Consider the following 110,761-nt stretch of genomic DNA (forward strand, 5'->3'; position numbering starts at 1 on the left):
ATGTGGCGGGCGACAGCTTCAGCCTGGCCGATATCTACTTCCTCTACAGCATCGACCTGGCGTGCGGGGTGGCGAAGAAGCTGTTCGCTATCGACTTGTTGGCCGACTTCCCGGAGGCCCACGAGCTGCTCGTGCTGCTCAACCAGAACCCGCACGTCAAACGCGTCGCCGCGGATAAAGAGGCGGGAATGGCGGCGTTCATTGCGATGGCTCAGGCCAAGGCCAAAGGCTGAGAGGTTGGGAAAAACGCTCGCGGCGGCGTTCGGTATGTTCGCAGCCGCTGAGCGTGCGCGGCGCAGGACGCGCTGGGTTTGGCAGGATGTTGAAAAAGGTAGCGAGCTTCGGCTAGGCAATGATGCCTGGTAACGGCGAGTTCGGCTGTTGCTCCGCGCGCTACGTGGCATTGCCGAGTGCGGTAATTTTTCAGCGGCCTGCTACCGGCCGGCGAGTGGTGCCTCGCCAAGTTAGGTTACTGCCCGGCGGGGGAGGCCGGGCAGATGGTTTGATGCCACGGTTTCAGGACGAGCCCGGAACCGGTTTTCCTGATCAGCGGTTGCCGCCTTTACCATCGCCGGACGCACCTCCTTGACCCATTCCGCCTCCTTGACCTTGTCCCATGCCACCGCGCGCGGGCGGCTCCGCCGGGAGGGTGATGCCTCGTTCGCGAGCCCGCTCACGCATCTGTTCGTGATGCTGGTTGCGGATCTGCTCTCGCTCCTGCTGGGTGGTCGCCTGGCGCATGCGGTTGCGATACTCCATACGCTCCTGCTCGGTCATCATCTGCGAGCCGTAGACCGGCTCGTTGTCGTTTCCGGCGCCTTGACCCATTCCTTGACCCATTCCAGCTCCCTGACCTTGCCCCATGCCACCACGCGCTGGCGGCTCTTCGGGGAGGGTGATGCCTCGTTCGCGGGCCCGCTCACGCATCTGTTCGTGATGCTGGTCGCGGATCTGCTCTCGCTCCTGCTGGGTGGTCGCCTGGCGCATGCGGTCGCGATACTCCGTGCGCTCCTGCTGGGTCATGATCTGCGAACCGTAGACGGGTTCGTTGTCGTCTCCGGCCGTTTGTGCAAAGGCTGCTCCCGACAGCAGCGCCGCGCCAAAGGCGATAGCCAGGGTCATCTTTTTCATCTGCAAGTCCTCGTGGGTGTAACCGATGGCGTCAATGTTCCTGCTCTTCGCCATCGGTGTGGTGGGACGACTCTTCATCCTTTGGATCGCCGCCCATGTATTTCGGCCCTTTACCGCGGCCGCTGTCGAATACCTTGCCCTCCAGCGATTTGCTGCCGCCGGGGCCTCCGGTATTTCCGGAGTGCGTACTGTCTTCGTGGGCCTGGTCGCTGTGGCTGCTTCCATGGTCTCTGCCGCTACCGTACTTCGGCCCCTTGCCCTTGCCTTCAGACGTATGGCCGCTGTCGTGGGTTGAATGCTCGTCCGCCGCATAAAGTGGCGTTAGCCCGCCTGCCAGCAGCACAGTCAACACAGCCGCGAGCAGCCTTGTCATGTAACGCGTACGCATGTTCTTCTCCTGGCCGCGCTGGAACGCGGCGGGCAGCGCGCCCGCCGCTAGCCCTCAGCGCACCTCGTTGTCGTGAACGAACTCGATGACCTGCAGGTAATCGTTCGCAGCTGCGGAGAAATCGTCGACGCCACCGTCGGTGGTCGGGTCGATCCAGGTGGTGCTGTCGAAAACTGCGTCATACAGGTTCACCAGGGTCGGCTTGTAGACGTCATCGGCCGGATCGGCCGGGTCGCCCGCGTCCAGCACCAGCACGGTGGCGGTTGCATCGGCCCAGGTAGTGGCGCGATCGTACTGGTAGTCCGAGAAGTCGTAGTAGGTGGTTCCCGTGTTGATGCCGAGGATAGAGTTTATGTAAACGACGGTATCGATCGAGATCGTGCCGGTCTTGTCGCCTGCAGCGGCGAGCAGGGCGGCCGGGTCGAAGCCTTCTGGCAGAGTGGTGACGCCTGGCAGTGTGCCGGTGGTCATGTACGTCACGTACAGCGCCAGGTTTTCCAGCGGCGAGTCGATGGTGGTGCCGTCGACCGTCAGCCGGCCAGTGGAGTCGAGGGCAATCACCGCTCCATCGGCGGTCAGCTTGGACAGCGCTTCCTCCAGAGCGTGATCGGTTACCTTGGACGGCGAGCGACTGACGCTCATGCGACCCAGTTCGACTTCGCCGGGCACGACCTCGTAGGTGGTGTCGCCCACGGTGACCGAGGTCAGCAGGTCACCTTCTTCGTTGCGTGGGATCGCGACCAGGTCGCCTTCGGCATCCGTCACCGGGACCAGCGCGCCGGTGCTGTCGTAATAGAAGGCTACGACCAGTTCTTCGCCGGCCTCGTCCGCCAGCGGCACGCCATTCTCGTCGCGCAGCAGGATGTACATGTCGCCGAACAGGTCTCCCTTCTTGGTGCCTGCGCCGAACGGCTTGCCACCACCGCCAGACTTGCCGCCTTTCACGCCGGCCCATTCAGGGCGATCGCTGTCTTCTTCCTCGGAGGCCTCGGCGCGGAAAATCTTGTCGACTGCTCCGCCCTTGCCACCACCACCTTGTGCGCTGCCCTTGCCTTTTTCGCCAGCACCGCCCTGACCGCCCTTGCCGCCACCGCCACCGCCACCGCCGCTGCCACTACCTTGCTCAGCTGCTTCGGCCGACGGGATGGCGCTCAGGGTCAATGCAGCGGTTCCAACCGTGAGAGGAAGGGCCAGTGCGACGAAGAGTGCCCCGCTAGCCAGACCGAACTTGTTACGTTTGAACTGAGTAATTGACATGATGTTGCTCCTTTGTTTGCGGATTCAGTGGTTCTGCCAGTGAAACTGGCGAAGGGAGCCACCGGTTGGCACATTGCATCTTGATGGCAGACCAATTTCGTGTTGGCTGCCGTCATCGATGTCGATCAAAAGCGGAAGCCAAGGCCCATGCGGAACAGGCTTTCGCGGTTCTCGAAGTCCATTTCATCCGGGGCGCCATGCCCACTCTTGAATCCATAGCTGTCGTAATAGGTGCGGGTGTAGTCCAGGCGGGCAAAGGCGTTCTGGCTCAGCGGGATTTCCGCGCCCATGCCGTAGCGCGTGCCATTAACCTTGTAGCTGCGATCGATATTGGCATCCGGGTTGTTGCCCTTGGCCCAGGTGGTGTTGAAGCGGCCACGCACCGGCCCGGCTCGTCCGTACAACAGGGTGCCGTTAGGCAGGCTATAGCCCAGACGCAGCGCCACGCCGTAGTCACTCTTCTTCTCCACCGAGAAGTCCCTGCCGCCCGCGCCGCTGGTCTCGCGAGTGTGTTTCCAGTCGATGCGAGCGGTATCGACTTCGGCTTCCAGGCCGGCATACCAGCGGCCGAAGCTTTTGCCATAACCGGCGAAGACGCCATACACCCCGCCCATGCCGGCGAAATCCCCGGCAAACGCCTGCGAAAACGGTGGTTCTCCACTTTCCGAATGGCGGCCTTCGAGGCGTGAATCGACACCACCGTGGCCTATCTGGGCGCCGGCGTAGAAGCCTTGCGTCGCGGGTTGTAGCGGGATCGGTAGCAATGCGGCGCCGCCGAAGCGCCAGCCGAGGCCGAGACGGAATTGCCCTTCCTCGGTGGCGAAACGTTCCGAGGTCGGCCCATCATCGTTGGTGTAGGCGACGTGGTAGGCGTCGTAGTCGGTATAGGCATATTCCATGCGCAGGAACAGGCGCTCCCCGGCCGGTACATCGGCACCGATACCCAGGCGATTACCGTCCTGACGGTCATCCTGGTCGCTGGCGAGGGCCGCCTGCTGGTTGATCGTGTAATAAGAGTCGAAGCGGGTTCTTACGCGGCCAGCACGCAGGTAGAGCAGGGAGCCGTTGTTCACCACATAGCCGCCGCGCAGGCTCAGGCCGTAACTGTCGTCCTTGTCCAGCGAGGTGCTGCGTGCGTCGGCCTTGTCCTTGCTGAAGGACCAGCGCGCCTGACTCTGTTCTGCTTCGGCTTCGATGCCAAGGTACCAGCGCTGGAACTGTTGGCCATAGCCGAGGAACAGCGCTTCACCAAAACCCGGTGCGCCAAACGGACTGGTATCGCTGCCGTCACCGCCGCGTGTGCCGGAGGTCTGGGTGTCGAGTTGGCCGTGGCTGATGGCGGCACCGGCATAGGCACCGCTGAAAAGGTCGGTGAGCGGCAGGGCGATCAGGGGATCGTTGCCAGCCGATGCGAGGGTCTGCAGCGGCAGGCGGTAGTTGCGCGAACGGCCCGGCGTATAGCCGAGGCTGAAGGTCAGCTGGCTGCGGCGATACTCGCCGTCCATATCGTCGGAGGCGCGGTCGATGACCCGCAGGTCGCCACCGACGAAAACCGTCGGCGAGACGTAGTAACGCAGACCCGCGCCGGCATCGATGATTTTGTCCTGGCGGTCGAAACTCTGGTACTCGCTGTCGATGTAAGCGGCGCGGGCGAGGACCGAAAGGCGGCTGGTCAGTTCACGCTCGATTTTGAAGCCATAGCTGGTGTCCAGCGAGGCGGCGGCGTAGACGTCATTGAGGGCGAGGGTGGTTTCTTCCAGCGAACGGTCGATGAAGCCGGTGACGCGGGTGACGGGATTGGGCCGCCAGGCGAGCAGCGCACCGAAGTAGGGTTTGTGGATATCGGAAAAACCGGAATGATCAAAGCGCTGGCGCATGCTGCCGGCGAATACCTCGCCGCTGATGCGCCGTTGCGGCTGCTTGAACCGCATGCCGAGCGCCGCGCGATAGCCATCTGAGTCGCGGTTGAAAGTGGTGCCATCGATGGGCGCGTCGTAGCTGCGACGGTCGGTGGCGTACTGGATGAAGGGTTCGTAGTTCGGCGACAGCACGTAACCGGCGCGCACGCCGAGCGAGGTCAGGTCGTGGCGGCGGTCGTCATTATTGATGCGGTTACCTGTAGTCGTGGTGTCGTTCTCGAAGTCGTAGCTGTCGTAGGTGGCGCCGCCCCGCAGGCGCACACGGCCGATTTCGCTGGCAACGCCCAGGTGCCCTTCGTTGTGATCGTACTGCGTGGGTTCGCGCTGCAGGTCCGGCCCGGGGGTGCCCGGCACGTAACGATCCTCGTGATCGCGGGTGTGGCGCATGCCGCCGAACAGCTGTGTCTGTTCGGTAAGTTCGACGGTGCCGTCGAAGCCGAGCCAATAGTCGTTGACGTCTTCCGAAGACTGATCCTGATAACGGTCGAGGTCGCCGCCGGCATCCAGGTTCAGCGCGTGCCGCTGCCAGTCCGACTTCAGCAACAGCGAGGGCGAGAGGGTATAGACGGTGTCTTCCACCTCGCCGGTGCGCTGGGCATAGATGTTGTCGTCGCGCGTGGTCCAGAAGATCAGCTCGGGGAAGGCCTGGAACGAACCCCAGGGCAAGCCAGGGAATTCGGTGGTGTCCATCTGGGCCGGTTTGGTCGCCGGCGGGGTGCTTGGTGCGGGCTCTGGAGCCGCGTTTGCCTGCATGCTCGCCGAGACGAGCGCGATTATCGCCAATGTTAATCCACGTTCCATTGCTTAATCCTTTGTACGCATACGACGAGACAGCTCATGCTGGATTTAGCAACGTTGCAGCAAGCAATCGACAACATATCGACGAATATGTCTGCCGCGTCATTGCACTTTGAGATTAGTTTGAGGGGGGGGGACTGCTCCTGACATGAATCAATTAAACAGTTGTGGCCATATATCTAGTTGGAATGGGCGCGATTGATTTTATGATTGGCTGTAATAACTGATGTGGCGGCTGTCCAGCCCAAAGGCTGCTGTCGGTGCAGCGATACTCGATCGATGAAGTTGAACGCGAGGCAGAGCGGTCCGGCCTGCTTCTGGTGCCTGCGCTCGATGACGTCGAAATTGGCCTTGATGTCGGGCGCAGCATGGATGGTGGTGACCAGTCCGATAGCGCCAGGATCGCCGGTAGAACCTGGCGAAAAAGATCACCCCATTGCGGATCGTGGTTGGACATCAGCGAGGCGAGGGGCATCGGGAAGGATTGCGGAGGGCCGCTGGTGGGTTCGGTCAGTCGCGAGGATTCGACGTGGATTTCGGCGCGGCAGAAGGCCAGGTTTTGCTTGCGGGTCGAAGAGCCCGCTGCCCCGAGTGTCCTGGCTCGGCAACAGGATGCGCGGGACAGTCGTAATAAGTGCCGGATTTCGCCTGTGGCGGCTTGTAGTTCAAGTGACGGGACCGCGAGTTGGGCCGCGCGGCTCAGTGATCCGCCGAATTGTGGCCTACCTGGCGCTGGCGGGATGGACATCGCGGCTCTGCCAGAGCAGAACCGCCAGCGCCAGGTAGGCCAGCGACCAGCAAGTCGCGGCGAACAGCAACCAGCCCTGCTGCTCCAGGCCCAGCAGTGGCGGCAGCACCCGGGCCAGTGCGGCCAGGCTGATGAGCAGAACCAGCGGATGGATCCAGCGCCTGGCGTTGGCGTCGCGGAAACGATAGATCAGCCGGGTGCGCGCCATTACCCCAAAGGTCAGACTGCCCAGCGCGCCGATGCTCAGGGCGTGCAGCGTTGCCGTCATCGGCAGCGCTGGGAGTATCGCACTCAGTCCGAGCATCAGCAGAGCGATGGCGAGCCAGGTGTAGCCGAGCAGCAGCACCAGCAGGTCCGCTCGTTTGCCGTTATTCCAGGGTTGCCAGCGCAGCAGGCGGATCGCCGCGAGTACGCTGGCGGCGATCAGCAGCCCGCCAACCAGAGGTTCGAGCAGTGGCCAGGGCAGCAGATTGAACAGCAGGGCGAGCAACAGCAGGATCAATACGGCGCCCTCCAGCTGCGGCTGTACGCGTGCCGCCAGCTGACGCCCTTCGCTCTGCGCATGTCCGGCAAGCGCTGGAGCGATGATCCGCCCACCCATGAAGAACAGCAGCACGGCGATGAGCAGCAGGGCTTCACTCAGCAGGGGCAGTGCTAAGCCCTGGCTGAAGCTGCTGCTGGCGACGGCGCTGAGCAGGCTCAGGCCGGCGACGACCGGGGCGATGATCTGGTTGCGCCATTTCTTCGCGGCGCCGAGAAAGCGCGGCACGACCTTCCAGGTCAGCGCGGCGCCGAACAGCGCGGCGCTCGCCAGTGTCAGCCAGGACCCCGGCCAGAGCAGGAAGCCGAGGCGCGCCAGTAGCCAGCAGCCGAGCAGGGCGAGGGTCAGGCGCAATGGCTGCGGGCCGAGCAGGTAACCGGCAATCACCGCCAGAGCGAAACCAAAGAGCATTTCGTGGGCATGTCCGGCCGGAGTGGCCAGCCCGGGCAGAACGGGGACCAGACCGAGCATGGTCAGCACCGACCAGGGCAGCAGCAACGCCGCATAGAGTGCGGCGGCGGGAAAGAACCAGGCGTTGGCGAAGGGTAGGCGCGGCTTTCGCGGGTGCATTGCGCACCTCCGGTAGGAAGCGGGACGGGGCAAGCGCCCCGTCACCGAACCGCAGCTGTCAGCGGCTGGCCAGCAACACCTGGCCGCGCGCGACTGCGGCAAGAACCTGCTTGGGCGCAGTGCCGCCGATATGGTCGCGGGCGTTGACCGAGCCTTCCAGGGTCAGCACGGCGAACACGTCCTGCTCGATCTGGTCGCTGAACTGGCGCAGTTCGTCCAGGCTCATCTCGGCCAGGTCCTTGCCGCTGTCGACACCGTACTTCACCGCATGGCCGACGATTTCGTGGCAGTCACGGAACGGCAAGCCCTTGCGCACCAGGTAGTCGGCCAGATCGGTGGCGGTGGAGAAGCCGCGCAGCGCCGCTTCGCGCATGATCGCGGGCTTGGGCTTGATCGCAGGGATCATGTCGGCAAAGGCGCGCAGCGAGTCGCGTAGGGTGTCGGCGGCGTCGAACAGCGGTTCCTTGTCTTCCTGGTTGTCCTTGTTGTAGGCCAGCGGCTGGCCCTTCATCAGGGTCAGCAGGCCGGTCAGGGCGCCGAATACCCGGCCGGTCTTGCCGCGTACCAGCTCGGGGACGTCGGGGTTCTTCTTCTGCGGCATGATCGAGCTGCCGGTGCAGAAACGGTCGGGCAGGTCGATGAACTGGAACTGCGCGCTGGTCCACAGCACCAGCTCTTCGGAGAAGCGCGACAGGTGCATCATGGCAATCGAGGCGGCGGCGCAGAACTCGATGGCGAAGTCGCGATCCGACACGCCGTCCAGCGAGTTGCCGCCCACGGCGTCGAAGCCGAGCAGTTGCGCGGTGACTTCGCGCTCGATCGGGTAAGTGGTGCCGGCCAGCGCGGCGCTGCCGAGCGGCATGCGGTTGGTGCGCTTGCGGCAGTCGACCAGGCGCTCGTAATCGCGGCTGAGCATCTCGAACCAGGCCAGCAGATGATGACCGAAGGTCACCGGCTGCGCGGTCTGCAGGTGGGTGAAGCCGGGCATGATGGTCGCCGCTTCGCGCTCGGCCTGTTCCAGCAGACCCTGCTGCAGGCGGGTGATTTCGCTGAGGATCAGGTCGATCTCGTCGCGCAGCCACAGGCGGATGTCGGTGGCCACCTGGTCGTTGCGCGAACGGCCGGTATGCAGTTTCTTGCCGGTGACGCCGATGCGATCGGTCAGGCGCGCCTCGATGTTCATGTGCACGTCTTCCAGGTCGACGCGCCAGTCGAACTGGCCGGCTTCGATCTCGATCTGGATCTGGCTCAGGCCGTCGATGATGCTGTCGCGTTCTGCGTCGGTCAGTACGCCGACCTTGGCCAGCATGGTGGCGTGGGCAATGGAACCCATGATGTCGTGGCGATAGAGGCGTTTGTCGAACTCGACGGAGGCGGTGAAACGGGCGACGAAGGCGTCGACGGGCTCGCTGAAGCGGCCGCCCCAGGATTGGTTGGTTTTTTCAGTGCTCATGGGCTTCGCTCGGCTGGTGCGCTAAAAAACAGGCGGGCCGCAGGTGGCGGCCGGCGTGGCGGAAAAGTCTGCCGATAATAACAGGCTGGCGGGCAAAATCGCCGGGTCGGTTTGTCGGTCGATGCGTGCGCCGCGGGCTTCGGCAGTGTTGTGCGGATCACAATTTGCCGAGGCAGGCCACATTTCAGGAGTTTATTTTGCCCGACTGGAGCCGGCTCGCTTGCCGCCCGGCCGGGCCACGGGGAAACTGCGCCGATGCATACTCAATGGTTGAACAATAAAAACCCGTCGGCGCCCATCGACGACTTCTTCGTCCCGGAGCTGTGCGAGCCGGAAGCGCTGCTGAGCATGGTCTTGCTGGCCGAGCTGCTGGTGCTGGTGCTGGTGCTGGCCGAGCCGATGCTGCCGGGCTTCGACTGGGTGCGCCTGGCGCTGACCTCGCTGTTCGTGCAGTGGATCCTGCTGTTGTCGGCGGCGCTGCTGTGCCGGTTGCGGCCACTGCTGGCGCGCTGGCGTGCGGCGCTGGCCGGGGTACTGTGCTGTCTGATCGTGGTCGGGCTGACGCTCGCCTGCACCGCCGTGGCCGATTATTACGACCTTGGCGGGCCGCTGCCGCATGCCGGCGAGGTCAATCTTTACCTGCGGCATGCCTTGATCAGCATGATCATGTCCGCGCTGCTGCTACGCTATTTCTATCTGCAGAGCCAATGGCGACGGCAGGAGCAGGCCGAGTTGCGCGCACGCATCGAATCCTTGCAGGCGCGGATCCGCCCGCATTTTCTGTTCAACAGCCTGAACAGTATCGCCAGCCTGGTGGTGATCGATCCGTTCAAGGCCGAGCAGGCGGTGCTGGATCTGTCCGACCTGTTTCGCGCCAGCCTGGCCAAACCCGGCAGCCTGGTGCCCTGGAGCGAGGAGTTGGAGCTGGCCAAACGATATTTATCGATTGAGCACTATCGTCTCGGCGAGCGACTACAGTTGCAGTGGGAGGTGATTGATGTGCCGGACGATTTGCCGATTCCGCAGTTGACCTTGCAGCCGTTGCTGGAGAACGCCTTGATCTATGGGATCCAGCCGCGTATTGAGGGTGGTTTGGTGCGGGTCGACGCGAGTTATACCGATGGGGTGTTCCAGTTATGCGTCAGCAACCCTTATGAAGAGCAAGGCGAACAGCCACCTTCGCGGGGGACGCGCCAGGCGCTGGGTAATATCGATGCGCGTCTTGCGGCACTTTTCGGGCCGCGGGCCAGTCTCAGCGTGGAGCGCCGTGACGGCCGCCACTTCACCTGTCTACGCTATCCTTGTGCGAGACTTACGCAGGAAGCCCGTGTCCTATGAATGTCCTGATCGTCGATGATGAACCCCTGGCCCGCGAGCGCCTCAGCCGTATGGTCGGCGAGCTCGATGGCTACCGTGTCCTTGAGCCGTCCGCGAGCAATGGCGAAGAGGCCCTGACCCTGATCGACAGCCTGAAGCCGGATGTCGTGTTGCTGGATATCCGCATGCCGGGAATGGATGGCCTGCAGGTTGCCGCCAAACTCTGCGAACGTGAAGCGCCGCCAGCGGTGATCTTCTGCACGGCCCATGACGAGTTCGCCCTGGAGGCGTTCAAGGTCAGTGCGGTGGGTTATCTGGTCAAGCCGGTGCGCGCCGAGCATCTCAGCGAGGCGCTGAAAAAGGCCGAGCGGCCAAACCGGGTGCAGCTCGCCGCGCTGACACGTCCCGCGGCTGAAAGCGGCGGCGGCCCGCGCAGTCATATCAGTGCGCGCACCCGTAAAGGCATCGAGTTGATTCCCCTCGATCAGGTGATCTTTTTCATCGCCGACCATAAGTACGTGACCCTGCGCCATGCCGGCGGCGAAGTCCTGCTGGACGAGCCGCTGAAGGCGCTGGAAGACGAGTTCGGCGATCGCTTCGTGCGCATCCACCGCAACGCCCTGGTCGCCCGCGAACGCATCGAGCGCTTGCAGCGCACGCCGCTTGGACACTTCCAGCTATTCCTCAAGGGCCTCAATGGCGATGCCCTGATCGTCAGCCGCCGGCATGTGGCCGGGGTGCGCAAGCTGATGCATAACCTTTAGCGGCAAGGATAAAGCGAACATTTGCGCAGCCGTGGCTAAACCCCAGCCTCTTGGGCTTGAGGCTTGTGACCCTGTTATTATCCCCGGCAGTCCGTTTTCTGGAATTGCCCCATGCCCCGCGAAATCCGTATCGCCACCCGTAAAAGCGCCCTGGCCCTGTGGCAGGCCGAACACGTCAAGGCTCGCCTGGAACAGGCTCATCCGGGTCTGACCGTCAGCCTGGTGCCAATGGTCAGCCGCGGCGACAAGCTGCTCGATGCGCCGCTGGCGAAAATCGGCGGCAAGGGGTTGTTCGTCAAGGAGCTGGAAACCGCCCTGCTCGAGAATGAGGCCGACATCGCCGTGCATTCGATGAAGGATGTGCCCATGGACTTCCCCGAAGGCCTGGGCCTGTACTGCATCTGCGAGCGCGAGGATCCGCACGACGCCTTCGTCTCCAACCATTTCGACAGCCTGGATGCGCTGCCCGTCGGCAGCGTGGTCGGCACCTCCAGTTTGCGCCGCCAGGCGCAGCTGCTGGCCCGTCGCCCCGACCTGAAAATCCAGTTCCTGCGTGGCAACGTCAATACCCGCCTGGCCAAGCTGGATGCCGGCGAATACGACGCCATCATCCTCGCGGCTGCCGGCCTGATTCGCCTGGGCTTCGCCGCGCGCATTCGCGCCTCCATCAGTGTCGAGGACAGTCTGCCGGCCGGCGGGCAGGGCGCGGTCGGTATCGAGTGCCGCAGCGCCGATGCGCAGATCCATGCCCTGCTGGCACCGTTGAACCACCACGAGACCTCCTTGCGCGTCAGTGCCGAACGGGCGCTGAACAAGCGGCTCAATGGCGGCTGCCAGGTGCCGATCGCCTGCTATGCGGTGCTCGAGGGCGAACAATTGTGGTTGCGCGGTCTGGTAGGCCAACCCGATGGCGGCTTGCTGCTGCGTGCGGAAAACCGTGCGCCGGCGGCGCAGGCCGAGCAACTCGGCGTGCAGGTCGCCGAGGCGCTGCTGGCGCAGGGCGCAGAGGACATCCTGCAAGCCGTCTACGGAGAGGCCGACTCCGAGTGAGCAACTGGCGCCTGCTGCTGACCCGTCCTGCCGAGGAGTGCGCGGCCCTGGCCGCGACCCTGGCCGAGCAGGGGGTCTACAGCAGCAGCCTGCCATTGCTGGCGATCGAGGCCCTGGCCGAGACGCCGGAGCAGCGTGCGACCATTCTCGACCTCGATCGCTACTGCGCGGTGATAGTGGTGAGCAAGCCGGCCGCGCGGCTGGGCCTGGACCTGCTCGACCGTTATTGGCCGCAGCCGCCGGCCGCGCCGATCTGGTTCAGTGTCGGCGCGGCCACCGCCGAAATTCTCGACGACTACGGCCTGTCCGTGCATTACCCCGAGCAGGGCGATGACAGCGAAGCCTTGCTGGCGCTGCCGCAATTGCAGCAGCTGCTGGTGGCGGCGCCTACGCCTCGGGTGCTGATTCTGCGCGGCGAGGGTGGCCGCGAACTGCTCGCCGAGCGCTTGCGCGGGCAGGGTGTGGCAGTCGACTATCTGTCACTGTACCGCCGCCTGTTGCCGCACTATCCGCCAGCGGCACTTGCCGAGCGGGTTCGGGCGGAACGCCTGAATGGCCTGGTGGTCAGCAGTGGGCAGGGTTTCTGCCATTTGCACGAGTTGGCCGGCGAGCATTGGCCGTCGCTGGCTCGGCTACCCTTGTTCGTACCCAGCCCGCGTGTGGCTGAACAGGCGCGAGCTGCTGGCGCCAAAACTATTGTGGACTGCCGCGGCGCGAGTGCCGTGGCGTTGTTGGCGGCGTTGCAGGCGCAACCTGCCCCAACCTCTGATGCATAGGATGGATACGTGAGCGAAGCGACTACCCCGAAAGAGCAAGAGCCGCCGGTAGCGAAGGCGCCCGCTGCAGCATCGCCAGCCCCTGCGGCAAAACCCGCGTCGCGCGGTAACGGCCTGGTCGTGCTGGCGCTGTTGCTGGGCGCGGCGGGCGTGGCGGCAGCTGGCTGGAGCCTGTGGCAGTTGCGCAGTCTGGAGGTGCGCGAGCAGCAGCAGCTCGCTCAACTGCAGGAGGCGCGCAGTCAGACCGATGTCTTGGCCCAGCGCACCCAGGCCCTGGATACTCGCCTGCAGCAATTGCCCGGCGCCGATGAACTGGATGCTCGCCGCCGCCTGATCGCGCAGCTGCAAGGCGATCAACAGCTGCTCAACCAGCGCCTGGAAACGGTCCTCGGTGCCAGTCGTCAAGATTGGCGTCTGGCCGAGGCCGAGCATTTGTTGCGTCTTGCCAGCCTGCGTCTGTCGGCCCTGCAGGATATCGACAGTGCCGAGGCTTTGGTGCAGGGCGCCGACGAGATTCTCCGCGGGCAGGATGACCCCGCCGCTTTCGCCGCGCGCGAGCAACTGGCCAAGAGCCTCGAGGCATTGCGCGCAACCGTCAACCCGGATCGCACCGGGTTGTTTCTGCAGCTGGCGGCATTGCGCGAGCAGGTGGCGCAGTTGCATGCGCTCAACCCGGCCTTCGTCAGTTCCGACGGGGTGCTCAGTGATCTGGCCGCCGAGGGCGATGGCAGCAGTTGGTGGGCCGAATGGCTCGAGACCCTGGCGCAGTATTTCCGCATCGACTTCAGCGCCGACGAGAATATTCGCCCGTTGCTCGCCGGGCAGAGCCTGACTCAGGTGCGCCTGGCCCTCAGCCTGGCCCTGGAGCAGGCGCAGTGGGCGGCGCTGCATGGTCAGACCCCGGTGTATCGGCAGTCGCTGGTGCAGGCGCGCGAGGTGCTGGATGCGCATTTCGATCTGGACAACCCCAATAGTCGTGCCTTGCGTGCGCGCATCGAGGAGTTGCTCGAGCAGCCGATCGAGGTGGCTGCGCCGGATCTGAGTGGTTCGCTCAACGCGGTGCAGGCCTATATCCAGCGCAAGCAGTCGGCCCGGCAGCGCATCGAGCGTGACGCCCCGGCAGACGCCCTGCCGAGTGTGGAGGAGGCTCGCCCATGAAGCGCGTCTATGTGCTGCTCGTCGTGTTGGCCGTCGCCGCGGGGCTGGCGTTGCTCGCCCTGGCCGTAGCCGAGCACAAGGGCTACGTGTTGTTCGCCTATCAGGGCTTTCGCTACGAGTCGAGCTTGTGGGCTTTCCTGGCGCTGGTCGCTGTGGTCTGGCTGTCGCTCTACCTGCTGCGTCTGTTGCTGCGCCTGGTGTTGGTGTCGGTTGGCCTGGTCAACCCCTGGTCGGGTTTGCACCGCAGTCGGCGCGTGCGTCAGGCCTGTGAGCAGGGCTTTCTCGACTTGGCCGAGGGGCGCTGGGTGCGTGCCCTGCGTCACTTGCGCCGGGCCGCCGAAGGTGAGGCGCAGCCGCTGATGCATTACCTGGGGGCGGCCCGCGCGGCGCACAAGCTGGGGCAGTACGAGGACAGCGATGCCTTGCTGGAACAGGCGCTGAAGCGCCTGCCAGATGCGGAACTGGCCATCGCCCTGAGCCATGCCGAATTGCAGCAGGAGCGCGGGCAGACCGATGCGGCGCGCGATACCCTGGAGGCGATGTCTGAGCGCCATCCGCACCACCGTCAGGTGTTGCGCAAGTTGCAGCGCCTGTACCAGCAGACTGGCGCCTGGTCGGAGCTGCTCGGCCTGCTGCCGGAACTGCGCAAGCAGAAAGTGCTGGGCGCTGCCGAACTGGACGAGCTGGAGCGGCAAGCCTGGCGTGGCCGTCTGGCCGTTGCGGGCAAGGTCGACGAAGGCAGCGCCGAAAGCGCCCTGGCGAATCTGGCGCAGGCCTGGCAGCAGCTCTCCTCGACGCTGCGTCAGGATCCGGAATTGCTGGCGGTCTATGCCGAGCAGCTGCGTGTGCTGGGGGCCGAGAGCGAGGCCGAAGAGCTGCTGCAGCATGCACTCAAGCGTAACTACGACAATCGCCTGGTACGTCTCTATGGCTTGCTCCATGGACGCGACCCGGGGCGCCAGTTGCAGGCGGCCGAAGGCTGGCTGAAGCAGCACCCCAAGGATGCCGACCTGCTGTTGACCCTGGGGCGGTTGTGCCTGCAGAACCAGCTGTGGGGCAAGGCCAAGGAGTACTTCGAGAGCAGTCTGGTGTTTCAGCGCCACCCGGAAACCTGCGCGGAGTTGGCGCGTCTGCTGGCCCGGCTGGGCGAGATCGAGCAGAGCAATCGGTTGTTTCAGGAAGGGTTGGGCCTGCTCGATCAGCGCCTGGACAGTCTGCCGTTGCCTGCACCGCTCGCCAACTGACGGGGGCAGGTTTTACGGCGGCAGTTCGGCTTGGATTGCCCAGGCCCACCTGTCTGCCGTATCAGGGCAGGATGCGCCTGGTAGCGCATGGCTCGGCGGATTTCCCCGGCGGCAGGTGACGCGGGGCGGGTGATGGTGTGGCTATCCGTTTGATGTCGATCATGGGATGGGTCTGATTGATAAACTCATGCTGTGCAAGTCGGCCAGCATATGTTGTAGTGCAGGCAAGCGTTGAAGCGGGTTCGGCTGAGTTTCTGCAGGCCAGATGCTGCGTGGGACACTGATTAAACGCCCGTATGAAATTTCTGGACCGAGTGCCTTGATGGCGCAGGTTCGCGGGCATAATCTGGCTCGCAAGCGCCGCCGGAAAGTTGCCGTTTCGTGGTTTATTTCCTGAACCATGTGCCGATTGACAAAAAACCGTCTCGGATCGGACGTATAACAGAAATACCGATAAGGGAAGTGAGGCCATCATGCTTGATAGTTGTCAGAACGCCCAGGAACGTTGGGGTGGTGTTCACCTGCTGATAGATCGCTGGTTGCAGGAGCGCCAGGAACTGGTGAAGGCCTATACGGCCATCAGCAACTCCCCACAAGTACCTATTACCAATGCGCAGCCCTTGCAGAGGTTCTGCGAAATTCTGGTCGATTATGTCTCCGCCGGGCATTTCGAGGTCTATGAACAGTTGACCAATGAAGCCAAGGCCTTTGGCGATCAGCGTGGTCTTGACCTGGCCAAGCAGATCTATCCACGTATCGAAGTGATCACCGAGGTCGCGCTGGCGTTCAACGACCGCTGCGACAATGGCGATTGCCACGATAGCGTGTCCCTGGGCGAAGAGCTCCAGCGTTTGGGGGGGTTGTTGCATGAGCGTTTCGAGCTGGAAGACTGCCTGATCGAAGTGCTGCACAACGCGCACCAGCAGCAGGCTCCGGCCCCGGCCTCCGTACTCTAGCAGGCGGTTTTCAACCGCCTGCCCGTAAGGTTGCAGTCGATGTTATCGAACAGTTCCTGCCCGGTCATCAAGGCCCTGTGTACCCTGGCCGCGCGTGTTATGTCAGTGGCTGATCCGGGCGTAGATGCCTCTTGAGCAAGAAGACCCTGCGGGGCTGGTCTTTGCGCTGGCGAGTATGCCTTTTGTCGCCAGCAATGGCTGGCTCGAGTGGTTGTCCTGTAGTGGCCGCTGCCCCTGAACGCCCTCAGGCAGATGCTTGCCGAGTTCGATCTCCCGGGTTCCCCGCGTAGCTGTTCTTGCAGATCCAGGCCATGGTTCCGAGCCCCGATATCATCCGGCGCCTTTCCGGTCAGGCCCAAGCAATCCCATGCGATCTCCCGTCGAAAGTGGCGAGCTTATGCCAGGCATTCGCTTGATCTCAGCGTGAGCCCTAGCGACTGGCGAGTCAGGCGTCTAATATGAGTCGCATCTACATCCGCCTGGAGGCGCGTCATGTCGGCCACAAAGAATACCAAGAAGAAATCGGTCAGTACCCCGCTGCACTTGCTCCATCAACTGTCCAGCAGCTTGCTCGAGCATCTCGAGGATGCCTGTTCGCGAGCGCTGATCGATGCTGAAAAGCTGCTCGGCAAGCTGGAGAAACAGCGCGGCAAGGCCCAGGAAAAGCTGCATAACGCCCGCGTCAGGTTGCAGGATGCTGCAGTGGCGGGCAAGGCCAAGGCGCAGGCCAAAGCCAAGGATGCGGTGGCCGAGTTGGAAGAGTTGCTCGATACCCTCAAGGACCGGCAGAGCGAGACCCGAAATTACATCGTCGGGCTCAAGCGTGACGCCCAGGAAAGCCTGAAACTTGCCCAGGGTGTAGGCAAGGTCAAGGAAGCCGCCAGCAAGGCCCTGGGCCGTTATGAAGGCAAGCCTGCGGTCGTCAAGCCAGCTGCCAAGCCGGTCGCGGCCAAAACACCGGTGGCCAAAGTTGCTGCCAAACCGGCGGCGAGCAAAGCGCCCGCCAAGGTCGCCAGCAAACCTGTTGCCAAGCCCGCGGCCAAGCCTGCAGTCAAAGCTGCAGCCAAACCGGTTGCCAGTAAAGCCGCAGCAAGCAAACCAGCAGGCGCCGCAGCGAAGCCGGCCGGCAAGGCACCGCTGAAGGCCGCGGCGAAGCCGGCAGCCCCTGCTTCTGCAGCCGCCAAGCCAGCCGCCAAGCCAGCCGCCAAGCCAGCTGCCAAGGCACCGGCAAAGCCGGCAGCGAAGAAACCGCTTACCGCCAACCGCGCTAACCCTGCGGTGGCCAAACCTGTGGCGGCGAAGCCGGCCGCCAAGCCAGCGACAGCCAAGGCGCCGAGCAAGCCGGTGGCGAAGCCTGTGGCTAAAGCGGCAGTCAAGCCCGTGGCGAAAAAGCCCGCAGCCGCTAAACCCGCGGCACCAGCCCCGGTTGTCAGCTCGCCGGTAGCGCCTGTCGCGGCCTCCGACGTACCAGCAGGCAGCACCCCGCCGACAGCGTCCTAAACTTGTCGGGCTGCGGCGTGCAGCAGATGCAGTGCGTCGCGGTCGGCTGCCGTGCTTAGCGTGTGCAGCCAGTCGTGCATGTCTTCGGCCGTGTCGCCTGGCCAGTCGTGGCAGCATGACGCCAGGCGTTGCAACAGTTCGCGTTCTGCTTCCAGTTCAAGCTGTTTGATCTGCTCGCGCAGCGCCGCCAGGGCGCTGTCGTGGTGAGCGGCTGCGCGCCATTGTTGGCGGACGTGCCTGAGCGCGCTGACCACCTCGCACTGCCAGGGTTGCGCTATGGCGCGCAGGCAGTCGGCTCGTGCGGTGCTGCAGGCCACGCCGCGACGGCCGAGCCAGGCAGCGCAGAGCAGCAGGCAGATGTCGCTGCCCTGAGCCTGCAGGTGCAGGCAGGCGGTCTCGACGCCGGGGCGGCGATAGAGGTCTTCGGCGAAATGCCACAGGTCAGGATGCATGGTGCTTTCCGAGTGTACGGCAAGGGAGTCTGGTAGACTCCGCCGCCATTATGATCCGACTCCAGAGCCTCACTTTACAGCGTGGTCCCCAGCGTCTGCTAGAAGACGCCGAAATGACCCTGCACCCCGGCCAGAAAGCCGGCCTGATCGGCGCCAACGGCGCCGGCAAGTCCAGCCTGTTCGCTTTGCTGCGCGGCGAACTCAGTGCAGACGCGGGCGACTGTCTGATCCCTGCCGACTGGCGCATTGCCCATATGCGCCAGGAGATCGACGCCGTCGAGCGCCAGGCGGTGGACTATGTGCTCGATGGCGATCTGCAGCTGCGCAAGGTGCAAGCCGAGCTGGCCATTGCCGAGGCCGTGCACGATGGCGTCGCGATTGCGCGCCTGCACACCGAGCTGGATAACCTCGATGGTTATGCCGCCGATGCCCGTGCGCGAAAATTGCTCGCCGGCCTGGGTTTTGAAAGTGCGCAGATGGATCGCCGCGTCGGCGACTTCTCCGGCGGTTGGCGCATGCGCCTGAACCTGGCCCAGGCATTGATGTGCCCGTCCGACCTGTTGCTGCTCGACGAGCCGACCAACCACCTGGATCTGGATGCGATCCTCTGGCTGGAGGGCTGGCTGCAGAGTTACTCCGGCACCTTGCTGCTGATTTCCCACGATCGCGATTTTCTCGATGCGGTGGTCGATCACGTCGCCCATGTCGAGCAGCGCAAGCTGACCCTGTATCGCGGCGGCTATTCGGCTTTCGAGCGCACCCGCGCCGAGCGCCTGGCCCAGCAGCAGCAAGCGTATGAGAAGCAACAGGTGCAGCGCGCGCACATGGAAAAGTACATCGCCCGCTTCAAAGCCCAGGCGACCAAGGCGCGCCAGGCGCAGAGCCGGATCAAGGCACTCGAGCGCATGGAAGAGCTGTCGGCGGCGCATGTCGACTCGCCGTTCGATTTCAGCTTCCGCGAGTCCGAGAAGATTTCCAGCCCGTTGCTGGATCTGAGCGAAGGTCGTCTCGGTTATGGCGACAAGGTGGTGCTGGAGCATGTCAAGCTGCAGCTGGCACCGGGCGCACGCCTGGGCTTGCTCGGACCCAACGGGGCTGGCAAATCGACTCTGATCAAGAACCTGGCGGGCGAGTTGCAGCCCATCGGTGGCCGCCTGCAGCTTGGCGAGAATCTGGTGGTTGGCTATTTTGCCCAGCACCAGCTCGATGCCCTCGACGACAAGGCCAGCCCGCTCCTGCATTTCCAGCGTCTGGCGCCGGGCGAACGTGAGCAGACCCTGCGCGACTTCCTCGGTGGCTTCGATTTCCGCGGCCCGCGCTGCGATGAACCCGTGCTGAATTTTTCCGGGGGCGAAAAGGCGCGTCTGGCCCTGGCATTGATCGCCTGGGGCAAGCCCAACCTGTTGCTGCTCGATGAGCCGACCAACCACCTCGACCTGGAGATGCGCCTGGCTCTGACCATGGCCCTGCAGGAGTTCTCCGGTGCGGTGGTGGTGGTGTCCCATGACCGGCATCTGCTCAAGAGCACCACCGATGAGTTCCTCCTGGTTGCCGATGGCCGGGTGCAGCCGTTCGATGGTGATCTCGAGGACTATGCGCGCTGGTTGAATGACTACCGGGTGAGGCAGGCGCCAGTCAGCAATGGCGAAGGCAACCTGGATAAAACCGACAAGCGTGCCCAGCGCCAGGCTGCGGCTGCGCTGCGCCAGCAGCTGGCGCCGCTCAAGCGCGAAGCCGACAAGCTGGAAAAAGAGCTCGGCCAACTGCATGTGAGCCTGGCTGCCGTGGAAGCCCGTCTGGGCGACAGGGGCATCTACGATGCCGCGAGCAAGAATCAGCTGCGCGATGCGCTGGCCGAGCAAGCCAGGTTGAAAAGCCGTGAAACCGACCTGGAAGAGCGCTGGCTGGAGGCGCTGGAAACCCTCGAGGCCTTGCAGGCTGAGTTGGAGGCGGCCGGTTGAGCGTCGGGCTATTCAACCCGCAATGGTTGAGCATCTACCGCGAGCCGCTGTTGTAGGCCGGCCAGGTGGTGCCGATTCTGCTGTTGGCGAGGTTGCAGCAACCTTTGCTGGCGCGTTGGTCTGGTCGTCGGTCGTGCCTGCAAACCGGGCGCCGCTGCCTCTGTGCAAGGTCCGCCGGACCTGGAGGCTGTCCGAGAATGGCAATCAACCTGCCAAAATCCCTCTTTTCGGGCAGGCTGCGAAGCGCCTGACTGGGCGCGGCCCGCGACAAGAGTTAGGCTAGAGCGCTTGCCAGTGTCCGCTGGCAGCCCTTCATCATTCTGTTCGAGGTATCGCCATGGCACTGGAAACCTGGCTTGCGTTCTTCGCCGCCTGTTGGCTGATCAGCCTGTCGCCTGGGGCGGGGGCCATTGCCTCGATGTCCGCCGGGTTGCAATACGGCTTCTGGCGCGGCTACTGGAATGCCCTGGGCCTGCAATTGGGCCTGGCACTGCAGATCGTCATTGTCGCCGCCGGGGTCGGGGCGATTCTTGCCGCATCGGAAGTGGCGTTCGGCCTGATCAAGTGGTTCGGCGTGGTCTATCTGGTGTACCTCGGCTATCGCCAGTGGCAGGCCTTGCCCAGCGATATGGCAGCGCAGACCGAGCGCCCGATCGGCCGGCCGCTGACTCTGGTCCTGCGCGGCTTCCTGGTGAACTTCAGCAACCCCAAGGCCATCGTCTTCATCCTTGCGGTGCTGCCGCAGTTTCTCGATCCGCAGGCGCCGTTGCTGGTCCAGCACCTGCTGATGGGCGTGACCATGATCGGCGTCGACCTGGTCGTCATGGCCGGTTACACCGGGCTGGCGGCGCGGGCGCTGCGGGCACTGCGTTCGCCGCGCCAGCAGCGCATCATGAACCGCACATTCGGTGCCCTGTTCGTCGGCGCAGCCGCGTTGCTGGCCACGGTGCGCCGTGCGCCGGTCTGAACGGGAGTCGTTGGTTGTGAATGAGCAAAGCGCCCAGATGCGAGTGTGGATAGATGCCGACGCCTGTCCCAAGGCGGCCAAGGATCAGGTGGTCAAGTTTGCCCTCAAGCGGCGCTTCGAGGTGCTGCTGGTGGCCGGCCAGGCGCAGGTCAAGCCGGCCTACGCCTGCGTGCGGCTGATTGTGGTGCCTAGCGGTCCGGATGCGGCGGATGACTATCTGGTCGAGCACGCCGTGCCTGGCGAGCTGGTCATTTGCAGCGATGTGCCGCTGGCCGACCGTCTGGTGAAGCAGGGCGTCGCCGCTCTCGATCCGCGCGGCAAGGAGTTCGACGAGGGCAACATGGGAGAGCGCCTGGCGGTGCGCAACCTGTTTACCGACCTGCGCGAGCAGGGTCAGGTCGGCGGTGGTCAGGGACCCTATGGCGAACGCGAACGGCAGGCATTTGCCAACTCGCTGGATCGTATTCTGACTCGCTTGATGCGCAACTGAAGCCCGGCCGCGCCGGCTTCAGCCGCTCCAGGCAGAAGGATGGGTTGAGCGGCCCATCCTTGTCTCTCGACTATTGCCTCCCAAAGAGACGACAGTCCCCGGCAGAGCATCGGGGGAGGGGCAGGGAGAACGGTCTAGCCGCACAGGTAGGTGCCGGTGCCGACCGCCACCAGAGTGCCGTCATCGCTGTGCAGTTCGCTGCGCACCACCGCGACCTTGTTGCCGGAACGCAGCAGCATGGCGCTGGCCGTGAAGTGCTGGCCGCGACCGGGGCGCAGGTAGTCGATGCGCAGGTCGATGGTGCCCAGCTTGGACAGTCGCACCATGCGTTCTGCGCTGGACAGGTGCTGGTGCTTGTCGAAAGCGCCGATCAGCGCCATGGCGCCACCGGCGACATCCAGCAGCGCTGAGATGACCCCGCCATGCAGGATGCCGTGGACGAAGTTACCGATCAGCTCGGGCTTCATCGGCAGGTGCATGGTCACCTGCTGCGGACTCAGTTCGCCAAGTTGAATACCCAGCATCTGGTTGAACGGGATGCGCTGAAAAAAGCCGCTCACGGCCTGATGCAGTTCCTGGGTGAGCTCGAGAGATGGGGTGGTCATGGCGCCTGCCTTTGCGAGATTTCACTCACGCTGCAGCAGACCGGCCCGCTTGGCCAGAGGCGCGGCAGGCGTGCCGCGCGCATTGGCGGGTTTGGCCTAGACGTGGGTCAGTTCGAGTACCCGGTCGACCAGCTTGTTGATGCCCGAGGCCGCCTCACTGATTGACTGGGCGAGCATGTAGGCGGGCGTGGTGACCAGCTTGTGGGTGTGATCCTCGACAATGTCGCTGACCTCGCACTCGTGGTGGATGGCGCCCATCTGCGTCAGGGCGTCGGTGGTTTCCTGATCGTTGCCGATGGTGCAGACCACGCCGTGGCCGAATATTTTTGCCGCCAGGACCGGGGCGATGCACATCAGGCCGACCGGTTTGCCGGCCTTGACGAAGGCCTGGGTGGCGCTCAGTACGTCGGGCTGCACCGTGCAGTTGGCGCCGGCGAGGACGAAGTCGGAGAGGTTCTTGGCCACGCCAAAGCCGCCGGGCATGATCAGGGCGTCGAAATCGTCGACATGCAGTTCGCGGACGTCCTTGATCTTGCCGCGCGCAATGCGGGCAGCCTCCACCAGGACGTTGCGCGTCTCGTCCATTTCATCGCCGCTGTAATGATCGACCACATGCAGTTGTTGCACGTTCGGCGCAAAGCATTGCACCTCGGCGCCGCGCTGGTCGAGGCGCAGCAGGGTGATCACGCTTTCATGGATCTCGGCGCCGTCGTAAGCACCGCAACCGGAAAGAATCACCGCTACTTTTCTGTTCATTGAGAACTCCTGATCACTGGGCTGAGTCAAGGTGGCTATGCAGATTATGGCTGGTCTGCGGCCGATCCTCGACAAGTTGAATGGGGTGAATGGCTGTGTAGGTCGGGCGCATCATCATCGGCCTGGGCAGGTTGTCGTCAAATGCTACTCAGGTTGGCATGGGGCGTCGCGAAAGACTCGATACGCCAAGGTCAGGATCCTGCCGCTAATCCTAGCCGCTGGGCTTTGCCAGCGATATGGGCCCGGAATGAATAAAAGTGATATCCGCTTGGGCTGGATGCTGGCTCATCGCCAGGGCTCTGCGGGCCGGATGGCGCCGGCGGGGAGGCTCAATGCGCCGAGCGGCGCAGGCGCTGGCGTAGCCAGAAACCCAGGGCGATCAGCAGCAGCGCGCCGAAGACATACAGTTGGTAGCGGCGGAAGTCGCCGAGGAGGGTTTCCAGCGCCGCGCCCAGGTGATAGGCCGCCAGACCCAGGCCGGTAGCCCAGATGGCCACGCCGATGGCGTCCAGCAGCAGGTAGCGTCGCCATGAGTAGCCGGACAGGCCGATGGCCAGGGGCATCACCGTGCGCATGCCGTAGATGAAGCGAAAGCCCAGTACCCACAAATCCGGATGCCGGCGCAGGAGCAGCAATGCCTTGTCACCCAAGCCCTGCCAGTGCGGCCGGCGGGCGAGGATGCGGCGGCCGTGGCGGCGACCGAGGAAATACCACAGCTGGTCGCTGGCGTAGGTGCCGCAGAAGGCGAACAGCACCACCAGTTCGATGCTCAGGTAGCCGCGCAGAGCCAGATACGCCGCCAGCAGCAGCGACATCTCGCCCTCGAGAAAGGTACCAAGCAGTACTACGGGATAGCCAAATTGCTGCAGAAGATGTTCGAGCATGGTGGCGGCCGAAGGATCAGGCGCCCAGCCTACTCCCTTGCGTCGCTGGGGAAAACGGCGCATCGCTCGACGCCGGTGAGCCTGGTGGTCACAATATCGGCAGGCTGGCGCGACGCATTGGCGCAGTATTGCCTGTGGTTGTCATCATTTGGTCATAATGGTGGCTTATAACTGTCACGCTCGCCCGTTCGTGCGGGCTATGGAGTCTGCTGTGAGCTTTACCCCTGCCAATCGCCTGTTTCCTGCCACGCGCCTGCGGCGCAATCGCCGCGATGACTTTTCCCGGCGCCTGGTGCGCGAGAATCGGTTGAGCGTCGACGACCTGATTCTGCCGGTGTTCGTCCTCGACGGTGACAACCGCCGTGAGGCAATCGCCTCGATGCCGGGCGTCGAGCGTCTGTCCATCGACCTGCTGCTGCAGGAGGCGGAGAAGTGGGTGGCCCTGGGGATCCCGGCGCTGGCGCTGTTTCCGGTGACGCCGCTGGAGAAAAAGTCTCTGGACGCTGGCGAGGCCTGGAACCCCGAGGGCATCGCCCAGCGCGCGATTCGCGCCCTGCGTGCCCGTTTTCCGGAGCTGGGCATCATCAGCGATGTGGCCCTGGATCCCTTCACCACCCACGGCCAGGACGGCATCCTCGACGAAGATGGCTACGTGCAGAACGACGTCACCGTCGACGCCCTGGTCAAACAGGCGTTGTCGCATGCCGAGGCCGGTGCCCAGGTGGTCGCACCCTCGGACATGATGGACGGTCGGGTGCAGGCGATCCGCGAGACCCTGGAACTGGCCGATTTTGCCAATGTGCGCATCATGGCCTACTCGGCCAAGTACGCCAGCGCCTACTACGGCCCGTTCCGCGATGCGGTGGGCTCGGCAGCCAATCTGGGCAAGGCCAACAAGGCCAGCTACCAGATGGATCCGGCCAACGGTGACGAGGCGCTGCATGAAGTGGCCGCCGACCTGGCCGAAGGCGCCGACATGGTGATGGTCAAACCGGGCATGCCCTATCTGGACATTCTCTGGCGGGTCAAACAGGAATTCCGGGTGCCAACTTTTGTCTACCAAGTCAGTGGCGAGTACGCCATGCATATGGCCGCGATCCAGAATGGCTGGTTGAGCGAAGCGGTGATTCTCGAGTCGTTGACCGCTTTCAAACGTGCCGGTGCCGATGGCATCCTTACCTATTTCGCCGTTCGCGCGGCACAATTGTTACAGCAGGGGCACTAGTCCCGCCAGGACGATCCAATGACTACCGAAGGACTCACCCCGAGCGAATTGCAGACTGCCGAAGCGGTCGTCGCCGAACTGCCAGCGGAAATCCTGCCGCCGATCGAAGCGCCCGTGCCCGTGCCCACGCCGGCACCGCCCATGGTGGTGCCAAGCCTGGACGACAGCAGCCTGTATATCCACCGCGAGTTATCGCAGTTGCAATTCAATATCCGCGTGCTGGAGCAGGCGCTGGATGAGTCCTACCCGTTGCTGGAGCGACTGAAGTTTCTGCTGATTTTTTCCAGCAACCTGGATGAGTTCTTCGAGATCCGTGTCGCCGGCTTGAAGAAGCAGATCAACTTCGCCCGCGAACAGGCCGCTGCCGATGGCTTGCAGCCGCATCAGGCGCTGGCGCGGATTTCCGAGCTGGCACACGAGCAGGTCAGCCGGCAGTATGCGATTCTCAACGACACCCTGTTGCCGGCGCTGGAAAAGCACCAGGTGCGCTTCATCCGCCGGCGTCACTGGAACACCAAGTTGAAGGCCTGGGTGCGTCGCTACTTCCGCGACGAGATCGCACCGATCATCACGCCGATCGGCCTGGACCCGACCCACCCGTTCCCCTTGCTGGTGAACAAGAGCCTGAACTTCATCGTCGAGCTGGAAGGCATCGATGCCTTCGGCCGCGATTCGGGCCTGGCGATCATTCCGGCGCCGCGCCTGCTGCCGCGGATCATCAAGGTGCCGGAGGAGGTTGGCGGCCCCGGCGACAACTACGTGTTTCTCTCTTCGATGATCCACGCCCATGCCGACGACCTGTTCCAGGGCATGAAAGTCAAGGGCTGCTACCAGTTCCGTCTGACCCGCAACGCCGACCTGTCGGTGGACACCGAGGACGTCGAGGACCTGGCTCGCGCCCTGCGCGGCGAGCTGTTCTCGCGGCGTTACGGCGATGCGGTGCGCCTGGAGGTGGTCGACACCTGCCCGCGGCCGCTGCTCGATTACCTGCTCAAGCAGTTCAGCCTGAGCGAGAGCGAGCTGTACCGGGTCAGCGGTCCGGTCAACCTGACCCGCCTGTTCAGCATCACCGGCCTGGCCAGTCACCCGGAGTTGCAATATCCGCCGTTCACCCCGGTGATCCCCAAGCTGCTGCAGAACAGCGACAACATCTTCAGCGTGATCAGCAAGCAGGACATTCTCCTGCTGCACCCGTTCGAGTCCTTCACCCCGGTGGTCGATCTGCTCCGTCAGGCGGCGAAAGACCCGCATGTGCTGGCGATCAAGCAGACCCTCTACCGCAGCGGCGCCAATTCGGAAATCGTCGATGCGCTGGTCGAGGCCGCGCGCAACGGCAAGGAAGTCACCGCGGTGATCGAACTGCGTGCCCGCTTCGATGAGGAGTCCAACCTGGCCCTTGCCAGTCGCCTGCAGGCGGCCGGTGCGGTGGTGATCTACGGCGTGGTCGGTTTCAAGACCCACGCCAAGATGATGCTGGTTTTGCGTCGCGAGAGCGGCGAGATCGTCCGCTACGCACACATGGGCACCGGCAACTACCATGCCGGCAACGCCAAGCTGTACACCGACTACAGCCTGCTCACCGCCGATGTGGCGCTGGGCGAGGACGTGGCGAAGATGTTCAGCCAGCTGATCGGCATGGGCAAGACCCTGCGCATGAAGAAGCTGCTGCATGCGCCCTTCACCCTGAAGAAAACCCTGCTCGACCTGATCGCCAAGGAAACCGCCCAGGCCAGCGAGGGCAAGCCGGCGCACATCATCGCCAAGTTCAATTCGTTGACCGACGCGAAGATCATCCGCGCGCTGTACAAGGCCAGTCAGACCGGGGTGCGCATCGATCTGGTGGTGCGCGGCATGTGCTGCCTGCGTCCGGGTATTCCGGGGGTGTCGCATAATATCCAGGTGCGCTCGATCATCGGCCGCTTCCTCGAGCACACGCGGGTGTTCTATTTCCTCAACGAGGGCGAGGAGAAGATCTACCTGTCCAGCGCCGACTGGATGGAGCGCAACCTGGACAAGCGCGTCGAGACCTGTTTCCCGGTGGAAGGCAAGAAGCTGATCACGCGGGTGAAGAAGGAGCTGGAGGCCTACCTGACCGACAACACCCAGAGCTGGGTGCTGCAGCCGGACGGTCGCTATGTGCGCAGCAGCCCGACCGGCAACCAGAACCCGCGCAGCGCGCAGGCCGGGTTGCTGGAGAAATTGACCGTGCCGCTGGTCAGCGCACGCTGAGTTCGACGCCTATGCGCTTGAGCCAGCCCGCTTCCTGAGTGAAATCCGCTTGGGTCAGCGGGTTGGCCGCCAGCCAGTCTTCGGGAAAGACGATTTCCAGGCTCTGCGCGCTGGCCTGCAGCTGAACCTTGGGCATCGCCTGGGTGCCGCGGATGTGATGGAAGAGGATGGCGAAGCGCAGCAGTACGCACAGGCGGATCAGCTTGATGCCTTCGTCACCGAATTCACCGAGTTTGTCCTTGGGAATGTTGCGCCGGTGGCCGCGAACCAGCAGGGCGAGCATCTGCTGATCCATGCGTGAGAAACCGGCCAGGTCGGAGTGCTCGATCAGGTAGGCGCCGTGCTTGTGATACTGGTAGTGGGCGATGTCCAGCCCCAGTTCATGTACCCGTGCGGCCCAGATCAGCAGCTCGCGATGCCACTCGTCGCCCAGTTCCCAGCTGTCTGCCACCTGATTGAGCGCCTCCAGGGCCTTGTGCTCGACCCGGGCGGCCTGCTCCAGGTCGACGTGGTAGCGCTCCATCAGCGCGCTCAGGGTGCGCTGGCGCACATCCTCGTGATGGTGGCGGCCGAGCAGGTCATAGAGCACTCCTTCGCGCAGGGCGCCTTCGGAGTGCGACATGCGCTCGAGCTCGCAGGCGTCGAAAATCGCTTCGAGAATGGCCAGGCCCGCGGGGAATATCCCGCGTCGATCGGGTTTGATGCCGCCGAGGTCGAGCTTGTCCACGTCGCCGAGCTTGAACACCTTGCGTTTGAGCCAGGCCAGACCGTCCGGGTTGATCTCTCCCGTGCCCAGGCCGGCGGCCTGGATCGCCAGGCCTATGGCCTTGATGGTGCCGGACGCACCAACCGCATCCTGCCAGCCGAGCCTGCGCAGGGCATGTTCGATGCCCATTATTTCCAGGCGGGCCGCGGTATAGGCCTGGGCGTAGCGGGCCGGGGTGATCTTGCCGTCCTTGAAGTAGCGCTGGGTGTAGCTCACGCAGCCCATCTGCAGGCTCTCGCGCAGCAAGGGCTCGAAGCGCTGTCCAATGATGAATTCGGTACTGCCGCCGCCGATATCGGCGACCAGGCGCTTGCCCGGGGTGTCGGCAATGCTGTGGGACACACCGAGGTAGATCAGTCGTGCTTCTTCGCGGCCGGAGATGACTTCGACCGGATGGCCGAGGATTTCCTCGGCGCGGCGGATAAATTCGCCGCGATTGTGCGCCTCGCGCAGGGCATTGGTGCCGACCACGCGCACCGCCCCCTCCGGCAGGCTGGCGGTCAGTTGGGCGAAGCGGCGCAGGCAGTCGAGCCCGCGCTGCATGGCGGCCTCGTCGAGCAGGCGCAGTTCATCGATACCGGCGGCCAGTTGTACCTTGTCGCCCAGGCGTTCGAGGATGCGCAGCTCGCCGTGATCGGCCTTGGCCAACACCATGTGGAAGCTGTTGGAGCCCAGGTCGATGGCTGCAATCAAGGGAAATGACTCTGCAGGGGTATGCGGCATGATGGGGGCTGTCTCGATACAGAACGCAGACATCCTGCCACGATAGGTGGGGTACGCCAACGCATACTGATGTCGCAGGCCGTTGTCTTGCGCTGGGCCGCCCGGCGGTTCGCCGCTCCAGGCGTGGGGTAGCTGAGCCCGTGCTGCCGGGTGGCAAAGCCTGTTACAGAGGCTGCGCGGGCGCCTTGCGCGGTCCAGGCCCTGTAGTTTCTGGTTTGAGTTGCGCAAACCTTGACCAAGGCCTATAGATAAGCTCAATTGCGCCCGACTTCCTGTGTCGGGAAAGCCGGGCTATGATGTCGACCATCTTTTGCTTCCGAACACGGAGACTTTCCATGAGCGAATTCATCACCAATGTCAGCGACGCCAGTTTCGACCAGGACGTCATCCAGGCCGAGGGTCCGGTGCTGGTCGACTACTGGGCTGAGTGGTGCGGCCCGTGCAAGATGATTGCCCCCGTACTCGATGAGATCGCCCAGACCTACCAGGGCAAGCTGAAAGTCTGCAAGCTGAACATCGACGAAAACCAGGACACTCCGCCCAAGTACGGCGTGCGTGGCATCCCGACCCTGATGCTGTTCAAGAACGGCAACGTCGAAGCGACCAAGGTCGGCGCGCTGTCCAAGTCGCAGCTGGCGGCCTTCCTCGACAGCAATATCTAAGCTGTTGAACCGATGATAAGCCCCGCTAATTGCGGGGTTTTTTCTGTCTGGGTGCTGGACGTGCCGCTAAAACCGGTGTTACATTCGGCCTCGCTGCATTTCCTATGCCGCCCCCTGCAAGCCGTTGTCGACGCATTCCTACGCGAATACCTTCGAAGCACGCTGGCGATCCAATCGTCTTTATAGCGGCACGGCCTCCCAAGCTGAATAGCTTATTTCCCCCTCCTTCATGATTACGTCATTCCCTATGAATCTGACCGAACTCAAGCAAAAGCCGATCACCGAACTGCTGGAACTCGCCGAACAGATGGGCCTGGAAAACATGGCTCGTTCGCGCAAGCAGGACGTGATTTTCTCGCTGTTGAAAAAACACGCTAAAAGCGGTGAGGAAATCTCCGGTGATGGCGTGCTGGAGATTCTCCAGGACGGTTTCGGCTTTCTCCGCTCCGCGGATGCCTCGTACCTCGCCGGCCCCGATGACATCTATGTCTCGCCGAGCCAGATCCGCCGCTTCAACCTGCGTACCGGCGACACCATCGTCGGCAAGATCCGCCCGCCGAAAGAAGGCGAGCGTTATTTTGCGCTGCTCAAGGTTGATACGATCAACTACGATCGCCCGGAAAACGCCAAGAACAAGATCCTCTTCGAAAACCTGACGCCGCTGTTCCCCACCAAGCGTCTGGTCATGGAGGCCGGTAACGGTTCCACCGAAGACATCACCGGCCGCATCATTGACCTCTGCGCCCCGATCGGCAAGGGCCAGCGCGGTCTGATCGTCGCACCGCCGAAAGCCGGCAAGACCATCATGCTGCAGAACATCGCGGCCAACATCATGCGCAACAACCCCGAGTGCCACCTGATCGTCTTGTTGATCGACGAGCGCCCGGAAGAAGTGACCGAAATGCAGCGCACCGTGCGCGGCGAAGTGGTCGCTTCCACCTTCGACGAGCCGCCGACCCGCCACGTGCAGGTCGCCGAAATGGTGATCGAGAAGGCCAAGCGCCTGGTCGAGCACAAGAAGGACGTGGTCATTCTGCTCGACTCCATCACTCGTCTGGCGCGTGCCTACAACACCGTGATCCCGAGCTCCGGCAAGGTCCTCACCGGTGGTGTCGACGCCCACGCCCTGGAGAAGCCGAAGCGCTTCTTCGGTGCCGCGCGCAACATCGAGGAAGGCGGTTCGCTGACCATCATCGCCACCGCGCTGGTGGAAACCGGCTCGAAGATGGACGAAGTGATCTACGAAGAATTCAAGGGCACCGGCAACATGGAACTGCCCCTGGACCGTCGTATCGCCGAGAAGCGCGTATTCCCCGCGATCAACATCAACCGCTCCGGCACCCGCCGCGAAGAGTTGCTGACCGCCGAGGACGAGCTGCAGCGCATGTGGATTCTGCGCAAGCTGCTGCATCCGATGGACGAAATCGCCGCCATCGAGTTCCTTATCGACAAGCTGAAAGCGACCAAGACCAACGAAGAGTTCTTCATGTCGATGCGCCGCAAGTAAGCCACGCGAGTCGCACAAAAGCCGGGGAAACCCGGCTTTTGTATGTCCGCGTACTGCCGTTCCTTCTGAATAACCCGGTTCGGCGCTAAACTTTGCGCCCCGACTGGCACGCCCGACACGAGGCTCCTGCATGCAGTATCGCGACCTGCGCGACTTTATCCGCGGCCTGGAACAGCGCGGCGAACTCAAGCGCATCCAGGCGCCGGTTTCGCCCGTGCTGGAAATGACCGAAATCTGCGACCGCACCCTGCGCAAGGGCGGTCCGGCGCTGCTGTTCGAAAACCCCACGGGCTTCGATATGCCGGTGCTCGGCAATTTGTTTGGCACGCCCAAGCGGGTGGCGTTGGGCATGGGCGCGGAAGAGGTCAGTGAGCTGCGCGAGATCGGCAAGCTGCTGGCGTTTCTCAAGGAGCCCGAGCCACCGAAAGGCCTGAAAGACGCCTGGTCGAAGCTGCCGATTTTCCGCAAGGTGTTGGCCATGGCGCCCAAGGTGCTGAAAGACGCGCCCTGCCAGGAAGTGATCGAGGAGGGCGACGACGTCGACCTCGGCAAGCTGCCGGTGCAGACCTGCTGGCCAGGCGATGTCGGCCCGCTGATCACCTGGGGCCTGACCGTGACCAAGGGACCGAACAAGGAACGGCAGAACCTCGGCATCTACCGCCAGCAGGTGATCGGTCGCAACAAGCTGATCATGCGTTGGCTCAGCCACCGCGGTGGCGCCCTGGATTTCCGCGACTGGTGCGAGAAGTACCCGGATCGTCCCTACCCGGTGGCGGTAGCTCTGGGCGCCGATCCGGCGACCATTCTCGGCGCCGTCACCCCGGTGCCCGACAGCCTGTCCGAGTATGCCTTCGCCGGCCTGCTGCGCGGCCATCGTACCGAGTTGATCAAGTGCCGCGGCAGCGAACTGCAGGTCCCGGCCAGCGCCGAAATCGTCCTCGAAGGGGTGATCCACCCCGGCGAGATGGCCGATGAAGGCCCCTACGGTGACCACACCGGCTACTACAACGAGGTGGATCGCTTCCCGGTGTTTACCGTCGAGCGCATCACCCGCCGGCAAAAGCCGATCTACCACAGCACCTATACCGGACGGCCGCCGGATGAGCCGGCGATCCTCGGGGTGGCATTGAATGAAGTCTTCGTGCCGATCCTGCAGAAGCAGTTCCCGGAGATCACCGACTTCTACCTGCCGCCGGAAGGCTGCTCCTACCGCCTAGCGGTGGTGACCATCAAGAAGCAGTACCCGGGCCATGCCAAGCGCGTAATGCTAGGTGTCTGGTCGTTTTTGCGACAGTTCATGTACACCAAGTTCGTCATAGTCACCGACGACGACATCGATGCGCGCGACTGGAACGACGTGATCTGGGCCATCACCACGCGCATGGACCCCAAGCGCGATACTGTGTTGATTGACAACACGCCGATCGACTACCTGGATTTCGCCTCGCCGATCTCCGGTCTGGGTAGCAAGATGGGCCTGGATGCCACCCACAAATGGCCGGGTGAAACCAGTCGCGAATGGGGCCGGGCGATCGTTCAGGATGAGGCGGTCAAGCGTCGGGTCGACGAGCTCTGGGCGCAGTTGGGGATCGACTGATGACTATTTTTGGATGGCTTGGTCGCGAATCTGTTCGCGACCGCGGCGCGCAGATGATCGCGAATAAATTCGCTCCTACAGGGCGTGGCGTATGAAAGTGACCTTGCAACCCTCAGGTGCCGTACTCGACGTCGAGCGTGGCGAACGCATTCTCGATGCGGCGCGCCGGCTCGGTTACGACTGTCCACAGAGCTGTCGCAACGGCAACTGCCATGTTTGCGCAGCCCTGCTGGTCAACGGCCGGGTGCGCCAGGCGGGTCAGTCCCATGAGCATGGCGAGGTGTTTGCCTGCCTGGCCGAGCCCGAACAGGAGTGTGTGCTGCTCTGGGATGGGGTGCTGGCGCCTGGCGAGCTGCCGACGCGCGAGCTGAACTGCCAGCTGGTCGAGTGCCACGACGCCGGTGGCGACGTGTTTCGCGTACGCCTGCGCGCGCCGGCCGGCAAACTGCCGCGTTATCACGCCGGCCAGTACCTCTTGCTGCAGCGTGCGGATACCGAGTTTTCGGCTTTTTCCCTGGCCTCGGCGCCGCAGTCCGGGCGTGAGCTGGAGCTGCATATCCTGGCGCGTGACCCGTCCAGTATCGCGGTCATCGAGCACCTGCGCGGGCAGGGTTTCGCGCGGATACAGATGCCGTTTGGCGACACCCACCTGGCCGAGCTGCCGGACGGCCCGCTGGTGTTGATCGCCGCCGGTACCGGCATGGCGCAGATGCGCAGCCTGATCGAGCACTGCCGTGCTGCCGGCTTCCCTCACCCCGTGCACCTGTACTGGGGCGCGCGTCGGCCGGAAGACTTCTATGAGCTGCCCTGCTGGGCCGAGTGGCAGTCGTTGCCCAACCTGTTCCTGCATCGGGTGGTCAGCGACCAGTGTGGCTGGCAGGGCCGTTGTGGCATGTTGCACGAGGCGGTGCGCGAGGACTTCGTCGACCTCAAGCCGCTGCATGTGTATGCCAGCGGCTCGCCGAGCATGGTCTACGCAACCCTGGACGCCTTGGTCGAGGCGGGCATGGACGCCCGGCAGATGCGCGCCGACGTTTTCGCCTACGCGCCGCGGGGCTGATCAACGGCCATGAAAAAGCTGCCCGAGGGCGGCTTTTCCGTAGGGTGCGCTGCGTGTTCAGCGATATTTCTGCGTAGGGCTGATGGTGCGCACGGTGCACCTTACCGGTTGATGTCTCAGCGAACCCTGACCACCACCTTGCCCACTGCCTTGCGCTGGCCGAGGGTGTCGATCGCCGCAGCGGCCTGCTCCAGCGGGAAGGTCTGCGACACCAGCGGCTTGAGCTTGCCTTCGGCATGCCAGGCGAACAGCTGTTGGAAGTTGGCGGCGTTGTCCTGCGGCTGGCGCTGGGCGAACGAGCCCCAGAACACCCCGACCACCGCGGCACCCTTGAGCAGGGCCAGGTTGACCGGCAGTTCGGGGATGCGTCCGCTGGCGAAGCCCACCACCAGCAGGCGGCCATTCCAGGCGATGCAACGGATGGCCTGATCGAACAGGTCGCCACCTACCGGGTCGTAAATCACGTCGGCGCCCTGGCCACCGGTCAGGCGTTTGATTTCATCCTTCAGGTTGCTGTCGCTGTAGTTGATCAACTCGTCGGCACCGGCAGCCTTGGCTACTTCGAGTTTCTCTGCGCTGCTCGCCGCGGCAATCACCCTGGCGCCCATGGCCTTGCCGATTTCCACTGCCGCCAGACCCACGCCGCCGGAGGCGCCGAGTACCAGCAGGGTCTCACCCGGCTGCAGGTTGGCGCGCTGCTTGAGCGCGTGCATCGAGGTGCCGTAGGTCATGCCAAAGGCGGCGGCACTGGTGAAGTCCATGCCCGCGGGGATAGGTATGACGTTGTAGCCCGCTACCGCGACCTGTTCGGCAAAGCTGCCCCAGCCGGTCAGGGCCATCACCCGGTCGCCGACTTTCAGGTGGCTGACTTTCTCGCCTACCGCCGCCACCACGCCTGCGGCTTCACCGCCGGGGGAGAAGGGGAGAGGCGGCTTGAACTGGTACTTGCCCTCGATGATCAGGGTGTCGGGGAAGTTGACCCCGGCGGCGTGCACCTCGAGCAGCACTTCGTTGGCCTTGGCGACGGGGCTGGCGATTTCTTCCAGGACCAGGGTTTCGGCGGGGCCGAAGGCTTTGCACAGCACAGCTTTCATCGGGCTTTTCCTCTGCGGATGATGGACTGGGGTCTGTTGAGGTTTCGTGCCTTGCCGCGCGCAAAAAAAACAGGCGCCCGCGCAGCGCAATGAAACCCCCAACAGCCCTTCGCAGTGTTAGAGGCGAGGGGGTGTCGGTCAACGAGCATGGTCGCGTCTGATGGCGCTGTATAAGTATGGGCGTTTTTTCACGCGTGCCGGGGCTTGGGCTGGGGCCCGGCTATGGCTATGCTAGGCGCCCCTGTGGAGGAATACCCCCTGTGAAAGTCTGGATCGCACTGTTGTTGGCCCTGTCCCTGCCCGTGATGGCGCTCGCCGAGGAAGCGGAGAAAAAACCGGAAGAGGGCGCACCGCCAGCGGTTGCCTACGTCAGTCTTACGCCGGCGCTGGTGGGCAATTTTGGTACGGGTCCAAAACTCAAGTTCTACAAGGCGGATATCGCCCTGCGGGTCAGCGGTGCTGCAGCCGAGGGCAAGGTCAAGCACCACGAGCCGTTGATTCGCAATCAGCTGGTGATGCTGTTTTCCCAGCAGACCGAGGAGAGCATAGCTGCGGCCGGAGCCAAGGAAGTGCTGCGCCAGGAAGCGCTCAAGCAGGTGCAGGACATCCTGACTCAGGAGGAAGGCCAGCCGCTGGTGGACGACCTGTTGTTCAACAACCTGATCATTCAGTGACGCCAGCGCGTAGCGCCGCAGCGGACGATTGCAGGCGGTCGCAGTAGGCAGGAGTTTCCCTCAGTCTCTCAGGCCGCGTCCCGCCAGACGCAGATGCGGTTGCGGCCCTCGTGCTTGGCGCGGTAAAGCGCCTGGTCGCAGTGCGCGACCAGCAGGTCCGGCGATTCGCCGCTGCCCGGCTCGGCAACCGCCAGGCCGATGCTCAGGGTCAGGCGCCCCATCGGGCTGCCCGGGTGGGCGAGGTTCAGCGCTTCGAGTCGTTGCTGTACCCGTGAGGCGACGTGCATGCCGCCCTCCAGGCCGGTATCGGCGAGGATGATCGCGAACTCCTCGCCGCCGTAGCGGCAGGCACTGTCGCCCTCGCGCTGCAGGCTCGTGCGCAAGACGTCCGAGACCTGGCGTAGCGCATCGTCGCCGGCCAGATGGCCGAGCCGGTCGTTGTAGCTCTTGAAGTAATCGATATCCAGCATCAGCAGCGTCAGCGAGGCGCCCTGGCGGCGCAAGCGGCGCCACTCGCTGTTGAGTTGGCTGTCGAAAAAGCGCCGGTTGTACAGGCCGGTCAATCCGTCCTGCTGCGACAGGCGTTGCAGTTGTGCTTCGAGCTGCAGGCGTTGGCTGTTGTCGCGGGTTACCCCGATCAGGTATTCGTGGTCGTTGACCAATACCAGTTGTGCGCTGATCTCCGCGGCTTGTTCGCTGCCGTCGCGACGGCGCATCTTCTGCTGGAAGATGGTCGATAGCTGGTCCTGCTGGGCCTGGCGCACGCCCTCCAGCCAGTCGTGGTAACCCGGCAGCAACTGTTCCGGATCCTGCTTGAGCAGTTCGCGGAAGGCCTCTGCGCTGTAGCCCAGGCTGTTGTAGGTGGCCTGGTTCATGTGCAGGATGTCGCGGTTCTGCGGGTCGATGATGAACAGGCCGTCGTGGCTGGAATCGGTCAGGTCGAGTACCAGTTGCAGGCGTTCACGACTGTCGCGCAGTACTTGCTCGATCTTTGCGCGTTGCTCGAGTTCTTCGCTCAGGCGCCGGTTGCCGGTTTGCAGGGCGCTGGCGCGCCGCGCGTTGCCCAGCGCCAGGCCAATGGCTGCGACCAACAGCAGGCTGATGGTCAGGCTGGCGCCGAGGACGACTTGCGGTAGGGGCGTAGCCAGTCGCTGCACCAGCTGCCCGGTTGGTTTGAGGCGCAGGGTAAAGTTCTGGTTGTTCAAGAGATCCAGCGGCACCTCCAGCTGCAGGGTGTCGAGGGCATCGGGCTGTTCTTGGCTGTAGATCGGTCGGCCCGCTTCCAGCAGATAGGCGCTGAAGTCGTGGCTGTCGGAGTGGCTGAGCAGTTCGTCCATCAGCCCCTCGACGCGAAACACCCCTTGCAGGAAACCATCGAAGACCCGCTCGTTGTGCGCGTTATGGACATACAGCGGGGTGTAGAGAATAAGGCCGCGGCCACCCTGGAGCAGGACGAAGCTGTTGGAGAAGCGCGGTTCGCCCGAGGCCTTGGCCTGTATCGCCAGGTTGAAGTTGGGGTGCGCCGGGGTCAGGCGGAATTGCTGGGCCGCTTCGTTGCCCTGCAGAGGTTCGATCCAGCGCATGCGGAGGTCGGCATCGAGCCATTGGATGGCCTGGTAGCCCTTGAACCGTTCGAGCGAGAAGCGGCTGTCGAGCAGCCATTCTTCCACCGGTATGCGCCCACGGTGATTCCACAGCAGGGCAATGCGGCGTAGGTCGTTGACCTGCTCGTGCAGGCTGGTTTCCAGTTGCCGGGCGAGGCTGCGCGCCTGATAGTCGACGCGTTCGGCGACGCGCGCCTGCTGTGCGATCAGCAGTCGCTGCCAGAGCAGCAGGCTGATCAGGCACAGGCCCAGCAGCAAGGCCGCAAGCGCCAGGCGAGCTGGCCAGGGGGACTGAGAGCGCGGCGGCATGAGTGAGGTCCGTGGGCGGTTCACTTACCTCATAGCACAGTGCCGGTGCCCAGTGCCAGAGCCGGCTCAGCGCAGCGCTAGGATCGCCGCCCACTGCTCGGCACTGACCGGCATCACCGACAGGCGACTGCCTTTGTGCACCAACGGCAGTTCCAGCAAGGCGCTTTGCCCCTTCAGCGTGGCCAGCGGGATGACCCTGTCGAAGGCTTCGACAAAGGTCACGTCGATCGCGCTCCAGGGGTTTTTCTCGCGGCTGGCCTTGCTGTCGAAGTAATGGCTGTCGGGGTCGAGCGCCGTCGGGTCGGGGTAGGCGGGGCTGCTGATGCAGGCGATGCCGGCGATGCCCGGCTCGGGGCAGCTGGAGTGATAGAAGAGAAAGTGCTCGCCGGCCTGCATGTTGCGCAGAAAGTTGCGCGCCTGGTAATTGCGTACCCCATCCCAGCGGGCTTGGCCGAGGCGTTGCAGGTCGTGGATGGAGAATTCAGCGGGTTCCGATTTCATCAGCCAATTGGGCATGAACTTTGCTCCGTAAAAACGGTCCTTGCTGCGGACTGATGGTCGTACATGCAGCTGGCGACCGTTTGGCGCCAGAAATTGCTTGATTGTAAGCGCTGGCAGACAATGCCGGCCTTTGCGCCAGACAGTTTGTACGACCGATAAAAATAAAACCGCCGGTCCACCGTGCGCAGCATGCCTTGAAGGGGGAGGCATCCGATGAAACGCAAACCAGATCTATTGTGGGTATTAGTCATCCTGTTCAGCCTGGGCGTGGTTACTACGGGTTACACCCAGAGCCAGTGGGAGCGCCAGGGCGATATGCCTGTTAACGTCTCCCCACAACCTTGACCCGCTTGCTCGATCCGCCATGTGCCGCAGGGATCGCGGTGCCGCCAGCACTTTTCAGTACCACGCCCTGTCCGTCACCGTCGCCTTGAGCGGCACATCCCAGCTGGCCAGCGCCAGTCGATCCACCTGCTGACATTCATGGGCCAGGCCCAATAGGGTCGGGTTGTGCCATTTTTTGCGCACTCCTCGATACGCCAGGCTGCGGTCGTAAAAACCGCCGCCCATGCCGATGCGTCCGCCGTGGCGGTCGAAGCCGACCAGCGGCAACAACACCAGGTCCAGTGCCCATACCTTGCGTTGCTGCGCGCGGTTATGTCTCGGCTCGGGGATGCGGAAGCGATTGGGTTTCATGATCTCGTGCGGGCGCACGCGCTGAAACACCATCTTGGTGCGCGGCCAGGGGTTGAGGACCGGCAGGTAGGTGGCTTTGCCGCGACGTTGGGCGGCGCGTAACAGCGGGCGGGGGTCGATTTCGCCATCGTTGGGCAGGTACAGGGCGATGTGTCTGGCGCGCCGAAACAACGGGTGTTGCGCCAATTGCCGATACAGCTGCCGCGCAGCTCGGCGTTGCGCCAGGGGGCTGAGGGCGCGGCGCTTTTGCCGCAGCAGGCGGCGTAGTTGCGGGCGGGTCAGGCTGGCGGAGTCGAGCATGATCAGGCGCAGAACCTGTTGCCGACAGTGGGCAATAGGTAGGAAAAAAAGACTCCCCGGCGTGCCGCTGTCGGCTTAGCCCTTGAACCCGAAAGTTCAAGGTGGAGGTTGCAGGAGGCGTTAAGGCTTTCCGTCAGGCGGACATGCACACCGGCCCCAACATGCAACCCCCGGGTTTGTGCGTATCGGCTCAGGGACATCACCAACTGGCGCACACCCCAGGGAGTGGCGGCCAGTATACCTGAATCCGCCGCGACGTAATCAGGCGCCTTTGTCATCGGTATCGTTGGCCAATGCATGGTCGACGCGCTCGAGCAGGCTGCGCACATGGTCGCGGGTCGAGGTCGTTTGTTGATCCAGGTTCTGTTGTTTGTGCAGCAGATCGTTGGTGATATTCAGCGCGGCCATCACCGCTATGCGGTCGGCGCCGATGACTTTGCCGCTGCTGCGGATCTCGCGCATCTTGCCGTCCAGATAGCGCGCGGCGCTTTCCAGGTTGCTGCGTTCGTCCGGTGGACAGGCGATGCAATATTCTTTGTCGAGGATATGCACGGTAACGGTATTCGACTGGGTCATGAGTCCTGCTCCAGGGCCTTGAGGCGCGAAATCATGGATTCGACCTTGTGCCGGGCCATTTCGTTCTTTTCGATCAGATGGGCGCGCTCCTCGCGCCAGGCCTGTTCATTGGCCAGGAGAACCCGATTGTGGGCCTTGAGCTGCTCGACGCGCTGGATCAGCTGCTCCAGCTTGGTCGTGAGGGCGTGCAGGTCGACGTCTTCCATGGGGTCTCGCTAAGGCAAGGATTGACCGGACTTATAGGCTTGTCCCTGAAAGAGGTCAAACCTTGCGCCGGCCTTTGATGGTCTTGGCGCGCCTGCCGGTGCTAGGATACGAAGCCTTCATTCTAGTGATTGCGCCGCTTGGCGCCTAGTGATCTATGCCGACTTCAAGTTCTCCTTATACCGCTTTCGCCGCGCTGCTCGCCAGCAGCGGTCATCCCGTTTCCCCTGCAGAACTGCATGGCCTGCTGCTGGGCCGCAGCTGTGCCGGTGCCGGCTTCGATATTGATGCCTGGCTGGTGGATGCTGCCGAGCTGCTCGGCGGTGCGCCGCAAGACAACGTGCGCCAGGCGTTGATTGGCTTGCAGGAGATGGTCAAGGGGGAGTTGTGCGGTGACGAGATCACCGTGGTGCTGCTCCTGCCGTCCGATGAAGCACCGCTCGCCGAGCGTGCCGCGGCCATTGGCCAGTGGTGCCAGGGCTTTCTCGGCGGCTTCGGCCTGACCGCGCGCGACAGCGCCTTGAGCGCCGAGGCCATGGAAGTGCTGCAGGATCTCTCGGCCATCGCCCAGGTACAAAATGCCCTGGACGAGTCCGAAGACGGCGAGAACGACTACATGGAAGTGATGGAATACCTGCGGGTTGCCCCACTGCTGCTGTTCAGCGAATGCAGCAAGCCTGTGGCCGCGGCCGCCAAACCGTCACTGCACTGAGAGGCTGTGAAAAAATCGCTTGCCTGCTGCGACCGTCGCCGGGCGGCACTCTCGCGACGGCCTTCGTTTTTTCACAGCCTATGATTTATTTCACGCCAGAAGAAGTGGACCCAACCTGCCCATGATCAGCATCCCCAAGTCGGAATACGCCCGTCGGCGCAAGGCGCTGATGGCGCAGATGGAACCCAACAGCATCGCCATCCTGCCGGCGGCGCCGGTGTACATCCGCAATCGCGACGTCGAGCACGTCTACCGCCAGGACAGCGACTTTCAGTACCTCTCCGGCTTTCCCGAGCCGGAGGCGGTGATCGCCTTGATTCCCGGTCGCGAACATGGCGAATATGTGCTGTTTTGCCGCGAACGTGATCCCGAGCGCGAGCTGTGGGATGGCCTGCGCGCTGGCCAGGACGGCGCGATCGGCCAGTACGGCGCCGACGATGCCTTCCCCATCGGCGATATCGACGACATCCTCCCCGGCCTGATCGAAGGCCGCGAGCGGGTCTACTACGCCATGGGCACCAACCAGGAGTTCGATCGCCACCTGATGGACTGGATCAACGTGATCCGCTCCAAGGCGCGCCAGGGTGCACAGCCGCCGAACGAATTCGTCGCCCTCGATCACCTGCTGCACGATATGCGCCTGTACAAGTCGGCCGCCGAGGTCAAGGTGATGAAGGAGGCCGCGCAGATTTCCGCACGCGCCCATATCCGCGCCATGCAGGCCAGCCGCGTGGGGCTGCATGAGTTCCACCTGGAAGCCGAGCTGGACTACGAATTCCGCAAGGGCGGGGCGAAGATGCCGGCCTACGGCTCGATAGTCGCGGCCGGCAGGAATGCCTGCATCCTGCACTACCGCGAGAACGACGCGCCGCTCAAGGACGGTGACCTGGTGCTGATCGACGCCGGCTGCGAGATCGACTGCTATGCCAGCGACATCACCCGCTGCTTTCCGGTCAACGGCAAGTTCTCGCCCGAGCAGAAGGCCATTTACGAGCTGGTGCTGGCCGCCAACGAGGAAGCCTTCAAGCATATCGCGCCCGGCAAACACTGGAACGAAGCCCATGAGGCCACGGTCCGGGTGATCACCGCCGGGCTGGTCGAGCTGGGCCTGCTGCACGGCGAGGTCGACGAGCTGATCGCTGCCGAGGCCTACAAACCCTTCTACATGCATCGCGCCGGCCACTGGCTGGGTATGGACGTGCACGACGTCGGCGATTACAAGATCGGTGGCGAGTGGCGGGAGCTGGAAGTCGGCATGGCCATGACCGTCGAACCGGGCATCTACATCGCCGTGAACAACACCAAGGTGGCGAAGAAATGGCGTGGTATCGGTGTGCGCATCGAAGATGACGTGGTAGTGACCAGGAGCGGTTGCGAGGTGCTCTCCCTGGGCGTACCGAAAACCGTCACCGAGATCGAGGCGCTGATGGCCGCCGCGCCGACAGTGGCGGCCTGAACCCATGCAGCGAGTCGATCTGGCAATCATCGGCGGCGGCCTGGTCGGCGCCAGTCTGGCCCTGGCCCTGCAGGGCGAGGCCAGGGCGCGCGGCTGGCAGATCAGCCTGATCGAACCCTTCGCCCCGGGCGAAGGCTATCAGCCGAGCTACGATGCCCGCTCCACCGCGCTGTCCTACGGCACGCGGCTGATCTACCAGCGCCTGGGGCTATGGCAGGCCATCGCTGAGCGCGCCGAGCCGATTCGACAGATTCATGTGTCCGACCGTGGCCGCTTTGCCGCGGCACGCCTGAGCGCCGCGGAAGAGGGTGTGCCGGCGCTGGGCTATGTGGTGGAAAACGCCTGGTTGGGCCAGTGTCTGTGGCAGGCCCTGGATCAGCAGGTGGTCAGTTGGCGCAGCCCGGCGCAGGTGGCCCGCCTGGACGCGCTGGAGAGCGGTTATCGACTGACCCTGGACGATGAGTCCAGCCTGGAGTGTGACCTGGCGATTCTGGCCGACGGTGGCCGTTCCGGCCTGCGCGAACAGCTGGGTATCGGCGTCAGCCACAGGCCCTATGGCCAGAGTGCGCTGATTGCCAATATCAGTCCGCAGGACGATCACCAGGGTTTGGCCTTCGAGCGCTTTACCGAAGACGGACCTATGGCCATGCTACCGCTGGCCGACAAGCGCTGTGCGCTGGTCTGGACCCGTCCAACGGCTGACGCCGAGCGCTTGCTGCAGCTGGATGAGGCACGCTTTCTCGATGAGTTGCAGCAGGCCTTTGGTTACCGCCTCGGCGCCTTGCGTCAGGTCGGTGCGCGGCACCTGTACCCGCTGACGCTGACCGAGGCCGAAGAGCAGGTGCGTTCCCATCTGGTGGTGCTCGGCAATGCTGCGCACAGCCTGCACCCGATTGCCGGGCAGGGCTACAACCTGTCGCTGCGCGACACCCTGGCGTTGGCCGAGACGCTATTGGCCAGTAGCGCGCCGCTGGGCGATCTGGCGACCTTGCAGGGTTATCTGCAGCGGCAACGGGTCGACCAGCAATTGACCGTGGGCTTTTCCGATCGGGTCACCCGCCTGTTCAGCAGTGGCCAGCCGCTGCTGGCCGCCGGACGTGGCCTGGGCCTGCTGAGTCTGGATCTGCTGCCGCCGGCCAAGCGCTGGTTCGCCCGCCAGGCCATGGGCCTGGGTACTCGCGACCTATGAGGGCGGGCCGCCGCAACCGGTTGGCTCAAGCCTGGACAGGCAGCTGCCGCGGCAGCAGAGGCATGCCCGGTCACCGTTCAATTCGCGTTGGTTCAATTAAGGAATGATATGCGTGCGGATCTGATCATCGTCGGTGCCGGTATGGTTGGCAGCGCCCTGGCTTTGGCCCTGCAAGAGCAGGGGCTGGACATTCTGCTGATCGATGGCGGGCCGCTCAGCGTCAAGCCGTTCGACCCTGCCGCGCCTTTCGAGCCGCGGGTCAGCGCGTTGTCGATCGCCAGCCAGCGGGTGCTCGAGCGGCTTGGCGTGTGGCAGGGCATCGCCGCTCGCCGCAGCAGCCCCTATGCCGAGATGCGGGTGTGGGACGGCTCCGGTACCGGACGGATTCATTTCAGTGCGGCCAGCGTGCATGCCGAGGCACTTGGCCATATCGTCGAGAATCGGGTGATCCAGGACGCCCTGCTCGAGCGTCTGCACGACGGCCCTGTGGGCTTGCTGAACAATGCCCGTCTGGAGCAGTTGCGCCGCTCCGGCGACGACTGGCTGCTGACCCTGACCGATGGCCGCCAGCTGCGTACGCCCCTGCTGATCGCCGCCGACGGCGCCAACTCGGCGGTGCGCCGCCTGGCCGGTTGCGCCACCCGCGAGTGGGATTATCTGCACCATGCCATTGTCACCAGCGTGCGCTGCAGCGAGGCGCACCAGGCCACGGCCTGGCAGCGCTTCACCGACGACGGCCCGCTGGCCTTTCTGCCCTTGGCTGCTGCGCCTGGCGAACACTGGTGTTCGATCGTCTGGTCCGTCGTGCCGAACGAAGCCGAGCGCCTGATGGCGCTGGACGACGCCGGTTTCTGTGTCGAGCTGGGCAAGGCCTTCGAGCATCGCCTGGGTGAGGTGCTGCAGGCTGATCCGCGTCTGTGCATCCCGTTGCGCCAGCGCCACGCCAAGCGCTATGTCGAAGAAGGGCTGGCGCTGATCGGTGATGCCGCGCACAGCATCCATCCGTTGGCCGGGCAAGGCGTCAATCTAGGCTTTCTCGATGCCGCCGTGCTGGCCGAGGTGCTGCTGCACGCCCATGCGCGTGGTGAGCGTCTGGCCGATGAGCGCGTGCTGAGTCGCTACGAGCGCCGACGCATGCCGTACAACCTGGCGATGATGGCGGCGATGGAGGGTTTCGAACGCTTGTTCCAGGCCGATCCGCTGCCATTGCGCTGGCTGCGCAACGCCGGCCTCGACTGGGTCGACGAGTTGCCCGAGGCCAAGGCGTTGTTCGTCCGTCAGGCGCTGGGTCTGAGTGGCGACTTGCCGGAGCTGGCGCGCGCCTGACGCTGTCCCGCATCTCCCCCTCCTGTGTCATCCGACACTGTGCCTGCAGAGGCATGGCGTGCTGTGTTGCGGATTAAAAGGTGGTGAAGATTGACCAGGATCATGGCGGATTACGTCTGCGAGGCGAAGAATGGTTGAGAAACTAAATGACATTCACTATTATTTGGTCTTTCGACTCACCTTCGCTCAAGAGGCAGTATCCATGCAGGTAAGCAAGCGTTTGTTCGCCGCTCTCACCCTCACTGCGCTGGCCGGCGCCACCCAGGCCGCCGATGAAGTGGTGGTCTACTCGGCCCGTATTGATGAGCTGATCAAACCGGTCTTCGATGCCTACACTGCCAAGACCGGTGTCGCGGTGAAATTCATTACCGACAAGGAAGCGCCGCTGCTGGCCCGCCTGAAGGCCGAAGGCGAGAACACTCCCGCCGACATGCTGATCACCGTAGATGCCGGCAACCTCTGGCAGGCCGAGCAGCAGGGTGTGCTCAAACCGCTGCAGTCCAAGGTGATCGAGGCCAATATTCCGCCCCAGTATCGCTCCAGCACAGGCGCCTGGACCGGCCTGTCGCTGCGCGCACGGACCCTCGTCTACTCCACCGAGCGGGTCAAGCCGCAGGAGTTGTCGACCTACGAAGCCCTGGCCGACAAGAACTGGGAAGGCCGCCTGTGCCTGCGCACCAGCAAGAAGGTCTACAACCAGTCGCTGACCGCCACCCTGATCGAGACCCACGGCGCCGAGAAAACCGAGGAGCTGATCAAGGGCTGGGTCGGCAATCTGGCGACCGATGTATTCCCGGACGATACCGCGCTGATCCAGGCGATCGACGCCGGCCAATGCGATGTCGGCATCGTCAACACCTACTACTTCGGTCGCCTGCACAAGCAGAAGCCGGACCTGAAAGCCGCTCTGTTCTGGCCGAACCAGGCCGACCGCGGCGTGCACGTCAACCTGTCCGGTGCCGGTGTCACCGCGCACGCGCCACACGCCGAGGCCGCGCAGCAGCTGCTGGAGTGGATGACCACCGAGGAAGCTCAGGGTCTGTTCGCCAGCCTCAATCAGGAGTTCCCGGCCAATCCGCAGATCGCGCCGGCCGCCGAAGTGGCCGCCTGGGGCAGCTTCAAGGCCGACAGCATCCCGCTGGAAGTGGCCGGCAAGCGTCAGGCCGAAGCGACCATGCTGATGGATCGCGCCGGCTGGAACTGATCCAGGTCAGTGTCTGAGCAGCAACGGCAGATTCGATTCGGTTTCCTGCTTTAGGCTGCAGTTATACTCCACGCCCCGGCTTAGTCCGGGGCGTTGTGTTTATGCCGTCGAGAAAATAGTTTCGAGGATTCTGCGTGGCCCATTCTGCCCAGCGTCGCTGGTATCCCGTCGCCTTTGCCGTTGCCCTGCTGGTGTTGCTGCCGCTGAGCGTGCTGCTGTTCAGCTGGCATGAGGTGGATCGGCAGATCTGGGCGCACCTGTGGCAAACCCAGCTGCCGCGCCTGATCGGCAATACCCTGATGCTGGTAATCGGGGTCGGTATCGGGGTCACCGCGCTCGGCGTCAGTCTGGCCTGGTTGACCAGTCTCTGCGAGTTTCCCGGGCGTCGCTGGCTGGATTGGGCGCTGATGCTGCCCTTCGCCATTCCAGCCTATGTCCTGGCCTTCGTCTTCGTCGGCCTGCTGGATTTCGCCGGGCCGGTGCAAACCCTGTTGCGCGACTGGTTTGGCGCAGGCTTCCGTCTGCCGCGGGTGCGTTCCACCGGTGGGGTGATCATCGTCCTGGTGCTGGTGTTCTACCCCTATGTCTACCTGTTGGCGCGAAACGCCTTTCTGGCCCAGGGCAAGGGCCTGATGGAGGCGGCGCGGGTGCTCGGGCAGAGTCCCTGGCAGGCGTTCTGGCGGGTGGCCCTGCCGATGGCGCGGCCTGCCATCGGTGCCGGATTGGCGCTGGCGATCATGGAGACCCTGGCCGATTTCGGCGCGGTCTCGGTGTTCAATTTCGATACCTTCACCACCGCCATCTACAAGACCTGGTACGGCTTCTACAGCCTGACCAGCGCCACCCAGCTGGCCAGCCTGCTGCTGCTCGCGGTGATGCTGGTGCTCTATGGCGAGCGGCGTGCCCGCGGGGCCGTGCGTCCGGCCAACGAGCGGCCCCGGGTCAAGGCGCTCTATCACCTCAAGGGCGGCCAGGCGCTGGCCGCCAGCGTCTGGTGCGGTCTGGTGTTCGCCTGTGGTTTCGTGATTCCTGTGCTGCAGTTGCTGGTGTGGTTCTGGCAGCGCGGCCGTTTCGATCTGGACGAGCGCTATACGGCCCTGATTCTGCACACCCTCTACCTCGGCGGCATGGCCGCGTTGATCACCGTCTGCGTGGCCTTGCTGCTGGCCTTCGCCCGCCGCCAGACGCCTACTCGGTTGATGCGCTCGACCGTCAGCCTGGCCAATCTCGGCTATGCGTTGCCGGGTTCGATGCTGGCGGTGGCAATCATGCTGGCCTTCAGCGTGCTCGACCGCGAGCTGGTGATTCCGCTGTCCAGCTGGCTCGGCGGTGCGGGCAAGCCGATCCTGCTCGGCAGCCTGTCGGCCTTGCTCCTGGCCTACCTGATTCGCTTTATGGCGGTGGCCTACGGGCCGCTGGAGAACAGCCTGGCGCGGATCCGCCCGTCGTTGCCGGAAGCCTCGCGCAGCCTGGGTGTCGGCGGTATCGGCCTGTTCTTCCGGGTCTACCTGCCGCTGCTGGTGCCGGGGGCGATGTCGGCAGCGCTGCTGGTGTTCGTCGATGTCCTCAAGGAAATGCCGGCGACCCTGCTGATGCGCCCCTTCGGCTGGGGCACCCTGTCGGTGCGGGTGTTCGAGATGACCAGCGAGGGTGAATGGGCACGCGCCGCGCTGCCGGCCCTGACCCTGGTGCTGGTCGGACTGCTGCCGGTGATTTTGCTGATCCGCCGTTCGGCGCGGCGGATCAGCTAGCGGAGCGGGACGCCGGCCGCTCATGAGCTCAGCGAGCAGTCCGTCGCTCGGCCACGGCCAACGACGGTCCATGCGACCTGCTGCTTCGCGAGTACGCCCTACGGCCAAGATGACCCGCCGCTGTCTTGCGGCTACAATGCGCGCCATTCGCTGCGGACCGTCATTTCGACAGCCCGTGCCAGTGCCCTCTTTCAGTGGGTTCAGCCGGGTTCAGCAACTTGCCCGCAGCTCTGCCAAGCCCGGAAGGAGACACCCATGGGACAGCGCACCCCTCTCTATGACCTGCACCTCGCCTTGGGTGCCAAGATGGTCGATTTCGGTGGCTGGGACATGCCGCTGCACTATGGTTCGCAAGTCGAGGAGCACCATCAGGTGCGTCGCGATTGTGGGGTCTTCGACGTTTCCCACATGTGCGTGGTCGATGTCGGCGGCAGTCAGGCCAAGGCTTATCTGCAACACCTGCTGGCCAATGATGTGGAGTGTTTGCACATCCCCGGCAAGGCCCTGTACAGCGCCATGCTCAACGAGCAGGGTGGGGTGATCGACGATCTGATCGTCTACCTCACCGATTCAGTCGAAGGACAGAGCGGCTATCGTCTGGTGGTCAACGCCGCCACCCGCGACAAGGATCTGGCCTGGATGCGTCAGCAGAGCGGCGCCTTCGATGTCGAATTGCATGAGCGCAGTGAGCTGGCCATGCTCGCGATCCAGGGCCCGCATGCTCGCGCCAAGACCTGCGAGCTGGTGACCCAGGCCCGCGCCGCGCTGATCCACGAGCTCAAGCCGTTTCAGGGGCTGGCGGAAGGCGACTGGTTTATCGCCCGCACCGGCTACACCGGCGAGGATGGCCTGGAAATCATGTTGCCGGCCGATCAGGCCGTGGCGTTCTTCAACGACCTGGTCGGTGCCGGCACCTCGCCTATCGGCCTGGGCGCGCGCGATACCTTGCGTCTGGAGGCCGGGATGAACCTGTACGGCCAGGACATGGACGAGAACGTCACGCCGCTGGCGGCCAACATGGCCTGGAGCATCGCCTGGGCACCGGCCGGTCGTCAGTTTGTCGGGCGCAAGGTACTGGAAGAACTGAAAAGCGCTGGTATCCAGTCCAAGCTGGTGGGTCTGGTGCTGGAGGAACGTGGCGTGCTGCGCGCCCATCAGGTGGTGCGGGTTGGCGGGGTGGGCGAGGGCGAGATCACCAGCGGCAGCTTTTCCCCGACCCTCGGCAAATCCATTGCCCTGGCGCGTGTGCCGACAGCCACGGGTGAGCGCGCAGAGGTGGAAATTCGCGGTAAATGGTACCCGGTCAGGGTGGTCAAACCGATGTTTGTCCGCCATGGCAAGGCCCTGATCTGAATGCGACTGCAGGTTGCGCGGCGTGCTGCTGCGCCAAGCCTGTAACCCGGATGGACCTGGGAGTGCCGTCACCCGCTGGGTGCGGCTATGTGCGCCATGTTTGCAATGACTCGCTTTCGCTATGACCAACCCCTGCTAAATTCTCCTGACGGCGCGGTCGCCGTCATGTCTTACGAGGAACGACACATGAGCACTATCCCCGCCGATCTGCGTTACGCCACCAGCCACGAATGGGCCCGCCTGGAAGCCGATGGTACGGTCACCGTCGGCATTTCCGATCACGCTCAGGAAGCCCTGGGCGACGTGGTCTTCATCGAGCTGCCGGAAGTCGGCAAGCGCCTGACTGCCGGTCAGGAAGCCGGGGTCGTGGAGTCGGTCAAGGCCGCCTCCGATATCTACACGCCGGTGGGCGGCGACGTGATCGCGATCAACCAGGATCTGGCCGACAGTCCCGAGAGCGTCAACAGCGACCCCTATGGCAGCTGGTTCTTCAAGCTCAAGCCAAGCGATGCCAGCGAGCTGGACAAGCTGCTCGACGCGGCCGCCTATAAGGCGATTGCCGACGCCTGATCGGACTGCGCCAGACCGGCCCTGTCGGGCTGGCTTGGCGCGCAGGTGCTGGTTTGGCCCGGAGCGAGGCGTGGTTCTCATGCGCCCGTGACGGCCCGTCTGCGTCCGCGCAGACCGCCCGCGAACGCCTGGAGAGAAGCGGTTCCTGCTAAGGTGGATACCCGCCATCCTCCCTGTCTGCCCGATTGATTGCCCATGCCTGAACTGCCTGAAGTCGAAACCACCCGCCGCGGCATCGCGCCCTTTCTCGAAGGTCAGCGGGTTAGCCGAGTGATCGTGCGCGAGCGTCGTCTGCGCTGGCCGATTCCCGAAGACCTGGATGTGCGCCTGTCCGGCCAGCGCATCGAGTGTGTCGAACGGCGCGCCAAATACCTGCTGATCAAGGCCGAGACCGGCAGTCTGATCAGTCACCTGGGCATGTCCGGTAGCCTGCGCCTGGTCGAGTGCGGCCTGCCGGCAGCCAAGCACGAGCATGTGGACATCGAGTTGGAGTCCGGCCTGGCCCTGCGCTACACCGATCCGCGGCGCTTCGGCGCGCTGCTCTGGAGTGCTGACCCCTTGCACCATGTGCTGCTCAGCAAGCTCGGTCCCGAACCCTTGACCGAGTCGTTCGGCGGCGAGCGCCTGTACCAGCAGTCACGCGGTCGTTCGATGGCGGTCAAACCCTTCATCATGGACAACGCCGTGGTGGTCGGGGTTGGCAATATCTATGCAAGCGAAGCGCTGTTCGCCGCCGGTATCGATCCGCGCCGCGAGGCCGGTTCGATTTCCCGGGCGCGCTATATGACCCTGGCCGAGCAGATCAAACGCATCCTCACCCACGCCATCGAGCGCGGCGGTACCACCCTGCGTGATTTCGTCGGCGGTGACGGCCAGCCGGGTTATTTTCAGCAGGAGTTGTTCGTCTATGGGCGCGGCGGCGAGTTTTGCAAAAACTGCGGCAGCACCCTGCGCGAACTCAAGCTGGGGCAGCGTGCCAGTGTCTATTGCCCGCGTTGTCAGCGCTGACCGGGTCTGGATACTCGTGCGTGCTCTCGGGCGCCAGTCCTGAAAAACCCGGTATGCATTGCACGGCGATTGACGGCCGTCACGCTGACAAATTCCAGAGCACTGTTATAGTTACTGGCACCGCTTCCTAATAGCTGAAGGATCGCCCCGATGAAACTGTTTCGCTCAACTGCTGTTGTCCTGGCGCTGACCACTGGCCTGCTGGTGCTGCCGGCACAGGCGGAAGTGGTGCAAAATGCCAGTGGCGATCCGCTCTACACCGCCGAGGCGCCGGCCGCCTTCTCGATGGTGGCGGATCTGCTGATTGCTCGTCCCTTGCTGATCGCCGCAACCGTGATCGGTGCCGGTGTATTTGTCGTGGCCTTGCCGTTCGCCGCTACCGGTGGCGGTATTGGTGAGGCCGGCAGGGCCCTGGTGGTCGAGCCGGGCAAGGCGGCTTTCGTGCGCTGCCTGGGGTGCACCGGGGATGGCTACAACAAGCGTCAGTGATTGTGCGTGAACGCGCACTGAATGCCTGACCCCGGCCGCAGCCTGCTTCTGCGATTACGGTCGTTCAGCTGGATTTTCCTGTTTGTCCTGCTGGCCCTGAGCTTCTGGTTCAGTGCCGGCTGGCTTGGCTTGTGCGCAGGCCTGGCGCTGTTCCTGTTCGGCATGCAGTGTCTGGAGGAAGGGCTGCGCCAATTGGCCGGCGGCAAGCTGGAACGCCTGCTGGCGCTGAGTACCGCCACGCCCTTCAAGAGCCTGATGTTCGGCGTGAGCGCCACCATGCTGGTGCAGTCCAGTTCGCTGGTGTCGCTGTTGACCATTGCCTTCATCAGTACCGGCCTGATCCAGCTGGCGGCGGGGATCACCATCCTGTTCGGTGCCAATCTGGGCACCACCAGCGGTATCTGGCTGCTGGCCCTGGCTGGGCAGAATGTCAGTCTCGGCCCTCTGGCGTTGCCCCTGCTGGTGTTTGGTGTGCTCGGCGGTTTCACCGGTCCGCGAGGGCCCGCTGTCGGTCGCGTGGTGCTCGGTGTGGCGTTCCTGTTTCTCGGCATCGATCAGATGAAGGCCGGCTTCTCCAGTGTGGCCGGCGACTTCGACCCCCTGCACTACCAGCTGCCCGGCATTGCCGGTCATCTGCTGTTTACCGGCGTCGGCTTGCTGGTCACGGTCTTGCTGCAGTCCAGCCATGCCACCCTGATGCTCACCCTGACGGCCCTGGCTGGTGGCCAGCTGGCCCTGGAGCAGGGCTTGGCGATTGCCATCGGCTCGAATATGGGCAGCACGGTAACGGCGGTGATCGGCGCCCTGGGCGGCTCCCGTGCCGGGCAGCGACTGGCCCTGGCGCATGTCCTGTTCAATCTGACCACCGGTGTCCTGGCGCTGGCTCTGCTGGTGCCGCTGGCCATCCTGGTGCAGTGGCTGACGGCGCCGATGGGCCTTGGCGGCAACCTGCTGATTCAGCTGGCGCTGTTCCATACGCTGTTCAATGCCATGGGCGTGAGTCTGTTCTGGCCGATGCAGGGTTGGCTGGCGGGTCTGCTGGAGCGCTGGTTGCCCGACCGCGAAGAGCCCAAGGTGCTGATCACCGAGGTGGCCGCGCCTGCGACTGAGCCGACGCGCGCCCGTTACCTGGACGACAGCGCCCTGGCCAGTGCCGACAGCGCGGCTCAAGCGGTGGTGCTGGAGTTGCAGCACCTGGCCCGTCTCAGCCTGGAGGTGATTTGCCACGCGCTCTATGTGCCGGTGGATCAACTCGAGCGCAGCCGTCAGGACGGTAGCCTGCTGAGCGCTCCCCCCGACTCCCGGGCGCTGGATGCGGAGCAGCTCTATCGGCGGCATATCAAGGGCGTGTACAGCGACTTGTTGAGTTTCATGAGTCGCCTGGAAGTCAGCCTCGATGAGGCGCATCAGCACTTCTGGGTCAGCTGCCAGCTGGCGGCGCTGCAACTGGTGGATGCGGTGAAAGACGCCAAGCATTTGCAGAAGAATCTCGGCCGTTACCTGCGCCAGGACGACAGCCGTGCCCGCCAGACATATGTCGAGCTGCGCCGGCACCTGCTCGGGGTGCTCCACGAAGTGCGCGAACTGGGCCGACTCGAACTGCCCGATACGCTCTGGGACGAGCGCCTGCGTCAGTTTGACGAAGGGGCGGCAGCTTTCGACAGTGCCTTCCGCGAGCGCCTGTTCGCCGCCGTACGCGAGCGTCATCTGGATGGCCAGCAGGCCAGCTCGCTGATGAATGACCTGGGCTATGTCAGCCGCATCACCCAGAGCCTGCGTAACGTGCTGCTGCTCGCTCAGGGCGATGGTAATGAGCTGTTCCGGCCGCTGCGCCAACTGGTGGCCGAGGATGGCCCGCTGATCCAGTTGGATTGAGTGTGCGGTTGGCAGGCCATGCCGGGTTACGCGGCGCCCACAAGTGACGCCTGTGGTTGAGAGGTATGCGCCGCTAACCCGACCTGTGGTTTGGCCGAGACGAGGGCGCGCCGCTAACGCGGTCCTATCCAGCTTACGGGTTGCGCTGCAGTTGGCTCGGTGTCACCACTGCGCTGGTGCCGGTACCACGCGGGTCGCTGGCAGCCTCGACCCGGTTGTTCGACTTGTCCCAGAACAGCACCTGCTGGTTGCCGTAACGGCGCTGCAGGGCCTTGAGTTGATGGCCGCGGGCTTGCAGCGCGGCGATTTGCTCCGGGCTGAAAGCGTTAGGTTCGTGCTCGATCAGATCCGGGCGAAATTGATGGTGATAGCGGGCGACGCTCGGCCAGCGGCCAATCGGCTGGCCGTCGAGGTACTCGAGCATCGCCAGCAGCACCATACTGGGGATGCGGCTGCCGCCGGGGGTGCCAAAGCTGGCGAACTGCTCGGTGCTTTCGATAAAGCTCGGGCTCATGCTCGACAGCGGGCGTTTGCCGGCGGCGATGGCATTGGCCTGGCTGCCGGCCAGGCCATAGGCGTTGGCGCCCTGGACATCGGCGGCGAAGTCGTCCATTTCGTCGTTGAGCAGCACGCCGGTGCCGGGCACGGTGAAGGCAGCGCCGAACGGCAGGTTGATCGACAGGGTTGCGGCCACCGCATTGCCGTCGGCATCGAGCACCGAGAAGTGGGTGGTGTGGTCGCCTTCGTGCCAGCCTCCCGCGGCTGGCAGGCTGTCGCTGGAGGTGGCTTTATCCGGGTCGATGCTGCCGGTCAGTTGCTTTATGTAGACGGGCGCGAGCAACTGCTTCAGCGGGTTGGCGACAAAGTCCGGGTCGCCGAGCAGGCCGCGGTCGCGGTAGGCGCGGCGCAGCGTTTCGACGACCAGATGGGTGCGTTGCACCGGCTCGGCCTGGCGCCAGGGCAGCTGTTGCAGGATCAGCAGGCTCTGCGCCAGGGCCAGGCCGCCCGCCGAGGGCGGCGGCGCGCTGATCAGCTCGCGACCCTCGGCCAGGGGCACGCGCAAGGGTTGGCGCTCGACGATGCGGTACTCGGCCAGGTCGCGCAAAGACCAGATGCCGCCGGCGGCACGCACACCACCGACCAGCTTGTCGGCGATCTCGCCGGCATAGAAGCCGGCATGGCCATCGCGGGCCAGGCGTTCCAGGGTCGTGGCCAGTTCGGGCTGGCGTAACAGGTCAAACTCTGCGGGGATTTCGCCGTCTTCGTCGAGGAAAATCCGCGCGCTTTGCGGGTCGTCGCGCAGGGCGGCCAGGCGCCAGCTCGCCCGTTCGCGATAGACCCGGTCGATACCGACGCCGTCGCGAGCCAGGCGAATCGCCGGGGCCAGTGAGTCGCGCAGCGGCAGCTTGCCGAAGCGCTCGGCCAGCAGCACCAGCGCGGCGGGCAGCCCGGGAATGGCGGCTGCCAGCGGCCCGTTGAGCGAGAGCTGTTTCTGTATTTCGCCGTCGCGCCGGTAGAGGTCGACATGGGCGGCCAGGGGCGCCCGCTCGCGGGCGTCGAGAAAGCGATAGGTGGGGTGCTCGCCGGCTTCGCGCAACAGAAAGAAACCGCCACCCCCCAAGCCCGAACTGTAAGGCTCCGCCACTGCCAGGGCGGCACTGATGGCGACCGCCGCATCGAAGGCATTGCCGCCGATTGCCAGGGTTTCCTGGCCGGCAACGGTGGCGGCGGGGTGGGCGCTGGCGATGGCGGCCTGGTTGGGCGCTGCCTGGGCCAGCAGGCTGCAAATCAGCAGCAGGGCGGTGAGGGCGACTCTCTGCAACATGGGGGCGATCTGTACTGTGCTTCGGGGAAGCCGAAGCTTAGCAGCGATTGGCCGGCAGTTCCGGGGAAGGTGCGCGAATTGGCCTGCCAGCCTCTCAGGCCTTGCCGGTGATGATCAGGTACTTCTCCATCAGCTCGTCCTTGCTCTCGACATGGCTCTCGTCGAGCGGGATGCAATCCACGGGGCAGACTTGCTGGCACTGCGGCTCGTCGTAGTGGCCGACGCATTCGGTGCACAGGTTGGGGTCGATCACGTAGATCTCCTCTCCCTGGGAGATGGCGCCGTTCGGGCACTCGGGCTCGCAGACGTCGCAGTTGATGCAGTCGTCGGTGATGATCAGGGACATGGACTAAACGCTCCTGTCGCAGCCTTCGGCTACGACATTCTCAAACAACAATAGGCAGATAACGATGGGCGAATTGTGCCGGATTGTTGAGGCGGGCGCCATGTGTGGGCGCCCGCCCGGGGGACACGAGTTCAGTGTTTGAAGCGCTCGTGCAGGGCGTCGGCCACGGCAGGATGGACGAATTTGCAGATATCGCCGCCGAGCGCGGCGATCTCGCGCACCAGGGTCGAAGAGATATAGGAGTATTTTTCCGACGGAGTGAGAAACAGGCTTTCCACGTCCGGCGCCAGTTGGCGGTTCATGTTGGCCAGCTGGAACTCGTATTCGAAGTCCGAGACCGCGCGCAGGCCGCGCAGAAACACATTGGCGCCTTGCTCCTGGGCGAAGTGCGCGAGCAGGGTGGAGAAGCCCATCACCTCGACATTCGGCAGGTGCTTGGTCACTTCGCGGGCCAGTTCTACCCGCTGCTCGAGGGGGAACAGCGGGTTTTTCTTCGGGCTGGCGGCCACCGCGATGATCACGCTGTCGAACAGGCGCGCGGCGCGCTCGACCAGGTCGCCATGGCCCTTGGTGATGGGGTCGAAGGTGCCCGGGTATAACACTCGATTCATCGTGACGTCCTGGCGGATCCGTTGGGGAACCGGATGGTAGCGCAGCGAGGAACTGCGGCCAAGTCAGGCGTGTTGACCCTCGAGCCCGGCGGGGCGGGTGAATGCCCGGCCATCAGGCGTGCTTGAGGCGCTCGGCCAGTGCTGTCGCCAGCTTCGCAGTCAGGCCGTAGATCGACAATTGCGGGTTGGCGCCGATGCTGGTGGGGAACAGCGAGCCGTCGTGAATCGACAGGTTGGCCAGCTGATGATGGCGGCCGAGGCTGTCGGTCACCGCCTGGCGCGGGTCTTCGCCCATGGCGCAACCGCCCATGACATGGGCGCTGCCCAGGCGGGTGCGATAGATTTCAAGGCTCAGGCCGTCGATCAGGCGCCGCGCGTCGGCCAGGGTCTTCACATAGCCGGCGTCGGCATGCAGCGGCAACACCGCCCTGGCGCCGGCGGCGAACTGGATCTCGGCCATGCTGTGGAAGGCGCGGCGCACACCATCCCAGCTGTAATCGGTCATCTGGTAGTCGAGTACCGGGCTGCCGTCGCCGCGCAGTTCCACCCGGCCTTCGGCACTGTCCGGGTGGAAGCCATCGCGCAGCAGGGCCAGCATCACGTTGGTGTGCGGCAATTGTTCCATGCGCAGGGCGTTGTCGATGCCGAAACGGCCGAGCAGGGTCGACGTCAGGGCCGGCTGCAGCGGCGGCACTTCCAGCTTGTAGGACAGGTGCCCGGCAACTCCGTCGTCCCACTGGAAGTGATCGGAGTAGATCGACTGCGGCGCGCCGTAGAAGGGGTTGATCACCTGCTCGAACTGCGCGGCGGAGAAGTTCACCAGGTGCAGGTAGGTGCGCCTGCCGCTGCGCCGGTGCGGGTCCGGGGCGTTCGAGCGCAGCAGGATGCCGGGGGTGTTGATGCCGCCGCCGGCCAATACATAGTGCTTGGCCTTGACCCGGATCTTGCGCCCGTTGGGCGCCACGCTGCGCTCATCCATGCCCAGGCATTCGATGCCGCTGACCTGGTCGCCCTCGATCAGTAGCTTGTCGGCGCGGGCCAGATAGAGTAGCTCGCCGCCCTTGTCCAGGGTCGCCGGAATGGTGGTGACCAGCATCGACTGCTTGGCGTTGGTCGGACAGCCCAGGCCGCAGTAGCCGAGGTTCCAGCAGCCACGCACGTTGCGCGGGATGACGCTCCATGCATAGCCGAGTTTCTCGCAGCCGCTGCGGATCACCTGGTTGTTGGCATTCGGTGGCACGGCCCAGGGGGCGACGCCCAGGCGCTGCTCCATGCGCTCGAACCAAGGCGCCATGTCCTCGGGGCTATGGCCGCTGACGCCATGCTCGCTGGCCCAGTGCTGCAGGGTCGGGTCGGGGGTGCGAAAGCTCGAGGTCCAGTTGATCAGGGTGGTGCCGCCCACCGCGCGGCCCTGCATGATGGTGATCGCGCCGTCCTTGCTCATGCGGCCGATGCCTTCCTGATAGAGGCTGGCGTAGGCCTCGGCCTCGAGCATCCTGAAGTCGTCGCTGGTCTTTAGCGGGCCTTCCTCGATCAGCAGCACCTTGAAGCCGGCGGCGCTGAGGATCTCCGCCGTGGTGCCACCGCCTGCGCCGCTGCCGACGATGGCGACATCGGCTTCCAGGGTCAGGTCATGCTCCAGGCGTGAACCGTTATGGGTTTTCCAGCCGCGGGCCAGGCCTTGCTTGAAGATGTCGGGTACGGGCATTGCGGGCTCTCTTTCTTGTTCTGGCCGGCTTGGCGGCTGGGTAATGGGTAGCGCTGCACTTAACCTGCGCGGCCCGACCCATCCTGCGGTTTCTTGTAACGGTGTCCCTATGGCCTGTTGGGTTCGGCTATCGCCACTGAGCGTGAAATGGGCTGTACCCCTAGGGTGCGCCGTGCGCACCAGAATTACGCTCAGTCGGTGCGCGCGGCGCACCCTACGCATGGCGGTCCTTGCCCGGCCGACGCGCAGCCCGCCGTCAGACTGTCGGCGGGCCGGGGTAGCCGCAGTGGGCCCAGGACTCGGTGCGGCTGTACCAGCTCATCATCACCAGTTGCAGCAGCGAGGCATGGCCCATCTGCAACAGGCCGATCGAGCTGTTCTGCCAGCGTTCGAGAAAGGCGTGCACCTCACTGGCCGAAGCGCTCTGCCAGCTGCCCCAGATGCCGGTCAAGGGCCCGCGGGTGAGCGGCAGGGCGAGTACGTCGAACAGTTGCACGGTCAGCTTGAGCATTTCCGGCGAGACATGATTAAGGCTGTAGTCCAGGCTTTCCAGGGTGCCGTGAACCGCCTCGGCCATCTGCGCAGGTGCTACCGCGCCTGCGAGCATGACCGGGATCAGGGCCTGCAGAAAGGCCAGGTCGGACTCGCGCAATACGGCAAAGCCGGCCTTGGGCGTGCTGGCCGAGCAGCCGCTGAGCGTGGCAGTCAGGCCGGCGGTGGCGAGCAGGGCCGAGCCCATCAGGCCGACCTTGAGCAGGCCGCGGCGTGACAGGTGCGGCGAATCGAGCGTGGTGTTGTGCATTTATTGTTATCACCAAGACAGGGGAAGGCTTAGCGCACGAACAGCTTGTAGACCAGCTTCTGCAGGGTCTTGCCGTAGGGCGGGTAGATCAGCTTGGCGGCGTTGAAGCGCTGCTTGATCAACACGCCCTTGGCCTTGCTGAAGGTCAGAAAGCCCTCGTGGCCGTGGTAATGGCCCATGCCGGAAGGGCCGACGCCGCCGAACGGCAGGTCGTCCTGGGCCACGTGCAGCAGCGTGTCGTTCAGGCATACGCCGCCGGAATGGGTTTCATGCAGCACCCGCGTCTGCTCGCGTTTGTCGTAACCGAAGTAGTACAGCGCCAGCGGACGGGCGCGCTGGTTGATGTAGGCGAAGGCGTCTTCCAGCCTGTCGTAGGGGATCACCGGCAGCAGCGGGCCGAAGATCTCGTCCTGCATCACCTGCATCTCATCCGTCACATTCAGCAGCACTGCATGCGGCATGCGCCGGCCCTGGGCTTCTGGATACAGCGCGATGATGGTCGCGCCCTGGCCCTCGGCGTCCTGCAGGTAACCGCTCAGGCGCTGCTGCTGGCGCTCGTTGATGATCGCGGTGTAGTCCGGGTTGTCCGCCAGTTGCGGGTAGAAGCTCAGCACCGCCTGGCGGTAGGCCGCGACAAAACCCTCCACCCGGTCTTTCGGCACCAGCACGTAGTCCGGGGCTACGCAGGTCTGCCCGGCGTTCATGGTCTTGCCGAAGGCGATGCGCTCGGCGGCGTCACTCAGCGGCACAGAGGCCGAAACGATGGCCGGCGACTTGCCGCCCAATTCCAGGGTTACCGGGGTCAGGTTCTCGGCGCACGCGCGCATCACGTGCCGGCCTATGCTGGTGGCGCCGGTGAACAGCAGGTGATCGAACGGCAGTTTGGCGAAGGCCATGCCGACATCCGCCTCGCCCAGCACCACGCTGACCAGGTCCTCGGGAAACACCCTGGCCAGCAGCTCCTTGATCAGCTGGGAGGTGGCCGGGGTCGACTCACTCATCTTGATCATCACCCGGTTGCCGGCCGCCAGGGCGCCGACCAATGGACCGATGGCGAGGAACAGCGGGTAGTTCCACGGCACTATGACCCCGACCACACCGAGCGGCTGGTAGATCACCTTGGCCGAGGCGGGCATGAACGGCAGGCCGACGCTGCGCCGCGAGGGCTTCATCCACTTCTTCAGGCGTTTGGCCGTGTAATGGATGCCGTGCAGGCTGGGCATCAGTTCGGCCAGCAGGGTTTCGTCGGCCGAGCGGTTGCTGAAGTCCCGGGAAATCGCCTGGATCAGTGCTTCGCGTTCGGCGCGCAGCTGTTCGCGCAGGGCCTTGAGCCACTGCAGGCGTTGCTCGGCAGGCGGCATGGGGTTGCCGCGAAATGCCTGGCGCTGCAGGGCGAAGCTGGTTTCCAGTTGCGTGAACTGATCCTGGCCGTGTTGCAGGACCTGCTCCAGGTGGGCGATGTCGGCGGCCATGGCTATTTCCTCGGCGTTGCAGGGTTGCAGTCCCGTTCACCCGTGCGGTGCGAGTGCTGCGGAAAAGGTGTGCTGGTTTTTTAGAGCAATTGCTCTAATCTGTCAAATCACCTGAGGGTTGAAGGCATGTCGGCCAGCTATTCGCCGATGGCCGGCTAGCACCGCAAGCGCTTCAGCCTGTACCTTTGCCGGGCTTTTGAGTCGAGATCGAGCAGTCATGGCCATTCCACCGAAAACCCGCGAGCGCATCATCCAGGCCAGCCTCGAGCTGTTCAACGCCCAGGGTGAGCGTAGCGTCACCACCAACCACATCGCAGCACACCTGGGGATTTCACCGGGCAACCTCTACTACCACTGTCGCAACAAGCAGGCGATCATCGCCGAGCTGTTCGGCCAGTATGAAAGCCATGTCGACAGCTTCCTGCGCCTGCCGCCCGATCGGCCCATGACCATAGACGACAAGACCTTCTACCTAGAGGCGCTGCTCGCGGCCATGTGGCACTACCGCTTCTTGCATCGCGACCTGGAACACCTGCTCGACAGCGATGCCGAACTGGCCGAGCGTTACCGGCTGTTCGCCCGGCGCTGCCTGCAGGGCGCGCAAGGCATCTACCAGGGCTTCGTCGAGGCCGGCATCCTGCTGATGAACCCGGCGCAGATCGAGGCGCTGACGCTCAATGCCTGGATCATCATGACCTCCTGGGTGCGCTTCCTCTGCACCACCAGCGGCCAGCCCGGTGAGCTCAGCGAAGCGATGTTGCGCCGCGGCATCTACCAGGTGCTGGCGCTGGAGGGCGGCTATATCGCCCCGCAGGCGCGGGAGGCGGTGGATGCCCTGTACCGGAAACTGCATGTGCCGCTGGAGCAGGTGATTTGAGTGCGGCCAACATAGTGTTCAGGCGTAGATACCGTCTTGCCCGATGAGGGGCAGGACGGTATCTACAGTGGCTGCGCGGTCTGTTCGGCCAACCATTGGGGGATGCGTCGCTCCAGGTAATAGCCAGGCTTGCGCGGCGAGCCGTCGATAAATCCGACATGGCCGCCATGCTCATGCAGCTCGAACTGGATGCTGGGCGACAGTTCGGCGGCCTCCGGCAGGCTGTGACGGAATACGAAGGGGTCGTCGGCGGCCTGGATGATCAGGGTCGGGGTCGCGATGCGGCCGAGAAAGTAGCGGCTGGATGAGTGGGTGTAATAGTCCTGGGCCCCCTTGAAACCATGCAGCGGCGCGGTGATGCGATCGTCAAAGTCCCAGAAGGTGCGCATGCCCTCCAGGGTCCCGAGCTGATCCAGGGTGGACAGGCGGTCGGCCATGCCCTGGTGGGCGAACAGGCGCTGCTTGGTCTTCACGTAGGCGACCATCTGCTTCATGAAATGTGCCTGGTAGACCCGCGAGAAGCCCAGGCCGAGGCGATCCGCGCACTGATCCAGGCGAAACGGCACCGACACCGCCGCGGCGCCGTGCACCTGGCTGTCGCCGCCAGTTTCGCCGAGGTACTTGAGCAGCACGTTGCCGCCCAGGGAATAGCCGACGACATACAGCGGTGACAGCGGTCGTTGTGCGCGCAGGTGGCGCACCGTCTCGGCCAGGTCGTCGCTGGCGCCGGAGTGGTAGCCGCGCGCCAGCAGGTTGGGTTCGCCCGAGCAGCCGCGCCAGTTCAGCGCCACGCTGGCCCAGCCGCGTGTGGTCAAGGCCTGCTGCAGACCGAGCGCATAGTGCGAGCTGGACGAGCCGGTCAGGCCATGCAGCACCAGGACCAGGGGCGCTTCGGCTGAATGCGGGCCGTGCCAGTCGAGGTCGAGAAAGTCGCCGTCCTCCAGCCACAGGCGCTCGCGTCGGCGCTGCAGTTGTGGCGGCTTGCGGCACAGCGAATTCCACAGGGTCTGCAGGTGCGGACCGGGCAGCCACCAGGCGGGTTTGAAGTTCGGATTCATGCGTGTAGCCCGTAGCCCGGATGCAATCCGGGGAAGTTGTGGCTAATCGACAATACGCCCCGGATTGCATCCGGGCTACAGGGGCTGATGCCGCTTGCATGTTCCGGGTTGGCCAGGACAGTGGCGGGGTGCGGCCTCAGCCATCCTGCGCGCTGCGCTGCCATAGCGCGTAATACACCTGGCCGGCCTTCTGTTCGCGGTGCAGGCGCCAGTTGCCGGGCAGGCCGAGAGCGGAGGGCGGGTTTTCGCTTTCGGTGTAGACCCAGGCATCCGCGGCCAGCCAGCCGTGTTGCTCCAGCAGGTTGCAGGCCGGCAGGAGCAGATCCTGGCTGAACGGCGGGTCGAGAAACACCAGATCGAACGGTGTGGCGGCCTGGGTCTGCAGGTAGACCAGGGCATCGCTTTGCAGCAATTGGCCGTTGTCGCAGCCCAGGGTCAGCAGGTGCCCGCGCAGACTGGCGATGGCGGCGGGGTTGAGGTCCAGCGCCAGGGCGCTGCCGGCCCCGCGCGACAGCGCCTCGAGGAACAGCGCGCCGCTGCCGGCGAACAGGTCGAGCACCTTGGCGCCTTCGACGTAGGGCGCCAGCCAGTTGAACAGGGTCTCGCGCACCCGGTTGGGCGTGGGGCGCAGGCCGGCGGCCATGGGGAAGTTGAACTGGCGCGAACGCCATTGCCCGCCGATGATCCGCAGTTGGCCGTCGCCGCTGTGGGCCGTGGCCGCTTTGTTTGGCTTGCGCATCAGTGCTCCGGTACACCTGAAGGTTGTTCGGCGGGTTTGTCGCTGGGCGGCGGCAGGTCTTGCTGCGTCACGGTTGGCCCGGCGCTGACGATGATCAGTGCGTCCGGGTCGAGGTGCTTGGCCATGGCGGCCTTGACCTGCTCGGTGCTGAGGGCCTGCACCTCGCGCATGAAATCTTCCAGGTGGCTCAGCGGCAGGTCGTAAAACCCCATGGAACCGAGCTGGCCGACGATGGCGGCGTTGCTCGCGGTGGACAGCGGAAAGCTGCCGGCCAACTCGCGCTTGGCGTTGTCCAGTTCTTCCTGGGTCGGGCCGCTGGCCAGGTAGTCGCGCAGCATATCCTTGATCAGTTGCAGGGTGCCGGCGCTGAGTTCGGCGCGGGTCTGCAGGTTGATCATGAACGGCCCGCGAGCCTGCATGGCGCTGAAACCGGAGTAGACGCCGTAGGTCAGGCCGCGCTTTTCGCGCACCTCGGTCATCAGCCGGGTACCGAAACCGCCACCGCCGAAGATCTGGTTACCCAGAAAGAGTGCGGCATAGTCCGGGTCGCGCCTGTCGATACCGAGCTGGGCGATCATCAGGTGGGTCTGGTTGGACGGGAACTCGATATGGCTGGCGCCGGCTTGCGGCGCGTCCGGCTGAGCAATGAGGGGCAGGGCCGGGCCCTGCGGCAGTGCGGCGGAGACCTCGGCCGTGAGGGCTTCGGCTTCGGTGCGCGAGAGGTCGCCGACCAGCGCGATCACCGCGTTGCCGGCGGCATAGGCCTTGGCATGGAAGGCCTGCAGCTGCTCGCGGCCGATTGCCGGGATCGACTCGGCGGTGCCTTCGCTGGGGTGGGCGTAGGGGTGCTCGCCGTAGAGTCGCTCGAACAGTTGCAGGCTGGCCAGTTTGCCGGGGTTCTGCTTCTGGTATTCGAAGCCGGCCAGCAGCTGATTCTTGATCCGCGCCAGGGCGTCTTCGGGGAAGGTCGGCTGGCCGATCACCTGATTGAACAGCTGCAGGGCCGGCTCGCGTTTATCCGCTGCACTGAGGCTGCGCAGGCTGGCCACCGCCATGTCGCGGTAGGCGCCATTGCCGAACTCGGCGCCCAGGTTTTCGAAGCCGGCGGCGATGGCGCCGACGTCCTTGCCCGGTACGCCTTCGTTGAGCATGGCGTTGGTCAGCATGGCCACACCTTGCACGCCGTCATCCTGGCTGCTGCCGGCGGCGAAGGTCAGGCGCAGGTCAAGCATCGGCAACTCGCGCGCCTCGACGAACAGCACCTTGGCACCCTCGGCGGTTTGCCAGGTCTGGATCTCCAGGTCGCGCCGGCTCGGCGCCTGGCCATTGAGCTCGGCGAGGGATTCGATGGCCGTCGAGGGGGCGGGCGCGGACGGGCTGCCGGCTTGGTCGGGACGATCGATCACCAGCAGCAGAAGCGCCAACAACACCAGTACTGCCAGGCCGAGCAGGCCGTAGCGCAAACCATTGCGCTCACTCATCATGCTTCTCCTCGGGTAGAACATGGGCGACGCTCAGGCGGTCGCGGGTAAAGAAGGTTGTCGCTGCGCTCTGGATATCGGCCGGGGTGACCGCTTCCAGCTCGGCCAGCTCCTGGTCCATCAGCCTCCAGGACAGGCCGACGGTTTCCAGTTGGCCGATGGCGGTGGCCTGGCTGGTGATCGAGTCGCGTTCGTAGACCAGGCCGGCGATGACCTGGGCGCGCACCCGGGCCAGCTCCTCAGCCGAGGGCGGGTTCTGTTGCAGGTCCTGCAGCTCGCGCCACAGGCCGGCTTCGGCTTGCGCCAGGGTCTTGCCGGTTTGCACATTGGGCGTGGCGGACAGCACGAACAGGCTGTCGCCGCGCGGGTGGGCGTCGTACCAGGCGGAAGCCCCGGAGACCAGTTCCTCGCCACGCTCCAGGCGCGTCGGCAGGCGGGCGCTGTAGCCGCCATCGAGCAGAGTGGCGATCAGGCGCAAGGCATGCACCTGGCGCGGCTGCTCGGCAGTGGCCAGGCCCGGTACGTTGAAGCCCAGCATCAGGCTTGGCAGCTGGGTTTTCAGGTGCAGGGTGATGCGTCGTTCGCCCGGTGCAGCCAGTTCGCGGGGGGCTTTCGACGGCGGTACGGCGCGTTTGGGGATGTCGCCGAAATAGCGTTCGGCCAGCACCTTGACCTCGCTGGCGCTGACATCGCCGACCACCACCAGGGTGGCATTGTTCGGTGCGTACCAGGCTTCATACCAGGCACGCAGCTCCTCGACGGTCATGCGCTCGAGGTCGGCCATCCAGCCGATGGTCGGCGTGTGGTAACCGCTGGCGGGGTAGGCCATGGCCTTGAAGCGCTCGTAGGCCAGGCTCGAGGGTTTATCGTCGGTGCGCAGGCGCCGCTCTTCCTTGATCACCTCGATCTCGCGGGCGAATTCCTCGGCCGGCAGCTTGAGACTGGCCAGGCGATCGGCTTCCAGCTCCAGGGCCACGCTCAGGCGATCACGCGCCAGCACCTGGTAATAGGCGGTGTAGTCGTCGCTGGTGAAGGCGTTCTCCTCGGCGCCCAGCTCGCGCAGGATGCGCGAGGCTTCGCCGGGGCCGAGCTTGCGGCTGCCCTTGAACATCATGTGCTCGAGGGCGTGGGACAGGCCGGTCTGGCCGGGCGTCTCGTAGCTGGAGCCGACCTTGTACCAGAGTTGGGAGACCACCACAGGCGCGCGGTGATCCTCGCGCACGATGACCTTGAGACCGTTGTCCAGGCTGAATTCATGGGTCGGTTGCGGTTCTGCGGCCAAGGCCGCCAGCGGCATGCAGAGTGCGCCGAAGAGCAAGGCGGCGGCGCGTTGGGCTGTCATCTTCATCAATTGTCGACCTGTCGGACGGACCCGCTTGGACTTAGCGTCGGCGGGCGCGGAGGTGCTAGGATACGCATCCGTTTTACTGGCGGCCACGTCTGGTATGTGGTCTGAATATTACTGCGCGGTTTCTTCGGCTGTTAGCCCGCCGTGCAGGCAATGTCTTAGACCCGCCCACTGGCGCGTCGCACCTTTGAGATAGCCGTCCTCCATGTTTGGTTCCAACGACGACAAGAAGACCCCCGCGCCCGGTGCCATGCCTGATGCGCCGCCATCCGCCGAGAAAACCGCGGAGAAGAAAGACCTGTTCGGCTGGTTTCGCAAGAAGCCGCAGGAGCCGGCCAGCAGTCAAGCGCCTGAAGCGCCTGAGCCCACAGCCGCGCCTGCAGCAGAGCCGCAAGTGCCAGTGCCAGAGCCAGCGCCAGCCCTGCCGCAAGCCGTCGAGCCCGCTGCGCCTGTGGTCGAGTCGGTTGCTCCGGTCGCGCCGCCGGCCGAGCCCGCAGTGGCGCCCGCGTCTGCGCCCGAGCCGCTGCAGGCGCCGCGCCCTTCGCGGTTCCGCATCAATGCCGGCAGCGAAGTGCTGCATCCGGTCATTCATGTACCTGAGCCCGAGCCGCCTGTGCCGGCCGCGCCGATTGTGGTCGAGACCCCGGTGGCTGAGGTACAGGTCGAGCAGAACAAGCCGGGCGATAACCAGGGTGGTTGGTTCGCCCGCCTCAAGCTGGGCCTGTCGAAGACCAGCGCCAGCCTGGGTGAGGGCATGGCCAGCCTGTTCCTCGGCAAGAAGGCGATCGACGACGAGCTGCTCGAGGAGATCGAAACCCGCCTGCTCACCGCCGACGTCGGCGTCGAGGCCACCAACCTGATCGTCCAGAGCCTGACCCAGAAGGTCGCGCGCAAGCAGCTGACCGACAGCGGCGCGTTGTACCAGGCGTTGCAGGACGAGCTGACCGCGTTGCTCAAGCCGGTCGAGCAGCCGATGCGCGTGGATGCGACGAAGCAGCCCTATGTGATTCTGGTGGTCGGCGTGAACGGTGCCGGCAAGACCACCACTATCGGCAAACTGGCGAAAAAGCTGGAGCAGGACGGCAAGAAAGTCATGCTGGCCGCCGGCGACACCTTCCGCGCCGCCGCTGTCGAACAGTTGCAGGTGTGGGGCGAGCGCAACCGTATCCCGGTGATCGCCCAGCACACCGGTGCCGATTCGGCGTCGGTGATCTTCGATGCGGTGCAGGCCGCCAAGGCGCGCGGCATGGATGTGCTGATCGCCGACACGGCCGGGCGCCTGCACACCAAAGACAACCTGATGGAAGAGCTGAAGAAGGTTCGGCGGGTGATTGGCAAGCTGGACGACACGGCGCCCCACGAGGTGCTGCTGGTGCTGGACGCCGGCACCGGACAGAACGCGATCAACCAGGCCAAGCAGTTCAACCAGACCGTGAGCCTGACCGGCCTGGTCCTGACCAAGCTGGACGGTACCGCCAAGGGCGGGGTGATCTTCGCCCTGGCCAAACAGTTCGGCCTGCCGATTCGCTATATTGGCGTCGGCGAAGGCATCGACGATCTGCGTACCTTCGAAGCCAACTCTTTTGTCCAGGCGCTGTTTCAGTCGCGGGAATCGTAATGATCAAGTTCGAGCAGGTCGGTAAGCGTTACCCCAATGGTCACGTCGGGCTGCACGAGCTGAGCTTTCGCGTGCGCCGCGGCGAGTTTCTGTTCGTCACCGGGCACTCGGGTGCCGGCAAGAGCACCCTGTTGCGCCTGCTGTTGGCGATGGAGCGGCCGACCACCGGCAAGCTGCTGCTGGCCGGCCAGGACCTGGGACAGATCACCAACGCACAGATTCCCTACCTGCGTCGGCAGATCGGCGTGGTGTTTCAGAACCATCAGTTGCTGTTCGACCGCAGCGTGTTCGACAACGTCGCCCTGCCGCTGCAGATCCTCGGGCTGTCCAAGGTGGAGATCGGCAAGCGCGTCGGCGCCGCCCTCGAGCGGGTGTCACTGGCGGACAAGGCCGAGCAGTTCCCCAGCGAACTGTCCACCGGCCAGCAGCAGCGCGTCGGCATCGCCCGCGCGGTGGTGCATCGTCCGGCCCTGCTGCTCGCCGACGAACCGACCGGCAACCTCGATCCGCGCCTGGCCGCGGAGATCATGGGGGTGTTCGAGGACATCAACCGTCTCGGTACCAGCGTGCTGATCGCCAGTCACGACCTGGCGCTGATCGCACGCATGCGCCATCGCATGCTGACCCTGCAACGTGGCCGCTTGATCGGCGACGGGGAGGCGGTCTGATGAGCGCTACCCGTATGCCACCGCCGCAGCCGGCGCAACGCGTCGGCGCCGCACCAAAAAAGCACGATCCGAAAATTCCGGATGACGGTCCGGACTTGCGCAGCCAGTTCGACGCCTGGCTGGAAAGCCACCGCGCCAGCCTGGTCGACAGCCTGCGCCGCCTGGCCAAGCAACCCATCGGCAGCTTCTTCACCTGCCTGGTAATGGCCGTTGCCCTGAGTCTACCGATGGGCCTGGCCTTGCTGCTGGACAATGTCGAGCGTCTTGGCGGTTCCTGGCAGCGCGCCGCGCAGATTTCCCTGTTCCTCCAGATCGATGCCAGCGAGGCCGAAGGCCAGGCGCTGCGCGAGCAGATCGGCGCAATGGACGAGGTCGCCGAGGCCGAATGGATCAGTCGCGAGCAGGCCTTGCTGGAGTTCCAGCAGCAGTCCGGGCTGGGCGAGGCGCTCAAGGAATTGCCGGATAATCCGTTGCCGGGCGTGGTCCTGGTGACGCCCAGGGAAGTCGACAAGGTCACCCTGGAGGCACTGCGTCTGCGGCTGGCCGAGTTGCCCAAGGTGCAGCAGGCGCAGCTCGACCTGGTCTGGGTCGAGCGGCTGACGGCGATTCTCAACCTGGGCGATCGCTTCGTCTTCGGCCTGACCCTGCTGCTGGTGATGGCCTTGCTGCTGGTGATCGGCAATACCATTCGCCTGCACATCGAGAACCGGCGTACCGAGATCGAGGTGATCAAGCTGGTCGGCGGCACCGACAGCTATGTGCGGCGGCCCTTCCTTTATATGGGCGCGCTCTATGGGTTGGGCGCCGGACTGCTGGCCTGGCTGGTGCTGGCCTATGGCCTGGGCTGGCTGAACGCCGCGGTGATTCGTCTGGCCGGGCTGTACGGCAGCGACTTCGCCCTGGCCGGAGTGCCGGCAGGCGACGGCCTGTCATTGCTGCTCGGCGCAGTGCTGCTAGGCTATATCGGCGCCTGGCTGGCGGTTGCCCGGCACCTGAACGAATTAGAGCCTAGATAAGTAAGCTATTGTTTTTATTGATATTGACTATGTGTAAGGGAACTTGTAGAAGCGTTCCTAGTCGTATTGCTCAGTGTTACACTGCGCTCGATTCGTGAGTCGGAGGATCCACATGTCCACTTCTTTGCAACCTGTTCATGCTTTAGTCCCGGGCGCCAACCTGGAGGCTTACGTGCATGCGGTCAACTGCATACCGCTGTTGACCCCCGAGCAGGAGCGCGAGCTGGCCGAGAGTCTCTATTACCAGCAGGACCTCGAAGCCGCTCGGCAAATGGTGCTCGCCCATCTGCGCTTTGTCGTGCATATCGCCCGCAGCTATTCCGGTTATGGCCTGCCCCAGGCCGACCTGATCCAGGAAGGCAACGTCGGCCTGATGAAGGCGGTCAAGCGTTTCAACCCGGAAATGGGTGTGCGTCTGGTGTCGTTCGCCGTGCACTGGATCCGTGCCGAGATCCATGAGTTCATCCTGCGCAACTGGCGCATCGTCAAGGTCGCCACCACCAAGGCGCAGCGCAAACTGTTCTTCAACCTGCGCAGCCAGAAGAAGCGTCTGGCCTGGTTGAACAACGAGGAAGTGCACGCCGTGGCGGAAAGCCTGGGGGTCGAGCCGCGCGAAGTGCGCGAGATGGAAAGCCGTCTGACCGGTCACGATATGTCCTTCGATCCGGCTGCCGAAGCCGATGACGAAAGCGCGTTTCATTCGCCGGCCCAGTACCTGGAAGACCACCGCTACGACCCGGCACGTCAGCTCGAGGCCTCGGACTGGACAGACAGCTCCACCGCCAACCTGCATGAGGCCCTGGACGGACTCGACGAACGCAGTCGCGACATCCTCTACCAGCGCTGGCTGGCCGAGGAGAAAGCCACGCTGCATGAGCTGGCTGCCAAGTACAACGTCTCCGCCGAGCGCATTCGCCAGTTGGAGAAAAGCGCGATGAGCAAGCTCAAGGGCTCGATCGCCGCGTAGTTGATCCCCTACCCGAACAAGCCGCACCCAGGTGCGGCTTTTTTCTGTCTGGAGAATGTTAATGAATCTGCCACCCCTGCGCCTGCAGCATGGCCTGATCTTCGTTGCCGTCGCCCTGCTGTTCTTCGCCTGGGGCGCCTGGCTGAAGCGCCCGCAACCTGCACCGGCACCGCTGCCCTGGCTGGCCGAGTGGCAGGCGGCGGTGCTCGTGCCCCTGGCCGATAACCGCCTGAGCCTGGCCATGTTGCGAACTCAGGTGGAAGGCGAGCTCTGGCTGCAGCCACGGCTGGATGGGGCGCGCCTGCTCTACCGCGCGGATTGGCAGGCGAGTGGCGAGCCCTGGGCGCTGGAGGCCGAACTCGAGCTGGGCGAGGCCGAGCGCGCCAGCCTGATGGCCGCGGCCGGCTTGGACGCGCGCGACGATGAACAGCCGCTCGGCAGGCAGCTGCTGGCCGATTTGGGCAACCACGCCATCGTCGGCCTGGCCCTCAAACCACGGCAGGCCGTGGCCGCCGAACGTCTGCTCAGCAGTGTCGGCCAGCCGCGCCTGCGCCTGGAGTTGGACGAAGGCCAGGCCTGGGTCTATCCCGAGGCGGGGCTGACCGCGCATACCGCAGACGAGCAGCTGCTGCTGTTGCAGGTGGTGCCGCGCGATGCGCTGGGTAAGCGCAATCTGTAGCCCGGATGCAATCCGGGGGCTTGGCATCCGTCCCGGATTGCATCCGGCTACTGGGCGGCGTTTGTGCGGGGTTTCAGACTTTCAGCCAGTGCGGCCACCAGTCCGGGCGCGCCGCTTGCAAGCGGCTGAGGTAGTGGCTGCCGCCGAGCTGGCGCATCTGCTGGCGGATCCAGGCCGCGCGGCGGCTGACGTGGGCGTTGGGCCGACTGGCGCTCCAGTTCCGCGGGTTTGGTAGTACGGCGGCCAGTTGGCTGGCCTGCTGGGTCGACAGGTAGGGCGCGCCGGTATTGAAGTGATGGCGCGCCGCGGCTTCGGCGCCGAATACGCCATTGCCCCACTCGGCGCTGTTGAGGTACACCTCGAGAATCCGCTGTTTCGGCCAGAGCAACTCGATCAGGCCGGTAAACCAGAGTTCGATGCCTTTGCGCAGCCAGCTGCGGCCGGACCAGAGAAACAGATTTTTCGCCACCTGCTGGCTCAGCGTGCTGGCGCCGCGCAACGAGCCGCCTTGCTGGTTGTGCGCCAGCGCCGCGCGGATTGCCGCGACATCGAAGCCCCAGTGCTCGGCGAATTTCTGGTCTTCGCCGGCGATCACCGCGATCTTCAGGTCGTCCGGCAGCTCGCTCCAGGGGCGCCAGCTGCGCTGCAGGTCGATGGGCTTGCCGTCGACCCAGGATTCGATCTTGCGCTCGACCATCAGGGCCGTGCCGGGTGGCGGCACCCAGCGCAAGACCAGCACCAGCAGAGCCGAGCCGGCCATGAGGTAGAGCAGCAGTTTGAACAGGAGGCGGCGGATGGAGCGAAACATGCGGGCTTGGCCAGGCTGAGTTTGCCGGCCATTATAGCGGCCGCAGTTCCCTTGTCTGGAGTGATGCATGGCGCGTCTATGGTTGTTGCTGTCCGCCTTGACCGGTTTTACCGGTGTCGCCCTCGGGGCTTTCGCCGCCCATGGCTTGAAAAATAGGCTCAGCCCGGAGCACCTGGCGGTGTTCCAGACCGGCTGCCACTACCAGTTGATCCACGCCCTGGCGCTGTTCGGTGTCGCCCTGCTGGCGCTGCGGGCACCGGGCCGCCTGGTGAATCTGGCCGGTGGCTGTTTCACCCTGGGCATTCTGCTGTTTTCCGGCAGCCTGTATCTGCTGACCCTCAGCGGCATCGGCGGACTCGGTATCATCACGCCGTTCGGCGGCCTGGCCTTTCTGGCTGGCTGGTTGTGCCTCGGCCTGATGGCCTGGCGCTTACCCAGGCGCTGATGATGGCTACCGGCGTGGCGCATGACGTTGTAAGTGACGGCTAACCTGACCCGCACGTCAGAATGCCGGGCGCATGGCCTCCTTTGGCCTTGGTCATCGTCCGTGATCGGGCTAGAATGCCCGCCCCTTCCCAAGTTGTGACTGCCCCGTTATGCGTATTCAGTTGAACGGTGAATCATTCGAGCTGGCCGATGGCGCCACCGTTGCCGACCTGATCGGCCGTCTGGATCTGACTGAACGCCGGGTAGCGGTCGAGCTCAACCTGGATATAGTGCCGCGCAGCCAGCATGCCGCCACCGCGCTTCGCGAAGGTGACCGGGTTGAAGTGGTGCACGCGATTGGTGGCGGCTAACAGGCCGTTGAGAACTGCTGCGCTCGGCCAGGCCGTGTTGACCCAGTCTCGAATGCGAGTCCTGCCAGGCGCTCCGGCCCAGTCATCGCTCGCTACATTTCCAAAGGCCTGTCATCAGGCGCCCAGCTAGGAGTTTGCAATGAGCCAAGTACGTAGCGACAAGCCTTTTACCCTGGCCGGCCGGACCTATCAGTCGCGTCTGCTGGTCGGCACCGGCAAGTACAAGGATCTCGACGAGACCCGTGCGGCCATCGAAGCCTCGGGGGCGGAGATCGTCACGGTCGCCGTGCGCCGCACCAATATCGGTCAGAATCCGGGTGAGCCGAACCTGCTCGACGTGATCCCGCCTTCGCGCTACACCATCCTGCCCAATACCGCCGGCTGCTACGACGCCGACGAGGCCGTGCGCACCTGCCGCCTGGCCCGTGAGCTGCTCGACGGCCACAAGCTGGTCAAGCTGGAAGTACTGGCCGACCAGAAGACCCTGTTCCCCAACGTGATCGAAACCCTCAAGGCCGCCGAAGTGCTGGTCAGGGACGGTTTCGACGTGATGGTCTACACCAGCGACGATCCGATCATCGCCCGCCGGCTGGCCGAGATGGGCTGCATCGCGGTGATGCCGCTGGCCGGCCTGATCGGCACCGGGCTGGGCATCTGCAACCCGTATAACCTGCGCATCATCCTCGAAGAAGCCACCGTACCGGTGCTGGTCGATGCCGGCGTGGGCACCGCGTCCGATGCCACCATCGCCATGGAGCTGGGCTGCGAGGCGGTGCTGATGAACAGCGCCATCGCCCATGCGCAAAACCCGGTGCTGATGGCCGAGGCCATGAAATACGCGATCGAAGCTGGCCGCCTGGCCTACCTGGCCGGGCGCATGCCGAAGAAACTCTATGCCAGCGCCTCTTCGCCGCTGGATGGCCTTATTAAGTAACAAGTAACGAGCACAGCATGACTGATTTGCAGCAACAGCCTGAGCCGGCTGAAGACACCTCCAAGCATCGCGCGATCAAGAGTTTCGTGATGCGTGCCGGGCGCATGACCGAAGGCCAGCAGCGCGGCCTCGATCAAGGCTGGGCCAAATTTGGTTTGGAACTGGATGCAGGCGCTCCAGATTTCGATGCAGTATTCGGCCGCAGTGCCCCACGTACCCTGGAAATCGGTTTTGGCATGGGCCAGTCCCTGCTGGAAATGGCGGCGGCGGCGCCCGAGCAGGATTTCATCGGTGTCGAGGTGCATTCGCCAGGTGTCGGCGCCTTGCTCAACGGCCTGATGACGCAGAACATCGGCAATGTGCGGGTCTACAGCTGCGATGCCATGGAAGTGCTGCGCAACTGTGTGGCTGATGCCAGCCTCGACCGCTTGCTACTGTACTTTCCCGATCCCTGGCACAAGTCGCGTCATCACAAGCGCCGGATCGTCCAGCCGGCATTTGCCGAACTGGTGCGGCAGAAACTCAAGCTCGGTGGCGTGCTGCACATGGCCACCGACTGGGAAGCTTACGCCGAACACATGCTGGAAGTGATGAACGTGGCGCCCGGTTACCACAACCTGGCCGCCGACGGCCGTTGCGTGGAGCGCCCGCCGGAGCGGCCGACCACCAAGTTCGAGCGCCGCGGCGAGCGCCTCGGTCATGGCGTTTGGGATCTGAAGTTCCAGCGCGAGAGCTAGCAGAATAGAAGTTCCACGCGCCGCAACCAGCGGCGCGCCCCGGCTGCACGACAGCCACAGGACGCTTGCACAAGATCGGGACCACCCGGCGCCAGGACGGCTCCTCACCGCAATATCGAAGCATATAAAGTCCGCCCTCCTGTAGAGGCGGGCACAAAAAAGCAGTGGCACCAGACGCCAACTGCCGTGAGGAGTTCGTTGTGTTGAGAGTAGGTTCAATTCTGCTGCTGGCGGTCGTTGCGCTGCAGGCGCAGGCCAAGATCGACAGTGTCCAGGCTGCGCGCCTGGGCCAGGATCTCACCCCACTGGGTGGCGAGCGCGGCGGCAACGCCGCCGGCACCATCCCGCCCTGGGGTGGCGGGCTGGCGCAACCGCCGGCCAATTACCGGCCTGGCATGCACCATCCCGATCCTTACGCCGACGATGCGCCGCTGTATCGGGTCGACAGCCACAACCTCGGTCAGCACCAGGCGCAATTGCCGGTAGGCCTGAAGCAGTTGCTGGCAAATAATCCGGATTACTTCCTGAGCGTCTATCCAACCCGGCGCAGTGCCGCGGCGCCGCCGCGCATCTACGACGCCACCCAGTTCAACGCCCTGAGTGCCGAGCTGATCTCCGACGGCAATGGCGTCGAAGGCGCTGCGGCAGGGATCCCGTTCCCGCTGCCGCAGAACGGCCTGGAAGCCATCTGGAACCACATCATGCGCTACCGCGGTGAGCAGCTCAGCATGGTCACCAACCAGGCTGCGGTGCTCGCCAATGGCGATTACAACCTGCTCAAGCTGGAGCGTGATGTCTACTTCCGCTATGGCCGCGAAGGCATGAGCCCGCAGGACCTGGACAACACCCTGTTCTATTACAAATATAAGGTGATCGCCCCGGCCATGCTGGCAGGCTCGGCGCTGGTGGTGCAGGAAACCCTTGACCAGGTGCTGGCGATCCGCAAGGTCTGGCGCTACAGCCGCGGCGAACGGCGCGTGCGCCGTCTGCCGATGCTGGCCTACGACACCCTGCGCCCGGACACCAACGGCCTGGTCACCGCCGACGTGGTCGACTCCTACAACGGTGCGCCGGATCGCTATGAGTGGCAGCTGCTCGGCAAGCGGGAGATGCTGGTGCCCTACAACAGTTACAAGGTGCACCAGCAGGACATAGCCTACGAGCGGATCCTCAAGCGCAACACGCTCAACCCCGAGCTGCTGCGCTATGAGCTGCACCGCGTGTGGGTGGTCGACGCCAAGCTGCGCAAGGGCTTCCGCCATCCCTATGGCAAGCGGCGTTTCTACCTCGACGAGGACAGCTGGCAGATCCTCGCGGTCGACCTGTACGACCAGCACGGTGCGCTGGTCGGCTTGCAGGAAAGCCACCCGATCAGCTACTACGACGTGCCGATGTTCGGCAGCACCCTGGAGAGTCTCTACGACTTGAAGGGTGGTCGCTACTTCGTCGACGGCCTGGACAACAACGAGCCGATGTACGACTTCAACGCCCGTCTGAGTCCGCGCGACTTCACCCCGCAGGCGCTGCGCCGCGAAGGTAATTGAGGCTGATCTAGTCCGAGACAAAGCCGCCGGAATGGGCGGCTTCGTCTACTTGGCCTGCTTTGCTCAGGCCTCGATGATTGCCGGCAGCTGCAGGCTGGCCTGGTGGGGTTGCAAGGACAGGCGCGCGGTGCTGCGCCGGGCGATGTCGCGGTAGGTTTGGGCCAGGCTGCCCTCGGGTGCGCTGACGACTATCGGCTGGCCGGCGTCGGCGCCAATGCGGATGCCTATGTCCAGCGGCAGCTCGCCGAGCAGCTGGCTGCCGTACTGCTCGGCCATGCGTCGGGCGCCGCCGCTGCCGAAGATGTGTTCTTCATGGCCGCACTGGCTGCAGACGTGGATGCTCATGTTTTCAATAATGCCAAGCACCGGCACATTGACCTTGTCGAACATGCGCAGGCCCTTGCGCGCATCGAGCAGGGCGATGTCCTGGGGCGTGGAGACGATCAGCGCGGCGGACACCGGCATGCGCTGGGCCAGGGTCAGGTGGATATCGCCAGTGCCCGGCGGCAGGTCGACGATCAGATAATCCAGGTCATCCCAGGCAGTTTCGTTCAGCAGACGGGTCAGCGCCTGGCTGATCATCGGCCCACGCCAGATCACCGGGGCTTCCTCGTCGACCAGAAAACCAATCGACATGCACTGCAGGCCATGGCCGAGCATGGGCTGTAGCTTGCCGTCGCGGCTCTCCGGCAGGCCAGACAGGCCGAGCAATCGCGGCTGGCTGGGACCGTAGAGATCGGCATCGAGCATGCCGACCCGTGCACCGTCGGCGGCCAGTGCCAGGGCCAGATTGGTCGCGGTGGTGGACTTGCCCACCCCGCCCTTGCCCGAGGCCACCGCGATCAGTTGCTTGACCGCGGGCAGGGCCTGGACGGTAGCGGGTGCCGCCTCCACGGCCCAGGCCACCTGGATCGCCACCGCTTCGGCGCCCGTTTGCGCCAGCAAGTGGCTGCGCAGTTGTTCCGCCAGGATTTGCCGGTAACCCTCGGCCGGAAAGCCCAGTTGAAGCGTCAGGTGCAACTGCCCGCCCGTTGCATCCAGGCTGCGCACGGCATTGGCCGACAGCAGATCGCAGCCCAGGTAAGGGTCGATCCATTGGCCGAGGGCCAGTTCGGCCTGTCGCAGCAATGGGGTGGGTACAAGGTGCGGGGCGCAAGCGTTCATGGCGTGTTCCTCGGATAAGGTTGGTGGTTATGCGGGGCCAAGCAGCGCCAGCAGCGTCATCGCCGTCAGCAACAGGCCGGCGCTTAGCAGCACCAGCAGAAGAAAGGGCTTCCAGCCCAGGGCCAGCAGTTCGCCGAGGCTGGTGCGCATGCCCAGCGCGGCCATGCTCAGCAGCAGGCAGGCCTGGGAGGCGGCGACCAGCACCTCGCGCAGGCCGGTCGGCAGCCAGCCCAGGCTGTTGAGGCCGAACAGGGCGAGAAAGCCCAGCAGGAAATAGGGAAACTCGCCGCCGCTGCTCTCGCGACTGCGCAGCAGCACGCCGAGCAGCAACACCAGCGGCGCCAGCAGGGCGACCCGCAGCAGCTTGGTCAGGGTGGCGACATCGCCGGCACTGTCCGAGACGAGATAACCCGCCGCGGCGGCCTGGGCCACGTCGTGAATGCTGGCGCCGAGCAGCAGGCCGCTGTCCAGGGCGCTGTAGCCGAGGGCCGCCAGCAGCGGCGGATAGAGCAGCATCGACAGGGTGCCGAGGGCGGTGACGCCGACCACCACGCCGAGCAGGCGACGTTCTTCCAGGCGTCCGGCGGGAATCACCGCGGCCACGGCTATGGCCGCCGACACCCCACAGATCGCCACCGCCACCCCGGCGACCAGGCTGTGCAGGGTCGGCAGGCGCAGCCAGCGGCCGAGGGCCAAGGCCGCGCCTATGATCAGCGGCGTGCTGCCGAGCACCACCAGCAGCGGCAGGCTGCCGACCGCCAGCACCTGCTCGATGCCGATGCGCGCGCCGAGCAGGGCCACGCCGATGCGTAGCACCTGGCGGCTGCAAAAACCCACCCCCGGTTGCAGGCGCGCATCGCCGGCCTGGCTGGCGAAGCCGAAGCCCAGCAGCAGAACCAGCAGCAGCGCCGGCGCGCCGTAATGTTCGGCGAGAAAACTGCCGGCCAGCGCCAGCACCACGCCCAGGGCGATGCCGGGATACAGGCGGCGCAGGCTGACGAACGAGGGGGCCAGCAGTTGCGGGGCGCGTGGGTTCATCGCAGGCGCTCGCCCAGTTCGCCCAGTTCGCGCAGGTACGCCCAGGGATAGAGCCCGCGGTAGTGGCCGTCGCTGAAGAACAGCTGCAGCCCGCTGATGCCGGAGACTTGCAGCTTGTCGACGCCGACATCGGCGTCGATCAGGCTCAGGGCGCCGCGCTGGCGGCTTTGGATGCAGGCCGAACAGGCGCAGCTCTTGCGCAGGGCCAGGCAGCTCAGTCGGCTGAGCTGGCCATCCGGCCAGAGCACTTCGAGGGTTTTCTGCGCCTTGCGCAGGCGGATTTCGCTGGGGGCGGCGGTCAGGATCTGGGTGCTTGTGGACATGCTTTTCTCCAGTAGGCGCTATTTCACCGGCAGCGGCGGTTCACCGTTGGGAACCAGCAGGGTCGGCACTTCCGGCGGCTTGACCTGGCGCTGCTCATTGTCCAGCGGCCGCGCGCTGCCGGTGGCTGCGGCGCTGGCGATCAACGCCGCCAGCAGGGCGCGTTCGAACCAGGGTTTAAAGCGCTCGGGCACGGTCAGCGCTCCAGAAATTGCAGCTTGTCGGCCTGGTCGACCCAGGCGTCGGCGTCGACCAGGGGCGCCAGGGTCTGGCTGAGCAGCGGCCAGAATTGCGCCAGGTCGGCATTCAGCTCGATGAAATGGCTCTGCTCGGGCGGCACTTCCTTGTCGGCGAAGATCGCGTCGGCCGGACATTCCGGCGCGCACAGGCTGCAGTCGATGCAGGCCTCGGGGTTGATCACCAGAAAGTTCGGGCCTTCGTGGAAGCAATCGGTCGGGCACACCTCGACGCAGTCGGTGTATTTGCAGCGGATGCAGTTTTCGGTCACTACGTAGGTCATCGGGTCTTCCTCGCTTCATGGGTGGGAGGGGCTTCAGCCGCGACGCTTGGTTGCCAGCGAATCGCGGCTGAAGCCCCTCCCACGGGATGCCTGCCAGCCGGCCTTAAGCGGCGGCATCCAGTTTCGACAGGGCCCAGCGGGCCAGCTTGCGCACGTCCGGGTCGGGGTCGTCCATGGCGGTTTCGACGAAGGGCCGGCCGGCGCTGTGGCCGATGCTGCCGAGGGCGCCGATGGCCGCCTTGCGCAGGTTGCTCATGGGGTCGCGGGCGCAGACGCCGAGGGCCGGGATGGCGCCGACCGCGGCGAGCTTGCCGAGGGCGTCGACGGCTTTTTCGCGGACCTGCCAGAAGCTGTCGTGGGTCGCGTCGACCAGGGATTGCAGCGCCGCCTGGCAATCCAGTTTGCCGAGGCTGACAGCGGCTTCGACGCGCACCTGCCAGTGCTCGTCCTGGAGGATCTCGATCAGGCTCGGGCCGACCTGCTCGGGTGTGGCGTAGACCAGGGCGCCGGCTGCGGCGCGGCGCACCTCGGCATCGGGATCGTATTGGGCGCGCTGCATCAGCGCCGGTAGATTCTCCGGCTGCTTGAGCCAGCCGATCACCGCCACCGCCTCGCGGCGCACCTGGGCATCGGCATCGTTCAGGCGGGCCAGCGCCGGGGCCTGGGCTGCCGGGGTGCGCAGCGGTTTGAGCGCGCGGAGGATGCCGGCGACCACAAAGCTGTCCTGGCTCTGTTCCAGTGCGGCGAGCAGCGGCATGGCGGCGGCCGGGTCCTTGAGGTCGGCGAGGGCATGGGCGGCGGCGTTGCGCACCACCTCGTCGCGATCGTCTAGGGCGGCGATCAGCGCATCGGCGATATCCGCGGCATCGAACTCGTCGACCACCTTGGCGGCTTCCTGGCGCACCGAGGGATCGGGGTCGTTGAGGGCCAGGATCAGCAGCTCGGCCGCTTGCGGCTCGGCGCAATCGACCAGTTCGAGTACCGCCACCCGGCGGATCGCGGGGTCGGCCGAGGTGAGGTTTGCGGCGAGGCTCTGCAGTTGAGGATCGTCGTAGTGCTTCATGGGGTAGTTCCTTGATCAGCGCAGCAAATAGGGGATGTTCACTTTCACCGCATCGGTCGGGCAGTCGGTCTCGCAGGGCATGCAGTACCAGCACTCGTCGTATTTCATATGGGCCTTGCCGCTGTCCGGGTTGATCCACAGGACATCCAGCGGGCAGACGTCGATGCACACGCGACAGCCCTTGTCGGCGATGCATTTGTCCTCGTCGACGACGACGGGAACGCTGGAACGGTGGTTGGCTACGGGCATGGTGGTTTCCTCTCCAAACAGGTTTTGTGGGAGGGGCTTTAGCCGCGAGATGTCTCAGATGCTTTCGCGGCTAAAGCCCCTCCCACAGGGATCAGTTATTCCGGCTATCAGGCATTGGCGGCTTTTTTCACGCGCAACTTGCTGTAGGCGTCCTTCTCTTCGCCGAGGGCCACCACGTAGTCGGCGACCGGGCGTTTGCCGTGGGCCATCTGGCCGTCTGCGTCCTTGAACAGGCGGCTGTGGTAGAACCACTCGGCGTCGTTCTGCTCGGGGAAATCGACCCGGTAGTGGTACAGCCCCCAGCGCGATTCGGTGCGATACAGCGAGGCGCGGGCGGCCATCTCGGCGCAGTCGATGATCGATTGCACTTCCAGGGCGCGCAGCAGTTCGTGGGGGTCGGCGGCGCAGAGCTTGGGCAGGTCCGCACGCACGGCGAGGATGCGTTCCAGGCCGATCTCCAGCTTCTTGGTGACCTTCGGCGGCTGCAGGTAATCGTTCACCAGGCGCCGCACCTTGTATTCCATCTGCTCCGGCGGAATGCCGTCCTTGACCAGCAGCGGTGCCTGGATGCGTTCCAGTTCGGCGGCGATAAAGGCCTCGTCGAGCTCAATCTCGCCGCGCGCCTGGGCGAAGGCGGTGGCGCTTTCGCCGCAGATCTGCCCGTAGACGAAGGCGCCGAGCATGTAGTTGTGCGCCACCGAGGCCATGTCGCCGGCACCGTACAGGCCCGGCACCGTGGTCGCGCCGGTCTCGTCGGTCCACACCCCGGAGGCCGAGTGGCCGGAGCAGAAGCCGATTTCGGAGATGTGCATCTCGACCATCCGTTGCCGGTAGTCGACCTGACGGCCTTCGTGGAAGCGCCCGCGGGTCGGCCGTTCGTTGGTGTGCAGCACGGTCTCGATTTCCTGGATGGTTTCCTCGGCCAGGTGATCGAGCTTGAGGAACACCGGGCCGGTGCCGGATTCCAGCTCCTTGAAGAACTCCAGCATCATCTGCCCGGACCAGTAATCGCACTCGATAAAGCGCTCGCCATAGGCGTTGGCGGTGAAGCCGCCGAGCGGGCCGGTGACGTAGGCGCAGGCCGGGCCGTTGTAGTCCTTGAGCAGCGGGTTGACCTGGAAGCACTCCAGGTTCACCAGGTCGGCGCCGACGTGGTAGGCCATGGCATGGCCGTCGCCACAGTTGGCCGGATTCTCGTAGGTGCCGAACAGGTAGCCGGAATTCGGCAGGCCGATGCGCCCGGCGGCGCCTGTGGCCATGATCACCGCCTTGGCGCGGATGATGATCGGCTCGGCGGTGCGGGTGTTGACCCCGATCATCCCGGCGATATTGCCGTCGGCGTCCTTCAGCAGGCGGGTGGCCTGGAAGCGGTTCTCGATCTCCACCCGCACCCGGCGCAGGCGGCGGTAGAGGATCTTCTTGACGTTGTGGCCCTCGGGCATCGGCAGCACATAGGTGCCGAGGTGGTGGACCTTCTTCATGTCGTAGTCGCCGGTTTCGTCCTTCTGGAAATGCACGCCCCAGGAGTCGAGCTTCTCGATCATCGGAAACGAGCGCTGAGCGTAGGCCAGCAGCGCCGGCTGGTGGACGATGCCGTCGTTGGCGATGGTGATTTCCTTGACGTACTGCTCGGGCGTGGCGTGGCCGGGGACCACGGCGTTGTTGAGGCCGTCCATGCCCATGCAGATGGCGCCGGAGCGCTTGACGTTGGCCTTCTCCAGCAGGATTACCTTGAGCGTCGGGTCCAGTTCCTTGACGGTCACGGCGGCCATCGGGCCGGCGGTGCCGCCGCCGATTACCAGCACGTCGGTGTCGATCACCGGGATGCCATTGATATGGGTGGTAGTCATTGTCGTCTCCTATTTCCGATCCACTCGGAACTGGTATTTGAATGAGTCGCCGCGGTAGCAGAGGTATTCGAAATCGATCGGGCGGCCGCCGCGGTCGTGGGTCAGGCGCTCGACCCGCAGGATCGCTTCGCCGGCCTTGAGGCCCAGCAGGTGCTGCACCTCGTCGTCGGCGAGCATGGCGTCGAGGCCGATATCGGCGCGGCCGAGGGCGATGCCGAAGAGGTTTTCCAGCATCGGGAAGATGTCGCCGGACAGGTCCAGGCCGAACAGCCGGCGGCCGATATCCAGGGGGAAGTAGCTGTTCTCCACGCACACCGCCTCGCGGTTGAGGTAGCGCACGCGCTTGACCTCGACCACGTCTTCGCCGGGGGCCAGGTGCAGAGCGGCGACCACCGCCTTGGGCGGCTTGCGCTGCTGAATGCTCAGCAGGCGTGCGGTGGCCTCGTAACCCTGGGCCGCCATGGCCTCGCCGAAGCCCTGCAGGCGCTGCACGTTCTGCACCGCCTTGGGCTTGCTGACGTAGGTGCCCTTGCCCTGGGCGCTGAATACCAGGCCCTCGTTGTGCAGGTCGCGCAGGGCCTGGCGGATGGTGATGCGGCTGACGCCATAGGCCTGCATCAGCTGATTCTCCGAGGGCAGGCGGGCATGCACCGCGTAGCTGCCTTCGAGTATCTGCTGGCGCAGGCTGTCGCGGATCTGCACATACAGCGGCAGCGGCGACTGCCCAGGGGCGAGCTGTTGGATACCGTTCACGGAGGGAACCTCCAGCCTGTCATGACAGGTCATGTCGAGCGCGGACGTGAGTGAGGGCTGTGCGTTCATGGCTCAGCCCACCTGGTTCTGTTGCTGGAAGGCGCACAGGGTTTCCTGACGGATCAGGTCCATGCACTGGCGCTTGAGGGCGATGAATTCGGGGCTGGTCAGCAGGCTCTGCTCGCGCGGGCGTGGCAGCGAAACCTTGATGTCGGCGATGATCCGGCCGGGGCTGGCGCTCATCACCACGATGCGGTCGGAGAGGAACACCGCCTCGTCGATATCGTGGGTGACGAACACCAGGGTGTTGCGGAACTCGCGCCAGATCTGCAGCAGGTTCTCCTGCATCATGATCCGGGTCTGCGCATCCAGGGCACCGAACGGTTCGTCCATCAGCAGCACGCTGGGGTAGTTGGCCAGTGCGCGGGCGATGCCGACGCGCTGCTGCATGCCACCGGAGAGGGTGCTCGGGTAGGCGTTCTCGAACGCCGCCAGCCCCACCAGGGAGAGGAAGGTACGCGCCACGCTCATCGCCTCGTTGCGTCCGACACCGGCCATCAGCGGGCCGAAGGCGACGTTGTCGCGCACGGTCTTCCAGGGGAACAGCGAGTGCTGCTGGAACACCATGCCGCGATCCGGGCCGGGTTCGCTGACGGCCTGGCCGTCGATGCTCAAGCTGCCGCGGGTCGGCTGGACGAAGCCGGCGATGGCGTTGAGCAGGGTCGATTTGCCGCAGCCGGACGGGCCGAGTAGGCAGACGAATTCGCCGGGTTTGACCTCCAGTTGGGCGTTCTGCACCGCGGCGCGTTTGCCGCCGTTGTGGTCGAACTCGATATGCACGTCCTGCACGCGGATATGCCCGCGCCCGCTGGACTCGGTCTGGGCGCGTTGGCGGCTGTGGTCGAGCACGGCCAGGCGGTTGTCGATGACGGCGCTGTTCATGGTCGGCCTCCTTTGGCTTGCCAGCGCAGCAGCGGGGTGCAGGCCTTGCGCACGAGCAGCGTGCAGAGGGTGCCGAGACCGCCGATGGTGAGCATGCCGATGATGATTTGCGGGTACTGGATCAGGGTGTAGGAGGTCCAGGTGAAGTAGCCGATGCCGTACTGGCCGCTGATGATTTCCCCGGCCAGCAGGGAGAACCAGGCCACGCCCATGCCGATCGCCAGGCCCGCGACTATGCTCGGCATGGCGCCGGGAATGACCACGTGCCAGAGGATCGCGCGCTTGCTCGCGCCCAGGCTGCGGGCGGCGCGCACCAGCACGTCGGGGCTCTGTTCGACGCCATGTACGGTGTTCAGCACGATGGGAAACAGTGCGCCGAGAAAGGTGATGAAGACGATGCTCGACTGCTCGCTGGGCAGCATCAGGATCGCCAGGGGAATCCAGGCCACCGCCGGGATCGGCCGCAGCAGCTCGATATACGGCAGGATGATGTCCTCGGCCCAGCGCGAGCGGCCCATCAGCACGCCGAGCAGTACGCCGAGGACCACCGCCATGCCGTAGGCGATGGCGATGCGTTCCAGGCTGTGGCCGATATGCAGGTAGAACTCCTGGCTGGCCAGTTGCACCAGCAGGGCTTCGCCGACCACCACGGGGGTGGGGATGTTTTCGAAATTCAGCAACAGGTTGAAGTCGTTGCTGGCGGCCAGGTGCCAGAGCAGCACGGCCATCACCAGGGCGCCCGTGCGCACCAGGTAGTGGGCGAAATTGGCCGGCAGGCGCCGCCGGCGTGGCGTCGGCGCGCTCGGCACCGGGCTTGGCGGTACCTGCAGCAGCGCAGGGCTGACCGCATCCGCGGGCTGCAACGCAAGGTTCTGTTTAACGCTCATGGTCAATCCTCGGCTCAGGTGCGCCCGCGCGCTCTGCGGCGCTCGGGGCGAACAGGCGGATCAGGGCAGCATGGCCAGCGGTTCGGCAGCAGGCAGCGGGGTGCTGCCGTGCTGGGCGATGTGCTGCTGCGAGTCGGCTTTCTTCATAAAGGCCAGCACCTCGCCGCTCTTGTCCTTGACCAGGTAGGCGGCCTTGCCGAACAGCTTGAGCCCGCTGAGGTTGTCGTAGACGTAGGTGCTGTTGATCGCCTGGCCGCCGGCCTTGGCCTCCTCGGCAGCGGCGAGCATGGCGGCGACGCTGTCGTAGGCGACCACGCCCTTGTCCTTGAACCAGATTTCCGCCGGCTTGAGTGCCGGGTTGCGCGGCTGCGAACTCACCACGCTGGCGACCATGGCGTCGTAGTCCAGGCCGCTGGCGGCATAGGCTTTCTTCAGATGGCTGGCGTCGATCCAGGCGGCGAAATCCAGGTCGGGGATCTGCATTTCCTTCTGCAGCAGGGCGTGGTCGTACTTCAGCGCCTCGACCCACTGCGGCTTGATGCTGGCTTCCATGGTGGAAATGCCGCCGTTGCTGAAGTAGAGGTAGAGCACCTCCTTCTCCGCGCCGGTCCATTCGGCGACCCGGGTGGCGGCTTGCATCGGGTCTTGCTGGATCCAGCGCTGCGCTTCCAGCGTCGCCAGCAGCACCGCCTCGACCACTTCCGGATACTGCTTGGCGAATTCGTCGCGCACTACGATGCCGTGGAAGGTCGGCACGCCGGCCTCGCTGCCGTCGAAGATCTTCCGCGCGCTGCCGCGAAATTCCATGATCTCCGACCAGGGGCAGAAGTCGGCATGGGCGTCGATCTTGCCGGCGGCGATATTGGCCGCGCCCACCGGCGGGCTCTGGTTGGCGATGCTGACCTTGTCGAACAGGTCGGCATCGCGCAGGGCCTTGAGCGTCATGCCCCAGGCGGCGCTGCCCACCGGCACCGAAATGGTCCTGCCGGCGAGGTCGGCCAGCGACTGCACCGAAGAGGCGGCCGGCACCACTATGGCGTTGCCGGTGCCCTTGAGGTTGTAGCCGGTCACCGCAATAAGGCGGCTCTGCTGCTTACCGGTTTCCTGGAACTTGGCGCCGTTGACGATCAGCGGGTAATCACCCATCACGCCGAAGTCCAGCTTGCCGGCGAGCATCTGGTTGGTAATGGGCGGACCGGAGTCGTAGTCGCGGAATTCGATGCTGTAGCTGGCGTCGGCGTACTTGCCGGTGGATGGCAGGTATTTCTCGATCAGCTTGAGCTTCTCCAGCACGATGCCGCCGGAAACGGTGTTGGTGACCATGCTCTGATGGCCGATGCCAATCTGGATGTTCTCGGCAGCGGCGGGGCCGCCGAACAGCAGCGTCGAGCCGAGAAACGTGGTTGCAAGCAGGCTATTACGGTTGTGCATAGTCTTCACCTTGGCGGTTGGGCAACTTGTACTAACAGGGCATAACGCCTGCTTTTGAAGGTGCACCCAGCGTGCCAAGGATTGGGAAAACAGCCCTATAGCCCTGTTTTCTATCGGGTAGTTAAACGGGAGTTGACTGGTTGGTCATTTTTGCAAACGGCCATCGATTGCTCGCCCTTGGTGCGCTCCTGACGCGGCTGGGCCATGGCGGAGCGACGAGGGCGAGGGCGGATAGAACAAGTAGGGCAAGTGGGGAGGGGGTGTTTCAGGCGCGATGCAGGGTCATGCCCGACCCTGCATCAATGGCGAAAACCCCGGGGCGTACTCGCGCAGCAGTACGCCGGTCTGGCTGTCGCAGGACCGCGGATGAATGGCCGCTAGCTGCGATCCGCCAGCACGCCAATCAGGAAGAACACCAGCAGCAACACCGGCGCCAGGGTGTAGTTGTTGAAGTGGCCGAGGCCCTGGGCCAGCCAGGGGGTGAGGAAGACCATTGCCAGGCCGTAGCCGACCGCGCAGATCAGGACGAAGATCAGGGTGCGGAAGAAGAAGTTGAGGCCGCCGATCGCGCGCTGCACCCAGGCATTGATGCCGGGGCCGAACAGCACCAGCAGGGTGGCCATGATGGCCAGAGCGATGTCGTGCAGGTGGCCGCGGCTCCAGCGCGACAGGGTGGCGATCAGGTCGAATAGCAGATCCAAGCGGGGTCCTTAGCGCAGCGTGGCGCACAGCAGGTCAGGGTAGAAAGTGTTGCAGCAGGTCGTTGAGAAACAGCTGGCCTTCGCGGCTGGCGACCAGGCGGGCCGGGTCACTGTGCAAGAGGCCGCGCTGCTCGGCTTCCTCGCGCGCCGCGGCCAGTAGCGTCAGCGGCAGGCCGGTGCGCCGAGTGAACAGCGTGCTGGCGACGCCGTCCGTGAGGCGCAGCACATTCATCAGGAATTCGAAGGGCAGTTCCTCGGCACTCAGCAGGCGTTCGCCGGCGCTGAAGCTTTTTGCGGGGTCCAGGTAGTCCTTGGGCAGGCGGGTTTTCCAGCTGCGCCTGATCACCCCCTGCGGGCTGCTCAGCTTGGCGTGGGCGCCGGCACCGATGCCGAGGAAGTCGCCGAAACTCCAGTAGTTGAGGTTGTGCCGCGCCGCCTTGCCGGGCTGGGCGTAGGCGGACACTTCGTACTGGGCATAGCCGTGCTCGGCCAGCAGCGCCTGACCGGCTTCCTGGATGTCCCAGAGAATGTCGTCCTCGGGCATCACGGGCGGCTGGTTCCAGAACACCGTGTTCGGTTCCACCGTCAGCTGGTACCAGGACAGGTGGGTCGGCGCCTGGGCGATGGCGATGCGCAAATCGCCGAGGGCATCCTCGATCGACTGATCCGGCAGACCGTGCATCAGGTCCAGGTTGAAGTTGTCGAAGCCGGCGGCGCGCGCCATGTCGGCGGCGCGGATGGCCTCGTCACCGTCGTGGATGCGGCCCAGGGCCTGGAGCTTGGCGGCCTGGAAACTCTGTACGCCGATCGACAGGCGATTGATGCCCAGGGCGCGGTAGTCGCGGAACTTGGCCTGTTCGAAGGTGCCGGGGTTGGCTTCCAGGGTGATTTCGATATCGCCGGCGAACGGGATGCGTCGTTCCACGCCTGCCAGCAAACGGCCCAGCGCCGCGGCCGAGAACAGGCTGGGGGTGCCGCCGCCGAAGAAGATCGAGCGCAGCGGTCGGCCATGCACCTGGGACAGGTCCTGGTCGAGGTCGGCGAGCAGGGCGTCGACGTACTCCTGTTCCGGCAGCGTCGGCCCGGCGGCGTGGGAGTTGAAGTCGCAGTACGGGCACTTCTTCACGCACCAGGGGATGTGGATATACAGCGCCAGTGGCGGCAGCTCGAAGCCGCTTTGGTTCCCCTCTCCCGTCGGCAGATGGGCTGGGGGAGAGGGCATCGGGTTCATGCCAGCCCCAGGCGCTGCTTGAGCAACATCATGGCGCGGGCGCGGTGGCTCAGTTGGTTCTTCTCGGCCGGCGCCAGTTCGGCGCTGGAGCACTGGCGCTCCTCGACCCAGAACAGCGGGTCGTAGCCGAAGCCCTGAGCACCGCGCGCGGCATGCAGGATCTGCCCGTGCCAGCGGCCCTCGCAGATGATCGGCAGCGGGTCCTCGGCGTGCCGCAGCAGGGCCAGGCAGCAGACGAACTGGGCGCCGCGCTCGGCATCCGGCACCTCTTTCAGTACCTCGAGCAGCTTGGCGTTGTTTGCCGCGTCACCCTGGCCATCGGCGTAACGCGCCGAGTAGATGCCCGGTGCACCGCCGAGAAAGTCCACCGCCAGGCCGGAGTCGTCGGCCAGCGCCGGCAAGCCCGACACGCGTGCGGCATGGCGCGCCTTGAGGATGGCGTTTTCGACGAAGGACAAGCCGGTCTCTTCCGGCTCCAGATCACTGAACTCGCCGATCGAGCGCACGCGCACGGCGTTGCCGAGCATGGCCTGGAGTTCCTTGAGTTTGCCGGCATTATGGCTGGCGAGTACGAGCTCGTTTAGCTGAATCATCAGTCGGGGAAGAGTTCCTGGTTGAAGTCGAGGCTGTGCGTGTTACCGCCGTCGGCCTGGATCTGGAGACTGAAGCGCAGCATCTCCTGCTGCTCGATGGGGAACTGGGCCACGTAGTAGATGGCCTCGCCTTCGCTCACCTGCTTGAACCTCAGGTTGTGGATCTGACCGAGCAGGTTGCGCACCTCGCCGCTGACCACGGCCGCGGCCGGATGGCCGGCCTTGAGCACCGCGATATTCAGCACGCCCTGTGTCTTGCTGCGGCTGAGGCCCGCTGCAGCGGCGATCTCCGGTTGCAGGAAGCTGGAGTTGAAGGCGCTGTAGTGTACATCCAGGTCGCCGAAGCTTTGCTTGCGTTCGGCAAGTGCCGGCAGGCTCAGGCACAGGGCGATAAACAGTAGGGCGATGCGATGCATAGTGGTTCTCCTCAGGATGGCCTGGTTGCCGGCGAAATCAGTTGGCGCTCGGCCCGCTGATCCGGTAGATGCCGATCTCACCTAACAGATTAGGCCAAATGCGGCTGGCCCAACCGTGCAGATGATCGCGATCCACCGCCAGGCGATTCAGCACCCTGGCGTTTTGCGCCAGGCACAGGCGCTCGAAGTCCTCGAAGGTGCAGAAGTGGATGTTCGGCGTGTTGTACCAGGTGTACGGCAGGAAGTCGGACACCGGCATACGGCCCTTGCTCGCCAGGTACCAGCGGCAGCGCCAGTGGGCGAAGTTGGGGAAGGTGATGATGCAGGTCTTGCCGATACGCAGCATCTCCGCCAGCACCTTGTCCGGAAAGTGCAGGGCCTGCAGCGACTGGGTCATCACCACTACGTCGAAGCTGTTGCTGGCGAAGTTGCCCAGGCCCTTGTCGAGGTTCTGCTCGATGACGTTGACGCCCTTGCCGACGCACTGGGCGATGTTGTCCGGGTCGATCTCCAGGCCGTAACCGCTGACCCCTTTGTGCTCGGCCAGCCAGGCGAGCAGTTCGCCATTGCCGCAGCCGAGGTCGAGTACCCGGCTGTCGGCGGGGATCCAGTCTTGGATGATGTCCAGGTCGGCTCTCATGGGCGCCTCATACTGCGATTCGATTCATATAGCTGCTGAACGCCTGCAGGTAACGCGGGATCGGGATCAGAAAGGCGTCGTGGCCCTGGGGCGCGGCGATTTCCAAGTAGCAGACGTTCTTGCGGGCGGCGATCAGGGCGTCGACGATCTCCCGCGAGCGTGCCGGCGAGAAGCGCCAGTCGGTGGTGAAGGACATCACGCAGAAGTCCGCCTGCACCCCGGCCAGGGTCTGGGCCAGGTTGCCGTCGAACGCTGCCGCCGGGTCGAAATAGTCCAGCGCCTTGGTCATCAGCAGGTAGGTGTTGGCATCGAAACGCCCGGAAAACTCCTCGCCCTGGTAACGCAGGTAGCTCTCGACCTGGAACTCGACGCTGTGGAAGTCATAGTTGAGCTTCTCGCTCTTCAGACCGCGGCCGAATTTCTCACCCATGGCGTCGTCCGACAGGTAGGTGATGTGGCCGACCATGCGCGCCAGCATCAGACCGCGCTTGGGAATCACCCCGCGCTCCTGGAAGTGCCCGCCGTGGAACTCCGGGTCGGTGAGGATGGCCTGGCGCGCCACCTCGTTGAAGGCGATGTTCTGTGCCGACAGCTTGGGCGCCGAGGCGATCGCCAGGCAGTGGCGGATGCGCTCGGGGTAGCTGATGGCCCACTGCATGGCCTGCATGCCGCCGAGGCTGCCGCCGACCACCGCGGCCCACTGGTCGATGCCGAGGGCGTCGGCCAGGCGCGCCTGGCTGTGCACCCAGTCTTCCACGGTCATCACCGGGAAATCCGCGCCAAAGGGTTTGCCGGTGGCCGGGTTGAGGCTGGAGGGGCCGGTCGAGCCGTTGCAGCCGCCGAGGTTGTTGAGGCTGACGACGAAGAACCTGTTGGTGTCGATCGGCTTGCCGGGGCCGATGCAGCTGTCCCACCAGCCGGGTTTGCGCTCATCCACGCTGTGGTAGCCGGCGGCATGGTGGTGGCCGGACAGTGCATGGCAGATCAGCACGGCGTTGCTGCGCGCGGCGTTCAATTCGCCGTAGGTCTCATAAATCAGTTGGTAGTCGGCCAGGCTGCGCCCGCAGGCGAGCGCCAGGGGTTCGGCGAAATGCAGCACCTGGGGAGTCACCAGGCCAACAGAGTCTTGGGGAAAGGCAGTAGGCATCGACCCTGCTCGCAGAAAAGGAAGTGCCGCAGTCTAAAGAGCGCCGCCCCGGGCGGCAAGCGTGCGGGGCGGAGGGCAATGCCTGGCCGCAAGTGCGGCCGGCGCTTATTCGCCGACGTTGTGGGGGCGCGCCACGCCGGGCAGGTTGACCACCTTGCCCTGGCGCTGGATAGGTGCGGGGCGGCGCAGGTTGCGCAGCATTTCGCCAGACTGGTGCAGTTGTTGTTGCAGCTCGCTGCGGTAGCCGGCCAGTTGCTGGCCGCGCTGGCGCGCCTGCTGGGTTTGCTGGGCCAGGGCCTTGAGCCGCAGCATGTGGCTTTCCAGCAGCTGTTTGTGTTCCAGGGTGTGTTGCATCAGCGGCATCAGCGCGTCGCTGGCCCACTGTCCGGCCTCGAGCCGCAGGCGCTGGTGCAGACCGATGACTTCCTGTCCCAGGGTGGCGAAGAAGCGCCTGGTCAGGCTGCGCTGTTCGGTGAGCAGGGTTTTCAGGTGCAGGCGGAACTGGTCGGCCTGGGTCTGCAGCTGTTTGAGTTCGCGCAGGTAGCGTTTGACGTTGAACTGCGGTGCATCGACGCCTTGCAATGGATTCTCCTGGTTGTGCCGGCGGTAGATGGCGGCGACCATCTTGTTGGCCATCGCGGCTTCATGGACCAGGCTGTCCAGGTCATGTTCCACCGCACGGAAGAAGTGCAGGATCGCCTGGTTGATGCCCAGGGTGGTCCAGCTGCCGGCGAGGTTCTTGCGCACCTTGTTCAGGTGTTCGTCGAGGCGTTCCGCGCGCACGGCGAGCTGCAGCAGCTCGCCTTGGCGCTTGAGCAGGCGCTGATTGCTTTTCAGACCGAGCAGGCGCTTGTGGTGCTGGCTGTGGTCGTCCTTGGTCCTGGCGGTCAGCTCGAACAGCAGCTGACCGTTGTCGTGCTGATGATTGCTCAGCAGCGCCTGCTGTTCGTTGACCTTCTCCAGGCGCAGGTTGAGCACGTGCTGGCTATTGTGTAGCAGCGCCAGCACCTGGTTGACCACGCGCTCTTCGATCAGGCGTTCTTTCTGGCTGACGATGCGCTCGCACAGCAGGTTTTCCAGGTTGCTCATCTGGCTACGGGCCAGCAGGGTCTGATCCTTGCGCACCTTGGCCAGCAACGCCTGCTTGGCCGACAGCGGCAGCACCTCCTCGGGCTGGATGCCGAGTTGCCTGGCCGTGACGGCCTGGATCTGCGCGATGGCATTCTGCACGAAGGCTTCGCCGGCCAGGTCGTCCCAGAGGATGTCGATCTTGTTCAGCACGGCGAACAGGCAGGTCTGGGTGTCGTCGTCGAGCTGGCGAATATGCTGCTGCCAGACCGCCATGTCGCTGGCGGTCACCCCGGTGTCGGCGGACAGCAGGAAGATGATCGCCTGGGCGCTGGGCAGCATCGACAGGGTCAGCTCCGGTTCGCTGCCCAGGGCATTCAGGCCGGGGGTGTCGAGGATGCGCAGGCCCTGGCGCAGCAACGGGTGATCGAAGTTGACCATGGCGTGGCGCCAGGCTGGCACCAGTACCTGGCCGGGTTTGCCGGTGCTTTCCAGCGCGTCGGGGTGGAAGCCCAGCTGGATGGCCTGCTCCACCGGCATGGGTTTGCTTTTCGCCACCTGGGTGAAAGCCTGGATCATGTTGTCCGGGTCGCTGAGATCCAGCGGGATGTTCACCCAGTGCCGGGGAATGCGCTTGAACTGGGCGACGCTGGCCTCGGTGGCGCGGGTTTCGATCGGCAGCAGGCGGATGTAGGAGTGTTCCGAGCGGGGGTCGAAGAACAGCTCGGTGGGGCACATGGTGGTGCGTCCGGCCTGGGACGGCAGCATGCGCTGGCCGTATTCGGAGAAGAACAGGCTGTTGATCAGTTCGGTCTTGCCGCGCGAGAACTCGCCGACGAAGGCCAGGGTGATGTGGTCGGTACGCAGCAGTTTGAGCGCGCGTTCGAGCTTGGCGTCCAGTGTCTCGGAGTTGAGCCGGTTGTTGACCAGCCAGCTGCGGTAGCGGGTGATCTGGCGCATCAGCTCGCGCTTCCAGCCGACGTAGGCGTCGACCTGTTGACTGAGACGTTCCATGCTCATCCTGGCATTCCTCTGGCTAGCGCGGCTGTGGGGCGATGCTCTGACCGACGCGGGTCTGCCCGGCAGCGCATGGCGGGTGCTGATGCGCTGGGCTGGCGAGTATTATGCGGGGCGTGCCGGGGGTGTCAATTGGCTAGCAGCCTGTCCGAGAATGACAATCGACTGCACGTTGCAGGTTGGCGCCGAGGAACGAAGCGCAACAAAATCAACCCGTTGGGTTTCGCGGAGTTCAGCCCAGCCTGCAAAAAAACCGTACTTCCGGACCGGCTCCTGGTCTTTCGATCCGGCCTGATGGTCGCTCAGGCAGGGCGAACGGTCAGTTCGAGCTCTGCCGGCAGTTGCCGTGGCTGCTTGATGCGCACGCGCTTCTGGCGGCTTTGCTGGCCGCTCTCCAGGCTGACCTGGCTTTTGCTCACGGCAAAGGCGGCGGCGAGGAAGGCCAACAACTTGGCGTTGGCCTTGCCGTCGACTGGCGGTGCGGTGAGGCGGATCTTCAGCCGCTCACCGTGCAGCCCGGCGAACTCGTCGCAACTGGCTTTGGGCTGCAGGTGGCAATCGAGGATCAGGTCTTCGCCGTCCCAGCGATAGAAACTCATCGGGTTCCCGCGGTCAGACTGCCAGGCTGAGGCCCTTGAACATGCCGGTCATCACCGCCAGGTTGCGAACCACCAGCATGTCGATCAGGTTGAGGATCAGGAAGGCCACGATCGGCGACAGGTCCAGCCCGCCCAGGCTCGGCAGAATGCGGCGGATCGGCGCCAGCAGCGGTTCGCATATCTGGTTGATCAGTTCGGCTGCCGGATTGTGGCTGCCCTGGGCAACCCAGGACAGGATCACGCTGATGATCAGGGCGAAGAAGAACACCTTGATGAACAGGGCGGTGACGCCAATGATCGACCAGATCAGCAGTTGCAGCGGATTGTCGAGGCCAAAGCCCATCAGTATCAGGACCAGGGCCATGAGCACCAGTTGCACCAGGATCGCCAGCACCAGCGAGGCCAGGTCGAGCCCGGCGAAACTGGGAATGACCTTGCGCAGGGGTTTGAGCAGCGGGTGGGTGGCGCGCACGATGAACTGGCTGAGCGGGTTGTAGAAGTCGGCCTTCACCAGTTGCAGGATGAAGCGCAGCAGCACGATCAGCAGGTACAGGCTGCCGATGGTTTGCAGGATATAAACCGCTGCGGTACTCAGTCCGATCATTACTTACTCCTTTAATGGTCCGTTTATGGGGACGAGCGGTTTATTGGCCAAGCTGCTCGGCCAGTTCCGCCGAGCGCTGGGCGGCGGCATTCATGGCCTGTTCGACCAGGGCTTCGAAGCCGCCGGCCTGGAAGGTCTTGATCGCCGCTTCGGTGGTGCCGGCTGGCGAGGTGACGCGACGGCGCAGCTCGCCGGCATCGACATCGCTGGCCACCGCCATGCGCGCGGCGCCAAGGGCAGTATGTGCGCTCAGTTGTGCGGCGACCTCGCGGGGCAGACCGAGCTTTTCCCCGGCGGCGGTCATGGCTTCAATCAGCAGAAAGAAATACGCCGGGCCGCTGCCGGACACGGCGGTGACCGCATCGATCAGCTGTTCTTGGTCCAGCCACAGGGCCAGGCCAACCGCGCCCAGCAGCTGTTCGGCCTGCTGGCGTTGCGCCGCCGAAACCAGGCTGTTGGCATACAGGCCGCTGACGCCCTGGCGCAGCAGCGACGGCGTATTGGGCATGCAGCGCACGATCGCACGGGCGCCGAGCCAGCTTTCCAGGCTGGCGCAACTGATGCCGGCGGCGATGGACACGATCAATTGACCCGCGCCGAGATGGCTGGCCAGCTCCAGGCAGACGGCTTTCATCACCTGCGGTTTGACGGCCAGGACGATCACATCGGCGCCCTGGATGGCCTCGGCGTTGCTGGCGAAGGTGTCGATGGCGTAGTCAGCGCTGATCTTGGCGCGTTGTTCGGCACCATGGTCACTGGCGCGAATGCTGCTGGCGTCGACGCCTTGGGCGCGCAGCCCGCCGATCAGGCTGGCGGCCATATTGCCGGCGCCGATAAACGCAATGCGAGGGGAGGTCATAGCGGGTTTCCTTGGTTAAGTCGAGGGCGGGGCCGTTCAGGGCCTGGCATAGTCGCGGTCGCCAAACAGGGCGGTACCGATGCGCACCCAGGTAGCCCCTTCGGCAATGGCGGCCTCAAGGTCATGGCTCATGCCCATGGACAGGGTATCGAGGTCCAGGTTCAGCTTGGCTTGCAGCTGTGCCAGGCGGGCAAAGGCGGCCTGTTGCGTCGCACGGTCGTCGCTTGGCTCGGGAATTGTCATCAATCCACGCAGCTTGAGGTTGGGCAGTTGTGTAACAGCCTGTGCCAGTGCTGGCAATTGTTCGGGGCTGCAGCCTGATTTACTGGCCTCGCCACTGACATTCACCTGCAGGCAGATATTCAGTGCCGGCAGGTGCGATGGGCGCTGCGCGGACAGGCGTTCGGCGATTTTCAGGCGGTCCACCGAATGCACCCAGTCGAAGTGCTCGGCGATTGCCCGGGTCTTGTTCGATTGAATGGGGCCGATGAAATGCCAAATCAAGGGCAGATCGCTCAACTCGAGCTGTTTTTCCAGGGCTTCCTGCAGGTAGTTCTCGCCGAAGTCACGCAGCCCGGCCGCATGGGCCTGGCGAATCGCCGCAGCGGGTTTGGTTTTGCTCACTGCGAGCAGGTCAATCGTTGCACTATCTCGCCCCGAGGCTTGCGCCGCCTCACGGATGCGTGCTCCGACCTTTGCAATATTCTCTGCTATCGTGGACATTACTCGCGCCAGCCGCCTAGTGTTCGCGGCATTCTACCTGCTTGCTTGTCATTAGGGAGTCCCATGGATATCACTGAGCTGCTTGCCTTCAGCGCCAAGCAAGGCGCGTCGGACCTGCATCTCTCTGCTGGTCTGCCGCCGATGATTCGGGTTGACGGCGATGTGCGCCGGATCAATTTGCCGGCCCTGGATCACAAGCAGGTGCATGCACTGATCTACGACATCATGAACGACAAGCAGCGCAAGGATTTTGAGGAGTTCCTCGAGACCGACTTCTCTTTCGAAGTGCCTGGCGTCGCGCGTTTTCGGGTCAACGCCTTCAATCAGAACCGTGGCGCCGGTGCTGTGTTCCGCACCATTCCATCCAAGGTGCTGACCATGGAAGACCTCGGCATGGGCGAGGTGTTTCGCAAGATCACCGACGTGCCGAGGGGCCTGGTGCTGGTCACCGGACCCACAGGTTCGGGCAAGTCGACCACCCTGGCGGCGATGCTCGATTACCTCAACGGCACTAAATACCAGCACATCCTGACCATCGAAGACCCGATCGAATTCGTCCACGAGTCGAAGAAGTGCCTGGTCAACCAGCGCGAGGTGCACCGCGACACCCTGGGCTTCTCCGAGGCGTTGCGCTCGGCGTTGCGCGAAGACCCGGACATCATTCTGGTCGGCGAGATGCGCGACCTGGAGACCATCCGCCTGGCGCTGACCGCCGCGGAAACCGGCCACCTGGTATTCGGCACCCTGCACACCACCTCGGCGGCCAAGACCATCGACCGGGTGGTCGACGTGTTCCCGGCCGAGGAAAAATCCATGGTCCGCTCCATGCTGTCGGAGTCCTTGCAGGCGGTGATCTCGCAGACCCTGCTGAAGAAGGTCGGCGGCGGTCGGGTGGCGGCCCATGAAATCATGATCGGCACCCCGGCGATCCGCAACCTGATCCGCGAGGACAAGGTGGCGCAGATGTATTCGTCGATCCAGACCGGCGGTTCGCTGGGCATGCAGACCCTGGATGCCTGCCTGAAGACCCTGGTCGCCAAGGGCCTGGTCACCCGCGACAATGCGCGGGAAAAATCCAAGACCCCGGAAAACTTCTAATCCTTATCTGGCCAGCCGCAAGGCTGGCCGAGACCCAGATCGCTGGCGAGGCACGCGCCCCAGCAACTGGTGGTTGGCCAAGCGCGTGACGGTGATGGGCGAGATAACGCATGGAATTCGAGAAACTGCTGCGCCTGATGGTAGAAAAAGGCGGCTCCGACCTGTTTATCACTGCCGGCGTACCGCCGTCGATGAAGGTAAACGGCAAGATCATGCCGGTGACCAAGACCCCCATGTCCCCCGAGCAAACCCGGGAAACCGTGCACTCGGTGATGAACGAGCAACAGCGCCGCGATTTCGCCGAGAGCCACGAATGCAACTTCGCCATCAGTGCCCGCGGGGTCGGCCGTTTCCGTGTCAGTGCCTTCTACCAGCGCAATCTGGCGGGCATGGTGCTGCGCCGCATCGAGACCAACATCCCGACCCTGGATGACCTCAAGCTGCCGGAAATCCTCAAGAAGCTGGCGCTGACCAAGCGTGGTCTGGTGTTGTTCGTCGGCGCCACCGGCACCGGCAAATCCACCTCGCTGGCGGCGATGATCGGCTACCGCAACAAGAACAGCAGCGGCCACATCATCTCCATCGAAGACCCGATCGAGTACATCCACCAGCACCAGAGCTGCATCGTCACCCAGCGCGAAGTCGGCATCGACACCGAGTCCTTCGAGGTGGCGCTGAAGAACACCCTGCGCCAGGCGCCGGACGTGATCCTCATCGGTGAGGTGCGCACCCGCGAAACCATGGACCATGCCGTGGCTTTCGCCGAAACCGGCCACCTGTGCCTGGCCACCCTGCACGCCAACAACGCCAACCAGGCGCTGGACCGGATCATCAACTTCTTCCCGGCCGACCGGCAGAACCAGGTGTGGATGGACCTGTCGCTCAACCTCAAGGCGATCGTCGCCCAGCAACTGGTGCCGACCCCGGACGGCAAGGGCCGCCGCGCGGTGATCGAGGTGCTGATCAACACCCCGCTGGCCGCCGACCTGATCCGCAAGGGCGAGGTGCATGAACTCAAGGCCCTGATGAAACGGTCCACCGAACTGGGCATGCAGACCTTCGACCAGGCGCTGTACAACCTCTACAGCCAGGGCGAAATCACCTACGAAGATGCGTTGCTCTACGCCGACTCGGCGAACGATCTGCGCCTGCTGATCAAGCTCGGCTCGGAGGCCGACGGCGACCACCTGGCCCACCTGAGCGATGGTCTGTCTCTGGAAGTTGCCCCCGAAGACCCGGGCCGGCGTTTCCGCTGAAGTGATTCGATCCAGCCCGCGCTCGCGGGCTTTTTTCAGCGAGCGGTAAACCCTGCGCGGTCTTGCCGGTCTCATTCGTACCATTGAGCAGCGCAGGAGCAAGGCATGGACGTAAGACAGGACACCCACAGCAAGGTCATCGGTTATCTGTTGTGGATCTTCGGTTTTCTCGGTGCGCACCGCTTTTATTACGGCAAACCGGTGACCGGCACCATCTGGTTCTTCACCCTCGGCCTGCTGTTTATCGGCTGGATCATCGATCTGTTCCTGATCCCGGCGATGGATCGCGAGGCCGATCTGCGCTTCACCGCCGGCGACACCGATTACAACGTCGCCTGGATCTTGCTGACCTTCCTCGGCATTTTCGGCGTGCATCGCATGTACCAGGGCAAGTGGATCACCGGGATCCTCTACCTGTTCACCGGCGGCCTGTTCCTGCTCGGTGTGCTCTATGACTTCTGGACGCTGAACGAGCAGATATCGATCAAGAACGCCCAGCGCGGCTGATCGTCAGGCACAAAAAAGCCCGCCAATCGGCGGGCTTTTGCGTTTGGCAGGTTCTCAGGCCTGGTAGCTGATGCGTCCATCCACCAGGGTGTAGCGCACCGCGCCGGGCAGGCAATGGCCGATGAACGGGCAGTTGCTGCCTTTGGAGTACCAGTTTTCCCCGGCCAGGGTCGAGGCTTGCGGGTCGAACAGCAGCAGGTCGGCCGCTGCGCCCACGTTCAGGCGGCCGGCGGGCAGGCGCAGGGCCTGGGCCGGGCCGCTGGACAGGCGCGCGAGCAGGCTCGGCAGGTCGAGCAGACCGTCTTCCACCAGGCTCATGGCCAGCGGCAGCAGCAGTTGCACGCTGCTGATGCCCGGTTCGGTGGCGCCGAAGGGGGCCAGCTTGGCGTCGCGTTCATGGGGCTGGTGATGGCTGGCGATGGCCGAGATCACCCCGCTCTTCAGCGCCTCGCGCAGTCCGTCGCGGTCGGCGCGGGTGCGCAGTGGCGGTTGCACGTGGTAGAGACTGGAGAAGTCGCTCAAGGCCTCATCGGTGAGGATCAGCTGATACAGCGCCACATCCGCCGTCACCGGCAGGCCGCGGGCCTGGGCGTCGGCAATCAGTTGCGCGCCACGGGCACTGGTCAGTTGGCTGAAGTGAGCGCGCACGCCGCTTTGCTCGACCAGCAGCAGGTCGCGGGCCATGGCCACGGTCTCGGCGGTTTCCGGGATGCCGGCCAGGCCGAGGAAGCTGGCCGTAGGGCCTTCGTGGGCCAGGCCGCCCTCGGCCAGATCGTGATCCTGGGAGTGGAAGATCACCGTCAGGTCGAAGGTGGCTGCGTATTCCAGGGCGCGGCGCAGGGTGCGGGTGTTGCGGAAGCTATCCAGGCCGTTGCCGAAGGCCACGCAACCGGCGTCGCGCAGGGCCACCAGTTCGGCCAGCTGTTCACCGTCCAGGCCTTTGCTCAACGCGCCTATGGGGAAGACCTTGGTATGACCGGCCTCGCGGGCGCGGTCGAGGATCAGTTCGGCTACCGCCGGGGTGTCCAGCACCGGTTTGGTAAAGGGCGGGCAGCACAGGCTGGTAACGCCGCCGGCGGCGGCGGCCAGGGTTTCGCTGGCGATGCTGCCCTTGCGGCTGTAACCGGGCTCGCGCAGGGCGACGGACAGGTCGACCAGGCCGGGCGCGGCCACCAGGCCCTGGGCGTTGATGATTTTCTCCGCGACGAAGCCGGCGGGGGTCTGGCCGATGGCAATGAGCTTGCCGCCGTCGATGAACAGGTCGGCGACCTGGTCGAGGTTGCTGTTTGGGTCGATGACGCGGGCGCCAAGGATTGCGATGCGCATCAGTTGGATTCCTCGGCTTCCTGGTTGAGTTGACGCTGGGCATTCTGCCCGCTCATGGCCATCGACAGCACGGCCATGCGCACGGCGATGCCGTAGGTAACCTGGTTGAGGATCACCGATTGCGGGCCATCTGCCACTGCCGACTCGATTTCCACGCCGCGATTGATCGGCCCCGGGTGCATTACCAGGGCATCCGGCTTGGCCAGGGCCAGGCGTTGTTCGGTGAGGCCGAACAGGCGGTAGAACTCGCCCTCGCTGGGCAACAGGCCGCCGGTCATGCGCTCACGCTGCAGGCGCAGCATGATCACCACGTCGACATCCTTGAGCCCGGCCGCCATGTCGCTGTAGACGGTCACGCCGTACTGCTCGATGCCGACCGGCAACAGGGTCTTGGGTGCGATCACGCGGATGTCCGGGCAGCCGAGGGTCTTGAGTGCCAGCATGTTCGAGCGGGCCACCCGCGAGTGCAGGATATCGCCGACGATCGCCACCGAGAGGTTCTCGAAGCCACCCTTGTGCCGGCGGATGGTCAGCATGTCGAGCATGCCCTGGGTCGGGTGGGCGTGACGGCCGTCGCCGCCGTTGATGATCGCCAGGTTCGGGCACACGTGCTCGGCGATGAAGTGCGCGGCACCGGAGTCGGCATGGCGCACCACGAAGATGTCGGCAGCCATGGCCTCGAGGTTGCGCAGGGTGTCGAACAGGGTCTCGCCCTTGCTGGTCGAGGAGGTCGACACGTTGAGGGTGATGACGTCGGCGGACAGCCGCTGGGCGGCCAGCTCGAAGGTGGTGCGGGTGCGCGTGGAGTTCTCGAAGAACACGTTGCACACGGTCTTGCCGCGCAGCAGCGGGACTTTCTTCACCGCCCGGGCGCCGACTTCGAGGAAGGAGTCGGCGGTGTCGAGAATTTCCGTCAGCAGCTCGCGCGGCAGGCCGTCGAGGGAGAGGAAGTGGCGCAGTTGACCTTGGTCATTGAGCTGCAGCGGGCGCTTGGCATCCATGGGTGTCATCGCGATCATTCTCGGTTGGCCAGCGTCTGGAGTTCGAGTGTCAGCGGCGTGGGGCCGGACAGTTTTACCCGCTGATCGGCGGCCAGCGACAGACTGGCGCCGACCACGTCGGGGCGGATCGGCAGTTCGTGGGCATTCAGGTCGAGCAGGCAGACCAGGGTCACGCTGGCCGGGCGGCCGTAGTCGAACAGTTCATTGAGCGCAGCGCGGATGGTGCGGCCGCTCATCAATACGTCGTCGATCAGCACCAGGTGCTGGCCTTCGATCTCGAACGGCAGCTCGGACGGCTGCACTTGCGGGTGCAGGCCATTCTGGGTGAAGTCGTCGCGGTAGAAGGACACGTCGAGGATACCCAGCGGCGCCGGATTGCCCAGACTCTCCAGCAGAGCTTGAGCGACCCACACACCACCCGTGCGGATGCCGATAAAGCGTGGTTCGCTGATCTGCCGCCGATTGAGATGGTTGATCAGCGCCGCGGCCATTTGCGGCAGCAGTTCGGCAGGGTTGGGTAGGCTCATGGCAACACTCCAGATACAGACTCGGCGGGCGGTCAGCCCGAACAATTTTCTTCTAGCCAGCCTTGCAGTAGTAGTGCGGCGGCCAGGGCGTCGACCGGGCGTTCGCGATAGCCACTGTTCTGCCCCTGTTGCAGGCGCTGGCCCTTGGCTTCATAGGTGGTCAGGCGTTCGTCGTGGGTATGCACGGGCAGGTTGAAGCGGCCGTTGAGGCGCCGAGCGAATTTTTCCGCGCGGTCGCTCATCTCGCTTTTCGTGCCGTCCATGTTCAAGGGTAAGCCAACGACTATGGCGTCCGGCTGCCATTCCTTGATCAGGGCTTCGACTTTCTGCCAGTCCGGCACGCCGTTCTGAGCCTTGAGGATGCACAGCTCGCGGGCCTGACCGGTGATTACCTGGCCGACCGCAACGCCGATCTGCTTGCTGCCGTAATCGAAGCCCAACAACAGTCGCAGCGGTTTACCCTCGGCCATCAGGCGTGCCCGGCTTGCGAGGTGAGCAGGCTGAGGTTGACGCCCAGGCGCGCGGCGGCGGCGTTCAGGCGCTGATCGAAGGGCAGGTCGAAGAGGATGGCGCTGTCGGCCGGGCAGGTCAGCCAGGCGTTGCCGGTCAGCTCGGTTTCCAGCTGCCCTGCATCCCAGCCGGCATAGCCGAGGGTGATCAGGTATTTTGCAGGTCCCGTGCCGTCGGCAATGGCGAACAGCACGTCCTGGGAGGTGGACAGGCCCAGTTCGCCGAGTTCCAGGGTGGCCTGGAATTGCGGGCCGGCCGGGTGCAGGACGAAGCCTCGATCGGTCTGCACCGGGCCGCCGGAGAAGATCGGCAGGTTCTGGCAGAGCACCGGCGGTTCGTCTTCGGGTCGCAACTGCTCAAGCACATCGGCCAGGCTGAGACCGTTCGGGCGGTTGATCACCAGGCCCATGGCGCCCTGCTCGTTGTGCTCGATCAGGTAAATCAGGGACTGTGTGAAATGCGGATCGGCCATGTGCGGCATGGCAATCAGGAACTGGTGCTTGAGGTAGCTCGGGTTGGCGTCTTTCATGGGCATTAGTTTCAGGCCTGGAGCCAAGAGCTTCAAGCTTCAGGCTGCAAGCTGCAAGAAAAAATCCGCGGTGAGTTGGCCGCTTCAGTTGCTCGACAGGCGGTCGCCGCGTTCGAAACGCCAGGTGCGGATGATTTCCAGACGGTCGATATCGGCCAGGTCACCGGTGAACGGGGCGTAGGGTGCGGCCAGGCGCACGATGCGCAGGGCAGCCTGGTCAAGCAGTTGCTGGCCGGAGGACTGCAGTACCTGGACTTCGTAGAGGGTGCCGTCGCGGTTGATCGAGACCAGCACGCGCAGGCTGCCGTAAATCTGCTGGCGGCGTGCATCGTCGGGGTAGTTGAGGTTGCCGACCCGTTCAACCTTCTTGCGCCACTCGTCCTTGTACCAGGCACCCTTGTCGCGCATGGTCGAGGCCGCGCTGAGGCGGTGGATCTTCGGTCGTTTGGCGTACTGCTGGATGTCGTTGGCCAGTTCGGCTTCCAGGCTGGCAATTTCCGCAGAGAGCTGCGCGCTGTCGAATACCGGTGCCGGCGGGGCCTTTGCGGTGGGTTTGGCTGCCTCGCGCTTGACCGGGGTCTTTTGCTGTTGCGGGGCGCGGGTCGCTACCGCGGCTTTCGGCGCTTCCTGGCGCACCGCCGGTTGCGGCGGGGCGGCGGGCGGCGTCACGCGCTTGACCTGGGTGTCCTGGAACAGCGCCTGCTCGGTGGTTTTCGGGGCCGCCTTGTGTTCCAGGGTGCCGCTGCCCTGCTGGTTGTCCTGGGCGAGAAAGTCGGCTTCCTTCGGCTTTTCCTCGCTCTTGAAGGTCGACAGGGTGATTTCCAGGGTTTTGCTGATCTGGCTGGGCTCGGCCAGGCTGAAACCCAGGCCGAGAATCAGCGCGGCATGCAGGGCTGCGGCGAGGAACAGGGTAAAGCCCAGCCGGTCCGCTGGGCGGACGCCAGCGGCGGGTAGATCGGATGGGGTGGTGGCTGCGTTCATGCTGTTTCGGGTCTGCTCAGGTTGCCGCGCAGTCTGACGGCTTGGGGCCGCCAGCTGCAAGCGACACGCTCGAAGCTGCTACGTGCGTCAAGCTTTCGGCTTGGCTTGCAGCTTGCCTTCGATGGCATCCATCAGGCGTTCGCCGATGCGGGTGTCGTACGCGGCGTCTATCTCGCGGATACAGGTCGGGCTGGTCACGTTGATTTCGGTCAGGTAATCGCCGATCACGTCCAGTCCGACGAACAGCAGGCCTTTCTCGCGCAGGGTAGGGCCGACGGCAGCGGCAATCTCGCGGTCGCGCTCGTTCAGCGGGCGGGCTTCGCCACGACCGCCGGCGGCGAGGTTGCCGCGGGTTTCACCGTGTGCCGGGATGCGTGCCAGGCAATAAGGTATGGGTTCGCCATCGATCATCAGGATGCGCTTGTCGCCTTCGATGATCGCCGGCAGGTAACGTTGCGCCATTATTTGTTGTGTGCCGTGGGCGGTTAGGGTCTCGAGAATCACCGAGAGGTTGGGATCGCCCTCGCAGTGACGAAATATCGAAGATCCGCCCATACCATCCAGGGGTTTGAGAATGATGTCACGTTGCTCTTTGGCAAACTCGCGCAGAATGTCGGATCGGCGACTGACCAGAGTCGGTGGCGTGCAGAGGGGGAACTGGGTAGCAAACAGCTTCTCGTTGCAGTCGCGCAGACTCTGGGGGCGGTTGACCACCAGTACCCCGGCTTGCTCGGCCTGTTCCAGCAGGTAGGTGGAATAGACGAATTCGTTATCGAAGGGTGGATCCTTGCGCATCAGGATCACATCCAGGTCGGTCAGCGCGACGTCGCGCTCGGCGCCCAGTTCGAACCAGCGCTCGGGGTCATTGAATACGTTGAGCGGGCACAGGCGGGCACGTGCTTCGCCCCTGGCCTGGTAAAGGTCTTTCTGCTCCATATAGAAGAGCGACCAGCCGCGCGCCTGGGCGGCAAGCAACATGGCCAGCGAGCTGTCTTTTTTGAAGGCGATCTGGGCGATGGGGTCCATGACAATGCCGAGGCGAACGCTCATGGGGGAATTTCTCCGTGAAAGCAGCAGTTTAAAAGGGTGTCGGGACGAGCATGTGGCGTCAGGGTGGCGCTGGGAAGGCGGGGGGTCAAGGAAAAAACCCTGGCCCTGCGCGGCTTATAGCTTGCATGGGGAGAGTGTGCTAAAAAGGCCCGACGATTGGGTTGCAGCCCGTCGGTGATAAGGCCTCAGGCGCACTGATTAGAACGCAAAAATAACGACTCACCGAGGCGATGGTAGGGCAAACATGGAACAGCATTCCGAGGGTTTGAGGGTAATGGTGATCGACGATTCGAAAACGATTCGTCGTACCGCGGAAACCCTGCTGAAGAAGGTGGGTTGCGAGGTAATTACCGCAGTTGACGGTTTCGATGCCTTGGCAAAGATCGCCGATACCCATCCAAATATTATTTTTGTCGACATCATGATGCCGCGGCTCGATGGCTATCAGACCTGTGCCTTGATCAAGAACAACAGTGCTTTCAAATCCACCCCGGTTATCATGCTGTCCTCCAAGGACGGCTTGTTCGACAAGGCCAAGGGGCGCATCGTTGGCTCCGATCAATATCTGACCAAACCTTTCAGCAAGGAAGAGTTGCTTGGAGCGATCAAGGCCCATGTCCCTAACTTCACCCCGGTGGAACAGGCATCCTGACGTCTGCCGGATAGCGGTAGACGCCTCTTTATGTATTGGGAAACACCATGGCTCGAATTCTGATTGTTGATGACTCGCCGACCGAGATGTACAAGCTGACCGCCATGCTGGAAAAAAATGGCCATCAGGTGCTCAAGGCGGAAAATGGCGCGGACGGGGTTGCCCTGGCGCGACAGGAAAAACCCGATGTCGTGTTGATGGACATCGTCATGCCGGGCCTCAATGGTTTCCAGGCGACCCGTCAGTTGACCAAGGACGCCGACACCAGCCACATCCCGGTGATCATCGTCACCACCAAGGATCAGGAAACCGACAAGGTCTGGGGCAAGCGCCAAGGCGCCAAGGACTACCTGACCAAGCCGGTTGACGAAGAGACACTGCTGAAAACCTTGAATGCCGTATTGGCCGGTTGATGCCGTGCCAGTAACCCAATAAGAAGAAGGCCACGGTTGGCATGTCCGACGCGCAGACACCTTTTCAAGTTCTCTTCGATATCGACCAGCGTTGTCGGTTGCTGGCGGCTGGCTTGCCGTTGCAGCAGGCCGCCGTGCAAACCTGGAGCGGTATCGGTTTTCGCATGGGCGAGCGGTTTTTCGTCGCGCCCATGGGCGAGGTCGGGGAAGTCCTGCATGAGCCGCGCCATACCTTGTTGCCCGGGGTTAAAAGCTGGGTCAAGGGCGTGGCCAACGTGCGCGGTCGTCTGCTGCCGGTGATGGACTTGTGCGGCTTCTTCGGCAACGAGTTATCGCCGCTGCGCAAGAAGCGGCGGGTGCTGGTGGTCGATCACCAGGACGTATTCGCCGGACTGACGGTCGATGAAGTGTTCGGCATGCAGCATTTTCCGGTGGATACCTTTTCCGAGCAGCTACCGCCGCTCGAAGCGGCCATAACGCCGTTCATTCATGGCGTCTTCCAGCGCGAGCAACCCTGGTTGGTGTTCAGTCCTCATGCGTTGGCTCAGCACCAGGGGTTTCTCGATGTTGCGTTTTAACAATTTTTCGGTTGGGTCGGCTTTGCCGGCCTGTTGGGGTGGTGTGGGAACCGTAGCGCGGTCGGTCCAGGCGGGGGCCAGATAATGAAAAAACTCAATGCAGGCAATTTATTCGCGAGTACGCGCAGCAGTACGTTGATCGCCGGGCTGTTTATCGTCCTGATCGTCTCCATCGTGTTGTTGTTTGCCAACTTCGCCTACATCAACACGCAATCCAACTACGATACGGAATACATCGGCCACGCCGGTGAGCTGCGGGTTCTGTCCCAGCGTATCGCCAAGAACTCCACCGAAGCTGCCGCCGGTACCGCCGAGGCCTTCGGTCTGTTGCGCGAGGCGCGCAACGACTTCGAGAGCCGTTGGGGTTCTCTGACCGACGGCAATCAGGAGAGTGGCGTGCCCTCGGCGCCAGAGGCCGTGCAGGTGCAGATGACGGCCGTGCAGCAGGACTGGGACAGTCTGCGGCAGAACACAGACGCCATTCTGGCCAGCGAGCAGACGGTTCTGTCCCTGCACCAGGTGGCCGAAACCCTGGCGGAAACCATTCCGCAGCTGCAGGTCGAGTACGAAGAAGTGGTCGACATCCTCCTGGAAAGCGGCGCGCCGGCCGCCCAGGTTTCGGTGGCCCAGCGCCAGTCGCTGTTGGCCGAGCGTATTCTCGGTTCGGTGAACAAGGTACTGGCCGGTGATCAGGACTCGGTGCAGGCGGCCGACATGTTCGGTCGTGACGCCAGCCTGTTCGGTCGGGTCTTGAGCGCCATGCTGGAAGGCAACGCGGCGATGGAAATCGCCCAGGTCGATGACGCGGAAGCGCTCGAGCGCTTGGCGGAAATTTCCGAGCTGTTCGAGTTCGTCTCCGGTTCGGTAGACGAAATTCTCGAGACTTCGCCGGAGCTGTTCCAGGTGCGTGAGTCGGCCAACGGTATTTTCACCGTTTCGCAGACCCTGCTGGATAAAGCCTCCGAGCTGGCTGCCGGCTTCGAAGACATGGCCGACGGCCGCGCCATCAACACCCTGGCCGGTTATGTCCTGGGTATTCTGGCGTTGGGCTCGATCATCCTGATCGGTATCGTCATGGTGCGGGAAACCAACCGCCGCCTCACCGAGACCGCCGAGAAGAACGAGCGTAACCAGGCGGCGATTCTGCGCCTGCTCGACGAAATCGCCGACCTCGCCGATGGTGACTTGACCGTTGCCGCGACCGTAACCGAAGACTTCACCGGCGCCATCGCCGACTCCATCAACTACTCCATCGACCAGTTGCGCGACCTGGTAGTGACCATCAACCTGACCGCCGTTCAGGTCGCTGGCGCCGCCCAGGAAACCCAGGCCACGGCGATGCACCTGGCCGAAGCTTCCGAGCACCAGGCCCAGGAAATCGCCGGAGCATCGGCGGCGATCAACGAAATGGCCGTGTCGATTGACCAGGTATCGGCGAACGCCTCGGAGTCCTCCGCGGTAGCGGAACGTTCGGTAGCCATCGCCAACAAGGGTAACGAAGTCGTACACAACACCATCACCGGCATGGACAACATCCGTGAGCAGATTCAGGACACCTCGAAGCGGATCAAACGCCTCGGTGAGTCGTCCCAGGAGATTGGTGACATCGTCAGCCTGATCAACGACATTGCTGACCAGACCAACATCCTCGCCCTCAACGCGGCGATCCAGGCCTCCATGGCCGGTGACGCGGGCCGCGGCTTCGCCGTGGTAGCGGACGAAGTACAACGCCTCGCGGAACGTTCCTCGGCGGCGACCAAGCAGATCGAGGCGCTGGTCAAGACGATTCAGACCGACACCAACGAAGCGGTTATCTCGATGGAACAGACCACTTCCGAAGTGGTGCGCGGTGCCCGTCTGGCGCAGGACGCCGGGGTGGCACTGGAAGAGATCGAGAAGGTATCCAAGACCCTTGCGGCCCTGATTCAGAACATCTCCAACGCGGCGCGCCAGCAGGCGTCTTCGGCCGGTCACATCTCCAACACCATGAACGTGATCCAGGAGATCACCTCGCAGACCTCGTCCGGTACCACGGCTACCGCCAAGAGCATTGGTAACCTGGCCAAGATGGCCAGTGAGATGCGCAAGTCGGTTTCCGGCTTTACCTTGCCGGAAAGCGGCGAACAGGCATAAGCGAGCATGGGGTGGCGGCCTTGTCCGGTCGCTGCCCAGCGCCTATGGCCATAAGCGAGAGGCACGACATGCAGTCAAGCGTCTGGGCCTTGCAGCCGGTGGTAGACATGTCTGCTGGCGAATTTCGCGCCTGGCAGACGTTGCTCGAAGAGCGCACCGGCATGGTGATCAGCGAGCAGCGGCGAGCATTTTTGCAGACCAACCTGAGTGCGCGCATGCGTGAGCTGGGGGTGGTGGATTACGCCAGCTATTTTCGGCAGGTCACGGATGGCCCACGCGGTGCAGTCGAGTGGTCGACCCTGCTGGACCGCCTGACCGTGCAGGAGACCCGTTTCTTTCGTCATCAGCCATCGTTCGACGTGCTCGAGCGCTACCTGGGCGAGCGACTGCAGCGAGGATTGAGCCGTCCCTGGGAATTTTGGAGTGTGGGTTGCTCGAGCGGTGAGGAGCCTTATTCATTGGCGATCACGGCGGCCGAAATGCTGCGTGACAGCGAACAGCCCGAGCACTTTGGCGTGACCGGTACCGATATCAGCCTGAACGCGCTGAGCATGGCGCGCGATGGCCAGTATGGCGCACGCAAGCTGGAACAAATCGATACGGAGCTGGGTCAACGCTACTTTGAGGCCCAGGCCGATGGGCGTTTCAAGGTGGTACCGAGCCTGGCGGCGCGAGTGTGTTGCGCCAGGCTCAATGTGCTGGAATTGGCCAAGGCGCCAATGTCCGGTATGGACGTCATTTTTTGTCAGAACTTGCTGATCTATTTTCGTCGCTGGCGTCGCCGCGAGATCCTCAACCGTCTGGCCGAGCGTCTGGCGCCGGGTGGTCTGCTGGTAGTGGGAGTGGGGGAAGTGGTCGGTTGGCAACATCCGGAGTTGACTCCGGTTGCCGATGAGCGAGTGCTGGCGTTTACCCGCAAGGGATAGGTTTATGAGTGGAGTGGCTATGGGGGATCGGCACGATTATGTCGCCCTGGAATGGGTCAAAGGCGAAATCGCGGAAACCCTGAAACAGGCGCGCCAAGCCCTGGAGGCGTACGTCGAGAATCCGCAGGATTCGACGCGCATGCGCTTCTGCCTGACCTATGTGCACCAGGTACACGGCACTCTGCAAATGGTGGAGTTCTACGGCGCTGCCTTGCTCGCCGAAGAAATGGAGCATCTGGCCCAGGCGTTGATGGACGGTCGCGTGGCCAACCAGGGAGAAGCCCTGGAGGTGCTGATGCAGGCCATCCTGCAGCTGCCGGTCTACCTCGACCGGGTCCAGACCGCTCGCCGCGACCTGCCCATGGTGGTGTTGCCGCTGCTCAACGACCTGCGCACTGCCCGCGGCGAGAAACTGCTCTCGGAAACCAGCCTGTTTTCCCCGGACATGTCCGTGCGTGCGCCGGCCTTGTCTGCCGACTCCCTGGGCGAGTTGCGTACCGCGGAGCTACCGGTATTGCTGCGCAAGCTGCGGCAGATGTTGCAAGTGGCCCTGGTCGGGGTGATTCGCAATCAGGATCTGCCGACCAATCTGGGCTATATGGCGCGGGTTTTCGGCCGTCTCGAAACGCTGTGCAAAGACGCGCCGCTTGGCCCGTTGTGGCAGATCGCCTCGGGTCTGGTCGAAGGTCTGGCCTGCGGTGGCGTGGCCAATAGTCCGTCGGTACGCACTCTGCTGCGCGAGGTCGATAAAGAGCTCAAACGTCTGCTCGAACAGGGTGCCGACGGGATCAACCAGCCTGCCGCCGATGAGCTGACCAAGAATCTGTTGTTCTACGTGGCCAAGGCGCCGGCGCAGTCACCGCGCATCAGTGCCTTGAAGGAACAGTTCCGCCTTGACGAGGCGTTACCGGACACCGATATCGTCGATGAGGAGCGGGCCCGTTTGGCCGGCCCGGATCGCGACGCCATGCGCTCGGTGGTCGGCGCGCTGTGTGAGGAGCTGGTGCGGGTCAAGGACAGTCTCGACCTGTTCGTGCGCAGCGACCGTAATCAGGTGGCCGAGCTGGATAGCCTGCTGGCGCCGCTCAAGCAGATTGCCGACACCCTGGCCGTGCTCGGTTTCGGCCAGCCACGCAAAGTCATCCTCGACCAGATCGACGTGGTTCACGGCCTGGCCCTTGGCCGGCAGAAGCCGAGCGATGCCGTGCTGATGGACGTTGCCGGCGCGCTGCTGTACGTCGAAGCGACCCTGGCGGGCATGGTCGGCCCGGTCGCCGACGGTGGCCGCGAAGAGAGCCATCTGCCCACGACCGATGTGGCGCAGATTCACCAGCTGGTGATCAAGGAGGCGCGCAATGGTCTGGAACAGGCCAAGGACGCGATCATCGAATTCATCGCCTCGCAGTGGAATCACGAGCACCTGGCGCGTGTGCCGGCGCTGCTGACCCAGGTGCGTGGCGGCCTGGCCATGATTCCGCTGGCGCGTGCCGCGGAGCTGCTCACCGCCTGCAATCGCTACATCGAGGAGCAGCTGCTGGCGCGCAAGGCCGTGCCGAACTGGCAGAGCCTGGACACCTTGGCCGATGCCATCACCAGCGTCGAGTACTACCTCGAGCGCCTGGCCGAAGACCATGGCAGCCAGGGCGACCTGATTCTCGATGTGGCCGAGGAAAGTCTGGAAAGTCTCGGCTATCCCCTGAAAGAAAAACCCTCGATCCTCGATCCGGTGGCACCACTGCATTCAGGGTTTGCACCGCTTGCCAACCCTCTGGATGACATCGAAGTGCTGGCCGATGAGCCGACTGCACCTCGTGACCCGATTGATCCGCTGGCCGAGCAACCGCAGGCGCAGGTCGAATCCGCGTCGCCCGAGGCGCCGAGCGCCGAGCTCGGCGCCGTTGCGGCCGCGGCCGAACAGCCGCTTGAGGATGACGGCTGGAGCCTGGATCCGCTGGCAACCGATGCGCTGGCGTTCGAGTCGTCGGCACTCGAATCCTTGTCGACCCTCGACCTCAGCGAAGAGCCACAAGTGCCGTTGTCTGCCTCCAGCAGCGATGCCATGCAATTGGACGGCATGCCGCTCGAAGAGCTGAGTCTCGACGAGCTGGACAGCCCTGCCGCTTGGGATGAAGCGGAACTGGCGTCGCTGGGTGTGCCCGAGGTTGAACTGCCGGGCGCGCCGGTGATCGTCGATGAGCCGGCCCCGGTGGCCGACAAGCCGTTGTCGCTGGCCGATGTCATGGCCGCGCCGTTGCAGGCGATCAATCCGCCGGCCAGCGATGTGCCGCCCAGTTTGCTGCCACCGCCGGCCGATGAGGAGCCGGTCGACGAAGAATTGATGGAGGTTTTTGTCGAAGAAGCCGGCGAAGTGCTGGAAACCATCGGCGAGTTTCTCCCGCAATGGTGTGCCGACACGGGCAACACGGACGCCTTGATCGAAATCCGCCGGGCCTTCCACACCCTCAAGGGCAGTGGCCGCATGGTTCGGGCGCTGGTCATCGGCGAGTTGGGTTGGTCGATCGAGAACCTGCTCAATCGAGTGCTCGATCGCAGCATTCAACCGACTGCCGAGGTGCTGCAGGTAGTGGCCGACGTGGTTGCGCTAATGCCGACACTGGTCGATGAGTTCTCCGCCAAGGCCCAGCGTCAGCGTGACGATGTCGACCTGCTGGCCGCCACCGCGCATGCGCTGGCGAAAGGCCGGAGCCTGGCAGCAGCCGATGCCCCGGTTGCCCCGCCAGCCCCGCTTGCGGGTGAAGCCGAGGTCGCAACGGCAGTCGATGAACAGGCCGAAGCGCTCAATGGCGAGCCCCTCGATCCGCAGCTGTTGGAGATTTTCCGTAACGAGGCGGAAACCCACCTCGATACCCTGGTCGGCTTTATTGCCGATTGTGCTCAGGTATTGCCGCAGCCGGTCACCGACGACCTGCAGCGTGCCTTGCACACCCTCAAGGGCAGTGCCTACATGGCCGGGATTCTGCCGATAGCGGAGATAGCTGCGCCGCTGGAAAAAATGGTCAAGGAGTTCAAAAGCAACCTGGTCCCCATGGATCTGGCCGAAGCCGAATTGTTGAGCAG

Annotated in this window: 107 protein-coding genes, 1 other RNA gene and 1 pseudogene (1 of these 109 cut by a window edge); 50 read left to right on the forward strand and 59 right to left on the reverse strand. The window is 64.3% G+C overall.

Going from position 1 to position 110,761, the window contains the following annotated elements; genetic code table 11:
• Positions 1–233, forward strand: a pseudogene (locus R3355_RS15805) (glutathione S-transferase); the annotation flags it as partial.
• A 313-nt stretch (positions 234–546) separates the two neighbouring features.
• Here R3355_RS15805 and R3355_RS15810 read toward each other — a convergent pair.
• The 6 genes from R3355_RS15810 to argH all read right to left on the reverse strand — a co-directional run bounded on the left by R3355_RS15810 (position 547) and on the right by argH (position 8,805).
• Entirely contained in the window at positions 547–1,131 is a 585-nt protein-coding gene (locus R3355_RS15810; protein WP_318962038.1) for a hypothetical protein, read from the reverse strand.
• Positions 1,132–1,162: 31 nt separating this feature from the next.
• Positions 1,163–1,519: a hypothetical protein gene (locus R3355_RS15815; protein WP_318962039.1), complete on the reverse strand. Its 357-nt coding sequence runs from the start codon at positions 1,517–1,519 to the stop codon at positions 1,163–1,165.
• A 54-nt stretch (positions 1,520–1,573) separates the two neighbouring features.
• A complete protein-coding gene (locus R3355_RS15820; protein ID WP_318962040.1) occupies positions 1,574–2,776 on the reverse strand; it encodes a hypothetical protein in 1,203 nt (400 codons plus the stop codon).
• A gap of 125 nt (positions 2,777–2,901) precedes the next feature.
• Positions 2,902–5,496: an outer membrane beta-barrel protein gene (locus tag R3355_RS15825; protein ID WP_318962041.1), complete on the reverse strand. Its 2,595-nt coding sequence runs from the start codon at positions 5,494–5,496 to the stop codon at positions 2,902–2,904.
• Positions 5,497–6,215: 719 nt separating this feature from the next.
• The gene (locus tag R3355_RS15830; protein ID WP_318962042.1) at positions 6,216–7,352 is read right to left on the reverse strand and encodes an NnrS family protein; all 1,137 of its coding nucleotides are present in this window, start codon (positions 7,350–7,352) and stop codon (positions 6,216–6,218) included.
• Between the two features lie 58 nt (positions 7,353–7,410).
• Positions 7,411–8,805, reverse strand: a complete 1,395-nt coding sequence (gene argH / locus R3355_RS15835) for an argininosuccinate lyase (protein ID WP_318962043.1) — start codon at positions 8,803–8,805, stop codon at positions 7,411–7,413.
• Positions 8,806–9,060: 255 nt separating this feature from the next.
• On the opposite strand from argH, the gene R3355_RS15840 reads away from it, so the two are divergent.
• The 8 genes from R3355_RS15840 to R3355_RS15875 all read left to right on the forward strand — a co-directional run bounded on the left by R3355_RS15840 (position 9,061) and on the right by R3355_RS15875 (position 17,570).
• Positions 9,061–10,143: a sensor histidine kinase gene (locus R3355_RS15840; RefSeq protein WP_318947257.1), complete on the forward strand. Its 1,083-nt coding sequence runs from the start codon at positions 9,061–9,063 to the stop codon at positions 10,141–10,143.
• On the forward strand, positions 10,140–10,886 hold the full coding sequence (locus R3355_RS15845; RefSeq protein WP_318962044.1) for a LytTR family DNA-binding domain-containing protein: 747 nt from the start codon (positions 10,140–10,142) through the stop codon (positions 10,884–10,886). The genes R3355_RS15840 and R3355_RS15845 overlap by 4 nt, the downstream gene beginning before the upstream one ends.
• Before the next feature lie 111 nt (positions 10,887–10,997).
• Complete coding sequence (hemC, locus tag R3355_RS15850) at positions 10,998–11,936, forward strand: hydroxymethylbilane synthase (RefSeq protein WP_318962045.1); 939 nt, start codon at positions 10,998–11,000, stop codon at positions 11,934–11,936.
• On the forward strand, positions 11,933–12,712 hold the full coding sequence (locus R3355_RS15855; protein ID WP_318962046.1) for a uroporphyrinogen-III synthase: 780 nt from the start codon (positions 11,933–11,935) through the stop codon (positions 12,710–12,712). Before hemC ends, R3355_RS15855 begins: the two co-directional genes overlap by 4 nt.
• A 9-nt stretch (positions 12,713–12,721) precedes the next feature.
• Positions 12,722–13,870, forward strand: a complete 1,149-nt coding sequence (locus tag R3355_RS15860) for a uroporphyrinogen-III C-methyltransferase (RefSeq protein ID WP_318962047.1) — start codon at positions 12,722–12,724, stop codon at positions 13,868–13,870.
• The gene (locus R3355_RS15865; protein ID WP_318962048.1) at positions 13,867–15,114 is read left to right on the forward strand and encodes a heme biosynthesis HemY N-terminal domain-containing protein; all 1,248 of its coding nucleotides are present in this window, start codon (positions 13,867–13,869) and stop codon (positions 15,112–15,114) included. The genes R3355_RS15860 and R3355_RS15865 overlap by 4 nt, the downstream gene beginning before the upstream one ends.
• Positions 15,115–15,587: 473 nt before the next feature.
• On the forward strand, positions 15,588–16,070 hold the full coding sequence (gene rsd / locus R3355_RS15870) for a sigma D regulator (RefSeq protein ID WP_318962049.1): 483 nt from the start codon (positions 15,588–15,590) through the stop codon (positions 16,068–16,070).
• A 492-nt stretch (positions 16,071–16,562) separates the two neighbouring features.
• Positions 16,563–17,570, forward strand: coding sequence for an AlgP family protein (locus R3355_RS15875; RefSeq protein WP_318962050.1), 1,008 nt, complete (start codon positions 16,563–16,565; stop codon positions 17,568–17,570).
• Here the strand turns inward: R3355_RS15875 and R3355_RS15880 are convergent.
• Complete coding sequence (locus R3355_RS15880; RefSeq protein WP_318947265.1) at positions 17,567–18,022, reverse strand: TIGR02444 family protein; 456 nt, start codon at positions 18,020–18,022, stop codon at positions 17,567–17,569. The two genes, R3355_RS15875 and R3355_RS15880, sit on opposite strands and share 4 nt — an antisense overlap.
• A 50-nt stretch (positions 18,023–18,072) precedes the next feature.
• Between R3355_RS15880 and R3355_RS15885 the strand changes: the two genes are divergently transcribed.
• From R3355_RS15885 to R3355_RS15895, 3 genes are all read left to right on the forward strand, one after another.
• A complete protein-coding gene (locus tag R3355_RS15885) occupies positions 18,073–19,983 on the forward strand; it encodes an ATP-binding cassette domain-containing protein (RefSeq protein ID WP_318962051.1) in 1,911 nt (636 codons plus the stop codon).
• Positions 19,984–20,320: 337 nt separating this feature from the next.
• Positions 20,321–20,950: a LysE family transporter gene (locus tag R3355_RS15890; RefSeq protein ID WP_318947267.1), complete on the forward strand. Its 630-nt coding sequence runs from the start codon at positions 20,321–20,323 to the stop codon at positions 20,948–20,950.
• Positions 20,951–20,987: 37 nt separating this feature from the next.
• A complete protein-coding gene (locus R3355_RS15895; RefSeq protein WP_318947268.1) occupies positions 20,988–21,440 on the forward strand; it encodes a YaiI/YqxD family protein in 453 nt (150 codons plus the stop codon).
• A gap of 134 nt (positions 21,441–21,574) precedes the next feature.
• Here the strand turns inward: R3355_RS15895 and R3355_RS15900 are convergent, their stop codons facing one another.
• The 3 genes from R3355_RS15900 to R3355_RS15910 all read right to left on the reverse strand — a co-directional run bounded on the left by R3355_RS15900 (position 21,575) and on the right by R3355_RS15910 (position 23,685).
• The gene (locus tag R3355_RS15900; protein WP_318962052.1) at positions 21,575–22,045 is read right to left on the reverse strand and encodes a thioesterase family protein; all 471 of its coding nucleotides are present in this window, start codon (positions 22,043–22,045) and stop codon (positions 21,575–21,577) included.
• A 96-nt stretch (positions 22,046–22,141) separates the two neighbouring features.
• Complete coding sequence (gene elbB / locus R3355_RS15905) at positions 22,142–22,801, reverse strand: isoprenoid biosynthesis glyoxalase ElbB (RefSeq protein ID WP_318962053.1); 660 nt, start codon at positions 22,799–22,801, stop codon at positions 22,142–22,144.
• A 329-nt stretch (positions 22,802–23,130) separates the two neighbouring features.
• On the reverse strand, positions 23,131–23,685 hold the full coding sequence (locus tag R3355_RS15910) for a DedA family protein (RefSeq protein ID WP_318947271.1): 555 nt from the start codon (positions 23,683–23,685) through the stop codon (positions 23,131–23,133).
• 211 nt (positions 23,686–23,896) lie between these two features.
• Between R3355_RS15910 and hemB the strand changes: the two genes are divergently transcribed.
• Both hemB and ppk1 read left to right on the forward strand, forming a co-directional pair.
• On the forward strand, positions 23,897–24,910 hold the full coding sequence (gene hemB, locus R3355_RS15915; protein WP_318947272.1) for a porphobilinogen synthase: 1,014 nt from the start codon (positions 23,897–23,899) through the stop codon (positions 24,908–24,910).
• Between the two features lie 18 nt (positions 24,911–24,928).
• Positions 24,929–27,139 carry a polyphosphate kinase 1 gene (ppk1, locus tag R3355_RS15920; protein WP_318962054.1) on the forward strand — a complete coding sequence of 737 codons (2,211 nt, stop codon included), beginning with the start codon at positions 24,929–24,931 and terminating at the stop codon, positions 27,137–27,139.
• Here the strand turns inward: ppk1 and ppx are convergent.
• Entirely contained in the window at positions 27,126–28,628 is a 1,503-nt protein-coding gene (gene ppx, locus R3355_RS15925) for an exopolyphosphatase (RefSeq protein WP_318962055.1), read from the reverse strand. The genes ppk1 and ppx overlap by 14 nt on opposite strands.
• Before the next feature lie 335 nt (positions 28,629–28,963).
• Here ppx and trxA point away from each other — a divergent pair, with 335 nt between their 5' ends.
• The 4 genes from trxA to R3355_RS15945 all read left to right on the forward strand — a co-directional run bounded on the left by trxA (position 28,964) and on the right by R3355_RS15945 (position 33,454).
• Positions 28,964–29,290, forward strand: a complete 327-nt coding sequence (trxA, locus tag R3355_RS15930; RefSeq protein ID WP_079203790.1) for a thioredoxin TrxA — start codon at positions 28,964–28,966, stop codon at positions 29,288–29,290.
• A 247-nt stretch (positions 29,291–29,537) separates the two neighbouring features.
• Positions 29,538–30,797: a transcription termination factor Rho gene (gene rho / locus R3355_RS15935; RefSeq protein WP_318962056.1), complete on the forward strand. Its 1,260-nt coding sequence runs from the start codon at positions 29,538–29,540 to the stop codon at positions 30,795–30,797.
• 130 nt (positions 30,798–30,927) lie between these two features.
• Positions 30,928–32,394 carry a 4-hydroxy-3-polyprenylbenzoate decarboxylase gene (ubiD, locus tag R3355_RS15940; RefSeq protein WP_318950972.1) on the forward strand — a complete coding sequence of 489 codons (1,467 nt, stop codon included), beginning with the start codon at positions 30,928–30,930 and terminating at the stop codon, positions 32,392–32,394.
• Positions 32,395–32,485: 91 nt separating this feature from the next.
• The gene (locus tag R3355_RS15945; protein ID WP_318962057.1) at positions 32,486–33,454 is read left to right on the forward strand and encodes a CDP-6-deoxy-delta-3,4-glucoseen reductase; all 969 of its coding nucleotides are present in this window, start codon (positions 32,486–32,488) and stop codon (positions 33,452–33,454) included.
• 116 nt (positions 33,455–33,570) lie between these two features.
• On the opposite strand, the gene R3355_RS15950 is transcribed toward R3355_RS15945, so the two are convergent.
• The gene (locus tag R3355_RS15950; RefSeq protein WP_318962058.1) at positions 33,571–34,548 is read right to left on the reverse strand and encodes an NADPH:quinone oxidoreductase family protein; all 978 of its coding nucleotides are present in this window, start codon (positions 34,546–34,548) and stop codon (positions 33,571–33,573) included.
• A gap of 260 nt (positions 34,549–34,808) precedes the next feature.
• Between R3355_RS15950 and R3355_RS15955 the strand changes: the two genes are divergently transcribed.
• Positions 34,809–35,222 (forward strand): flagellar basal body-associated protein FliL, encoded by a 414-nt coding sequence (locus R3355_RS15955; protein ID WP_318950976.1) that lies wholly within the window; start codon positions 34,809–34,811, stop codon positions 35,220–35,222.
• 68 nt (positions 35,223–35,290) lie between these two features.
• On the opposite strand, the gene R3355_RS15960 is transcribed toward R3355_RS15955, so the two are convergent.
• From R3355_RS15960 to R3355_RS15985, 6 genes are all read right to left on the reverse strand, one after another.
• Entirely contained in the window at positions 35,291–37,135 is a 1,845-nt protein-coding gene (locus R3355_RS15960; RefSeq protein WP_318962059.1) for a diguanylate cyclase, read from the reverse strand.
• Between the two features lie 66 nt (positions 37,136–37,201).
• The gene (locus R3355_RS15965; RefSeq protein ID WP_318962060.1) at positions 37,202–37,651 is read right to left on the reverse strand and encodes an EVE domain-containing protein; all 450 of its coding nucleotides are present in this window, start codon (positions 37,649–37,651) and stop codon (positions 37,202–37,204) included.
• A 384-nt stretch (positions 37,652–38,035) separates the two neighbouring features.
• On the reverse strand, positions 38,036–38,632 hold the full coding sequence (locus tag R3355_RS15970) for a 5-formyltetrahydrofolate cyclo-ligase (RefSeq protein WP_318950979.1): 597 nt from the start codon (positions 38,630–38,632) through the stop codon (positions 38,036–38,038).
• A 49-nt stretch (positions 38,633–38,681) separates the two neighbouring features.
• Positions 38,682–38,860, reverse strand: a non-coding RNA gene (ssrS, locus tag R3355_RS15975) — 6S RNA.
• Between the two features lie 33 nt (positions 38,861–38,893).
• Positions 38,894–39,208 carry a cell division protein ZapA gene (locus R3355_RS15980; protein ID WP_318951496.1) on the reverse strand — a complete coding sequence of 105 codons (315 nt, stop codon included), beginning with the start codon at positions 39,206–39,208 and terminating at the stop codon, positions 38,894–38,896.
• Positions 39,205–39,414, reverse strand: coding sequence for a TIGR02449 family protein (locus R3355_RS15985; RefSeq protein WP_318951495.1), 210 nt, complete (start codon positions 39,412–39,414; stop codon positions 39,205–39,207). Before R3355_RS15985 ends, R3355_RS15980 begins: the two co-directional genes overlap by 4 nt.
• A gap of 155 nt (positions 39,415–39,569) precedes the next feature.
• Here R3355_RS15985 and R3355_RS15990 point away from each other — a divergent pair, with 155 nt between their 5' ends.
• The 11 genes from R3355_RS15990 to R3355_RS16040 all read left to right on the forward strand — a co-directional run bounded on the left by R3355_RS15990 (position 39,570) and on the right by R3355_RS16040 (position 52,345).
• Positions 39,570–40,124, forward strand: a complete 555-nt coding sequence (locus R3355_RS15990) for a YecA family protein (protein ID WP_318951494.1) — start codon at positions 39,570–39,572, stop codon at positions 40,122–40,124.
• A 121-nt stretch (positions 40,125–40,245) separates the two neighbouring features.
• On the forward strand, positions 40,246–41,580 hold the full coding sequence (gene pepP, locus R3355_RS15995; protein WP_318962061.1) for a Xaa-Pro aminopeptidase: 1,335 nt from the start codon (positions 40,246–40,248) through the stop codon (positions 41,578–41,580).
• 4 nt (positions 41,581–41,584) lie between these two features.
• Positions 41,585–42,769, forward strand: a complete 1,185-nt coding sequence (gene ubiH / locus R3355_RS16000) for a 2-octaprenyl-6-methoxyphenyl hydroxylase (protein WP_318962062.1) — start codon at positions 41,585–41,587, stop codon at positions 42,767–42,769.
• Positions 42,770–42,877: 108 nt separating this feature from the next.
• Complete coding sequence (locus tag R3355_RS16005; RefSeq protein ID WP_318962063.1) at positions 42,878–44,095, forward strand: 2-octaprenyl-3-methyl-6-methoxy-1,4-benzoquinol hydroxylase; 1,218 nt, start codon at positions 42,878–42,880, stop codon at positions 44,093–44,095.
• Positions 44,096–44,297: 202 nt separating this feature from the next.
• Positions 44,298–45,299: an extracellular solute-binding protein gene (locus R3355_RS16010; RefSeq protein ID WP_318962064.1), complete on the forward strand. Its 1,002-nt coding sequence runs from the start codon at positions 44,298–44,300 to the stop codon at positions 45,297–45,299.
• A 134-nt stretch (positions 45,300–45,433) separates the two neighbouring features.
• The gene (locus R3355_RS16015; RefSeq protein WP_318962065.1) at positions 45,434–47,050 is read left to right on the forward strand and encodes an iron ABC transporter permease; all 1,617 of its coding nucleotides are present in this window, start codon (positions 45,434–45,436) and stop codon (positions 47,048–47,050) included.
• A gap of 255 nt (positions 47,051–47,305) precedes the next feature.
• Positions 47,306–48,403, forward strand: a complete 1,098-nt coding sequence (gene gcvT, locus R3355_RS16020; protein WP_318962066.1) for a glycine cleavage system aminomethyltransferase GcvT — start codon at positions 47,306–47,308, stop codon at positions 48,401–48,403.
• A gap of 186 nt (positions 48,404–48,589) precedes the next feature.
• Positions 48,590–48,973, forward strand: coding sequence for a glycine cleavage system protein GcvH (gene gcvH, locus R3355_RS16025; protein WP_318962067.1), 384 nt, complete (start codon positions 48,590–48,592; stop codon positions 48,971–48,973).
• A gap of 195 nt (positions 48,974–49,168) precedes the next feature.
• On the forward strand, positions 49,169–49,981 hold the full coding sequence (gene mutM, locus R3355_RS16030) for a bifunctional DNA-formamidopyrimidine glycosylase/DNA-(apurinic or apyrimidinic site) lyase (protein WP_318962068.1): 813 nt from the start codon (positions 49,169–49,171) through the stop codon (positions 49,979–49,981).
• A 150-nt stretch (positions 49,982–50,131) separates the two neighbouring features.
• Positions 50,132–50,470: a multidrug transporter gene (locus tag R3355_RS16035; protein WP_318949039.1), complete on the forward strand. Its 339-nt coding sequence runs from the start codon at positions 50,132–50,134 to the stop codon at positions 50,468–50,470.
• Positions 50,471–50,491: 21 nt separating this feature from the next.
• Positions 50,492–52,345, forward strand: a complete 1,854-nt coding sequence (locus R3355_RS16040) for a Na/Pi symporter (protein WP_318962069.1) — start codon at positions 50,492–50,494, stop codon at positions 52,343–52,345.
• A 133-nt stretch (positions 52,346–52,478) separates the two neighbouring features.
• On the opposite strand, the gene ggt is transcribed toward R3355_RS16040, so the two are convergent.
• The 6 genes from ggt to R3355_RS16070 form a co-directional block, all read right to left on the reverse strand.
• Positions 52,479–54,170: a gamma-glutamyltransferase gene (gene ggt, locus R3355_RS16045; protein ID WP_318962070.1), complete on the reverse strand. Its 1,692-nt coding sequence runs from the start codon at positions 54,168–54,170 to the stop codon at positions 52,479–52,481.
• Between the two features lie 94 nt (positions 54,171–54,264).
• A complete protein-coding gene (locus tag R3355_RS16050) occupies positions 54,265–54,516 on the reverse strand; it encodes a YfhL family 4Fe-4S dicluster ferredoxin (RefSeq protein WP_318949043.1) in 252 nt (83 codons plus the stop codon).
• 131 nt (positions 54,517–54,647) lie between these two features.
• On the reverse strand, positions 54,648–55,127 hold the full coding sequence (gene coaD, locus R3355_RS16055; protein WP_318962071.1) for a pantetheine-phosphate adenylyltransferase: 480 nt from the start codon (positions 55,125–55,127) through the stop codon (positions 54,648–54,650).
• Between the two features lie 112 nt (positions 55,128–55,239).
• Positions 55,240–56,835, reverse strand: a complete 1,596-nt coding sequence (locus R3355_RS16060) for a GMC family oxidoreductase (protein ID WP_318962072.1) — start codon at positions 56,833–56,835, stop codon at positions 55,240–55,242.
• A 256-nt stretch (positions 56,836–57,091) separates the two neighbouring features.
• Entirely contained in the window at positions 57,092–57,637 is a 546-nt protein-coding gene (locus R3355_RS16065) for a twin-arginine translocation pathway signal protein (RefSeq protein WP_318962073.1), read from the reverse strand.
• A 29-nt stretch (positions 57,638–57,666) separates the two neighbouring features.
• The gene (locus tag R3355_RS16070) at positions 57,667–59,109 is read right to left on the reverse strand and encodes a coniferyl aldehyde dehydrogenase (protein ID WP_318962074.1); all 1,443 of its coding nucleotides are present in this window, start codon (positions 59,107–59,109) and stop codon (positions 57,667–57,669) included.
• A gap of 217 nt (positions 59,110–59,326) precedes the next feature.
• On the opposite strand from R3355_RS16070, the gene R3355_RS16075 reads away from it, so the two are divergent.
• Positions 59,327–59,986, forward strand: coding sequence for a TetR/AcrR family transcriptional regulator (locus tag R3355_RS16075; protein WP_318962075.1), 660 nt, complete (start codon positions 59,327–59,329; stop codon positions 59,984–59,986).
• Positions 59,987–60,048: 62 nt separating this feature from the next.
• Here the strand turns inward: R3355_RS16075 and R3355_RS16080 are convergent, their stop codons facing one another.
• From R3355_RS16080 to R3355_RS16095, 4 genes are all read right to left on the reverse strand, one after another.
• A complete protein-coding gene (locus tag R3355_RS16080; RefSeq protein WP_318962076.1) occupies positions 60,049–61,044 on the reverse strand; it encodes a hydrolase in 996 nt (331 codons plus the stop codon).
• Positions 61,045–61,180: 136 nt separating this feature from the next.
• Positions 61,181–61,783 carry a 16S rRNA (guanine(966)-N(2))-methyltransferase RsmD gene (gene rsmD, locus R3355_RS16085; RefSeq protein WP_318962077.1) on the reverse strand — a complete coding sequence of 201 codons (603 nt, stop codon included), beginning with the start codon at positions 61,781–61,783 and terminating at the stop codon, positions 61,181–61,183.
• Positions 61,783–63,264, reverse strand: a complete 1,482-nt coding sequence (locus tag R3355_RS16090) for a pitrilysin family protein (RefSeq protein WP_318962078.1) — start codon at positions 63,262–63,264, stop codon at positions 61,783–61,785. The genes rsmD and R3355_RS16090 overlap by 1 nt, the downstream gene beginning before the upstream one ends.
• A complete protein-coding gene (locus R3355_RS16095) occupies positions 63,257–64,612 on the reverse strand; it encodes a pitrilysin family protein (protein WP_318962079.1) in 1,356 nt (451 codons plus the stop codon). Before R3355_RS16095 ends, R3355_RS16090 begins: the two co-directional genes overlap by 8 nt.
• 205 nt (positions 64,613–64,817) lie before the next feature.
• Here R3355_RS16095 and ftsY point away from each other — a divergent pair, with 205 nt between their 5' ends.
• From ftsY to R3355_RS16120, 5 genes are all read left to right on the forward strand, one after another.
• Positions 64,818–66,230 carry a signal recognition particle-docking protein FtsY gene (ftsY, locus tag R3355_RS16100; protein ID WP_318962080.1) on the forward strand — a complete coding sequence of 471 codons (1,413 nt, stop codon included), beginning with the start codon at positions 64,818–64,820 and terminating at the stop codon, positions 66,228–66,230.
• Entirely contained in the window at positions 66,230–66,898 is a 669-nt protein-coding gene (gene ftsE, locus R3355_RS16105; RefSeq protein ID WP_318951418.1) for a cell division ATP-binding protein FtsE, read from the forward strand. The genes ftsY and ftsE overlap by 1 nt, the downstream gene beginning before the upstream one ends.
• Complete coding sequence (gene ftsX, locus R3355_RS16110; protein ID WP_318962081.1) at positions 66,898–67,914, forward strand: permease-like cell division protein FtsX; 1,017 nt, start codon at positions 66,898–66,900, stop codon at positions 67,912–67,914. The genes ftsE and ftsX overlap by 1 nt, the downstream gene beginning before the upstream one ends.
• A 112-nt stretch (positions 67,915–68,026) precedes the next feature.
• Positions 68,027–68,881 carry an RNA polymerase sigma factor RpoH gene (rpoH, locus tag R3355_RS16115; RefSeq protein ID WP_318951504.1) on the forward strand — a complete coding sequence of 285 codons (855 nt, stop codon included), beginning with the start codon at positions 68,027–68,029 and terminating at the stop codon, positions 68,879–68,881.
• A 61-nt stretch (positions 68,882–68,942) separates the two neighbouring features.
• Positions 68,943–69,560 carry a hypothetical protein gene (locus R3355_RS16120; protein ID WP_318962082.1) on the forward strand — a complete coding sequence of 206 codons (618 nt, stop codon included), beginning with the start codon at positions 68,943–68,945 and terminating at the stop codon, positions 69,558–69,560.
• Positions 69,561–69,633: 73 nt separating this feature from the next.
• Here the strand turns inward: R3355_RS16120 and mtgA are convergent, their stop codons facing one another.
• A complete protein-coding gene (gene mtgA / locus R3355_RS16125; protein ID WP_318962083.1) occupies positions 69,634–70,368 on the reverse strand; it encodes a monofunctional biosynthetic peptidoglycan transglycosylase in 735 nt (244 codons plus the stop codon).
• 67 nt (positions 70,369–70,435) lie between these two features.
• On the opposite strand from mtgA, the gene R3355_RS16130 reads away from it, so the two are divergent.
• From R3355_RS16130 to R3355_RS16150, 5 genes are all read left to right on the forward strand, one after another.
• A complete protein-coding gene (locus R3355_RS16130; protein ID WP_318962084.1) occupies positions 70,436–70,813 on the forward strand; it encodes a DUF423 domain-containing protein in 378 nt (125 codons plus the stop codon).
• 151 nt (positions 70,814–70,964) lie between these two features.
• Complete coding sequence (gene thiS, locus R3355_RS16135) at positions 70,965–71,165, forward strand: sulfur carrier protein ThiS (RefSeq protein ID WP_318950690.1); 201 nt, start codon at positions 70,965–70,967, stop codon at positions 71,163–71,165.
• Positions 71,166–71,304: 139 nt separating this feature from the next.
• Positions 71,305–72,099: a thiazole synthase gene (locus R3355_RS16140; protein WP_318962085.1), complete on the forward strand. Its 795-nt coding sequence runs from the start codon at positions 71,305–71,307 to the stop codon at positions 72,097–72,099.
• 17 nt (positions 72,100–72,116) lie between these two features.
• The gene (trmB, locus tag R3355_RS16145) at positions 72,117–72,836 is read left to right on the forward strand and encodes a tRNA (guanosine(46)-N7)-methyltransferase TrmB (protein WP_318962086.1); all 720 of its coding nucleotides are present in this window, start codon (positions 72,117–72,119) and stop codon (positions 72,834–72,836) included.
• Between the two features lie 200 nt (positions 72,837–73,036).
• A complete protein-coding gene (locus R3355_RS16150; RefSeq protein WP_318962087.1) occupies positions 73,037–74,380 on the forward strand; it encodes a DUF1329 domain-containing protein in 1,344 nt (447 codons plus the stop codon).
• Between the two features lie 63 nt (positions 74,381–74,443).
• Here R3355_RS16150 and apbC read toward each other — a convergent pair whose 3' ends face one another.
• The 23 genes from apbC to R3355_RS16265 all read right to left on the reverse strand — a co-directional run bounded on the left by apbC (position 74,444) and on the right by R3355_RS16265 (position 94,196).
• Complete coding sequence (gene apbC, locus R3355_RS16155) at positions 74,444–75,544, reverse strand: iron-sulfur cluster carrier protein ApbC (protein ID WP_318962088.1); 1,101 nt, start codon at positions 75,542–75,544, stop codon at positions 74,444–74,446.
• Between the two features lie 27 nt (positions 75,545–75,571).
• On the reverse strand, positions 75,572–76,582 hold the full coding sequence (locus tag R3355_RS16160) for a YeiH family protein (protein ID WP_318962089.1): 1,011 nt from the start codon (positions 76,580–76,582) through the stop codon (positions 75,572–75,574).
• Complete coding sequence (locus R3355_RS16165; RefSeq protein WP_318962090.1) at positions 76,579–76,905, reverse strand: gamma-butyrobetaine hydroxylase-like domain-containing protein; 327 nt, start codon at positions 76,903–76,905, stop codon at positions 76,579–76,581. The genes R3355_RS16160 and R3355_RS16165 overlap by 4 nt, the downstream gene beginning before the upstream one ends.
• Positions 76,906–76,923: 18 nt before the next feature.
• Positions 76,924–77,097, reverse strand: a complete 174-nt coding sequence (locus R3355_RS16170) for a hypothetical protein (protein WP_318948636.1) — start codon at positions 77,095–77,097, stop codon at positions 76,924–76,926.
• A gap of 2 nt (positions 77,098–77,099) precedes the next feature.
• Positions 77,100–77,423, reverse strand: coding sequence for a ferredoxin FdxA (gene fdxA / locus R3355_RS16175; protein WP_318962091.1), 324 nt, complete (start codon positions 77,421–77,423; stop codon positions 77,100–77,102).
• Positions 77,424–77,526: 103 nt separating this feature from the next.
• A complete protein-coding gene (locus R3355_RS16180) occupies positions 77,527–78,486 on the reverse strand; it encodes a HEAT repeat domain-containing protein (protein WP_318962092.1) in 960 nt (319 codons plus the stop codon).
• Between the two features lie 15 nt (positions 78,487–78,501).
• Positions 78,502–78,735, reverse strand: coding sequence for a ferredoxin family protein (locus R3355_RS16185; RefSeq protein ID WP_298113781.1), 234 nt, complete (start codon positions 78,733–78,735; stop codon positions 78,502–78,504).
• Between the two features lie 107 nt (positions 78,736–78,842).
• Positions 78,843–80,585, reverse strand: a complete 1,743-nt coding sequence (locus tag R3355_RS16190) for a fumarate reductase/succinate dehydrogenase flavoprotein subunit (protein ID WP_318962093.1) — start codon at positions 80,583–80,585, stop codon at positions 78,843–78,845.
• A gap of 9 nt (positions 80,586–80,594) precedes the next feature.
• On the reverse strand, positions 80,595–81,338 hold the full coding sequence (locus R3355_RS16195) for a GntR family transcriptional regulator (protein WP_318948632.1): 744 nt from the start codon (positions 81,336–81,338) through the stop codon (positions 80,595–80,597).
• Between the two features lie 72 nt (positions 81,339–81,410).
• Entirely contained in the window at positions 81,411–82,280 is an 870-nt protein-coding gene (locus R3355_RS16200) for an ABC transporter ATP-binding protein (protein ID WP_318962094.1), read from the reverse strand.
• Positions 82,277–83,167: an ABC transporter permease gene (locus R3355_RS16205; RefSeq protein ID WP_413243526.1), complete on the reverse strand. Its 891-nt coding sequence runs from the start codon at positions 83,165–83,167 to the stop codon at positions 82,277–82,279. The genes R3355_RS16200 and R3355_RS16205 overlap by 4 nt, the downstream gene beginning before the upstream one ends.
• A gap of 60 nt (positions 83,168–83,227) precedes the next feature.
• Positions 83,228–84,598, reverse strand: a complete 1,371-nt coding sequence (locus tag R3355_RS16210) for an ABC transporter substrate-binding protein (protein ID WP_318962095.1) — start codon at positions 84,596–84,598, stop codon at positions 83,228–83,230.
• 377 nt (positions 84,599–84,975) lie between these two features.
• Positions 84,976–85,299 (reverse strand): DUF3392 domain-containing protein, encoded by a 324-nt coding sequence (locus R3355_RS16215; RefSeq protein ID WP_318962096.1) that lies wholly within the window; start codon positions 85,297–85,299, stop codon positions 84,976–84,978.
• A gap of 34 nt (positions 85,300–85,333) precedes the next feature.
• A complete protein-coding gene (hemW, locus tag R3355_RS16220) occupies positions 85,334–86,521 on the reverse strand; it encodes a radical SAM family heme chaperone HemW (protein WP_318962097.1) in 1,188 nt (395 codons plus the stop codon).
• Between the two features lie 5 nt (positions 86,522–86,526).
• Positions 86,527–87,123: an RdgB/HAM1 family non-canonical purine NTP pyrophosphatase gene (gene rdgB / locus R3355_RS16225; protein ID WP_318962098.1), complete on the reverse strand. Its 597-nt coding sequence runs from the start codon at positions 87,121–87,123 to the stop codon at positions 86,527–86,529.
• Positions 87,123–87,539: a DUF4426 domain-containing protein gene (locus tag R3355_RS16230; RefSeq protein WP_318962099.1), complete on the reverse strand. Its 417-nt coding sequence runs from the start codon at positions 87,537–87,539 to the stop codon at positions 87,123–87,125. The genes rdgB and R3355_RS16230 overlap by 1 nt, the downstream gene beginning before the upstream one ends.
• A gap of 37 nt (positions 87,540–87,576) precedes the next feature.
• Complete coding sequence (metW, locus tag R3355_RS16235) at positions 87,577–88,179, reverse strand: methionine biosynthesis protein MetW (RefSeq protein WP_318962100.1); 603 nt, start codon at positions 88,177–88,179, stop codon at positions 87,577–87,579.
• Positions 88,180–88,186: 7 nt separating this feature from the next.
• On the reverse strand, positions 88,187–89,326 hold the full coding sequence (gene metX, locus R3355_RS16240) for a homoserine O-succinyltransferase MetX (RefSeq protein WP_318962101.1): 1,140 nt from the start codon (positions 89,324–89,326) through the stop codon (positions 88,187–88,189).
• A 105-nt stretch (positions 89,327–89,431) separates the two neighbouring features.
• Positions 89,432–91,414: a dynamin-like GTPase family protein gene (locus R3355_RS16245; RefSeq protein WP_318962102.1), complete on the reverse strand. Its 1,983-nt coding sequence runs from the start codon at positions 91,412–91,414 to the stop codon at positions 89,432–89,434.
• 299 nt (positions 91,415–91,713) lie between these two features.
• Positions 91,714–92,010, reverse strand: coding sequence for a DUF167 family protein (locus R3355_RS16250; RefSeq protein ID WP_318962103.1), 297 nt, complete (start codon positions 92,008–92,010; stop codon positions 91,714–91,716).
• Between the two features lie 13 nt (positions 92,011–92,023).
• A complete protein-coding gene (locus tag R3355_RS16255; protein WP_318948620.1) occupies positions 92,024–92,614 on the reverse strand; it encodes a YggT family protein in 591 nt (196 codons plus the stop codon).
• 40 nt (positions 92,615–92,654) lie between these two features.
• Positions 92,655–93,473, reverse strand: a complete 819-nt coding sequence (proC, locus tag R3355_RS16260; RefSeq protein WP_318948619.1) for a pyrroline-5-carboxylate reductase — start codon at positions 93,471–93,473, stop codon at positions 92,655–92,657.
• Between the two features lie 36 nt (positions 93,474–93,509).
• Complete coding sequence (locus R3355_RS16265; RefSeq protein ID WP_318962104.1) at positions 93,510–94,196, reverse strand: YggS family pyridoxal phosphate-dependent enzyme; 687 nt, start codon at positions 94,194–94,196, stop codon at positions 93,510–93,512.
• 63 nt (positions 94,197–94,259) lie between these two features.
• Here R3355_RS16265 and R3355_RS16270 point away from each other — a divergent pair, with 63 nt between their 5' ends.
• The 3 genes from R3355_RS16270 to R3355_RS16280 all read left to right on the forward strand — a co-directional run bounded on the left by R3355_RS16270 (position 94,260) and on the right by R3355_RS16280 (position 97,057).
• Positions 94,260–95,294, forward strand: a complete 1,035-nt coding sequence (locus R3355_RS16270) for a type IV pilus twitching motility protein PilT (RefSeq protein WP_318948617.1) — start codon at positions 94,260–94,262, stop codon at positions 95,292–95,294.
• A 110-nt stretch (positions 95,295–95,404) separates the two neighbouring features.
• Positions 95,405–96,550, forward strand: coding sequence for a PilT/PilU family type 4a pilus ATPase (locus R3355_RS16275; protein WP_318948616.1), 1,146 nt, complete (start codon positions 95,405–95,407; stop codon positions 96,548–96,550).
• A gap of 105 nt (positions 96,551–96,655) precedes the next feature.
• Entirely contained in the window at positions 96,656–97,057 is a 402-nt protein-coding gene (locus R3355_RS16280) for a TM2 domain-containing protein (RefSeq protein ID WP_318948615.1), read from the forward strand.
• Positions 97,058–97,111: 54 nt separating this feature from the next.
• On the opposite strand, the gene R3355_RS16285 is transcribed toward R3355_RS16280, so the two are convergent.
• The 7 genes from R3355_RS16285 to gshB form a co-directional block, all read right to left on the reverse strand.
• Entirely contained in the window at positions 97,112–98,383 is a 1,272-nt protein-coding gene (locus R3355_RS16285) for a dihydroorotase (RefSeq protein ID WP_318962105.1), read from the reverse strand.
• The gene (locus R3355_RS16290; protein WP_318947610.1) at positions 98,383–99,393 is read right to left on the reverse strand and encodes an aspartate carbamoyltransferase catalytic subunit; all 1,011 of its coding nucleotides are present in this window, start codon (positions 99,391–99,393) and stop codon (positions 98,383–98,385) included. The genes R3355_RS16285 and R3355_RS16290 overlap by 1 nt, the downstream gene beginning before the upstream one ends.
• A gap of 5 nt (positions 99,394–99,398) precedes the next feature.
• Positions 99,399–99,911, reverse strand: coding sequence for a bifunctional pyr operon transcriptional regulator/uracil phosphoribosyltransferase PyrR (gene pyrR, locus R3355_RS16295; RefSeq protein WP_318947611.1), 513 nt, complete (start codon positions 99,909–99,911; stop codon positions 99,399–99,401).
• A 32-nt stretch (positions 99,912–99,943) separates the two neighbouring features.
• Positions 99,944–100,381, reverse strand: a complete 438-nt coding sequence (gene ruvX / locus R3355_RS16300) for a Holliday junction resolvase RuvX (RefSeq protein ID WP_318947612.1) — start codon at positions 100,379–100,381, stop codon at positions 99,944–99,946.
• Positions 100,381–100,950: a YqgE/AlgH family protein gene (locus R3355_RS16305; RefSeq protein ID WP_318962106.1), complete on the reverse strand. Its 570-nt coding sequence runs from the start codon at positions 100,948–100,950 to the stop codon at positions 100,381–100,383. Before R3355_RS16305 ends, ruvX begins: the two co-directional genes overlap by 1 nt.
• Positions 100,951–101,034: 84 nt before the next feature.
• Positions 101,035–101,931 carry an energy transducer TonB gene (locus R3355_RS16310; protein ID WP_318962107.1) on the reverse strand — a complete coding sequence of 299 codons (897 nt, stop codon included), beginning with the start codon at positions 101,929–101,931 and terminating at the stop codon, positions 101,035–101,037.
• Between the two features lie 87 nt (positions 101,932–102,018).
• The gene (gene gshB / locus R3355_RS16315; protein ID WP_318962108.1) at positions 102,019–102,981 is read right to left on the reverse strand and encodes a glutathione synthase; all 963 of its coding nucleotides are present in this window, start codon (positions 102,979–102,981) and stop codon (positions 102,019–102,021) included.
• 244 nt (positions 102,982–103,225) lie between these two features.
• Here gshB and pilG point away from each other — a divergent pair, with 244 nt between their 5' ends.
• The 6 genes from pilG to R3355_RS16345 form a co-directional block, all read left to right on the forward strand.
• Positions 103,226–103,633 carry a twitching motility response regulator PilG gene (pilG, locus tag R3355_RS16320; protein ID WP_079203716.1) on the forward strand — a complete coding sequence of 136 codons (408 nt, stop codon included), beginning with the start codon at positions 103,226–103,228 and terminating at the stop codon, positions 103,631–103,633.
• Between the two features lie 47 nt (positions 103,634–103,680).
• Positions 103,681–104,046 (forward strand): twitching motility response regulator PilH, encoded by a 366-nt coding sequence (pilH, locus tag R3355_RS16325; RefSeq protein ID WP_318947616.1) that lies wholly within the window; start codon positions 103,681–103,683, stop codon positions 104,044–104,046.
• A gap of 41 nt (positions 104,047–104,087) precedes the next feature.
• Entirely contained in the window at positions 104,088–104,624 is a 537-nt protein-coding gene (locus tag R3355_RS16330; RefSeq protein WP_318962109.1) for a chemotaxis protein CheW, read from the forward strand.
• A gap of 84 nt (positions 104,625–104,708) precedes the next feature.
• Positions 104,709–106,757 carry a methyl-accepting chemotaxis protein gene (locus R3355_RS16335; protein ID WP_318962110.1) on the forward strand — a complete coding sequence of 683 codons (2,049 nt, stop codon included), beginning with the start codon at positions 104,709–104,711 and terminating at the stop codon, positions 106,755–106,757.
• A 68-nt stretch (positions 106,758–106,825) separates the two neighbouring features.
• Positions 106,826–107,683: a CheR family methyltransferase gene (locus R3355_RS16340; protein WP_318962111.1), complete on the forward strand. Its 858-nt coding sequence runs from the start codon at positions 106,826–106,828 to the stop codon at positions 107,681–107,683.
• 19 nt (positions 107,684–107,702) lie between these two features.
• Positions 107,703–110,761: the beginning of an Hpt domain-containing protein gene (locus R3355_RS16345; RefSeq protein ID WP_318962148.1), read on the forward strand. Its footprint extends 4,243 nt past the window's final position; the window shows 3,059 of its 7,302 coding nt (coding positions 1–3,059); its start codon is at positions 107,703–107,705; its stop codon lies beyond the right edge, outside the window.

Origin of the sequence: Pseudomonas sp. (genome assembly GCF_033723075.1) — a bacterium.
Lineage (GTDB): Bacteria > Pseudomonadota > Gammaproteobacteria > Pseudomonadales > Pseudomonadaceae > Aquipseudomonas.

What these genes read in the sequence shown, in the direction of transcription:
- R3355_RS15810 (WP_318962038.1), bottom strand. Translation starts at nt 1,131, where the DNA reads ATGAAAAAGATGACCCTGGCTATCGCCTTTGGCGCGGCGCTGCTGTCG.
- R3355_RS15815 (WP_318962039.1), bottom strand. Translation starts at nt 1,519, where the DNA reads ATGCGTACGCGTTACATGACAAGGCTGCTCGCGGCTGTGTTGACTGTG.
- R3355_RS15820 (WP_318962040.1), bottom strand. Translation starts at nt 2,776, where the DNA reads ATGTCAATTACTCAGTTCAAACGTAACAAGTTCGGTCTGGCTAGCGGG.
- R3355_RS15825 (WP_318962041.1), bottom strand. Translation starts at nt 5,496, where the DNA reads ATGGAACGTGGATTAACATTGGCGATAATCGCGCTCGTCTCGGCGAGC.
- R3355_RS15830 (WP_318962042.1), bottom strand. Translation starts at nt 7,352, where the DNA reads ATGCACCCGCGAAAGCCGCGCCTACCCTTCGCCAACGCCTGGTTCTTT.
- argH (WP_318962043.1), bottom strand. Translation starts at nt 8,805, where the DNA reads ATGAGCACTGAAAAAACCAACCAATCCTGGGGCGGCCGCTTCAGCGAG.
- R3355_RS15840 (WP_318947257.1), top strand. Translation starts at nt 9,061, where the DNA reads ATGCATACTCAATGGTTGAACAATAAAAACCCGTCGGCGCCCATCGAC.
- R3355_RS15845 (WP_318962044.1), top strand. Translation starts at nt 10,140, where the DNA reads ATGAATGTCCTGATCGTCGATGATGAACCCCTGGCCCGCGAGCGCCTC.
- hemC (WP_318962045.1), top strand. Translation starts at nt 10,998, where the DNA reads ATGCCCCGCGAAATCCGTATCGCCACCCGTAAAAGCGCCCTGGCCCTG.
- R3355_RS15865 (WP_318962048.1), top strand. Translation starts at nt 13,867, where the DNA reads ATGAAGCGCGTCTATGTGCTGCTCGTCGTGTTGGCCGTCGCCGCGGGG.
- rsd (WP_318962049.1), top strand. Translation starts at nt 15,588, where the DNA reads ATGCTTGATAGTTGTCAGAACGCCCAGGAACGTTGGGGTGGTGTTCAC.
- R3355_RS15875 (WP_318962050.1), top strand. Translation starts at nt 16,563, where the DNA reads ATGTCGGCCACAAAGAATACCAAGAAGAAATCGGTCAGTACCCCGCTG.
- R3355_RS15880 (WP_318947265.1), bottom strand. Translation starts at nt 18,022, where the DNA reads ATGCATCCTGACCTGTGGCATTTCGCCGAAGACCTCTATCGCCGCCCC.
- R3355_RS15885 (WP_318962051.1), top strand. Translation starts at nt 18,073, where the DNA reads ATGATCCGACTCCAGAGCCTCACTTTACAGCGTGGTCCCCAGCGTCTG.
- R3355_RS15890 (WP_318947267.1), top strand. Translation starts at nt 20,321, where the DNA reads ATGGCACTGGAAACCTGGCTTGCGTTCTTCGCCGCCTGTTGGCTGATC.
- R3355_RS15895 (WP_318947268.1), top strand. Translation starts at nt 20,988, where the DNA reads ATGCGAGTGTGGATAGATGCCGACGCCTGTCCCAAGGCGGCCAAGGAT.
- R3355_RS15900 (WP_318962052.1), bottom strand. Translation starts at nt 22,045, where the DNA reads ATGACCACCCCATCTCTCGAGCTCACCCAGGAACTGCATCAGGCCGTG.
- elbB (WP_318962053.1), bottom strand. Translation starts at nt 22,801, where the DNA reads ATGAACAGAAAAGTAGCGGTGATTCTTTCCGGTTGCGGTGCTTACGAC.
- R3355_RS15910 (WP_318947271.1), bottom strand. Translation starts at nt 23,685, where the DNA reads ATGCTCGAACATCTTCTGCAGCAATTTGGCTATCCCGTAGTACTGCTT.
- ppk1 (WP_318962054.1), top strand. Translation starts at nt 24,929, where the DNA reads ATGACTACCGAAGGACTCACCCCGAGCGAATTGCAGACTGCCGAAGCG.
- ppx (WP_318962055.1), bottom strand. Translation starts at nt 28,628, where the DNA reads ATGCCGCATACCCCTGCAGAGTCATTTCCCTTGATTGCAGCCATCGAC.
- trxA (WP_079203790.1), top strand. Translation starts at nt 28,964, where the DNA reads ATGAGCGAATTCATCACCAATGTCAGCGACGCCAGTTTCGACCAGGAC.
- rho (WP_318962056.1), top strand. Translation starts at nt 29,538, where the DNA reads ATGAATCTGACCGAACTCAAGCAAAAGCCGATCACCGAACTGCTGGAA.
- ubiD (WP_318950972.1), top strand. Translation starts at nt 30,928, where the DNA reads ATGCAGTATCGCGACCTGCGCGACTTTATCCGCGGCCTGGAACAGCGC.
- R3355_RS15945 (WP_318962057.1), top strand. Translation starts at nt 32,486, where the DNA reads ATGAAAGTGACCTTGCAACCCTCAGGTGCCGTACTCGACGTCGAGCGT.
- R3355_RS15950 (WP_318962058.1), bottom strand. Translation starts at nt 34,548, where the DNA reads ATGAAAGCTGTGCTGTGCAAAGCCTTCGGCCCCGCCGAAACCCTGGTC.
- R3355_RS15960 (WP_318962059.1), bottom strand. Translation starts at nt 37,135, where the DNA reads ATGCCGCCGCGCTCTCAGTCCCCCTGGCCAGCTCGCCTGGCGCTTGCG.
- R3355_RS15965 (WP_318962060.1), bottom strand. Translation starts at nt 37,651, where the DNA reads ATGCCCAATTGGCTGATGAAATCGGAACCCGCTGAATTCTCCATCCAC.
- R3355_RS15970 (WP_318950979.1), bottom strand. Translation starts at nt 38,632, where the DNA reads ATGCTCGACTCCGCCAGCCTGACCCGCCCGCAACTACGCCGCCTGCTG.
- R3355_RS15980 (WP_318951496.1), bottom strand. Translation starts at nt 39,208, where the DNA reads ATGACCCAGTCGAATACCGTTACCGTGCATATCCTCGACAAAGAATAT.
- R3355_RS15985 (WP_318951495.1), bottom strand. Translation starts at nt 39,414, where the DNA reads ATGGAAGACGTCGACCTGCACGCCCTCACGACCAAGCTGGAGCAGCTG.
- R3355_RS15990 (WP_318951494.1), top strand. Translation starts at nt 39,570, where the DNA reads ATGCCGACTTCAAGTTCTCCTTATACCGCTTTCGCCGCGCTGCTCGCC.
- pepP (WP_318962061.1), top strand. Translation starts at nt 40,246, where the DNA reads ATGATCAGCATCCCCAAGTCGGAATACGCCCGTCGGCGCAAGGCGCTG.
- ubiH (WP_318962062.1), top strand. Translation starts at nt 41,585, where the DNA reads ATGCAGCGAGTCGATCTGGCAATCATCGGCGGCGGCCTGGTCGGCGCC.
- R3355_RS16005 (WP_318962063.1), top strand. Translation starts at nt 42,878, where the DNA reads ATGCGTGCGGATCTGATCATCGTCGGTGCCGGTATGGTTGGCAGCGCC.
- R3355_RS16010 (WP_318962064.1), top strand. Translation starts at nt 44,298, where the DNA reads ATGCAGGTAAGCAAGCGTTTGTTCGCCGCTCTCACCCTCACTGCGCTG.
- gcvT (WP_318962066.1), top strand. Translation starts at nt 47,306, where the DNA reads ATGGGACAGCGCACCCCTCTCTATGACCTGCACCTCGCCTTGGGTGCC.
- gcvH (WP_318962067.1), top strand. Translation starts at nt 48,590, where the DNA reads ATGAGCACTATCCCCGCCGATCTGCGTTACGCCACCAGCCACGAATGG.
- mutM (WP_318962068.1), top strand. Translation starts at nt 49,169, where the DNA reads ATGCCTGAACTGCCTGAAGTCGAAACCACCCGCCGCGGCATCGCGCCC.
- R3355_RS16035 (WP_318949039.1), top strand. Translation starts at nt 50,132, where the DNA reads ATGAAACTGTTTCGCTCAACTGCTGTTGTCCTGGCGCTGACCACTGGC.
- R3355_RS16040 (WP_318962069.1), top strand. Translation starts at nt 50,492, where the DNA reads ATGCCTGACCCCGGCCGCAGCCTGCTTCTGCGATTACGGTCGTTCAGC.
- ggt (WP_318962070.1), bottom strand. Translation starts at nt 54,170, where the DNA reads ATGTTGCAGAGAGTCGCCCTCACCGCCCTGCTGCTGATTTGCAGCCTG.
- R3355_RS16050 (WP_318949043.1), bottom strand. Translation starts at nt 54,516, where the DNA reads ATGTCCCTGATCATCACCGACGACTGCATCAACTGCGACGTCTGCGAG.
- coaD (WP_318962071.1), bottom strand. Translation starts at nt 55,127, where the DNA reads ATGAATCGAGTGTTATACCCGGGCACCTTCGACCCCATCACCAAGGGC.
- R3355_RS16060 (WP_318962072.1), bottom strand. Translation starts at nt 56,835, where the DNA reads ATGCCCGTACCCGACATCTTCAAGCAAGGCCTGGCCCGCGGCTGGAAA.
- R3355_RS16065 (WP_318962073.1), bottom strand. Translation starts at nt 57,637, where the DNA reads ATGCACAACACCACGCTCGATTCGCCGCACCTGTCACGCCGCGGCCTG.
- R3355_RS16070 (WP_318962074.1), bottom strand. Translation starts at nt 59,109, where the DNA reads ATGGCCGCCGACATCGCCCACCTGGAGCAGGTCCTGCAACACGGCCAG.
- R3355_RS16075 (WP_318962075.1), top strand. Translation starts at nt 59,327, where the DNA reads ATGGCCATTCCACCGAAAACCCGCGAGCGCATCATCCAGGCCAGCCTC.
- R3355_RS16080 (WP_318962076.1), bottom strand. Translation starts at nt 61,044, where the DNA reads ATGAATCCGAACTTCAAACCCGCCTGGTGGCTGCCCGGTCCGCACCTG.
- rsmD (WP_318962077.1), bottom strand. Translation starts at nt 61,783, where the DNA reads ATGCGCAAGCCAAACAAAGCGGCCACGGCCCACAGCGGCGACGGCCAA.
- R3355_RS16090 (WP_318962078.1), bottom strand. Translation starts at nt 63,264, where the DNA reads ATGAGTGAGCGCAATGGTTTGCGCTACGGCCTGCTCGGCCTGGCAGTA.
- R3355_RS16095 (WP_318962079.1), bottom strand. Translation starts at nt 64,612, where the DNA reads ATGAAGATGACAGCCCAACGCGCCGCCGCCTTGCTCTTCGGCGCACTC.
- ftsY (WP_318962080.1), top strand. Translation starts at nt 64,818, where the DNA reads ATGTTTGGTTCCAACGACGACAAGAAGACCCCCGCGCCCGGTGCCATG.
- ftsE (WP_318951418.1), top strand. Translation starts at nt 66,230, where the DNA reads ATGATCAAGTTCGAGCAGGTCGGTAAGCGTTACCCCAATGGTCACGTC.
- ftsX (WP_318962081.1), top strand. Translation starts at nt 66,898, where the DNA reads ATGAGCGCTACCCGTATGCCACCGCCGCAGCCGGCGCAACGCGTCGGC.
- rpoH (WP_318951504.1), top strand. Translation starts at nt 68,027, where the DNA reads ATGTCCACTTCTTTGCAACCTGTTCATGCTTTAGTCCCGGGCGCCAAC.
- R3355_RS16120 (WP_318962082.1), top strand. Translation starts at nt 68,943, where the DNA reads ATGAATCTGCCACCCCTGCGCCTGCAGCATGGCCTGATCTTCGTTGCC.
- mtgA (WP_318962083.1), bottom strand. Translation starts at nt 70,368, where the DNA reads ATGTTTCGCTCCATCCGCCGCCTCCTGTTCAAACTGCTGCTCTACCTC.
- R3355_RS16130 (WP_318962084.1), top strand. Translation starts at nt 70,436, where the DNA reads ATGGCGCGTCTATGGTTGTTGCTGTCCGCCTTGACCGGTTTTACCGGT.
- thiS (WP_318950690.1), top strand. Translation starts at nt 70,965, where the DNA reads ATGCGTATTCAGTTGAACGGTGAATCATTCGAGCTGGCCGATGGCGCC.
- R3355_RS16140 (WP_318962085.1), top strand. Translation starts at nt 71,305, where the DNA reads ATGAGCCAAGTACGTAGCGACAAGCCTTTTACCCTGGCCGGCCGGACC.
- trmB (WP_318962086.1), top strand. Translation starts at nt 72,117, where the DNA reads ATGACTGATTTGCAGCAACAGCCTGAGCCGGCTGAAGACACCTCCAAG.
- apbC (WP_318962088.1), bottom strand. Translation starts at nt 75,544, where the DNA reads ATGAACGCTTGCGCCCCGCACCTTGTACCCACCCCATTGCTGCGACAG.
- R3355_RS16160 (WP_318962089.1), bottom strand. Translation starts at nt 76,582, where the DNA reads ATGAACCCACGCGCCCCGCAACTGCTGGCCCCCTCGTTCGTCAGCCTG.
- R3355_RS16165 (WP_318962090.1), bottom strand. Translation starts at nt 76,905, where the DNA reads ATGTCCACAAGCACCCAGATCCTGACCGCCGCCCCCAGCGAAATCCGC.
- fdxA (WP_318962091.1), bottom strand. Translation starts at nt 77,423, where the DNA reads ATGACCTACGTAGTGACCGAAAACTGCATCCGCTGCAAATACACCGAC.
- R3355_RS16180 (WP_318962092.1), bottom strand. Translation starts at nt 78,486, where the DNA reads ATGAAGCACTACGACGATCCTCAACTGCAGAGCCTCGCCGCAAACCTC.
- R3355_RS16185 (WP_298113781.1), bottom strand. Translation starts at nt 78,735, where the DNA reads ATGCCCGTAGCCAACCACCGTTCCAGCGTTCCCGTCGTCGTCGACGAG.
- R3355_RS16190 (WP_318962093.1), bottom strand. Translation starts at nt 80,585, where the DNA reads ATGACTACCACCCATATCAATGGCATCCCGGTGATCGACACCGACGTG.
- R3355_RS16200 (WP_318962094.1), bottom strand. Translation starts at nt 82,280, where the DNA reads ATGAACAGCGCCGTCATCGACAACCGCCTGGCCGTGCTCGACCACAGC.
- R3355_RS16205 (WP_413243526.1), bottom strand. Translation starts at nt 83,167, where the DNA reads ATGAGCGTTAAACAGAACCTTGCGTTGCAGCCCGCGGATGCGGTCAGC.
- R3355_RS16210 (WP_318962095.1), bottom strand. Translation starts at nt 84,598, where the DNA reads ATGCACAACCGTAATAGCCTGCTTGCAACCACGTTTCTCGGCTCGACG.
- hemW (WP_318962097.1), bottom strand. Translation starts at nt 86,521, where the DNA reads ATGCCCTCTCCCCCAGCCCATCTGCCGACGGGAGAGGGGAACCAAAGC.
- rdgB (WP_318962098.1), bottom strand. Translation starts at nt 87,123, where the DNA reads ATGATTCAGCTAAACGAGCTCGTACTCGCCAGCCATAATGCCGGCAAA.
- R3355_RS16230 (WP_318962099.1), bottom strand. Translation starts at nt 87,539, where the DNA reads ATGCATCGCATCGCCCTACTGTTTATCGCCCTGTGCCTGAGCCTGCCG.
- metW (WP_318962100.1), bottom strand. Translation starts at nt 88,179, where the DNA reads ATGAGAGCCGACCTGGACATCATCCAAGACTGGATCCCCGCCGACAGC.
- metX (WP_318962101.1), bottom strand. Translation starts at nt 89,326, where the DNA reads ATGCCTACTGCCTTTCCCCAAGACTCTGTTGGCCTGGTGACTCCCCAG.
- R3355_RS16245 (WP_318962102.1), bottom strand. Translation starts at nt 91,414, where the DNA reads ATGAGCATGGAACGTCTCAGTCAACAGGTCGACGCCTACGTCGGCTGG.
- R3355_RS16250 (WP_318962103.1), bottom strand. Translation starts at nt 92,010, where the DNA reads ATGAGTTTCTATCGCTGGGACGGCGAAGACCTGATCCTCGATTGCCAC.
- R3355_RS16255 (WP_318948620.1), bottom strand. Translation starts at nt 92,614, where the DNA reads ATGATCGGACTGAGTACCGCAGCGGTTTATATCCTGCAAACCATCGGC.
- proC (WP_318948619.1), bottom strand. Translation starts at nt 93,473, where the DNA reads ATGACCTCCCCTCGCATTGCGTTTATCGGCGCCGGCAATATGGCCGCC.
- R3355_RS16265 (WP_318962104.1), bottom strand. Translation starts at nt 94,196, where the DNA reads ATGTCCACGATAGCAGAGAATATTGCAAAGGTCGGAGCACGCATCCGT.
- R3355_RS16270 (WP_318948617.1), top strand. Translation starts at nt 94,260, where the DNA reads ATGGATATCACTGAGCTGCTTGCCTTCAGCGCCAAGCAAGGCGCGTCG.
- R3355_RS16275 (WP_318948616.1), top strand. Translation starts at nt 95,405, where the DNA reads ATGGAATTCGAGAAACTGCTGCGCCTGATGGTAGAAAAAGGCGGCTCC.
- R3355_RS16280 (WP_318948615.1), top strand. Translation starts at nt 96,656, where the DNA reads ATGGACGTAAGACAGGACACCCACAGCAAGGTCATCGGTTATCTGTTG.
- R3355_RS16285 (WP_318962105.1), bottom strand. Translation starts at nt 98,383, where the DNA reads ATGCGCATCGCAATCCTTGGCGCCCGCGTCATCGACCCAAACAGCAAC.
- R3355_RS16290 (WP_318947610.1), bottom strand. Translation starts at nt 99,393, where the DNA reads ATGACACCCATGGATGCCAAGCGCCCGCTGCAGCTCAATGACCAAGGT.
- pyrR (WP_318947611.1), bottom strand. Translation starts at nt 99,911, where the DNA reads ATGAGCCTACCCAACCCTGCCGAACTGCTGCCGCAAATGGCCGCGGCG.
- ruvX (WP_318947612.1), bottom strand. Translation starts at nt 100,381, where the DNA reads ATGGCCGAGGGTAAACCGCTGCGACTGTTGTTGGGCTTCGATTACGGC.
- R3355_RS16305 (WP_318962106.1), bottom strand. Translation starts at nt 100,950, where the DNA reads ATGAAAGACGCCAACCCGAGCTACCTCAAGCACCAGTTCCTGATTGCC.
- R3355_RS16310 (WP_318962107.1), bottom strand. Translation starts at nt 101,931, where the DNA reads ATGAACGCAGCCACCACCCCATCCGATCTACCCGCCGCTGGCGTCCGC.
- gshB (WP_318962108.1), bottom strand. Translation starts at nt 102,981, where the DNA reads ATGAGCGTTCGCCTCGGCATTGTCATGGACCCCATCGCCCAGATCGCC.
- pilG (WP_079203716.1), top strand. Translation starts at nt 103,226, where the DNA reads ATGGAACAGCATTCCGAGGGTTTGAGGGTAATGGTGATCGACGATTCG.
- pilH (WP_318947616.1), top strand. Translation starts at nt 103,681, where the DNA reads ATGGCTCGAATTCTGATTGTTGATGACTCGCCGACCGAGATGTACAAG.
- R3355_RS16330 (WP_318962109.1), top strand. Translation starts at nt 104,088, where the DNA reads ATGTCCGACGCGCAGACACCTTTTCAAGTTCTCTTCGATATCGACCAG.
- R3355_RS16335 (WP_318962110.1), top strand. Translation starts at nt 104,709, where the DNA reads ATGAAAAAACTCAATGCAGGCAATTTATTCGCGAGTACGCGCAGCAGT.
- R3355_RS16340 (WP_318962111.1), top strand. Translation starts at nt 106,826, where the DNA reads ATGCAGTCAAGCGTCTGGGCCTTGCAGCCGGTGGTAGACATGTCTGCT.